Annotated in this window: 106 protein-coding genes (1 of these 106 only partly in view); 22 read left to right on the forward strand and 84 right to left on the reverse strand. The window is 53.2% G+C overall.

Annotation, left to right across the window (positions count from 1 at the left end; all coding sequences use genetic code 11):
• Positions 1-13: 13 nt before the first annotated feature.
• The 5 genes from NST26_RS17380 to NST26_RS17400 all read right to left on the reverse strand — a co-directional run bounded on the left by NST26_RS17380 (position 14) and on the right by NST26_RS17400 (position 5,442).
• Positions 14-1,447, reverse strand: a complete 1,434-nt coding sequence (locus NST26_RS17380; protein ID WP_340980854.1) for a sensor histidine kinase — start codon at positions 1,445-1,447, stop codon at positions 14-16.
• Entirely contained in the window at positions 1,444-2,142 is a 699-nt protein-coding gene (locus NST26_RS17385; protein ID WP_036695433.1) for a response regulator transcription factor, read from the reverse strand. Before NST26_RS17385 ends, NST26_RS17380 begins: the two co-directional genes overlap by 4 nt.
• Positions 2,135-3,433, reverse strand: a complete 1,299-nt coding sequence (locus NST26_RS17390) for a hypothetical protein (RefSeq protein ID WP_200869552.1) — start codon at positions 3,431-3,433, stop codon at positions 2,135-2,137. Before NST26_RS17390 ends, NST26_RS17385 begins: the two co-directional genes overlap by 8 nt.
• 33 nt (positions 3,434-3,466) lie before the next feature.
• Positions 3,467-4,192, reverse strand: a complete 726-nt coding sequence (locus NST26_RS17395) for a phosphonate ABC transporter ATP-binding protein (protein ID WP_036726471.1) — start codon at positions 4,190-4,192, stop codon at positions 3,467-3,469.
• Positions 4,193-4,281: 89 nt separating this feature from the next.
• Positions 4,282-5,442, reverse strand: a complete 1,161-nt coding sequence (locus tag NST26_RS17400; RefSeq protein ID WP_340958040.1) for an MFS transporter — start codon at positions 5,440-5,442, stop codon at positions 4,282-4,284.
• A 161-nt stretch (positions 5,443-5,603) separates the two neighbouring features.
• Here NST26_RS17400 and NST26_RS17405 point away from each other — a divergent pair, with 161 nt between their 5' ends.
• The 3 genes from NST26_RS17405 (at position 5,604) to NST26_RS17415 (ending at position 8,145) form a co-directional block, all read left to right on the forward strand.
• Positions 5,604-6,521 carry an ArsR/SmtB family transcription factor gene (locus NST26_RS17405; protein ID WP_036726468.1) on the forward strand — a complete coding sequence of 306 codons (918 nt, stop codon included), beginning with the start codon at positions 5,604-5,606 and terminating at the stop codon, positions 6,519-6,521.
• 24 nt (positions 6,522-6,545) lie between these two features.
• A complete protein-coding gene (locus NST26_RS17410) occupies positions 6,546-7,298 on the forward strand; it encodes an HAD family hydrolase (protein ID WP_340979542.1) in 753 nt (250 codons plus the stop codon).
• A gap of 109 nt (positions 7,299-7,407) precedes the next feature.
• Positions 7,408-8,145, forward strand: coding sequence for a DsbA family protein (locus NST26_RS17415; RefSeq protein ID WP_209873688.1), 738 nt, complete (start codon positions 7,408-7,410; stop codon positions 8,143-8,145).
• A gap of 84 nt (positions 8,146-8,229) precedes the next feature.
• Here NST26_RS17415 and NST26_RS17420 read toward each other — a convergent pair whose 3' ends face one another.
• Both NST26_RS17420 and NST26_RS17425 read right to left on the reverse strand, forming a co-directional pair.
• The gene (locus tag NST26_RS17420; RefSeq protein ID WP_340979543.1) at positions 8,230-10,536 is read right to left on the reverse strand and encodes a type IA DNA topoisomerase; all 2,307 of its coding nucleotides are present in this window, start codon (positions 10,534-10,536) and stop codon (positions 8,230-8,232) included.
• 86 nt (positions 10,537-10,622) lie between these two features.
• Positions 10,623-12,329, reverse strand: coding sequence for a proline--tRNA ligase (locus NST26_RS17425; RefSeq protein ID WP_340979544.1), 1,707 nt, complete (start codon positions 12,327-12,329; stop codon positions 10,623-10,625).
• Between the two features lie 522 nt (positions 12,330-12,851).
• On the opposite strand from NST26_RS17425, the gene NST26_RS17430 reads away from it, so the two are divergent.
• The gene (locus tag NST26_RS17430) at positions 12,852-14,852 is read left to right on the forward strand and encodes a methyl-accepting chemotaxis protein (RefSeq protein ID WP_340979545.1); all 2,001 of its coding nucleotides are present in this window, start codon (positions 12,852-12,854) and stop codon (positions 14,850-14,852) included.
• 114 nt (positions 14,853-14,966) lie between these two features.
• On the opposite strand, the gene NST26_RS17435 is transcribed toward NST26_RS17430, so the two are convergent.
• From NST26_RS17435 to pdhA, 7 genes are all read right to left on the reverse strand, one after another.
• Positions 14,967-16,454, reverse strand: coding sequence for a glutamate synthase subunit beta (locus NST26_RS17435; protein WP_340952389.1), 1,488 nt, complete (start codon positions 16,452-16,454; stop codon positions 14,967-14,969).
• Between the two features lie 156 nt (positions 16,455-16,610).
• Positions 16,611-17,102, reverse strand: a complete 492-nt coding sequence (locus NST26_RS17440) for a dihydrofolate reductase (RefSeq protein WP_340952387.1) — start codon at positions 17,100-17,102, stop codon at positions 16,611-16,613.
• On the reverse strand, positions 17,099-17,893 hold the full coding sequence (gene thyA / locus NST26_RS17445) for a thymidylate synthase (RefSeq protein WP_209873674.1): 795 nt from the start codon (positions 17,891-17,893) through the stop codon (positions 17,099-17,101). The genes NST26_RS17440 and thyA overlap by 4 nt, the downstream gene beginning before the upstream one ends.
• 243 nt (positions 17,894-18,136) lie before the next feature.
• Entirely contained in the window at positions 18,137-19,549 is a 1,413-nt protein-coding gene (lpdA, locus tag NST26_RS17450) for a dihydrolipoyl dehydrogenase (RefSeq protein WP_076079331.1), read from the reverse strand.
• Positions 19,550-19,552: 3 nt separating this feature from the next.
• Positions 19,553-21,208, reverse strand: coding sequence for a 2-oxo acid dehydrogenase subunit E2 (locus NST26_RS17455; RefSeq protein WP_340952382.1), 1,656 nt, complete (start codon positions 21,206-21,208; stop codon positions 19,553-19,555).
• A gap of 107 nt (positions 21,209-21,315) precedes the next feature.
• Entirely contained in the window at positions 21,316-22,293 is a 978-nt protein-coding gene (locus NST26_RS17460; RefSeq protein ID WP_036726449.1) for an alpha-ketoacid dehydrogenase subunit beta, read from the reverse strand.
• Between the two features lie 15 nt (positions 22,294-22,308).
• Entirely contained in the window at positions 22,309-23,376 is a 1,068-nt protein-coding gene (pdhA, locus tag NST26_RS17465) for a pyruvate dehydrogenase (acetyl-transferring) E1 component subunit alpha (RefSeq protein WP_340952380.1), read from the reverse strand.
• Positions 23,377-23,641: 265 nt separating this feature from the next.
• Between pdhA and NST26_RS17470 the strand changes: the two genes are divergently transcribed.
• The gene (locus tag NST26_RS17470) at positions 23,642-24,373 is read left to right on the forward strand and encodes an alpha/beta hydrolase (RefSeq protein ID WP_340952377.1); all 732 of its coding nucleotides are present in this window, start codon (positions 23,642-23,644) and stop codon (positions 24,371-24,373) included.
• A gap of 213 nt (positions 24,374-24,586) precedes the next feature.
• Here the strand turns inward: NST26_RS17470 and NST26_RS17475 are convergent, their stop codons facing one another.
• Positions 24,587-25,048: a low molecular weight protein-tyrosine-phosphatase gene (locus NST26_RS17475; RefSeq protein ID WP_036726628.1), complete on the reverse strand. Its 462-nt coding sequence runs from the start codon at positions 25,046-25,048 to the stop codon at positions 24,587-24,589.
• Positions 25,049-25,214: 166 nt separating this feature from the next.
• On the opposite strand from NST26_RS17475, the gene NST26_RS17480 reads away from it, so the two are divergent.
• Complete coding sequence (locus NST26_RS17480) at positions 25,215-25,856, forward strand: thiamine diphosphokinase (protein ID WP_036726443.1); 642 nt, start codon at positions 25,215-25,217, stop codon at positions 25,854-25,856.
• A gap of 281 nt (positions 25,857-26,137) precedes the next feature.
• Positions 26,138-26,692 carry a C40 family peptidase gene (locus tag NST26_RS17485; protein WP_209873661.1) on the forward strand — a complete coding sequence of 185 codons (555 nt, stop codon included), beginning with the start codon at positions 26,138-26,140 and terminating at the stop codon, positions 26,690-26,692.
• A gap of 74 nt (positions 26,693-26,766) precedes the next feature.
• On the opposite strand, the gene NST26_RS17490 is transcribed toward NST26_RS17485, so the two are convergent.
• The 18 genes from NST26_RS17490 to NST26_RS17575 all read right to left on the reverse strand — a co-directional run bounded on the left by NST26_RS17490 (position 26,767) and on the right by NST26_RS17575 (position 45,105).
• Positions 26,767-27,525, reverse strand: a complete 759-nt coding sequence (locus NST26_RS17490; protein WP_209873657.1) for a winged helix-turn-helix domain-containing protein — start codon at positions 27,523-27,525, stop codon at positions 26,767-26,769.
• A gap of 112 nt (positions 27,526-27,637) precedes the next feature.
• Positions 27,638-27,940 (reverse strand): Dabb family protein, encoded by a 303-nt coding sequence (locus tag NST26_RS17495; protein ID WP_340952374.1) that lies wholly within the window; start codon positions 27,938-27,940, stop codon positions 27,638-27,640.
• A gap of 15 nt (positions 27,941-27,955) precedes the next feature.
• The gene (locus NST26_RS17500) at positions 27,956-29,023 is read right to left on the reverse strand and encodes a ThiF family adenylyltransferase (protein WP_340952372.1); all 1,068 of its coding nucleotides are present in this window, start codon (positions 29,021-29,023) and stop codon (positions 27,956-27,958) included.
• A gap of 78 nt (positions 29,024-29,101) precedes the next feature.
• Entirely contained in the window at positions 29,102-30,661 is a 1,560-nt protein-coding gene (locus NST26_RS17505; RefSeq protein ID WP_340952369.1) for an ABC-F family ATP-binding cassette domain-containing protein, read from the reverse strand.
• A gap of 145 nt (positions 30,662-30,806) precedes the next feature.
• Positions 30,807-32,333, reverse strand: a complete 1,527-nt coding sequence (locus NST26_RS17510; protein WP_340952368.1) for a serine/threonine protein kinase — start codon at positions 32,331-32,333, stop codon at positions 30,807-30,809.
• Positions 32,334-32,461: 128 nt separating this feature from the next.
• Entirely contained in the window at positions 32,462-33,499 is a 1,038-nt protein-coding gene (locus tag NST26_RS17515) for an SAM-dependent methyltransferase (RefSeq protein WP_340952366.1), read from the reverse strand.
• Entirely contained in the window at positions 33,496-34,278 is a 783-nt protein-coding gene (locus tag NST26_RS17520) for an ABC transporter ATP-binding protein (RefSeq protein ID WP_340952363.1), read from the reverse strand. Before NST26_RS17520 ends, NST26_RS17515 begins: the two co-directional genes overlap by 4 nt.
• Positions 34,278-34,610, reverse strand: a complete 333-nt coding sequence (locus tag NST26_RS17525) for a thioredoxin family protein (RefSeq protein WP_340979546.1) — start codon at positions 34,608-34,610, stop codon at positions 34,278-34,280. Before NST26_RS17525 ends, NST26_RS17520 begins: the two co-directional genes overlap by 1 nt.
• Positions 34,611-34,612: 2 nt before the next feature.
• Positions 34,613-35,464: a deoxyribonuclease IV gene (locus tag NST26_RS17530; RefSeq protein WP_340979547.1), complete on the reverse strand. Its 852-nt coding sequence runs from the start codon at positions 35,462-35,464 to the stop codon at positions 34,613-34,615.
• A complete protein-coding gene (locus NST26_RS17535; RefSeq protein ID WP_036726428.1) occupies positions 35,454-36,269 on the reverse strand; it encodes an Fpg/Nei family DNA glycosylase in 816 nt (271 codons plus the stop codon). Before NST26_RS17535 ends, NST26_RS17530 begins: the two co-directional genes overlap by 11 nt.
• Positions 36,270-36,314: 45 nt before the next feature.
• Complete coding sequence (locus NST26_RS17540; protein WP_036726426.1) at positions 36,315-37,103, reverse strand: TIGR01457 family HAD-type hydrolase; 789 nt, start codon at positions 37,101-37,103, stop codon at positions 36,315-36,317.
• A 293-nt stretch (positions 37,104-37,396) separates the two neighbouring features.
• Positions 37,397-38,347 (reverse strand): ribonuclease Z, encoded by a 951-nt coding sequence (rnz, locus tag NST26_RS17545; RefSeq protein WP_340979548.1) that lies wholly within the window; start codon positions 38,345-38,347, stop codon positions 37,397-37,399.
• 184 nt (positions 38,348-38,531) lie between these two features.
• Positions 38,532-41,909, reverse strand: a complete 3,378-nt coding sequence (gene metH, locus NST26_RS17550; RefSeq protein WP_445323370.1) for a methionine synthase — start codon at positions 41,907-41,909, stop codon at positions 38,532-38,534.
• 169 nt (positions 41,910-42,078) lie between these two features.
• Positions 42,079-42,501: a FixH family protein gene (locus NST26_RS17555; RefSeq protein WP_340952356.1), complete on the reverse strand. Its 423-nt coding sequence runs from the start codon at positions 42,499-42,501 to the stop codon at positions 42,079-42,081.
• Positions 42,502-42,973: 472 nt separating this feature from the next.
• A complete protein-coding gene (locus NST26_RS17560; protein WP_340952353.1) occupies positions 42,974-43,759 on the reverse strand; it encodes an HAD family hydrolase in 786 nt (261 codons plus the stop codon).
• Between the two features lie 35 nt (positions 43,760-43,794).
• Positions 43,795-44,322, reverse strand: coding sequence for a hypothetical protein (locus NST26_RS17565; protein WP_036726420.1), 528 nt, complete (start codon positions 44,320-44,322; stop codon positions 43,795-43,797).
• Between the two features lie 47 nt (positions 44,323-44,369).
• On the reverse strand, positions 44,370-44,579 hold the full coding sequence (locus NST26_RS17570; protein ID WP_036726418.1) for a DUF896 domain-containing protein: 210 nt from the start codon (positions 44,577-44,579) through the stop codon (positions 44,370-44,372).
• 109 nt (positions 44,580-44,688) lie between these two features.
• Positions 44,689-45,105, reverse strand: coding sequence for a LysM peptidoglycan-binding domain-containing protein (locus tag NST26_RS17575; RefSeq protein WP_051478099.1), 417 nt, complete (start codon positions 45,103-45,105; stop codon positions 44,689-44,691).
• A gap of 197 nt (positions 45,106-45,302) precedes the next feature.
• Between NST26_RS17575 and lexA the strand changes: the two genes are divergently transcribed.
• Entirely contained in the window at positions 45,303-45,929 is a 627-nt protein-coding gene (gene lexA, locus NST26_RS17580; protein WP_036695466.1) for a transcriptional repressor LexA, read from the forward strand.
• Between the two features lie 188 nt (positions 45,930-46,117).
• Positions 46,118-46,456, forward strand: a complete 339-nt coding sequence (locus NST26_RS17585) for a L,D-transpeptidase (RefSeq protein WP_076079347.1) — start codon at positions 46,118-46,120, stop codon at positions 46,454-46,456.
• A 79-nt stretch (positions 46,457-46,535) separates the two neighbouring features.
• Here NST26_RS17585 and NST26_RS17590 read toward each other — a convergent pair whose 3' ends face one another.
• The 4 genes from NST26_RS17590 to NST26_RS17605 form a co-directional block, all read right to left on the reverse strand.
• Positions 46,536-46,754 carry a hypothetical protein gene (locus NST26_RS17590; RefSeq protein ID WP_036726416.1) on the reverse strand — a complete coding sequence of 73 codons (219 nt, stop codon included), beginning with the start codon at positions 46,752-46,754 and terminating at the stop codon, positions 46,536-46,538.
• 114 nt (positions 46,755-46,868) lie between these two features.
• Complete coding sequence (locus NST26_RS17595) at positions 46,869-47,090, reverse strand: hypothetical protein (protein ID WP_036695469.1); 222 nt, start codon at positions 47,088-47,090, stop codon at positions 46,869-46,871.
• A 91-nt stretch (positions 47,091-47,181) separates the two neighbouring features.
• A complete protein-coding gene (locus NST26_RS17600; RefSeq protein ID WP_340952346.1) occupies positions 47,182-47,541 on the reverse strand; it encodes a hypothetical protein in 360 nt (119 codons plus the stop codon).
• Positions 47,542-47,556: 15 nt separating this feature from the next.
• Positions 47,557-47,829: a hypothetical protein gene (locus NST26_RS17605; protein WP_340952343.1), complete on the reverse strand. Its 273-nt coding sequence runs from the start codon at positions 47,827-47,829 to the stop codon at positions 47,557-47,559.
• Between the two features lie 288 nt (positions 47,830-48,117).
• On the opposite strand from NST26_RS17605, the gene NST26_RS17610 reads away from it, so the two are divergent.
• The 3 genes from NST26_RS17610 (at position 48,118) to NST26_RS17620 (ending at position 50,059) form a co-directional block, all read left to right on the forward strand.
• On the forward strand, positions 48,118-48,243 hold the full coding sequence (locus tag NST26_RS17610) for a hypothetical protein (protein WP_340952340.1): 126 nt from the start codon (positions 48,118-48,120) through the stop codon (positions 48,241-48,243).
• Between the two features lie 27 nt (positions 48,244-48,270).
• The gene (locus NST26_RS17615) at positions 48,271-49,260 is read left to right on the forward strand and encodes an HD domain-containing protein (protein ID WP_340952338.1); all 990 of its coding nucleotides are present in this window, start codon (positions 48,271-48,273) and stop codon (positions 49,258-49,260) included.
• 211 nt (positions 49,261-49,471) lie between these two features.
• Positions 49,472-50,059 carry a GNAT family N-acetyltransferase gene (locus tag NST26_RS17620; RefSeq protein ID WP_340952336.1) on the forward strand — a complete coding sequence of 196 codons (588 nt, stop codon included), beginning with the start codon at positions 49,472-49,474 and terminating at the stop codon, positions 50,057-50,059.
• 1,612 nt (positions 50,060-51,671) lie between these two features.
• Here the strand turns inward: NST26_RS17620 and glnA are convergent.
• The 23 genes from glnA to NST26_RS17735 form a co-directional block, all read right to left on the reverse strand.
• Positions 51,672-53,000, reverse strand: coding sequence for a type I glutamate--ammonia ligase (gene glnA, locus NST26_RS17625; protein WP_036724635.1), 1,329 nt, complete (start codon positions 52,998-53,000; stop codon positions 51,672-51,674).
• 29 nt (positions 53,001-53,029) lie between these two features.
• Positions 53,030-53,440 (reverse strand): MerR family transcriptional regulator, encoded by a 411-nt coding sequence (locus NST26_RS17630; protein WP_019910684.1) that lies wholly within the window; start codon positions 53,438-53,440, stop codon positions 53,030-53,032.
• 276 nt (positions 53,441-53,716) lie between these two features.
• Positions 53,717-54,250: an AAA family ATPase gene (locus NST26_RS17635; RefSeq protein WP_339248919.1), complete on the reverse strand. Its 534-nt coding sequence runs from the start codon at positions 54,248-54,250 to the stop codon at positions 53,717-53,719.
• 28 nt (positions 54,251-54,278) lie between these two features.
• Positions 54,279-55,532, reverse strand: a complete 1,254-nt coding sequence (locus tag NST26_RS17640; protein WP_339248920.1) for a methionine gamma-lyase family protein — start codon at positions 55,530-55,532, stop codon at positions 54,279-54,281.
• Between the two features lie 174 nt (positions 55,533-55,706).
• Positions 55,707-56,996, reverse strand: coding sequence for a GTPase HflX (gene hflX / locus NST26_RS17645; RefSeq protein WP_339248922.1), 1,290 nt, complete (start codon positions 56,994-56,996; stop codon positions 55,707-55,709).
• 32 nt (positions 56,997-57,028) lie between these two features.
• Complete coding sequence (locus NST26_RS17650) at positions 57,029-58,003, reverse strand: AAA family ATPase (protein ID WP_209880048.1); 975 nt, start codon at positions 58,001-58,003, stop codon at positions 57,029-57,031.
• 90 nt (positions 58,004-58,093) lie between these two features.
• The gene (locus NST26_RS17655) at positions 58,094-58,750 is read right to left on the reverse strand and encodes a YdcF family protein (RefSeq protein ID WP_339248923.1); all 657 of its coding nucleotides are present in this window, start codon (positions 58,748-58,750) and stop codon (positions 58,094-58,096) included.
• 3 nt (positions 58,751-58,753) lie between these two features.
• Entirely contained in the window at positions 58,754-59,308 is a 555-nt protein-coding gene (locus NST26_RS17660; protein ID WP_036724625.1) for a DUF402 domain-containing protein, read from the reverse strand.
• Positions 59,309-59,466: 158 nt separating this feature from the next.
• Complete coding sequence (locus tag NST26_RS17665) at positions 59,467-62,118, reverse strand: penicillin-binding protein 1A (protein WP_036724624.1); 2,652 nt, start codon at positions 62,116-62,118, stop codon at positions 59,467-59,469.
• Positions 62,119-62,257: 139 nt separating this feature from the next.
• Positions 62,258-62,497 (reverse strand): RNA chaperone Hfq, encoded by a 240-nt coding sequence (hfq, locus tag NST26_RS17670; protein ID WP_036724623.1) that lies wholly within the window; start codon positions 62,495-62,497, stop codon positions 62,258-62,260.
• 19 nt (positions 62,498-62,516) lie between these two features.
• Positions 62,517-63,497, reverse strand: a complete 981-nt coding sequence (gene miaA, locus NST26_RS17675) for a tRNA (adenosine(37)-N6)-dimethylallyltransferase MiaA (RefSeq protein ID WP_339248924.1) — start codon at positions 63,495-63,497, stop codon at positions 62,517-62,519.
• Positions 63,487-64,266 carry a class I SAM-dependent methyltransferase gene (locus NST26_RS17680; RefSeq protein ID WP_339248925.1) on the reverse strand — a complete coding sequence of 260 codons (780 nt, stop codon included), beginning with the start codon at positions 64,264-64,266 and terminating at the stop codon, positions 63,487-63,489. The genes miaA and NST26_RS17680 overlap by 11 nt, the downstream gene beginning before the upstream one ends.
• Before the next feature lie 41 nt (positions 64,267-64,307).
• Positions 64,308-66,404: a DNA mismatch repair endonuclease MutL gene (gene mutL, locus NST26_RS17685; RefSeq protein WP_339310015.1), complete on the reverse strand. Its 2,097-nt coding sequence runs from the start codon at positions 66,402-66,404 to the stop codon at positions 64,308-64,310.
• 406 nt (positions 66,405-66,810) lie between these two features.
• Positions 66,811-69,669 carry a DNA mismatch repair protein MutS gene (mutS, locus tag NST26_RS17690; RefSeq protein ID WP_340979550.1) on the reverse strand — a complete coding sequence of 953 codons (2,859 nt, stop codon included), beginning with the start codon at positions 69,667-69,669 and terminating at the stop codon, positions 66,811-66,813.
• A gap of 1,381 nt (positions 69,670-71,050) precedes the next feature.
• A complete protein-coding gene (locus NST26_RS17695; protein ID WP_339248928.1) occupies positions 71,051-72,253 on the reverse strand; it encodes a putative amidoligase domain-containing protein in 1,203 nt (400 codons plus the stop codon).
• Positions 72,254-72,321: 68 nt separating this feature from the next.
• Entirely contained in the window at positions 72,322-72,498 is a 177-nt protein-coding gene (locus NST26_RS17700; protein ID WP_339248929.1) for a hypothetical protein, read from the reverse strand.
• 921 nt (positions 72,499-73,419) lie between these two features.
• Positions 73,420-73,977, reverse strand: a complete 558-nt coding sequence (locus NST26_RS17705) for an outer spore coat protein CotE (protein WP_036724604.1) — start codon at positions 73,975-73,977, stop codon at positions 73,420-73,422.
• 260 nt (positions 73,978-74,237) lie between these two features.
• Entirely contained in the window at positions 74,238-75,257 is a 1,020-nt protein-coding gene (locus NST26_RS17710; protein WP_036699042.1) for an HD-GYP domain-containing protein, read from the reverse strand.
• 136 nt (positions 75,258-75,393) lie between these two features.
• Complete coding sequence (locus NST26_RS17715; protein ID WP_209878466.1) at positions 75,394-76,383, reverse strand: aromatic acid exporter family protein; 990 nt, start codon at positions 76,381-76,383, stop codon at positions 75,394-75,396.
• A gap of 95 nt (positions 76,384-76,478) precedes the next feature.
• Entirely contained in the window at positions 76,479-77,231 is a 753-nt protein-coding gene (locus NST26_RS17720) for an ABC transporter permease (protein WP_445253492.1), read from the reverse strand.
• Between the two features lie 80 nt (positions 77,232-77,311).
• Entirely contained in the window at positions 77,312-78,091 is a 780-nt protein-coding gene (locus tag NST26_RS17725) for an ABC transporter ATP-binding protein (protein WP_339248934.1), read from the reverse strand.
• A 14-nt stretch (positions 78,092-78,105) separates the two neighbouring features.
• The gene (locus tag NST26_RS17730) at positions 78,106-79,116 is read right to left on the reverse strand and encodes an ABC transporter substrate-binding protein (protein ID WP_340952300.1); all 1,011 of its coding nucleotides are present in this window, start codon (positions 79,114-79,116) and stop codon (positions 78,106-78,108) included.
• A 228-nt stretch (positions 79,117-79,344) separates the two neighbouring features.
• A complete protein-coding gene (locus NST26_RS17735; protein WP_036724594.1) occupies positions 79,345-79,989 on the reverse strand; it encodes a hypothetical protein in 645 nt (214 codons plus the stop codon).
• Positions 79,990-80,172: 183 nt separating this feature from the next.
• On the opposite strand from NST26_RS17735, the gene NST26_RS17740 reads away from it, so the two are divergent.
• Positions 80,173-80,412, forward strand: coding sequence for a hypothetical protein (locus NST26_RS17740; protein WP_036699054.1), 240 nt, complete (start codon positions 80,173-80,175; stop codon positions 80,410-80,412).
• A 127-nt stretch (positions 80,413-80,539) separates the two neighbouring features.
• On the opposite strand, the gene NST26_RS17745 is transcribed toward NST26_RS17740, so the two are convergent.
• Positions 80,540-80,677, reverse strand: coding sequence for a hypothetical protein (locus NST26_RS17745; protein WP_179090468.1), 138 nt, complete (start codon positions 80,675-80,677; stop codon positions 80,540-80,542).
• A 329-nt stretch (positions 80,678-81,006) separates the two neighbouring features.
• Here NST26_RS17745 and NST26_RS17750 point away from each other — a divergent pair, with 329 nt between their 5' ends.
• The gene (locus tag NST26_RS17750) at positions 81,007-81,633 is read left to right on the forward strand and encodes an FMN-dependent NADH-azoreductase (protein ID WP_036699056.1); all 627 of its coding nucleotides are present in this window, start codon (positions 81,007-81,009) and stop codon (positions 81,631-81,633) included.
• 584 nt (positions 81,634-82,217) lie between these two features.
• On the opposite strand, the gene rsgA is transcribed toward NST26_RS17750, so the two are convergent.
• The 4 genes from rsgA to NST26_RS17770 all read right to left on the reverse strand — a co-directional run bounded on the left by rsgA (position 82,218) and on the right by NST26_RS17770 (position 85,856).
• The gene (rsgA, locus tag NST26_RS17755; RefSeq protein ID WP_445323371.1) at positions 82,218-83,309 is read right to left on the reverse strand and encodes a ribosome small subunit-dependent GTPase A; all 1,092 of its coding nucleotides are present in this window, start codon (positions 83,307-83,309) and stop codon (positions 82,218-82,220) included.
• A gap of 535 nt (positions 83,310-83,844) precedes the next feature.
• Positions 83,845-84,516, reverse strand: a complete 672-nt coding sequence (locus NST26_RS17760) for an HAD family hydrolase (protein ID WP_340952294.1) — start codon at positions 84,514-84,516, stop codon at positions 83,845-83,847.
• Between the two features lie 156 nt (positions 84,517-84,672).
• Positions 84,673-85,140: a DUF3939 domain-containing protein gene (locus NST26_RS17765; protein WP_036724592.1), complete on the reverse strand. Its 468-nt coding sequence runs from the start codon at positions 85,138-85,140 to the stop codon at positions 84,673-84,675.
• A gap of 119 nt (positions 85,141-85,259) precedes the next feature.
• The gene (locus NST26_RS17770; protein WP_340952290.1) at positions 85,260-85,856 is read right to left on the reverse strand and encodes a DUF2087 domain-containing protein; all 597 of its coding nucleotides are present in this window, start codon (positions 85,854-85,856) and stop codon (positions 85,260-85,262) included.
• A gap of 199 nt (positions 85,857-86,055) precedes the next feature.
• Between NST26_RS17770 and NST26_RS17775 the strand changes: the two genes are divergently transcribed.
• Both NST26_RS17775 and NST26_RS17780 read left to right on the forward strand, forming a co-directional pair.
• Positions 86,056-87,042, forward strand: coding sequence for a YpdA family putative bacillithiol disulfide reductase (locus NST26_RS17775; RefSeq protein WP_036724590.1), 987 nt, complete (start codon positions 86,056-86,058; stop codon positions 87,040-87,042).
• 21 nt (positions 87,043-87,063) lie between these two features.
• Complete coding sequence (locus tag NST26_RS17780; RefSeq protein WP_340952288.1) at positions 87,064-87,507, forward strand: DUF441 domain-containing protein; 444 nt, start codon at positions 87,064-87,066, stop codon at positions 87,505-87,507.
• 105 nt (positions 87,508-87,612) lie between these two features.
• Here NST26_RS17780 and NST26_RS17785 read toward each other — a convergent pair whose 3' ends face one another.
• Positions 87,613-89,361: an ABC transporter ATP-binding protein gene (locus tag NST26_RS17785; protein WP_340979551.1), complete on the reverse strand. Its 1,749-nt coding sequence runs from the start codon at positions 89,359-89,361 to the stop codon at positions 87,613-87,615.
• A gap of 119 nt (positions 89,362-89,480) precedes the next feature.
• Between NST26_RS17785 and NST26_RS17790 the strand changes: the two genes are divergently transcribed.
• Positions 89,481-89,996, forward strand: coding sequence for a hypothetical protein (locus tag NST26_RS17790; RefSeq protein WP_036724586.1), 516 nt, complete (start codon positions 89,481-89,483; stop codon positions 89,994-89,996).
• Positions 89,997-90,222: 226 nt separating this feature from the next.
• On the opposite strand, the gene NST26_RS17795 is transcribed toward NST26_RS17790, so the two are convergent.
• Positions 90,223-90,525, reverse strand: a complete 303-nt coding sequence (locus tag NST26_RS17795) for a HesB/YadR/YfhF family protein (protein WP_076158436.1) — start codon at positions 90,523-90,525, stop codon at positions 90,223-90,225.
• Positions 90,526-91,044: 519 nt separating this feature from the next.
• Here NST26_RS17795 and NST26_RS17800 point away from each other — a divergent pair.
• From NST26_RS17800 to NST26_RS17810, 3 genes are all read left to right on the forward strand, one after another.
• Positions 91,045-92,793 (forward strand): ABC transporter ATP-binding protein, encoded by a 1,749-nt coding sequence (locus NST26_RS17800; RefSeq protein ID WP_340952280.1) that lies wholly within the window; start codon positions 91,045-91,047, stop codon positions 92,791-92,793.
• Positions 92,794-92,815: 22 nt separating this feature from the next.
• Positions 92,816-94,909, forward strand: coding sequence for an ABC transporter ATP-binding protein (locus NST26_RS17805; protein WP_340952277.1), 2,094 nt, complete (start codon positions 92,816-92,818; stop codon positions 94,907-94,909).
• 158 nt (positions 94,910-95,067) lie between these two features.
• On the forward strand, positions 95,068-96,402 hold the full coding sequence (locus NST26_RS17810; RefSeq protein ID WP_340952274.1) for a winged helix DNA-binding domain-containing protein: 1,335 nt from the start codon (positions 95,068-95,070) through the stop codon (positions 96,400-96,402).
• 268 nt (positions 96,403-96,670) lie between these two features.
• Here NST26_RS17810 and NST26_RS17815 read toward each other — a convergent pair whose 3' ends face one another.
• The 5 genes from NST26_RS17815 to NST26_RS17835 form a co-directional block, all read right to left on the reverse strand.
• Positions 96,671-97,135 carry a hypothetical protein gene (locus NST26_RS17815; RefSeq protein ID WP_036724577.1) on the reverse strand — a complete coding sequence of 155 codons (465 nt, stop codon included), beginning with the start codon at positions 97,133-97,135 and terminating at the stop codon, positions 96,671-96,673.
• Between the two features lie 249 nt (positions 97,136-97,384).
• Positions 97,385-98,095, reverse strand: a complete 711-nt coding sequence (locus NST26_RS17820; RefSeq protein ID WP_340952271.1) for a hypothetical protein — start codon at positions 98,093-98,095, stop codon at positions 97,385-97,387.
• On the reverse strand, positions 98,092-99,036 hold the full coding sequence (locus NST26_RS17825; protein WP_340952270.1) for an ABC transporter ATP-binding protein: 945 nt from the start codon (positions 99,034-99,036) through the stop codon (positions 98,092-98,094). The genes NST26_RS17820 and NST26_RS17825 overlap by 4 nt, the downstream gene beginning before the upstream one ends.
• A 205-nt stretch (positions 99,037-99,241) precedes the next feature.
• A complete protein-coding gene (locus tag NST26_RS17830) occupies positions 99,242-99,589 on the reverse strand; it encodes a four-helix bundle copper-binding protein (protein WP_036699084.1) in 348 nt (115 codons plus the stop codon).
• Positions 99,590-99,684: 95 nt separating this feature from the next.
• Complete coding sequence (locus tag NST26_RS17835) at positions 99,685-100,686, reverse strand: CobW family GTP-binding protein (RefSeq protein ID WP_036724573.1); 1,002 nt, start codon at positions 100,684-100,686, stop codon at positions 99,685-99,687.
• Between the two features lie 185 nt (positions 100,687-100,871).
• Here NST26_RS17835 and NST26_RS17840 point away from each other — a divergent pair, with 185 nt between their 5' ends.
• Both NST26_RS17840 and NST26_RS17845 read left to right on the forward strand, forming a co-directional pair.
• Positions 100,872-101,387: a molybdopterin-binding protein gene (locus tag NST26_RS17840; RefSeq protein ID WP_143803890.1), complete on the forward strand. Its 516-nt coding sequence runs from the start codon at positions 100,872-100,874 to the stop codon at positions 101,385-101,387.
• 109 nt (positions 101,388-101,496) lie between these two features.
• A complete protein-coding gene (locus tag NST26_RS17845; RefSeq protein WP_081751113.1) occupies positions 101,497-101,712 on the forward strand; it encodes a hypothetical protein in 216 nt (71 codons plus the stop codon).
• 104 nt (positions 101,713-101,816) lie between these two features.
• Here NST26_RS17845 and NST26_RS17850 read toward each other — a convergent pair whose 3' ends face one another.
• From NST26_RS17850 to miaB, 12 genes are all read right to left on the reverse strand, one after another.
• Positions 101,817-102,416, reverse strand: a complete 600-nt coding sequence (locus NST26_RS17850) for a DUF1349 domain-containing protein (RefSeq protein ID WP_339310049.1) — start codon at positions 102,414-102,416, stop codon at positions 101,817-101,819.
• Positions 102,416-103,627: an MFS transporter gene (locus NST26_RS17855; RefSeq protein WP_340979552.1), complete on the reverse strand. Its 1,212-nt coding sequence runs from the start codon at positions 103,625-103,627 to the stop codon at positions 102,416-102,418. Before NST26_RS17855 ends, NST26_RS17850 begins: the two co-directional genes overlap by 1 nt.
• 244 nt (positions 103,628-103,871) lie before the next feature.
• Entirely contained in the window at positions 103,872-106,178 is a 2,307-nt protein-coding gene (locus tag NST26_RS17860) for a thiamine pyrophosphate-dependent enzyme (RefSeq protein WP_209878488.1), read from the reverse strand.
• A gap of 26 nt (positions 106,179-106,204) precedes the next feature.
• Positions 106,205-107,215, reverse strand: a complete 1,011-nt coding sequence (locus NST26_RS17865) for a 2-oxoacid:acceptor oxidoreductase family protein (RefSeq protein WP_209878490.1) — start codon at positions 107,213-107,215, stop codon at positions 106,205-106,207.
• A gap of 540 nt (positions 107,216-107,755) precedes the next feature.
• Entirely contained in the window at positions 107,756-108,262 is a 507-nt protein-coding gene (locus NST26_RS17870) for a hypothetical protein (protein ID WP_339310051.1), read from the reverse strand.
• A gap of 235 nt (positions 108,263-108,497) precedes the next feature.
• Positions 108,498-108,707, reverse strand: coding sequence for a hypothetical protein (locus NST26_RS17875; protein ID WP_340979553.1), 210 nt, complete (start codon positions 108,705-108,707; stop codon positions 108,498-108,500).
• Between the two features lie 242 nt (positions 108,708-108,949).
• Positions 108,950-110,182 (reverse strand): glycosyl hydrolase family 8, encoded by a 1,233-nt coding sequence (locus NST26_RS17880; protein WP_235191857.1) that lies wholly within the window; start codon positions 110,180-110,182, stop codon positions 108,950-108,952.
• A gap of 381 nt (positions 110,183-110,563) precedes the next feature.
• A complete protein-coding gene (locus NST26_RS17885) occupies positions 110,564-112,015 on the reverse strand; it encodes a nicotinate phosphoribosyltransferase (RefSeq protein WP_036724857.1) in 1,452 nt (483 codons plus the stop codon).
• A gap of 56 nt (positions 112,016-112,071) precedes the next feature.
• On the reverse strand, positions 112,072-112,623 hold the full coding sequence (locus NST26_RS17890; RefSeq protein ID WP_209878497.1) for a cysteine hydrolase family protein: 552 nt from the start codon (positions 112,621-112,623) through the stop codon (positions 112,072-112,074).
• 48 nt (positions 112,624-112,671) lie between these two features.
• Positions 112,672-113,442 (reverse strand): NUDIX domain-containing protein, encoded by a 771-nt coding sequence (locus tag NST26_RS17895; RefSeq protein ID WP_036699096.1) that lies wholly within the window; start codon positions 113,440-113,442, stop codon positions 112,672-112,674.
• A gap of 139 nt (positions 113,443-113,581) precedes the next feature.
• Entirely contained in the window at positions 113,582-114,034 is a 453-nt protein-coding gene (locus NST26_RS17900; protein WP_076086829.1) for a RicAFT regulatory complex protein RicA family protein, read from the reverse strand.
• 24 nt (positions 114,035-114,058) lie between these two features.
• Positions 114,059-115,343: the 3' portion of a tRNA (N6-isopentenyl adenosine(37)-C2)-methylthiotransferase MiaB gene (miaB, locus tag NST26_RS17905; RefSeq protein ID WP_339310055.1), read on the reverse strand. 266 nt of this gene lie beyond the right edge of the window; only the last 1,285 of its 1,551 coding nucleotides appear in the window; its start codon lies off the right edge, out of view — the gene reads right to left on this strand; its stop codon occupies positions 114,059-114,061.

The following is a 115,343-nucleotide window of genomic DNA, read 5'->3' on the forward strand; positions in this document are numbered from 1 at the left end:
CCACTTGGCTTGCTTATGAAGTTACCGGTGAGTTGCTGGGACGGGCATTCCCCTGCTGGCTGTCCTCAAGCGGCAGAATGACGGTAACCTGGGTACCCTTGCCCAGCTCACTGTCCATTTCCAGCTTGCCGTTATGAAGCTCCACAATCTGCTGAGAGATCGCCAGCCCGAGGCCCGTTCCCCCGTTAAGGGCATCGACCTGGAAGAAGCGGTCCCGTACTCTGGCCAGGTGCGCTTCACTAATGCCAATACCGCTGTCACGGACAGTGACAGCCATCTCGGTACCGGATAGACGCTCCGCCGACAGCACGATACTGGAATCCTCTGGTGAGAACTTCACCGCATTATCCACCAGATTGAGGAAGACTTGCTTGAGGCGGTTGGCATCCGCCTTGATGAAAATCGTCTCCTCACATTCCAGCAGCAGATGAATCCGTTTCTTCTCGGCCTTGGCCCAGATATTGAGCAGCGTCTCCTGCAGCAGAACCTTAATATCCACCTGCCCCATCGACAGCTTCATTTCGTTCTGCTGCAGCTTCGAGAAGTCGAGGATCTCCTCCACCAGCCCGATCAGCCGGTCACTCTCCCTGGAGATAATTCCGACCCCAAGCTTGGTCTCTTCAGGGTCGTAGCCCCCGGAGACCAGGGTCTCGCTCCAGCCCTTGATGCTGGTCAGCGGGGTCCGCAGCTCATGGGAGATCGAGGAGATGAAATCATCCTTGATCTGATTGCTGCGGACAATCTCGTCCGCCATATAGTTCAGCGTTGAAGCAAGTGCCCCTATCTCATAACGGTAATCGCCTTTGATCCGGGTCGTGAACTTGCCCTTCGCCATCTGTGCTGACACTGCCGTAATATTATTCAGCGGACGCACAATCGAATTGGCGAGCCCGAAGCTGAGCAGCAGAACAATCGTCAGCACTACCACACCGATGCCAATGGAGAGCAGGGTCAGATTAAGCAGATCTTTATTAACGCCTTCCATGGAAGTCAGATACCGCAGAATATAAGTATCGTGAGCATTAATACGCACCATCTTGGAGACCGCCATGACACTTTCATTAGTTCCGGCTTGCCGGCCTAGCCAGCGTCCTATACTGCCGCCCACCGCCTCCGGGACATCACTGGTGGTGATGGTCCGGTCCGGCTGAAACCCTGTTGTACTGGTAAGGATGTCCCCCTTAAGGGTCAGGACCTCCAGCTCGGTATACTCCAGATTAAAATAATCGAGTAACCCCTTCAACTGGTTCGCTGATGTGCCGTTTAAGACCCCATATTTAACCATACTTTCGGCTGCACTAATCTGTGTAGTGATCTTGGTGTAGATGCTGTCGTAATAATAGGTACGGATCGCCAGCAGAAAGGTTGTCTCAACCAGGAGAAGCGCTACAAAGACTACAAGAATATAGTGCAGTACGATCTGTCTGCGCATCCCCTTCTTGATCATTGTACCTGGCCTTTCCATTTATAGCCGTGCCCCCACACCGTCTGCAGGTACTCAGGCTCCGATGGATTGTTCTCGATTTTTTGGCGCAAGCGGCGGATATTGACGTCAACAATCTTAGGGTCCCCCATATATTCCTTGCCCCAGACATGATCAAGCAGGGAGTCACGGCTGAGCGGCGTATTCTCCTTCTCCAGGAAGAACTGCACCAGCGAGAATTCTGTTGGGGTAAGCTCAATGGCTTCCCCGCTCCGCTTGAACTGCTTGGAGATCAGATCTAATGTGAACGGACCCGACTGGAACGAGACCTTGGCCGACTGCTCGCGGTGAACATTGACCCGGCGCAGCAGCGACTGGATACGTGCGATCAGCTCGGTTGGACTGAACGGCTTGCTGACATGGTCATCTGCTCCCACCGACAGCGCATAGACCTTGTCCTGCTCCTGTACCTTGGCCGTCAAGAAAATAATTCCGAGCCGTTCATTGGTCTCCCGGATGCGTCTGCATACCTCAAAGCCGTCGATGCCGGGTACCATAACATCCAGCAGGGCGATATCAATGTCATGTATAGTAGTCAGCTTATGCAGCGCCTCATGGCCATCTGCCGCCTCCAGCACCTCAAAGCCGTTACGCTTCAGATTAATAACAATAAAACTGCGGATAGACTCTTCGTCCTCCAGTATCAGTACTTTACTCATTGATTCCCTTCCTTTCAATAGAGGATTGAATTCGCCCGTCTCCTCCTCCGATTGTATTTTGTTCCAGTCCTCCCCGGTACCCGATCATTTTATCCAGATCGCGGCCGAGCAGCTTCCAGCCGGTGTTCTTCGCATTGTCCCATTCCGCAGGCGAGAAGAATGTTACTTCGGCGACCGTCTCTCCGGTATCCGTCATAATGAATTTGAGTGATTTGTTCTGAACCGACTTCGTGTCCACGGTCACCCGCTCCTGCCATTCGGGGGCGAAGTTAATCGTGAACCGGTCCAGCGGATCATTATAGAGCTGGGTACTGAAGGTCAAGCCGTCTTTCCCGTCCCATTTGTAATAGGAATTGAAATACGGAATGGTCTCCGGATCGAAATACTCCCATCCCTTGGGGGGAACCAGCATCCCTATCTCAATAATTCCGTCCGAATCAATATCCTCGCTGACTATTTTGCGGTCCTTGAAGGTGAGGTCATTCCCGGGAATAGCGACACGCAGCTTGTTATTCTCCATTACAACCACTGTTGTATACGCTGAGTGAGAATCCACGGCTGAATCCAGGACTATACCTTCTTTGTTCGCAGCTACTTTTCCTGAGACAATATTGTAATAACTATTGAAATAAGGGTCTAAGTCGTCCAGTTGATCCAGCACCTGGAAGCTGTCATTGTACTGGTAAGTAGCAATTGTTGCGAATTCATTACGCTTGAAATACACCACGGTAATATCCGCGATTCCATCCTCATTCAGATCATCGATGATGTATTTGGTGTACGGCTTCGTTAGAATCTCTTCCAGCACTCCCCCGGAATAGCTGTAGACGACCATGCCCTTCTCTTCCCCACGGGAATACCCGGCAATAATGTTGAGCTTACCGTCACCTGTTACATCCTTAAGATCTACAGAATCAAGATTGTTGCCAACACCATCGAACGTAAGCTTCTTGACCCAGGTATCCCCCTGCTTCTCCAGAATCATTCCGTGATTAACCACGGCTTCATTCTTGTTCTGGTAGAACACAAGCGTCTCCATCACGCCATCCTGGTCCAGGTCCTCTGTAAAAATAGAGCTGTTATCATCATTGGCCGGACGGGTCAACGTGCCATCCAGCGCCTTCAGAGAAGAGTTAATGGCGGCCATCAGCGAAGCCTTGTCAGCGGGTAGCTGAGGCACCCTCATCTGGGATACCGGATCGCTGATGAAGGTGCAGCCCGACAGGGCAAACAGCGACAGGGCGGCTGCGGCAAGTCCTCCCAGTAGACGCATACGCATATTCAACTTCATTTACGCTCTCCTTACTGAACGCCTTGCCTCACTTCACAGGTGCAGCCGCTCCTGTGAGGTTAGCCGGCGTCCTTTGACATCATGCTTAATTCTTCCGTCCTCCAGCACCCACAGACGGCTGGCGTAACGCTCGGCCAGCTCAATCGGCAGCACCGTAAGCACGGTAAGTCCTGTCTCCTTGCACAGATTGCGGAGGGTCTCCAGCACATTCTCCGCAGTCTTGGGGTCAAGGCCCGTCACCGGCTCATCCGCCAGGATGACCTTGGCGCCGTGGACCAATGCCCGGGCAATGGCTACACGCTGACGTTCACCGCCGCTGAGTTGGCCGGACTTCAGCTTGGCCTTGTCCAGCAGGCCAAGCAGATCAAGCTGGTCCATCGCCCCCATATAATCATCTGAACGGACCATGCCTGTAGCCATCCGCCACAGCGGCGTCTGGGAGGCCTGTCCAATCAGCACATTCTTCAGTGCAGTGCGGTTCGGATTCAGCTCCGCATTCTGCTCCAGATAAGCCCATTCCCGGCGGATTTTACGTTTGCCGGCGAAGGGGCTCTTCATAATATCCTGCCCATCTACCCTGAAATTCCCTCTGTCCCACTTCTCACGCAGGGCAAGGCAGCGCAGCAGCGTTGATTTCCCGCTGCCGCTGGCTCCCAGCAGCGCTACAAATTCTCCCGGTTCTAATTGAAATCCGATATCCTGAAGCACCGGTGTTTTATCTTCCCCGACCGCTTTGGCCAAATGTTCAACTGTAATCATAGGTCAGCCTCTCCTGTCTTCGACTCTACTCTATAGTGTACTCTGAAAGCGGGATCAAATTCCATGCGAGCATTCGTTCTTATTCTACCTCATATCGTCTTCCGTGGCGAGAACAATAACCCTGCCAGCCCAAATACAATATACAGGCCGCCCATTACGGCAAACACACTGCCGCCCCAGCCGAATTGCAGCAGCAGCCCGCCGATGCCCGGCCCCGCAATACTTCCCAGACTATAATGGAAGGAAGCGACTACATTGGCAGCGGGAAGCAGCTTGCGCGGCAGGATATCGGCGGCATAGCTTAATCCTAGTGAGAAAAAGGAGCCGACAAGTCCCCCGGCCACCATCAGCACCAGCAGGGTGAGCAGGACATGGTCGCCAGTAAGCGGCAGCAGCGTGAAGGCCAAGCCTCCTCCTGTCCCCGCAGCAATCAGGATGGCCTTGCGGCCATAACGGTCGCTCCATATGCCGAGCGGCAGCTGAAGCAGCAGGCCTCCAATGCCTGCAAAGGGCAGCAAAGCGGCAATCTGGTCTGCACTGAATCCGGTGCGCAGCCCGTATACCGGGAAGCTGCTGTTCAGGCTGGCTTCCATATAGCCGTATAGCAGCGCCGGAATCAGCGCATACCAAGCAAGCCGGTAGCTCCGGCCGAATCTGCTCGCCTGGCCTTCGCTGTGATCCATAGCTTCCGGCCGCGAGTCAGGCAGCTTGAAGCCCACAATCAGCAGCACGATTACGAACAGCAGGGCTGTAATCAGGAACGGTGCGGGCTGCCCGAACCGCAGCAGGCTGATGCCCAGCGGTCCGAGGCTGAAGCCCAGTCCGTAGGACATCCCGTAGAGCGACAGGTTGCGTCCACGGTGCTCCGCCGGTGTCATGAGCAGCACCCAGAGCTGCGCGGCGTAATTCACCGCTGAATCGCCGATCCCGACCAGCACGCGGAGCACGAACCAGACCTTCACGCCGGTAAGGAGCGGGAAAAGCAGGAGTGATACCAGCACCAGAGCGAGACCGGCGGCGATTAGCTTCTTGAAGCCGATGGCGCCAAGTACCCGTTCTGCAATCAGGGTCATGGCAAATGAGCCTACATACAAGGCAGCCGCGTTAAGTCCGTTCAGCGAGGACGATACGCCTTCCTGCTCCAGCAGAATAGATAAGACCGGCAGCAGCATCCCCTGGCTCAGCCCTGCCAAAATAATCACGGCAATCAAAATCGAATAATTCATTCTACCGCTCTGTCCATGCGGCATCGGTGTAGAATCTGACACAAATAAATCCTCCTATGTAATTCATTGATGTGCGTAACCTGATGTCCATGCGGGCAAACACCGAACATTATAGTAGACAACCCTCTTCAAAACAAGAGATAATATATAGAAGTGACTGATTTTCTGGAGGTGACCCGGCTTAAATGAAGTATGAACTGAACATTGATGTTTCCCCCGTATACGAACTGCTGGACAGTTTCATGTTATATGTAACCAAGAAATGGACCTCCAATCTGGACATCGGCACCGACTGGATCCGGGATGTGGATGGCCGCTTCACTCCCGCACAGCTGGCTGCACTGAAGCAGGCCGCCGAGTGGCCGTTCGAAGATTATGATGTACTCTACGCCTGGGCCTACAGCCGGGGCGAGGCTTCCAAGGTGCTGCAGTTCCTGGCTGAGCTGGAGAGCTTGTCTCTGGAGGATTGCCTCCGGCGGACCGAGCCTTTCTTCCATCAATTCACGGCCGAGGAATGCGCACGGATCAAGAACGGATATACGCCTCTTTTGCGGATATGGTATGAGCATTATTTCCGCCATGTGGAACATACCCTGCTGCCGCTGCTGATTGAAGACGCTTCTGAGAAAAAAATGCTGGAAAGCAAAATGGACATGGTCCCGCTGATCGAATATGCTTCCGGCGGAATTGTCATTGAGGACATTCCCGGACTGAAGACGATTGTGCTGCTGCCTACCGTGCATAACCGGCCGATCAACACGTACTGCTTCTTCAAGAACCTGATGCTGGTGCAATATCCGGTTGATGTCCCCTCAGACAATGAGGAGGAGCCTCCAACGGTGCTGCTTCGTTTAACACAGGCTCTCTCTGATCCTACCCGGCTGAGACTGCTGCGCTTCGTAGCGAACGAACCGAAGACACTGTGGGAGATGCAGTCCGAGCTGAGCCTGTCCCGGGAGATGCTGATGCATCACCTGCTTAGTCTAAGAGTCGCCGGGCTTCTGCGGGTCCATTTGCGCGGTGAAGGCACCGAACGCTACAGCATACGTCCTGACGGGGCCTCGGAGCTCCAGATGTTTCTGGAGTCCTACATCCGTATCTAACAGACCAACTTAGGAGTGAACCTCATGAAGTATTTGACCCAACAAGTGATCTTTGATCTCGACGACACCCTAGTGCATTGCAATAAGTATTTTGACCTTATCCTTGGACAATATTTCGAGCTGATGTCTGACTGGTTCAGCGATTACCAGCCTACCATCAGCGAACTGCGCAGCAAGCAGGTGGAGATCGATGTCGAGACCGTTAGCACAAGCGGCCTGGCCAGCGACAATTTCCCGAAATCGCTGATTGCCACCTACCGTTACTTCTGCAGCAAATATAACCGCAAGCCGGATGCCTTCGAGGAGCGGCAGCTGATGAAGCTGGGACTGAGTGTGTACGACCAGGAGGTGGAAGCTTATCCCGGCATGGTAGAGACGCTGGATACCCTCAAGCAGGACGGCCATTCCCTCTATCTCTATACCGGCGGCGACGACACCATCCAGCAGCGCAAAATCGCCCAAATGAAGCTGGACGCCTATTTCGATGACCGCATCTATATCCGCCAGCACAAAAATGTGGAGGCGCTTGAGAATATCCTGACCACCTATCCGTTCGACCGTAATATCACCTGGATGATCGGCAACTCCCTGCGTACAGATGTACTGCCCGCGCTGACTGCCGGAATCAATAGCATCTATCTGAAGCAGCCGAATGAGTGGCTCTACAATCTGATTGAGCTGGAACGGGAGATGCAGCAGTCCGTCCTGACCATCTCTGCCATTCACGAGGTGCCTCCGGTGATCCGCACCGCTGCGCTGCGGGAGCATCACGGCTGATTGACTTGCACCATCAGAATCGGGCAATTGTTACAAATGGCATAGGCAGCCTGCCGCCGGTATGATTATACTATTTGAGTAGATTTTCACATCGTGCAGGAGGCTGGCCATGAATAACAAAGCTAACCGTTCCAGGAATACCCCGAATCACGGGCGTCTGCTCCCTATGCTGCTTGCAGTGATTGCCGTGCTGCTGATCGCTCTTCTTGCCTTCTTCCTTACACAGGGCAAATCGTCCGGCACTGAGGCGCTCGATAATCTCCCCAACTACACCGATGTGAAGGGCAAGATCGTGGTGGACGGGCTGAAATACGAGAAGCAGCCGCATCTGGGCAGCGAATCCGCCAAGGTGAAGGTGATTGAATTCGCCGATTTCAAATGCCCTGCCTGCAAAAATTGGACCGCCTCCTACCTGGATACGTTCATCAAAGACTACGTAGACAGCGGGAAAGTCCAGTTCTACTTCATGAACTTCGCCTTCATTGACCGGGACTCTTACCTGGCCGCCAGTGCGGGGGAAGCTATCTATCAGCAGAATAATGAGAAGTTCTGGGAGTATCTCCACAAGCTCTACGAGAGCCAGGGCGATGAGAGCAAGATCTGGGCAACCCAGAAGTTCATCCTTAAGTTCGTGAAGGACAATATTGCAGGGATCGACCAAGAGCGGTTCGAGCAGGATCTGAAGAACCATACGTATATGTACGATGTCAAAGAGGACTTCAAAATCGCCGGAGCCTATGGCGTCAACGGCACACCGAAATTCATGGTGAACGGCGTCCTGCTGCCGGATTCCTCCTATGAAGGCTTAAGTGCCGCCATTGAAGCGGCTTTGAATGAATCCCCGTAATCTTTCTTGCAGGTGAAGCTCATCATCCTATAACAAAGCGCCCCGCCATAAAAATCTGGCCGGGGCGCTTTTGGTATTCAGGAATTATGATTCCACGGCCAGCTGGCCGGTATCCATATTCTGCAGCACCAGCTTGCCTTCAAGCGGCGCGCCGTCCTCACCGGTCAACTTCAGCTTCCCGGTTCGGCCCTTCTCAATCAAAGCCTTCACCTGGGTATCGGTGAGTGTACGCCCGTGATTCTCCTTCCAGATCACGAAGGCGCAGCCCTCCTTATAATGAGAGCAGCCGTAGCCCTTGCGGCCCATGAAGATCATGCCGCCGCAACCGGGACGCGGGCAGCTGCCGATGACCTTCGGCCCGGCATCCCCGCTCTTCCCGGCAGCGGCAGACGCCGCGCTGCGCGGTTTGGCCGCTGCCGGCCGGGCTGTCGCTTGGCCATCACCCGCTTTGCTGCCAGCCGCCTTGCTGCCAGCCGATTTGCGCGGCGCAGCTGCGGAGCTGCGGCCCTTGCCGCCGCTGTTCAGCGAAGGTGTGTCTCCTTCGAAGGAGGTCTTAGCGGCGCGCGACTGCACGCGGACCTTGTCCACAATCATCGAAGCGAACCGCTTGACGTTCTCCATGAATTGCCCGTCCGCTGCGGTGCCGCGGGCAATTTCATTCAGGCGGCGCTCCCACTGCCCGGTCATTTCCGGGGAGGTCAGCAGCTCCACGCCAGCCCCGCGGATCAGTTCAACCGCCGTCCGCCCCTTTTGGGTGATGGCGATCTTTTTCCCCTGCATCTCCACATAGCCGACATTCTTCAGCCGTTCAATCGTAACGGCCCGGGTCGCCGGAGTGCCCAGCCCCGAATCCTTCATGGCATCGCGCAGCTCTTCCTCCTCAATCTGCTTGCCTGCGCTCTCCATCGCCTTCAGCAAGGTTCCTTCGGTGTAAGCTTTTGGAGGCTGGGTATCCTTCTCCTTCACAACCGCATCGCTGCAGATCACTTCACCCTCCGCTTGAACCGAGAACGGCTCATTCACCTCAAGCTCTTCTTCCTCCTCGTCCTCCTTGCCTTTACCCTTGGCCGGTTTGGACTTGTCCTTCTTCTGGTCTGCGTAAATCACCTTCCAGCCGAGGTTGAGCAGTTCCTTGACCGTAGTCTTGAACTTCTCGTCTTCCACTTCGGTCATCACCGTATGCACCTTATATTCCGCTGCCGGATAGAACTGGGAGAGAAAGCGGCGCACGATCAGATCATAGAGCTTGGCCTCGTCCGCACTCAGACCGTTCGCCTTACGGTTCGTAGGCAGAATCGCATGGTGATCCTCGACCTTGGACGGATTACAGATAAACTTGTTGCCTTTATGAACCAGGTTACGGTTCGCACCCTTCACCCAATCGTCGTACTGCGTGCCCTGAAGGGCCGACAGCGTCTTGTGCATTTCAGGAATATTCTGCTCGGTGACATAGTTGGAGTTAGTACGCGGGTACGAGATTACTTTATGCTTCTCATACAGCGCCTGGGCGATATCTAGTGTTTTTTTGGCGGAGAAAGCATATTTCCCGTTCGCCTCACGCTGCAGCAGCGTCAGATCGTACAGCTTATTCGGATATTCCTTGGTCTCTTTGACCTCATAGAGAACAATCCGGGCGGGCTTGCCTTTGACCTTGGCTGCAAGCGCTTCTGCCTTCGCACCCTCCGTTAACCGGTCGCCCTGCCACATTCCCTTATACGTCAGTTCATTCTGGGTGAAATGCCCTTCCACCTCAAAGAACTTCAGCGAGGAGAACGCTTCAATGGTCTTCTGACGGTCATAGATCAGCGCCAGCACCGGGGTCTGCACCCGGCCTACCGAGAGCAGCACATTATGCTTGGTGGTAAAAGCGCGCGAGCCGTTCATCCCGATCAGCCAGTCCGCCTCGCTGCGCGCCCGGGCCGCTTTGGTCAGATTCTCGTATTCCGATCCGTCCTTCAGCTCCTGGAAGCCCTTGCGGATCGTCTCCGGCGTCAGATCGGAGATCCACAGCCGCTTCACCGGCTGGTTCAGCTCCAGGTAACGCTGGATTAATGAGAAAATATGCTGGCCCTCACGCCCGGCATCGCAGGAGTTCACCAGCAGATCGCTGCGCTTCGCCAGCTCCCCGATCACCTTCAGTTGGTCCATGGTGCGTGCATTGGGCAGCAGCTTGAACTCCTCGGGAATGATCGGCAGATCATTAATGTTCCATTTTTTGTATTTATTGTCGTAGGCTTCGGGCTCTGCCAGGCCAATCAGATGCCCGATCGCCCAGGTGATGATGTACTGCTCCCCTTCCAGATAGGAACGGTAGTTTTTGGCCTTCGGTTCTATTGCGGCGGCGATATTCCGCCCCATGTCCGGTTTCTCCGCAATAATGAGTGTCTTCAACAATAATCGCTCCTTACCCTCGGTTCATTACAAAAGTTGTCCAGTAGTCTATTATACCATTCCTGGCCCCCAAAATCCGCTGCTCATTATTGAGGCCTGCTTACGCGCAGCACGGCCTCGCCAATATCAACTACTTCCTTGTTACCCGTTCTCCGGTCCATGTATTCAATCCTTTGCTCTGCGGCCAGCTTGCCGACCACCAGCGCAACCGGTATGCCGATCAGTCCGGCATCCTTGAATTTGACCCCGGCCCGCTCATCGCGGTCGTCCAGCAGGGTATCGATGCCCAAGGCGGTCAGCCGTGCATACAGGGCTTCAGCCAGCTCACGCTGCGCTGTATCTTTGACCGACATCAGCAGAATATGAACCGCATACGGAGCTAGGCCCTGCGGCCAGATCAGCCCCTGGTCATCGTTGTTCTGCTCAGCCACTGCGGCCAGCAAGCGGGAGATTCCGATGCCGTAGCAGCCCATTACCATAGGCCGGGTGCGGCCGTCTGCATCCAAATAATCTGCCCCCAGCTTTTCACTGTAGACCGTGCCCAGCTTGAAGACATGCCCTACCTCGATGCCCTGCTGGAAATCCAGCTCCCCTTTGCCGCACTGCGGACAGCAGTCGCCGGCAACCACATTACGGAAATCCCCCACCTGCGTCAGCGGAAAGTCCCGGCCGGGCACCACTCCACGCAGATGGTAATCCTCTTCCCCCGCGCCTGTGACTGCTTCTGTCATGGCTGCAACAGCAGCATCCACCAGGATAGGCACAGACAATCCGGCAGGACCGACATAACCGCTTCCGGTTCCGGCAGCCTCCTGCACATGCATGGCATCAGCCAGCGTAATGTCCCCGCAGCCGAGGTACTTTTGCACCTTCAGCTCATTCACCTCATGATCTCCACGGACCAGCACAGCAAATGTCTTGCCTACGCCCGTGTAGATTAATGTCTTGATGATCTCCTGCGGTCTGAGCTGACTCTCCTGCTCCAGCTGCTGAATAGTCTTCTGGGCAGGCGTATGGAATCGCTCTGGAGCAGGGCGTCCGGCAAAATCTTGTCTATCCGGTTCGGCTCCGCTCCGCACTTCCGCCTGCTCCAGATTCGCAGCATATCCGCACAGGGAGCACACAGCTATCGTATCCTCACCTATATCTGACAGGGCCATGAATTCATGATTCTGGCCTTTGCCGCCAATCGCTCCGGCATTCGCCTGCACCGCCCGGTACTTCAGGCCGCAGCGGTCAAAGATCCGCTCATAAGCGCTGTACATCACCTGATAGGCCAGATCCAGGCCCTCCCAATCCGTATCAAACGAATAGGCATCCTTCATCAGGAATTCCCTGCCCCGCAGAAGCCCTGAGCGCGGACGACGTTCATCCCGGAACTTCGTCTGAATCTGATAGACAGTCACCGGCAGCCGCCGGTAAGAGCTGATCTCTGCGCGCATTAGCGCTGTAACCACTTCCTCATGGGTCGGACCCAGCACGAACTCACGGTCGTGACGGTCCCGGAGCTTCATCAGCTCTTTGCCGTACACCTCATAACGTTCCGATTCTCTCCAGAGCTCTGCCGGCTGCATCGAAGGCATGAGAACCTCCTGCGCACCGGCGGACTCCATCTCCTGGCGCACGATCTGCTCCATCCTGCGCAGCACCCGCCGTCCGAGCGGCAAATAGGTGTATACCCCGGCGGCCACCTGCCTGATATATCCGGCACGCAGCAGCAGCTGGTGGCTCCTTGTCTCTGCTTCCGCAGGAGCTTCGCGCAGAGTGGTAACTAATAGATTGGTTTGACGCATACAGATCAGCCTCTTTCGTCGAAAAGTGTGTACAGCTCCAGAACATTTCGCCGCCATAATGAGAACGCAAAAAAGACGCATCCGTCAGGGACGAATGCGCCGTGTTACCACCCTGTTTCAACCACAAAACTATCTAAGTTTGTGGTCCTCAAAACCGGATAACGGCCGGTTCCGGCAGCCTTATGCCCATCTTCAGCATAAGCTGCAGCTTCCAAGGCAGGATTGGTGTCTTACGCACTAGGGGGATCTTTCAGCCGGTGAATCCCCTCTCTGTTCCGGCGCTTACGGATACCAGGTCCTTGGTCAACGCTGTTACGTTATAAATGTTGGTTCTTAATCTATACGATATTCGAGGCCGCGTCAAGCGGGCGATGAATAGATTGTGAATGCAATTAAATATTTTACAACAAATCCTTAAGATATGAAAAGAATGTGTCGATAAACCGAATATGAGTTGAGGTATTTAGAGAGAAACGGCTAGCTACCAGCCGATTTCCATGTACCAGAGGGGGAACCGTTCCAATGTTCAAGTCAGTCAACCGCTTCACCGGCAAGCTCAGATCGCGATCACTGCAAAGACAAATGATGATGCTTTTCACCATTATGCTGGTGATCCCGATCCTCTTGGTCAGTTATTTCTCCTATTCCAGTGCGAAACGGGAATTGGAGCTTAAAATGCAGAAAGCCACGCATTCCAGTGTCGATCTGGTCGCCGGGACCATCCAAGAATATGTATCCGCTGCTATGCGGAATGTAGATTTGCTCAGCCGCCAGATTGAGTCTTCCGGGCTCGATGTGAAGGCTCCCGCAACACGCACACTCATCGATCAGTTCATGAAGGCACATCCTGAGCTTGAGATTCTTACGGCGGGCAACGAACAAGGTGCCTGGATGAAGGCTCCGGACCCCGGCAAACAGGATTATGATCCGCGTACACGGGACTGGTATAAGGCGTCCATGCAGAATGCCGGTACCACTACAATCATTGATCCTTTTGTCTCCGCAACAACCGGCAATTATACGCTGTTCATCTCCCATTCGCTGGAGGATGGCAAAGGAGCTGTGACCACAAGCCTCAATCTCAAGGCAATGAGTGAAAGAATCCATACTACCCATCCGGGTGAAACCGGCTACTTCTACATTGTGGACCGTAATAATAAATTCGTCTCTTATCCCGGCAAAGCAGCAGGTGAGGATGTAGCAGATTATATAGTGAAAATGCTGGCAAACGACAGCGGGGACCTGCACTATACCAATCCGGACACGGAGATGGACATGCAGGGTTATTATACAACCGATTCGAACACCGGCTTCAAAATTGTCGGCATTCTGCCTACCCAAGAATTCTCGGATGCCTCACAGCCCATTATCTATACCGGACTTATGGTTCTGGCCGTTGCCCTGCTTGTCGCCTTAACCCTGATGTACCTGATTGTCCGCTCCATCACGAAGCCGATCCGCAGCCTGAACCGTTCTGCACAGCGGGTAAGCGAAGGCTATCTGAATGAGCAGATTCAGATGAACCGGGTGGATGAGATCGGTCAGCTGGCACAGAATTACAACCTGATGGTAGGCTCTCTGCGCGGCATCGTATCGGATATTTCGGACACCTCGGGACAACTCGCAGCCTCCAGCCAGCAATTGAATGCAACCACCGAAGAGAACTCCAGAGCCACCGCTTACGTGGCTGAACTGGTTCAGGATTCTTCCGAGGGTGCGCAGACACAGACCTCGGCCATGGCAGAGACCTCGCGCGCGATGGAGGAAATGTCTTCCGGTATTCAAAGGATCGCCGAAGCCGCCGCCTCCATCGTCGATTCTTCCGCAAGCACTGAAGCAGATGTGCGCAGCGGCAGCCGGAAGATGGAACAGGTCAGCCAGCAAATGGATGCCATCAGGACCTCTACCCACCACTCTTCACAGCTGATCGGGCAATTAAACGGCTTGAACGATGAGGTGTCCGCGATGAGCAGTGCAATTTCGGCGATCGCCGTACAGACGAATCTCCTGTCGCTGAACGCCGGCATTGAAGCGGCCCGGGCCGGAGAGCAGGGCCGGGGCTTCGCCGTCGTGGCTGCTGAGGTGCGGAAGCTGGCCGATCAATCGAAGAATACCGCCGGAGATATTCAAGATACCCTCCAGCAGATGACCCGGTTGATCGACCAGACCTATGAAGCGATCCGGCATACCGTTGCAGCTGATGTTGAGCTGGGTATTCAGGTTACCGCCGAAGCCAAGGAATCCTTCAACAGCATTGAACAGTCTACGGCCAAAATCAACAGCCAGCTGCATGACATCTCGGCTATTACCGAGCAGATGTCAGCGGGAGCGCAGGAGGTCGCCGCTTCCGTTCACGAGATCTCCGGCATCTCCCGTTCTACTTCTGACGCCTTCCAGAGTGTAACGGCAGCTACAGAGGAACAGCTCGCTTCCATGGAAGAGATCTCCGCCTCCTCTACGGAGCTGTCCAGGATGGCGGGCGATCTGCAGCTTAAGATTGAACGGTTCAAGCTGGAAGACTAGCCCCCGTAATCATGTGAGCGGTGAAGGCCATTCAATAATATAGCAGCATAATAAAAGCATAATAAAAAGCCGTCTCTCAGCAATGCTGAAGGACGGCTTTTTGGTACATATAGGTTAAGCAAGTACAGTCGAACCCATCAGGTATTTATCCACTTCACGCGCTGCTTCACGTCCCTCGTTGATAGCCCAGACGACCAGACTCTGCCCGCGGCGCATATCTCCGGCTGCGAATACTTTATCCACGTTCGTGTTGAATTTGCCATAACGGGCCTTCACATTGGTACGGCGGTCCGTATCCAGCTTAAGCTGCTCAATGATATCCTGCTCCGGTCCGTCGAAGCCAATCGCGATCAGCGCCAGCTGGGCCGGATAGACAGCCTCGGTGCCCGGAACCGGCTGGTAGATCTTCCGTCCTGTCTCGTCCACCATCCGGCGGATCTGCACCGTGTGCAGCTCCTTGAGGTTGCCTTCTTCATCGCCGACGAACTTCGTCGTCATGATAGAGAATTCACGCGGGTCTTCACCGAAGACCGCTTTGGCTTCCTGCTGGGCATAATCAAGGGTGTAGACATTCGGGAACTGCGGCCAAGGGTTGGCAATCGGATCACGCGTAAGCGGCGCTTTGTCATGTGTGCCGAACTGGGTGATGCTATTGCAGCCATGCCGCAAGGAAGTCGCTACACAGTCAGAGCCTGTGTCGCCTCCGCCCAGCACGATTACGTCCTTGCCTGCGGCGGATACATAGTTGCCATCCTCCAGATTGGAATTCAGATAGCTCTTGATCGTGCCGTTAAGGTAATCCATGGCATACATAACCCCCTTGAGGTCATGGCCCTCCACGTTGAAGCGTCTTGCCTTGGTAGCCCCGCCGCAGAGAACAACGGCATCATATTCATCCACCAGCTGCTGCGCCGGAATGTCTTTGCCAATCTCAGTGTTAACCACGAACTCGATACCTTCTGCAGCCAGCAGATCGACACGGCGCTGTACGACACGTTTGTCTAGCTTCATCGTCGGGATGCCGTACATCAGAAGCCCGCCGATCCGGTCACTGCGCTCAAAGACCGTTACCGTGTGACCCGCCTTGTTCAGCTGGGCTGCTGCGGCCAGTCCTGCCGGACCGGAGCCGACAATGGCGATCCGCTTGCCTGTACGCTTCTCCGGCGGACTCGGGACTACCCAGCCCTCTTCAAAGCCCTTGTCCACAATGGCCAGCTCGATCGTCTTAATCGTAACAGGCTGTCCAATCAGACCGACGGTACAGGAGCCCTCGCAGGGTGCAGGACAGATGCTGCCGGTGAATTCAGGGAAGTTATTGGTCTTGTGCAGGCGCTCCAGTGCTTCCTTCCACAAGCCACGGTAGACCAGGTTATTCCACTCCGGAATCAGGTTATGCACGGGACAGCCTGAAGTACCGCCGCTCATATCCAGGCCGGTGTGGCAATACGGTGTGCCGCAATCCATACAACGGGCACCCTGGGTCCGAAGCTCGTCCTCGGTCAGATGCTCGTGGAATTCTTCCCAATCCTTCACGCGCTGCTCGGGATCGCGGTCCCCTGGGAGCTGGCGCTTATACTCCATAAATCCAGTAGGTGTAGACATATATACGTTTCCCCCATCCGTTCTCTTCGTGTTGATGTATAGTACACCATTTCTAATTTTAATTATATTAGCATTCAATACTTTCGCACTGTAATGGACTAATCTGCTGATTATTTGTACTATTTCACATCTTGTGTCAGAGAAAACGCTTCATTGTCACTCCTTGCGGTCGTACACCATAAAACGATAATCATACGGATTCTGCTCATTCTTGAGTCCCGGTGTATTGGAAACTTCCTTCCACTGGCTCCAGTCTACCTCAGGGAATGTCGTATCGCCTTCAATCTCCGCCTCTATCCGTGTAACACGCAGCTTGTCGGCATACGGCAGCATCAGGCTATAGATCTCGGCTCCGCCGATCACCATCAGCTCATCCTCTTTGCGCCCCTCAGCCAGCGCCTCAGCCAGCGTATGGATGACCTCAGCCCCTTCGGGTGCGAAGCTCTTATCGCGGGTCAGAATCAGGCTGGTACGGCCCTTCAGCGGCTTGCTGCCCAGCGACTCCCAGGTTTTTCGGCCCATCAGCATCCGCTTGCCGAGTGTCTCTGCTTTGAAATAAGCGAAATCCAGCGGCAAATGCCAGGGCATGTCATTATTTTTGCCAATTACGCCATTTGAGGCCATCGCCCATATCATGGTAATGCTCATATAGCAACCGGTGCCTTGATTCCCGGATGATAGACATAGTCGGTAAATTCAAAATCCTCAAAGGTATAATCAAAAATACTGTCCGGTACTCTGCGGATGTTAAGCTTCGGCAGCGCATAAGGCTCCCGTGCAAGCTGTGTGGCCACTTGTTCCATATGATTTGTATATATATGCACATCTCCGCCGGACCAGATGAATTCTCCGACCTCAAGCCCCGTCTGCTGCGCCACCATATGGGTAAGCAGCGCGTAGCTGGCAATGTTGAACGGAAGACCAAGGAACGTATCCACCGAACGCATCGTAAGCATGCAGGAGAGCTTGCCGCCCGCTACATAGAACTGAAACACGAAATGGCAGGGCGGAAGCTTCATCTGCTCAATCTCGCCTACATTCCACGCACTAACGATATGACGCCGTGAATCGGGATTATGCTTAATTGACTCAATCACATTCGCAATCTGATCGATATGTTGCCCGTCCTTGCTCTCCCACGCCCGCCACTGCGAGCCGTATACCGGTCCCAGCTCCCCGTTCTCATCGGCCCATTCATCCCAGATCGAGACGCCGTTCTCCTTCAGATACGTTGTATTGGTATCCCCTTTGAGGAACCATAGAAGCTCATGTACCACCGATTTCAAATGAATGCGCTTGGTGGTCATCAGCGGGAAGCCCTTCGACAGATCGAAGCGGAGCTGACGCCCGAAGACGGACACTGTACCTGTACCTGTCCGGTCGCTCTTAGCTGTACCGTTGTCGAGAATATCCTGCAATAAATCCAAGTAATTACGCAAGCCGTATCACACCCCACTCTCTTTTTTCTTCTATTAGTTTACCATGAGCTGACGGTCGTTGTAACTTCCCTAACGATAAAAATAAGCAAAAAAACATACATTTCTCTGCCCGAATTGGGCTGACTGCCAGCTATTTCCGAACGTTCAGGACAGTGACCTCACTCAAAAGAGGATGTTCCCTGACCATCTGCATGGCTTCGGGAACATCCTCTTGTGTTCTTACCGCATAAGCTTAAGCGGTTATTATTTCATTACGTGGATCGGGTGGCCTTCTACCAGCTCAGCCGCTTCCATAACGATCTCGCCAAGGGTTGGATGCGCATGGATGGTCAGTGCGATATCTTCAAGCGTTGCGCCCATTTCAATCGCCAGACCCAGCTCAGCGATCAGGTTGGAAGCTTCGATACCGACGATTTGTGCGCCGAGCACCTGATTGTTGTCGCTCTTCGCTACAATCTTGATGAAGCCTTCAGGAGCATTCAGGGACACGGCACGGCCGTTGCCTGCGAACGGGAACTTGCCGGCCTTAACCGCATAGCCCTTATCCTTAGCTTCCTTCTCGGTCAGACCTACGCTGGAGCATTCAGGATCTGTGAAGACTACAGCCGGCATTACCTTGTAATCTACAACCGATTTGTGTCCGGCAATGGCTTCCGCAGCAATCTTACCTTCGTAAGAAGCTTTGTGCGCCAGGGCAAGACCCGGAACGATATCGCCGATTGCGAAAATGTTAGGAATATTAGTCCGTCCCTGATGGTCTACCTTCACCAGACCGCGGTCATCCAGCTCAACGCCGATCAGATCCAGGCCCAGCTCGCCGTCAGTATTCGGACGGCGTCCTACGGTTACCAGCAGGTATTCAGCAGTCACTTCTTTGGACTCTCCGCCTACGGAGTACTTCACAGTAACTTCCTTGTCGTTCTGAACCGCAGATTCGGCTTTGGCGTTAGTTACAATTTCAATGCCGGTCTTAGCCATATTCTTAGCAACCAGACGGGTCATGTCTTTGTCGAAGCCAGGCAGAACGGTATCCAGACCTTCAATGATGGTAACCTTGGTGCCGAATTTGGAATACATCTGACCCAGCTCCGCACCAATGTAGCCGCCGCCGATAACGATCATGCTCTTAGGAATTTCAGGCAGATCCAGCGCTTCCGTGGAGGACAGGATGCGTCCGCCGAACGGGAATGGCTTCAGTTCAATTGGACGGGAGCCCGTTGCAATAATGCAGTTATTGAACTTGTAACGCGGGGATTCATGATCATTGAACAGACGGGCTTCGTTTGTGCTGATGAACATAGCTTCTCCGCTAAATACTTCGATCTTGTTGCCCTTCATCAGGCTGGTAACGCCGGAAGTCATTTTCTTGACTACGCCGTTCTTGAAGGCCTGAGTCTTAGACCAGTCCACCTTAACGTTCTCGGCAGTAACACCGAATACTTCACCGTGCTGGGCAGCCTCGAATTGATGAGCGGCCGAGATCAGGGCCTTGGAAGGAATACAGCCGCGGTTCAAGCACACGCCGCCGAGTTCCGATTTATCTACAATGATGACCTTTTGGCCGAGCTGGGCGGCACGAATTGCCGCCACATACCCGCCGGGACCTGCACCAATTACCAATGTGTCGATTTCGATTGAAGCGTCTCCGACTACCATTAATTACACCTCCATAACTAACATATCAGGATTTGCAAGCAGGGTCTTAATGTAATTCATGAAATTCTGTGCTGTTGCGCCGTCAATAATCCGGTGGTCAAAGCTCAGGGACAGTGCCATTACAGGTGCTGCAACAATTTCGCCATTCTTCACAACAGGCTTCTCAGTGATACGTCCGGTTCCGAGAATAGCAACTTCAGGGAAGTTGATGATCGGAGTGAAGAACATACCGCCGGCAGAGCCGATATTGCTGATCGAGATCGTGCTGCCCTTCATTTCATTCGGAGCCAGCTTGCCGTCGCGTCCGCGTACAGCCAGATCTGTAATCGCGCTTGCGATCATCCAGATACTCTTGCGGTCAGCGTCCTTGATGACAGGAACGATCAGGCCGTTGTCTGTATCTGTAGCAATACCGATGTTGTAGTACTTCTTGTAGACAATTTCATTCGTAGCTTCGTCAATCATGGCGTTAAGCGCAGGGAACTGACGGGAAGCGGCCACGAGTGCCTTCACGATGAACGGAAGATAAGTAACCTTAACGCCCTTCTTCTCGGCTACCGGCTTCATGCGGGCACGGAAGGCTACAAGCTCCGTAACATCCACTTCGTCCATGATCGTAACATGCGGTGCAGTGTAAGCCGATTTAACCATGGCATTGGCAATCGCCTTACGGATACCCTTGAATGGTACGCGTTCTTCTTCCAGACTTGCATTGCCGGAAGCTGCTGCTGCCGGTGCTGCTTCTTTGGCTTTGGCTTGCGGTGCTGCCGCCGCTGGTGCAGATGCTGCTGGAGCCGATGCCGCTGGGGCTGTAGAACCGCCCTTCAGGAAGGCTTCCACATCTTCAAGTGTGATCTTACCGTTCTTGCCGGAGCCGTTCACCTGGGAGATGTCCACACTCTTGTCGCGGGCGAATTTGCGCACGCTAGGCGTTGCCAGTACTTCACGGTTAGGAGCCGGAGCTGCTGCCGCTGCCGGAGCAGTACTTTGGGAAGGAGCTGCTGCCTGGGCACCGGATGCTTCAGCATGGCTGCCCTCCTCGTGAGGAACATCACCTTCTGCAGCAATGATCGCCACAACTTCACCTACACGGCAGATCTGGCCGTCTTTGGTGAACACTTCGACTACAGTACCGTTGACTGGAGAAGGAACTTCCACCACTGCTTTATCATTCTGAACTTCCATAATGATATCGTCGTCAGTGATTTTGTCTCCAACCTTGATGTGCATCTTGATGATTTCCCCTTCATGCAGGCCTTCGCCCAGTTCAGGGAACTTGTATTCGAAGTTCGTTGCTCCGCCAGTAGCCGGGCTGCTGGTTGCCGGAGAAGAAGTAGTATCCGCTCCGCCCTTGGCTGCATCAGCTTCCTGGGAAGCCTGCTCTGCCGGATGGCCGCCCTCTTGCTCAGGGATGTCGCCTTCTGCATCAATAATGGCTACAACTTCCCCTACACGGCATACTTGGCCGTCCTTGGTGAAGACTTCAAGCACTGTGCCGTTGACCGGACAAGGAACCTCTACTACCGCCTTGTCGTTCTGAACTTCCATTACGATATCGTCATCGGTTACTTTGTCGCCGGCTTTGATATGCATTTTGATAATTTCGCCTTCATGCAGACCTTCGCCCAGCTCAGGGAACCGGTACTCAAATTTTGCCACCTTGATAACCTCCTATAAATTATGTTGAGTTATTCCATCAGTCCTGTTTGATAGAAGACAGAAACGGCTGCCGCCCTTAAATACAAGGACGGCAAAGTCGTTACTTCCTAGAATTCCATGACTTTCTTAACTGCCGTGATGACACGTGCAGGGGTAGGAATCCAAGTATCTTCGATTTGAGCAAACGGGAAAATTGTATCTGGACCTGCTACACGAAGCACAGGGGCTTCCAGGTGCAGCAGAGCTTTTTCGTTAATCTGGGCAATAACCTCAGCGGCTACGCCGGAGCTCTTCTGAGCTTCTTGTACAACAATCGCGCGGTTAGTCTTCTTGATGGAAGCCACAATGGTGTCGATATCAATCGGGCTAACGGTACGAAGGTCGATAATTTCGACTTTGATGCCTTCTTTTTCGAGCTGGTCGGCCGCTTTGGTCGCTGTATGTACCATTAGGCCGTAGGTAATGATAGATACATCCGTACCTTCGCGTACTACATTCGCTTTGCCGAGTTCAACGGTATACTCACCTTCAGGCACTTCTGCCCGGAAAGCATGGTACAGGTTCAAGTGCTCCATGAAGAATACAGGGTCATTGTCGCGGATCGAAGCGATCAGCAGTCCCTTCGCATCATAAGGATTAGAAGGAATAACTACCTTGATCCCAGGACTCTGGGCGATCAGACCTTCCAGAGAATCGGTATGCAGCTCGGCTGCCTTAACGCCGCCGCCGAATGGAGTGCGGAAGACTACAGGAGCATTGTACTTGCCCCCGGAACGCCAGCGCAGGCGCGCCGCCTGAATAACGATCTGATCCAGAGCTTCAAAGATGAAGCCTACGAACTGGATCTCAGCGATCGGGCGGAAGCCCTGCACGCCAAGACCGAAAGCCAAACCGCCAATGGCAGACTCTGCCAGCGGTGTATCGAAGACGCGCTCCTCGCCAAATTCCTTCTGCAGCCCTTCCGTTACACGGAATACGCCGCCTACATTACCAACGTCTTCTCCGAAGATAAGAACATTGGGGTCACGAGTCAGTTCAACGCGCATTGCGTCACGAATTGCTTCTTTCATATTCATCTGTGCCATTGCCTGATATCCCCCTTATTCAAAATCGGCTTTTTGTTCTTCAAGATGTTTCGGAGTTACCTCGAACATGCTGTCGATCAAGCCGGGAATGGTCATTTTTTCGGTCTGTTCTGCTTTCTTAATCTGCTCGTTCACAGTTGCTTTCGCTTCTTCTCTTACGCGCAGAGTGTCCTCTTCCGTCCAGAGGCCTTTCTTCTCCAGGTACTTGGCAAGACGGGCAATCGGATCTTTCTCATTCCATTGGCCTTCTTCTTCCTTCGTACGGTACTTACTGGCATCATCAGAAAGGGAATGCGGACGGAAACGGTAGGTTACCGCTTCGATCAGCGTGGCACCTTCGCCTTTGCGGGCACGTTCAGCAGCCTGCTGTACAGCAGCGATTACTGCAAAGACGTCCATACCGTCGATCTTGATTCCGGGAATCCCTGCGGCAACGGCCTTGTGGGCGATCGATTTCGCTGCAGTCTGCTTCGAGAACGGAGTGGTGATCGCATAGCCGTTGTTCTGAACGAAGAAGATCACTGGCAACTTGAATACTCCTGCATAGTTAAGGCCTTCGTAGAAGTCGCCTTCCGACGAACCGCCGTCACCGGTATATGTGATTGCAACGTTCTGCTGTTTCTTCAATTTGAAGCCCATAGCAATACCGGTAGCATGAAGAATCTGTGCTCCGATAATGATCTGCGGCATAAGTACATTAACGCCATCAGGAATCTGTCCGCCATGCTGATGTCCGCGGGAATACAGGAACGCCTGATATAATGGAAGGCCATGCCATACGAGCTGTGGAATATCGCGGTAGCCCGGGCAGACGAAATCTTCTTTCTGCAAAGCGTACTCACTGCCGATCATTGTAGCTTCCTGACCGGATACCGGTGCATAGAAGCCGAGACGGCCTTGACGGCCCAGGTTGACAGCACGGTCATCCCAGGTACGGGTAAATACCATACGGTACATAATTTCTTTCAATTGATCATCGGTAAGGTTAGGCATCATTTCCTTGTTGATAATTTCTCCATCCGGGGAAAGAACCGTAAGGGCTTCAACGTCCTCTGTATACACTTCATAAGGAACTCTAGTCATTATCTTCACCTCAATAAAAAAATTTGAATATCAGTGGTCTCTGTTATAGAATTATTATACACCTGTTGTATCTGTTTCGTCAAAGAAATACGCATAAAATTTATGTTTCCATAAATTTTGTATGTATAACAGGCGTTTAAATATCCTATAACAGATTGAAGGATATTTATCAAGTAAATGATATATCCCACATTTGCCGCTTGGTTAATTTTAACGCAACACTAAGTCTTAAGCAAAATCCGACATGAAAGGTGACGATTTGACAATGAGCGAACCTGTTTTTCTGAAACGTACAATTGTAAAACAAACACTGTGGAGCGAACACCTGCAGGAAGAGCGCAAGCTGCGTATCTATCTTCCCCCCGGATATAATGAAGTACTCAGCTATCCCGTCGTCTACTGCCAGGACGGTGAAGAATTCTTCAACTTCGGCCGGATTGCCACCTTGGCTGGTCAGCTGATTCTGGAGCAGGATGTGGAACCCTTCATTATAGTGGGCGTCGAAGTGAACGTGGCAGTCCGCACCGCTGAATACGCTCCGTTCGGCAGCCGCTTCAAGCAGTACCTTACATGCTTCGCCGAAGAGATTATTCCCTTCATTGAACATAATTATCCTGTCCGGCGCACACCGGAGGAGCGGATCGTAGCCGGTGATTCCCTGGGCGGCAGTGTCTCCCTCCACCTGGCGCTGGCGTATCCGGGATTATTCAGCCGTGTGCTCAGCCTCTCCGGCGCCTACTATCCCGAGACCCGCGAGCTGCTATCACAAGAGGAGGATCTCTCCTGGCTTCAGATCAACATGGTTGTAGGGCTTCAAGAGCGCGACTACAAGACCGATACCGGCGTCTATGATTTCGTGGAGATGAACCGGGAGACCAAGGCCATGCTTGAAGCCAAGGGAGCCACGGTGTCCTACCGCGAGAAGGACGGCCAGCATCTTTGGGGTTTTTGGCAAAAAGAGCTCCCGGAATCATTACTCTATTTCTTCAGCTCCTGAAACAGCAAATAGAACCCCAAAAGTGAACATCTTACGAACTTATGTATGCAGTACGATTGACTGCGCTTTCATCACGAATCGGACATACGGTGCCGTTCCTTAAATCATAAGGACGGCAACCGGTCCGGCTGTAGCACTATGCCTGCCAAGTGGAAGCGGCTTTGCCGTCCTTTTAAAGGACGGTTCCGTTTCAGCGAGAAATAGAAGGATAATTTATTTCTCCTGAATAATCCGTTCCAGCAGCACATCACAACCGGCGTTGATTAAATCATAGACCTGCTCGAAATTACCGGTGAAATACGGGTCAGGCACCTCACGCAGCTCCTCATCCGGCAACAGATCCATGAAGAACAACAGCTTGGACTGCTCACCGCCGGGAATTTTGCGCACATTCTCCCCGTTGGACTTGTCCATGCAGATGATATATTCGAATCTCTCGAAATCCTCACTGGCTACCAGCCTTGCTCTCATATGCTCATAGCTGATGCCATGCAGATCAAGGATACGCCTTGTCCCTTCATGTGGCGCTTTCCCGATATGCCAGTCTCCCGTTCCTGCAGAATCCACTGTAATCTGATCCGTAAGCTGACGCTGTTCAATCTTGCTGCGCAGCACAGCCTCCGCCATCGGCGAACGGCAAATATTCCCCAGACATACAAACAACACGTTAACGATCCCTCTCACCTCCTGCGCTCAAGCATTCCTTATCATCCATAATGGATGGGTGCGGTCAGACGCACTAATCCTATTTTAGCGTCAGCGCGGCAATTGTACAACTTTTGAAACTGCTATATACTGTTCAGGATGATGAACTTAATTGAACAACAAGGAGGGGGAGCTATTGCCATCCGGGCGTATTGTAATTGTTGCAGGCGGTGAACTGACCGCGGAATGCCTGCGCTTATTAGATGAAGAGGATTATATTATCGGTGCTGACCGGGGAGCGCTGTTCCTGATTGATCATGGCTTCACCCCCCAGCTTGCCGTTGGTGATTTCGATTCTGTCTCTCCTGAGGCACTGGAGCGGATTCAGGCGGGAAGCAAGAAGACTATAAGCTGTGATCCGGTCAACAAAGACCTTACCGACAGTGAAATGGCCCTGGATCTTGCTCTGAACCTCCAGCCGCAGTCTATTCTGATGATCGGGGTAACGGGTACGCGCATGGACCATACGCTGGCCAGCATTCAAATGATGACAAGAGCACTGCAACGGCAGGTAGCCTGCTCTATTATGGATGCGAACAACTACATTACGCTTACCGGCTCTCAGGCGGTTGTGGAGGAACGGGGGTATTCCTATGTCTCCTTGCTGCCTCTGACTCCCGAGGTAACGGGCATCACCCTTCAGGGCTTCCAATATCCTCTGGAGAACGCCACCCTCAAGTTAGGGCAATCCCTGGCCGTGAGCAATGTGCTGCTGGAGCAGAGCGGAACCGTTCATATTGAGAGCGGACTTCTGCTAATTATTCAGAGCAAGGACTGAATACATAGATTTTTGGAGACATCGCTGTAACCTTTGTTTCAAAATCGTAAAGCCGGGAATCCCTTTGTGTATCAAGGGTTTCCCGGCTTTTTTCGGCGAACTCACTACGCAAATATTAATATTTTGTAACTTTTAATGTGATTTTAATAAAACGCTTACATTGCATATCCCGCCTGCATTTAGCCCATCTCTTCCATAATTTAGGCCTGTCATAACCTGCTATACTACGAATCAGACGAACGAAACTACTAGAATTCATTACAACCTTGGAGGTATACAACATGAATAAACAACACTGGTTCAAGCAAGCAATGACAATTGGTCTGTGCACAACAATCGGGTTCAGCGCCTTACTCGCAACCGGAGCAGGAACAGCCCCTGCTGCCGCTTCAGCTGTATCCGCTGATGCTGTATCTGCCGATTCTGTAAGTGCCGATTCTGTATCAGCATCTTCCACTGGCTCCAAAGTGGTCAGCTTCGGTAAAAAGTATCTGGGTACGCGTTACCAGTTCGGTGCCTCCACTTCAACTACACGTTATTTTGACTGCTCCTCCTTTACTCAATATATTTTCAAAAAATATGGTGTAGATCTGCCCCGTACATCCGTTGCCCAATCTAAAGTGGGTAAATCGGTCAGCAAAGCCAATCTGCGTGTCGGCGATCTGGTGTTCTTCTCCAGCGGAAGCCGGGCCAACGGCAAGAACGTCACCCATGTGGCTGTATATGCCGGCAATGGCAAGATCCTTCACACTTACGGCTCACCCGGCGTGACCATTTCAGATCTGAATTCGGGTAACTGGAAAAAAACCTACCTGAAATCACGCCGCGTACTGTAACAGCCAGAAGATCTATTATAGCTTGTACCGAGAGAGTACATGTCTATTAGCCGGAGAGCTGCTTGCAGCGGCCGTCAGCTTGTGGCCCCGCTCTCCGGTGTCCGCAGTACATATCCGGTTCCACGCACCGTATGAATCAGTTTATTCCGGCGGCCTTTATCCACCTTCAGTCGCAGATGCCGGATGTACACATCCACCACATTGGTATCCGCTTGAAAATGATACCCCCATACCTGCTGCAATATTTCAGCACGGGGACAGACTTCACCCAGATTCTCTGCCAGATAATACAGCAGGTCGAATTCCTTGGGGGTCATCTTCAGCTCGGCTCCATCCCGGATGACCTGCCGGCGTCCGCGATCGAGGAGCAATCCGTCCACCTTAAGCAGCGAGGCCGCATCTCTACGGCGGCCTGTCAGCTTAAGCAGATTCAATATTCTGTGTTTGAACTCACCGGTATGTACAGGCTTCTCCATGTATTCGTTGCCTCCGGCATCGAATACGGAGACAGCCGCTTCCCCTTTCACTCCAGGCGCCCCTCCGGATATGACCATCACCGGCAGAACCATCCCCTCCTTCCGCGCCTCCGAGACAGCTTCCCAGCCCGCCCAGCCTCCGGGTTCCTCCAGCTCCGCGAGCAGAAGCACAGGCTCACCGCCTGAGAGCAATAAGCGAAGACTATCCAGGTCTTCGCTTATTGCTGTTCTTATACCAAGGCTATGGATGGCCTCCTCAAGCCCGATATGGCCGGCAGCCCTATCCTCTCTGTCTGCATCAGCTTCAAGGCTATCCGGGCGCGGACCGGGTATATACCATGCTATCTTTTCATTCACCGGGATAGTCCCCCTGTACCAGTCTTGCACCGGCTGTGCCGCCGCAGATGATACCTAGAATTCCCGCAAAACAAAGAGACCATTCGGGGGAATGGTCTCTTTGCGGCACTAATTATAGTACGAAATCGATCTCCTGGAATGCGGCCACCTGGGTGTCCCAGCGCTCTGCCACAAAAGCCTGATGCGCCGGATGATTATTGTAGGCATCATAAGCCGCCTGATCGGCGAACTCCATCGAGAAGCCGAACTGGTGGTCACACTTGGCGCTGACCTGACGCAGCACCTCGAAATTCTCCACCACCGGAATAGCGCTAAGAATCTCAGCACCATCCCGCAGGAAAGCTCTGGTCTCCTCCGAATCCGGGGCAGATTTCAGTGTAAATACAGCCATATGACGGATGGTTCCCTTGTTCATTGCGTTTCTCCTCCATTATCCGAAATACCGGTGATAATAGCTGCGGGCGGCAGCGATATCATTGGTTCCATGTATTAAGGCTCTCCCGTCTGCGAACACAACCATCCGGTACGGCTCTTCTGTAAAAGAAACCAGATACGGATTGCTCTCCACCTTGCCGCTATTCAGCCTGGACAAGCGGGCAGCTGTCTCCTCCAGATCTAGACTTCTGCGGTGTGCCGGACGGATCTGCACGGTATCCCTGCCGCACAGCACATCGCTGCGCTCTGTGTTAGAGGCTGACAGATATGGATAGCTCCGTGATTCACCGCATGAGGGACAGTCCGACTTCTTCGCCATCTGAACCCCAATCTCCTGCTGCTCATTACGCCAGATATCGAAGGTCAGCAGCTTGCCGCGCAGCTTGTCCTTGAAACCGCCGAGCAGCTTCAGCGCCTCAGCCGTTCCATTCGTGGTAACCATCTGCACCGCTTGCGGAAGAATGCCCGCCGTGTCGCAGGTATCCCCGCCCAGGGGGATAGTGCCCAGCAGACAATTCAGACAGGGGGTTTCACCCGGCAGAATCGTATACGTAATGCCGTAACTTCCAACACAGGCTCCGTAGATCCAGGGGATGCCGTGCTTTTGCGCCAGGTCGTTAATGATCAGCCGGGTATCGAAGTTATCGGTCCCGTCCATAATCAGATCTACGCCGGGAAGCAGACTCTCCAGCTCCTCTGCACGCACATCGAGCACATGGGCTTCAATCACAATCTCCGAATTGACCGCCATCAGCCGGGTACGGGCTGCAGCCGCCTTGGGCGTCCGCACACGGGCATCTTCTTCCGTATACAACTGCTGGCGTTGCAGGTTGCTCCATTCCACATAGTCACGGTCAACAAGGATAAGCCGCCCTACCCCGCAGCGGGCCAATGTCTCGGCAATGCCTGTCCCGAGCGCCCCCATGCCAACGACCAGCACACAGGAACGTGCCAGTCCCTGCTGTCCTGCTGCGCCGAACGGCGCGAAGCGGACCTGTCTTGAATATCTGCCATCCCTGCCGGCCGAAGAAGCCGGAACCGGCGTGTTTTGATCAGAACCCATCTCTGAACAGCCCCCTATGTAGGTAGGTTTTTGGTGAAAACCGGGAAAAGCGCAGACCTCCACTTTTCCCGGACTCCATTAGTATACGGTCTGCGCGGACCACTGCTCCACATTCCAGACCTTCGTCACCCAATCCTCGTAAAATTCCGGTTCATGAGACACCAGCAGAATCGTTCCCTTGTATTCCATAAGCGCCCGCTTAAGCTCAGCCTTGGCTACAATATCAAGGTGATTCGTAGGCTCATCGAACAGAATCCAGTTGCTCTCACGCATCATCAGCTTGCACAGGCGGACCTTAGCCTGCTCGCCGCCGCTCAGCATGTTCATCGGACGGGTGATATGCTCGTTTTTGAGACCACAGCGGGCCAGATGGCCACGCACTTCATTCTGGGTCAGACCGGAGAATTCATTCCATACGTCTTCAATCGGCGTGATATTCTCCGCCTTCAGCTCCTGCTGGAAATAGGCAGAACTCAGATAATCACCAAGGTAGGTTTTTCCGCTGTACGTAGGGATGACACCCAGGATCGTTTTGAGTAGCGTCGATTTGCCGACCCCGTTGTAGCCGACAATCGCAATCTTGTCACCGCGTTCAATCATCATATTCAGCTTACTTGGAAGTAGCGGACGGTCATACCCGATCTCGAAATCAACGCCCTCGAACACCGTCTTTCCGCTGGCTCGGCTCTCCTTGAACTGGAACGTAGGCTTCATCGCCTCTTCCGGCTTGTCAATCCGCTCCATCCGTCCAAGCTGCTTCTCGCGGCTCTTGGCCCGGCCTGAGGTGGAGGCACGCGCTTTGTTGCGCTGAATGAAGTCCTCCTGCTTTTTGATGAAATCCTGCTGCTTCTCGTATGCATCAATATGCTGGGCCTTATTCATCCCCGCCATCTCCAGGAACTTCTCGTAATTGGCCGTATAGCGGGTCAGCTTCGAAAACTCCAGATGATAGATCACATCGACCACTTTGTTCATGAATTCCGTATCATGGGAGATCAGCATGAACGCATACGGATATTGCTTCAGATAGTTCGTCAGCCAGTCAATATGCTCCACATCGAGATAGTTGGTAGGCTCATCGAGCAGCAGTACATTCGGTTTCTCCAGCAGCAGCTTCGCCAGCAGAACCTTGGTCCGCTGTCCCCCGCTCAGGGAAGTGACATCCCGGTCCAGACCGATCGCCGTCAGGCCCAGTCCGTTCGCCATCTCTTCAACCTTCACATCGATGAGGTAAAAATCGCCGATATCGAGCTGCTCCTGAATGTCGCCCATCTGCTCAAGCAGCAGGTCCAGCTCCTCGGGCGTCGCCTCCCCCATTTTATCGGTAATCGCCAGCATCTCATGCTCCAGCTCCAGCAGCGGCAGGAAGGCATCTTTAAGCACATCGCGCACGGTTTTACCGGCGGTAAGCAGGGTATGCTGATCCAGATATCCGTAACGGACCCGCGGCGTCCATTCCACCTTACCGTTGTCCTTCAATAATTTGCCGGTCAAAATATTCATCAGCGTCGATTTGCCCACGCCGTTCGCACCCACGATTCCCACATGCTCTCCATCCAGCAGACGGAAGGACACATCCTTGAACAACACCCGGTCCCCGAAATTATGGGAAACGTCTTCTACACTAAGTAAACTCATAAATTCTCTGCAAGCTCCATTCTATATTGTAAATACCAAGAGGTTCAATAATTATAGATATCGCTCCATTCTAGCACACCTGCACCCTGCACTGAAATAGAAATAAAGCCCGATTTCTGAAAAACTGTCATAAAGCTCTGAGCATTCAGCTCTTTTTCTGAAACAATCTAATATTCTTTGCAGGAGAACGTGCACCCTTAAGCGGTCCAATCAGCCCCCTAATGGCCTGAACCAGCTTTCCTTTACTCTGAAAAGGGTCCTGCTGAAGCGGCAGGCTGTATACGCTGGCAGGTTCAAGCAGGGAAGCCAGCAGCGCCACCGTATGCTCTCCGGCCAGTGGCAGACCAATAAGCCATTCCGGCCGGGGAGTCAGACCTCTGCGGCGCAGCCAGTGCAGGGTATCCTCCAGCCGCCAATCCGCACCTGAGGCGATCAACAAGGGGAAGCTGCTGCCGGTGAACACTTCCAGCGCCCCCTCCCCGCAGCCGGTTCCAAGATCCAGGATAATGTAATCATAGGCCTGGTCCGGCCCCTGCGGGAGTCCCTCCGAAGGGGGAAGCTTCCAGTAGTCTACCCCCATCCAGGTGAACGGCTGCTCCTGTGTTCCCTGAACACCGCTTATTTCAGGACCTCCCGCCATTTCCTTCATGCGGTTAAATACCTGCGAACCGGGATTACAATCTACCCATGCCGTCCTTCCTTCGGGTGACAGGCAGCGGCTGACAGCAAGCGAGGTATGTGTGGTTCCAATTCCGGGGGACACCCCTAATACGGCCACCACCGCAGTAGAGGGCTGCGCTTGCTTGTCCTCCGCAGCCTTGAGCATGTTCGTTCGCTCACGCTCATGTCTGGCTTCCCTCGCACCGCCAATCTCCAACTGCTGGAGAACCATCCTTACCTCCTCAGCACTGCCATACCGTTCCTCCGGGTGATGCCGCAGCAGCCGCCGTATGACCGGAATCATCCGGCCCGGGAGTCGCCCCTGCAGCTTCCGCTCCATCCCGGGCTGCCAGGCGCTGAACTCTCCGCCGGAGGCCATATACAGCAGCAGTGCGCCAAGTCCGTACAGGTCCGACACCGGACTGCTCTGCCCGCCCCCATATTGCTCCGGGGCAGCGAATCCGGCGGTTCCCAGCTTCTCGGTGTCCTCACCGGAGCCATTTCTCAGCCTGCGCGCAATCCCGAAGTCAATGACCTTCAGCTCATGCTCTCCAGTCAGCATGATATTCGAAGGCTTGAGATCCCGGTAGATAATTGGCGGCTCATGGCTGTGCAAATAATGCAGTACCTCCAGCAGCTGCCGCGCATAGCTGAGGATTCGCTCTCCCGTCATTGCAGCGGGATGCTCTGCCATATACTGATGCAGGGTGATGCCCTCGATATAATCCATCACCAGGTAGGTGTAGCCGTCAGCGTCCGGCGGGAAGAAATCCGCAATCTGCGGGAGCAGCGGATGACGTAGCGAGATTAACAGCTCCGCTTCCGCCTGAATGGCGCCCGCACCATAACTCCCCTCCCGGATGACGCTCTCTTTAATGGCCCGCAGCATACCCGGCAGCCGTACATCCTCCGCCAGATATACCCGGCTCATTCCGCCTGTTCCTATCAGCCCGGTTACATAATAACGCCCTCCCAGAATCTGTCCGGGACTTAACTTTCCTGTGAATTCCATCTCTTCTCCGCCTGTTCATATAGAATGTTGTATAACGCAAAAAAAGCCCCCCACTGCCTGCACCGGAACCGGCAAGAAGCCGGAGGTGCAGACTGCGGGATGCTTTCCCATAATCCTGCAAATATGAATTAATACTTAATCATATAAAGTGTAATCTCGTCCCGGTTATGGAACAGCTGCTTCGCACGCTGGACCTGCATCCGCTGGCCTTCAAACATGGTGATGATCTCCTTGATCACCGCCATTGGCTTCTTGTGCATCAGCTTCACGGTAACAATCGCGCTGCCGCCCGGTGTCAGGCTATGCAGCAGCTCAGTGACCAGCTTCGCCATCAGCTTGGGGCTCCAGCTCATATCGCAGACCAGCAGGTCAAATTCGTTCTCACGGAATTTGACCTCTCCGGCATTTTTGCGCAGAATCTTGAGTGCCGGATTCTTACGTAAGGATTCGTGCATCAGCGCCGGATCAACAGCGGTAACCTTGAGACCGCGCTCCAGCAGGAACGAGGTCCAGCCGCCCGGAGAAGCGCCGATATCGACCGCATTCTTGAAGCTGTAGAACGGAATGGCGAATTCCTTCTCCGCCTCCATCAGCTTGAATTTGGCCCGTGAGATCTGTCCATCCTCCTTGCGGAAGCGGATCATGCCGCCATTCCAGCTGGACAGGTTCGCCTCCGGCCGGGATACACCGGCATACAGCGCGTCACCGTCCGCATAGACGGAGATCACCCAAGCGGGCTCCTGTACGGTGAACTCGGCGTCCAGGCTATCAAGCTTGCCCTGCAGCCATTCGCGCAGCTCACCCGGACTCTGCTCCCAGAAGGAGGACGAGCCTTTACGGACATGCAGCGACACCTTCTCGCCTTGCAGCTCCGAACGCCGGCTTAAGTATACCGCCAGCCGTTCCAGAGCCGGCAGATCACCGGTGTCCTGGAAATCAACAGGCTGGATGTGGCGCAGGAAGACCGGCAGGTTCTGTGCCAGCCGCTGCACTACCTCCTCCGGCTCCGCCTCAAGCGTGGCCAGGAAGATTTCTCCCGGCAGCAGCAAGGTGCTTTTCACCGCTCCGAACAGGCGTCTAAGCTCCTCCTGTGCATAGGGGGCGAAGCCATGATTCGCCGTGCAGATATATCTTGAAATGATCTTGTCTTCCGTAGCATCGTTCAAATCGCTTGGCCTCCAGAACTTATTTTTATCCAGGGACGTCCGTTATCCCATTCAACCTTGACCGGAAGATCATAGGTAGCCATCAGCATCTCCTGCGTCAGCACCTCTTCCTTGGGACCGGCTCCTGCCAGCTTCCCGTCACGGATCAGCGCCACGTGAGTGAAGAGCGGAACAATCTCCTCCACATGATGGGTGACATACACCACTCCAACGTTATGCTGCCGCAGCTTGTCGATCTCGGCAAGCATTTTCTCCCGTTCATATAAATCAAGACCGGCGCAAGGCTCGTCCATAATAAGCAGCTTAGGCTCTGCGATCAGGCAGCGGGCCAGCATAGCCTTCTTACGCTCCCCCTGGGATAACAAGCCGAACGGATGATAAGCCAGTTCGCCGAGGTTCATCTCCTCCAGCAGCCTAAGCGACCGGTCCTTCACACTTTGCGGAATCTCCTGGTAGAAGCGTAAATACGCATAGGCACCAGTAGCTACAACCTCCCAGACCGGGTCGGTCAGCGAGAGCTTTTCCATCAGGGACGGGCCGATATAACCGATTCGCTTGCGCACCTCGCGCAGATCACATTGACCGTACTTGTACCCCAGCACTTCAACAGAGCCCTTGCTGGGGAACAGGTAGCCGGTCATCATTTCCAGCAGGGTGGTTTTGCCGGAGCCGTTACGCCCGAGAATGACCCAGTTCTCCCCCTGCTTCATAGTAAGGGATACATCGTCAAGAATCAGGCTCTCCTCCCTGCGCAGGGACAGATGTTGTAAAGATATCATTATAATGTCACTCTCCTTATGTATGCCAGCACCCGTTCAACAGAGTGAATGGAATAGATGATGTCCGGTTCAGCGCTGCGGTCAGCAGATACGGCCAGCAGAGCGGGCACACTTGAGATTTGATAGGTGTTCACCAGATCAGGGAGCATATTCACATTCCCCTCAGCAATCACAAGATTAGGCGGAAGCAGATGCTCCGCCACCTCAATCATCCGCCGTGCTGCCTTACAGGTTCCGCATAGCGGGGTATGCAGGAACAGGACAAGCGGCTCGCCCTTCGTGGCCAGCAGCTCCAGCAGCTCCAGCAGCTCCGGCTGATTCATTTCCTTCATCTTCAATCCTCCCCCGCCTCAAACCAGGTCCTCACAGCAGCAATCTCCGCTCTGTGCGTGCCATCCGGTCCCTTTTCTGTTTCCATAACGATCACTTTATCAGCCAGGAACTCCATCTTCACAAGCTGGCTAAGCGCCGCACCCCCGATGTATCCGCTACCGATTCCAGCATGTCTGTCCCGCCTTGAGCCGTAGGGGAACCGGGAGTCATTCAAATGCACAGCCGCCAGATTCGCCCAGTACCCCAGCTTCTCACCGCGCATCATAAGCTCCTCCGTCTGCTCCGGATTCCAGATCCCCGCAGCGAAAGCATGGCAGGTATCGAAGCAAAAGCCGATCTTCTCCGGGTAGCGGCACAGCTCACGGACCTTGACCAGCTCTTCGGGCGTCATGCCTTCATACCCATGATTCCCTGCCATATTCTCAAGCAGCAGCTTGGTTCGTCCGGTCCAGTCTGCCAGCACCTCGTTCATACATTGTATAATTTTTTGATAACCCTGTAACGGCTCCATCCCGGCAAAATGACCGAAATGCACCACAATGCCCACCGATCCGCACGCCTCGGCAATCTCCAGATCGTTGCGCAGGGAGGCAATCATCACCTCTCTGTCGCCCGGGCCAGCAGCCAGATTCGTCGGATACGGGGTGTGGGCAATGGAAGCCATCCCCTGCTCCCGGCAGTATTCTGCGCAGCTGCTTGCATCGCGGTAGTCTACCGGCTTCAGCTTCAGACTGCGCGGATTCTTCGGAAAATACTGAAAACATGTAGCCCCGCTCTCCCTGGCGGACCGGGCAGCCTGCCCGTACCCGCCGCGTATGCTGACATGCGCCCCTATGAAGGGGCTATGCGTCATGCTGGCAATCCGGGCAATAGAATACCTTGCGTCCGGACAGCTCTGTCTTCACTATGGTTCCCCCGCCGCGCAGGCAAGGCTCGCCTTCACGGTCATACACTTTACAGGCATCATTATAAGATCCGGTCACGGTGTCGCCGGTCATGAACGGCATTTCCATATACCCGCCGATTTCAGTGGCATCCGTTAACACCTTACGCACGCTGTCGTACAGCCGGGTCACCGCTTCCGGTGACAGATTCTGAACAAGCGTAGATGGTAGCAGACGGGCTTCATAAGCAATCTCGTCAGCATAGCAGTTGCCGATTCCGGCCATAACATGCTGGTTAACCAGCAGACTCTTCAGCGCACCGCGCCGTCCCTTGAGCAGTCCGGCGAAGCGTTCGGCCGTCATCCTGCGGTCCAGCAGCTCGGGTCCAAGCTTCCCCATTGCCGCTTCACCCTCCTTGACAGACAGCAGATGGAGATAGCCCAAACGCAGTCCCATGAAGTAGAGGATATGCTCACCGAACGCAAGCTCAACCTGTGTAGTACGGTCAGGACGTTCTTCCTCTGTACCATAGAACAGTAGTCCGCCCAGCATCAGATGCAGCAGCAGTCTGCGGCCGTCATGCAGGTGGAAGAGGATATGCTTGGCGCGGCGTTCCACGAATACAATTCGGGCACCGACCAGTCCCTTCACGAATTCTTCAGTCTCCATATTGATAGTCTTTTCTCTATTTACGGTTACCCCTGTAATGGGTACGTTTATTAGATGCTGGCTAAGCAGCTTTCTGTAATTCTCCATTTCCGGCAATTCCGGCATATTGTCATCTTCCCTTCTTGGATGGTCAAATGGTCACCTTTGTCATTATACACCGAGCAGTACCATAAGTTCAGCTAAATCAGCACAAATTTCATCAGGCTTGACTCCGGTCAGCTGCTGGTAATGCTCCAGATTATCCCGGGTGGTAAGTCCCGTAAGCACCAGTACAGTCCGGCAGCCTGCATTGGCACCCGCCAAGATATCCGTTCTCATATTGTCACCCACCATCACCGCATCCTCCGGCTTGATACCGAGCAGAGATGTCGCATATGTCACCAGGTGCGTCTCGGGCTTGCCGATGACCACGGGCGCCACTCCGCTGGCTGCTTCAATAGCTGCACCTATCGTACCTGCACCGGGCATCACTCCGTCATCGGAGGGAAGCATCAGGTCGGGATTGGTCAGGACGAATCTGGCTCCTTCACGAATCCAACGCGAGGCGCGGGCCAGTGCTTCATATGTAAAAGAACGGTCGATCCCCTGCACGACAACCTGCGGATGCTCGGAGACCAGGGTTAGCCCTGCCTCTGTGCAGGCTTCCACCAGCCCCTCTTCTCCAAGTATCGCCACGGATGCTCCCGGAGATTCTCCGGCAATGTAACGGGCGGCAGCCAGCGATGAAGTGCAGACCTCCTCGGGCCTGGCTTCAATGCCCATTCCACGCAAATGTGCAGCTACACTCGCCGGTGTTCTTGAAGAGTTATTCGTCACATACAGGAACGGAATCTCCGCCGCACGAAGCGCTGATATCAGCCGCTGGGCCCCCGGAATCATTCTGCCGCCATGATACAAGGTGCCATCCAGATCAATTAACAAGCCTCCGATATTGTTCATAACTCCTCCTGTCGATTCGAACTCGGCGATTCATCTCATTTATTATTAACCCTATGAATTATATTTCAGAGCAGCGGCGGCTTCTCCGGGAAGTGCGCTGTGAATGGATTTATTGCCCGCCTGCCTGCGATTTTTAGCCGCTTCGTTTCGGCATTTTCTCTACTGCTTCGTACGCTTAATCCTCAGCTTTTACTTTAAATTTAACGTTCTTCGTCGAACGCTAGCGAACTCCTGCAGCGCCCGGCTATTTTTGGCATAGCCCTGTCATTTCCTGCGCTTTCCCGGAAAATAATTCAGTCCGCAGCGTCATTTCCCGGGGTTCTCCGGTAGACCGGGAAGGTGCAGAATTCCTCTGCCAGCAGTGTATTCGGGAAGATCTCCTGCGCTTCCTTCAGCAGCGGAGCGAGCTCCTCCTGCGAAGTGTAACGCGAGCTGAAGTGGGTCAAGATCAGCTCAGCCCCGCCTGCATCCCTTGCCAGCTCCGCAGCCTGCTGTGCCGTACTGTGATGATATTGATGAGCCATTTCTGCCAGGCCATGGGCAAATGTCGCCTCATGAATAATCAGATCGGCATCCTGCGCCAGCGGCAGTGAGCCCGCACAAGGCCGGGTATCTCCCAGAATAACTACGATACGTCCGCGCTTGGGTGCATGAATCACCTCGGCCGCCCGGATCAGCACGCCTTCATCAGTCGTGATATCCTCGCCTTTTTTTAACCGGCCATATAGCGGTCCCGGCTTCAGTCCATAGCTCTTCAGCAGCTCCGAATTCAGGTTACCCGGACTGTCCTTCTCCGTAACCCGGTAGCCATAGCTGTCAATCCGGTGCTCCAGCAGTCCTGCTTCCACCTTGAACGTCTCATCCTCAAAAATCAGCCCGCCGCTGTGCTCCACAATCTCCAGCTTATAAGGAATGCGGGACTGGCTGACAGACAGCGATATGTCCAGATATGCCTTGAGCCCGGGAGGTCCGTACACCGTAAGCGGTGAAGTCCCGCCCTGGTAGCCCCTGCTGGAGATGAGTCCGGGCAAGCCAAACAGATGATCACCGTGCAGATGGGTGATAAATAGCTTCTCCAGCTTGCCCAGCCGCAGCGGCGAGCGCAGAACCTGATGCTGTGTCCCTTCCCCGCAGTCGAACATCCAGAAGGTTCGCCGTTCTTCAAGCAGCCGGAGTGCAACCGACGTCACATTGCGCTGCAGCGTCGGCACCCCGGCATTCGTTCCGAGAAAATAGATTTCCATTATGCCCCTCCTCTCTCTCGCCCAGATGTCTTTATTATTTTTTGTGATCTTGTCTGTTCTTATGACAAGAATTCTACTCTGTTTTTGCTGCAAAAGCATCTTTTGCAGCAAAAAACCTCCCGGTAACGGGAGGTTCCGAAAAGTCGGGGCAAAGCCCCTTCTGGCCGGTTAGCATGTGGATGGCTCAGAGCTTCTCCACATTGAAGTACTGCGCTTCAGGGTGGGCAAAGACCATCGCCGAGACCGAAGCCTCCGGCTCCATCATGAAGCCCTCGGTAAGCTGCACGCCGATATCCTCAGGCTTCATGAGCTTGAATAACGGCCCCTGATCCTCCAGATCCGGACAGGCCGGGTAGCCGAAGGATACACGGATGCCCTGGTAACGCGCGCCATGTCTTTGCTTCATAGTCATATCTGCCGGGTCCGGGAATCCCCAGGTATCGCGCATCATATGATGGACACGTTCAGCCAGACCCTCTGCGACTTCAAGAGCGACTGCCTGCAGAGCATGGGAACGGAGATAATCTCCTTTATCCTTAAGTTCAGTCGATAATTCACGGACACCATGTCCCGCAGTAACCACCAGGAAGCCAACATAATCCATAACTCCGCTCTCCACTGGCTTCAGGAAATCAGCAAGGCAGAGATACGGCTCCACATTCTGGCGCGGGAAGGTGAAGGTATGCAGCACCTTAGCCTTATCCTGCGGATCATAGATCAGAATGTCATTCCCGCGTGACTGGGCCGGGAAGAACTGGTACATCGCATGCGGGACGATCGTGCCTTCGAGCATCGCCTGATGCAGAATATCGTCAACGGTCTCTTTCAATTCTACCGTACGCGGGTCCCGCGCTGCCAATTGCGCCTCTACAGAGCCGCGCAGACCGAGATGATGGCCGAGCAGCATCTGCATATTCACATAAGGAATCACATGTCCCAGCGGATAATTCCGCAGGACATGACGCTCCAGATCAGGCGGGATGAACACCGGGGCATCAGCCGAGATTTTGGAGCGGACTGCGCGCGTAAGCTCGGGAAGCGGCGCTTGCGGAGCGACAGCTACGGCAGCCTCAGCCTCCTCGCGGACCTCCTCCTCAATCTTCACCCGCTCCAGCGGATTCATCAGCCGGTTGGCGATATCCAGACCGTCCATGGCATCCTTGGCATATAAGACGAGCCCGTCATACTCCGGACGGATTCGGGTCTTGGTGAATTTGCGGGTCAGTGCCGCACCGCCCACCATAATCGGCACATCAATACCGGCCGACCGAAGATCCTGCGCAGTCAGCACCATCTGCTGCGCCGACTTCACCAGCAGTCCCGACAAGCCGATGGCGTCAGCCTTTTCCTTGCGGAAGGCTTCAATAATATTCTCTGGCGGAACCTTGATCCCCAGATTGACGATCTCATAACCGTTGTTGGAGAGAATAATCTCGACCAGGTTTTTACCGATATCATGCACATCACCCTTGACGGTCGCAAGCATGATTCTCCCCTTAACCGAGGTCTCATCCTTCTGCATGAACTGCTCCAGATGGCTTACAGAGGCCTTCATGACCTCCGCACTCTGGAGTACCTCTGCCACGATTAATTCATTGTTATTGAACAGCCGTCCTACTTCAGACATCCCCGCCATCAGCGGTCCATTAATGATCTCCAGCGGAGGTGAGGTCTTCAGCGCTTCATCCAGATCCGGAATCAGCCCCTCCTTAGTGCCTTCTACCACATAGGAAGCTAAGCGCTCCTCCAGAGAGAGATTGGAGATCTTCTCCTTCTTCTCCACCTTTTTGCCGCGAAAAGCCGCCACGAACGCAGACAAGGTATCGTCATTCGTATTATAGATCAGCTCTTCTGCAAGCTTGCGCTCCTCTTCAGGGATCGATGCGTACCGCTCCACCTTCTCGGTGTTCACAATGGCATAATCCAGACCGGCCTTGGTGCACTCGTACAGGAATACCGAATTGAGCACCTCGCGGCCGGCTTCCGGCAGACCGAAGGAGACATTACTAATACCGAGAATCGTGTGAACAGCAGGCATGGCCTCCTTGATCAGACGGATGCCGTCAATCGTCTCTTTGGCGGAGCCGATATACTGCTCATCTCCGGTTCCTACAGGGAACACCAGGGTATCGAAGATCAGATCCTCGGGAGCCAGACCGTATTTGTTGACCAGCAGATCGTAGGAACGTCTGGCCACCTCCAGCTTGTCCGAAGCCAGGATAGCCTGGCCGGTCTCGTCGATGGTGCCTACAACAATCGCTGCCCCGTATTTATGAATCAAAGGCGTAACATGCTCGAATTTCTCTTCACCATCTTCAAGGTTAATGGAGTTAATGATCGCTTTACCCTGACAATACTGCAAGGCCAGATCAATGACCTTCGGGTCCGTCGTATCGATCATTAACGGCACCTTGACCTTCTTCACCACCAGCTCCAGGAACCGCATGATGTCTTCCGTCTCATCCCGGTCCGGGTCCTGCACGCAGACATCAATAACCTGTGCGCCGCTCTTCACCTGGGCACGGGCTATCTCCGAAGCTTCCTCATATTTCCCCTCGACGATTAGACGCTTGAACTTCCGGGAACCGAGGACATTGGTCCGTTCACCGACCATATACGGACGGTTCTCACTCTCCACGTACACCGGCTCTATCCCTGACAAGGCCGGAGGATGCTGGCCGTCAAGCTTACGCGGCGGGTAAGCCGCCATCACTTCAGCCATCGCCCGGATATGATCAGGAGTCGTTCCGCAGCAGCCGCCGGCAATGTTCAGCCAGCCCTTCTCCGCGAAGCCGCCCAGCTTACGGGCCAGGGAATCCGGGGATTCATGATAATTCCCGTTCTCATCCGGCAGACCTGCGTTCGGGTAACAGCTGACGGCCGCTGAAGAGATAGCGGACAGAGAACGAATATGATCCCGCATGAACTCAGGTCCAGTAGCACAGTTCAGTCCGATGGACACCGGCTTCAGATGCTCCAGCGAAATATAGAAGGCTTCTATATTCTGACCGGCAAGTGTAGTTCCCATAGGTTCAATCGTTCCTGAAATCATCACCGGCAGCGTAATTCCGCTCTTCTCGAAGGCGTTACGGATACCAATGCTTCCAGCCTTCACGTTCAGGGTATCCTGGGATGTCTCCAGGAGCAGCGCGTCCACCTTGCCGTCGATCAGGGCAACCGCCTGTTCTTCATAGCTGTCTATAAGCTCCTTGAAGGTGACTCCCCCGGTGACAGAGAGCGTCTTGGTGGTTGGTCCCATAGCTCCTACCACATAACGCGGGCGCTGCGGTGTATCATATTTATCAGCGGCATTACGTGCAAGTCTGGCGGCCGCAAGGTTAATCTCCCTTGCACGGTCCTGAATATCATATTCGGCAAGCACCACTGAGGTGGCACCGAAGGTGTTCGTCTCGATCAGATCTGCACCGGCCTCCAGGTATTTCTCATGAATGTCCTGAATAACCTCCGGCCGGGTCAGCACCAGCATTTCATTACAGCCATCCAGGTCATCCCCGCCGAAATCCTCGCCGGTGAGCGGCACCTGTTGAATCATGGTACCCATAGCTCCATCCAGTATCAATATGCGCTGCTGCAAGCTCTCAGCAAGTGTGTATTTGGCCACTTTCCATCCCCCCAGTGAAACATTAGAGTAATTTTAGCAGAATAAAGGGATTTCGGAAAGCCTTCCTTTCCACCCTGCATTATTTGTATTTCCATTGATTTCATTTCTATTACGGCGCTACCACAAGTTTCTTGCTTGGCATGGAATGCTGCGTTCGGGCAGTCACATGTGAAGTGACACTGAATTCGCCCGCCTCTTCAAAGGTATGTTCCCCGACATAAGCCCCTTCTCCCGCACTTTCACCCTTGATTTCAACCTTCTTGGTCTTATCGGCTACCTCGTTGACTTCAAACATTACTTCTCGGGCGTCATCCACCGGTTCACCGTCCTGTGTCACCACAGCCTTGAAGCTAACTGCCTTACCTGCGGTTACTTCCTCCGGGGTCCAGCTCAGCTCCACCTTAATCGGTGACATGGAGGAATTGGCCGCAGCATGCATCTGCATCTCATCTTCCTTATTCCCCGAGCATCCGGCTAGCGTCATCCCCATTATAATGCATATAAGTCCCCTGCGTATCCTTGGCTTCATCATCTGAAGTCCTCCCGGTTCATAGGTAGATTCTTTTCATCTACGAACATATCCATTCTATATTACAATGAAAGTCAGATCGCTACTCTTCTTATTATACACATTTTATTCAATTTGCCTTAAAGAAGCTGCATGATTCACTCGTGAACATGAGAATAGTCATATCTTTGATTGTGAGCACTTGGGTGGACGCTCCGCGAACGGACCGTTGTTCCAATCGCTGTGCTCTCCAGATTTTTTTCATTCCCCTATGCGGTGAAAATCCGGAGACTGCTGATGCTTCCGAAGCGAGCTTTCCTGCGGAAAGCTTTCAGGCGAACGCTATCGCTTTTCCACAATCGTTCCGTTCTCTCCGCTGTTTAAGCGGGGTACGAAAATACTTTTAAAATAAAAAAACAAAGAGCAACAATTCTCCAGTGACGGGAGGACCGTTGCTCTTTGACCTTTTACAATTTTAAAAACACAGATGTTTCAATTATAAGGAGTCTACCAGCGGCAGAAGCTCTAAAAGATGGCTGATCTGGTAATCCGGCGTAATCTCCGGGTCCGAGGCTTTGCTATTGCGGTTGATCCAGACCGTGGTCAGTCCGGCAGACAAGCCCCCAAGAATATCTGTCGTAAGCTTATCGCCCACCATTATACCTTGTTCCGGTGCAATATCCAGCAGTCCGAGCGCATGCTCGAAGATTCCCTTGTCCGGCTTGCCTTTGCCGAAGCTTCCCGAAATCACAATGTGGTCAAAATACGGGGTAAGCTCCGGCACACCATCCAGCTTCTCCTGCTGAAGGGCCGGGCAGCCGTTCGTCAGAAGCAGCAGCTTCACCTTACCGCGCAGCTCGTCCAGCACCTGAAGCGTCTCCTCATAGATATAAGGACGGCTGCGGCGCTCTGCGGCGAACTTGTCAGCCAGCTGTGCAGCCAGTGCTTCATCCTCTACCCCGAGTGAGGCCAGGCCACGGCGCCAGGATTCCTTACGGTAGACAGGGGCAAGCTGTTCAAGTTGACGGAACTCAGGCTGCTCACCGGCAGTGAAGTTCGCCCACAGCGCTTCATACGGGTTAATACCGATCAGCTTCGTGAACGGATACGTCTCATAGGATTCGTACAGTGTACGGGCTTCCCTGCGTACAGCAGCTTCCAGCTCCCCGGGATCAACGGAATCTCCAGCAGCCTCACAAGCATGGCGGAAAGCTTCTTCCACACTGCGGTCATCCCACAGCAGAGTATCGTCAAGGTCAAATAGTACGGCGGTAATCGGCATTTGTTCTCCCACTCCCTATATGCTGGTCTGTCTTCCTATTCGTGCACGACCTCAATGTTGTTGTTCTTGGCGAACTGCTCCAGGCGTTCCCCCATCGCAGCGGTGTCATAACGGTTAATCAGCTTGGAGAAAATCCACTGCTTGCGCTTACCCTTATACTTAATGGTAACTACACTGCGCGATAAAGTGATCTTCTCAATATCCGCCGCAGCCAGGAAGCGTTCGCGGTTGTATTTAATAGTAGAGATACGCGCACGCTCAACCTTAAGGAACGGACGGCGGAAGAACAGCAGCGCAGCGAGCAGGAAGTACAGCACTACACCCAGCCAGTTGGCCAGAATCCCGCTTCCTTTGGCTTCGTCAATCGAGCCGACCACCCAGAACATGATACCGAGCAGCATCAGTACAACGGGGAATACGATATTGCGGCCTTTGAAAATATCGATGCTTTTAGCGGCAGTCTTAGTGCTGGAAGTGTAAATGGAGTCCTTCCCCTGCTTCTTTCTTTGCTGGTTAATTTGCTTCGTGTTGCGTTGAACCATTCTTTCCCAAGAACGGGCCATGTAAGTTCCCCCTAGTCATCCTGTATTATCTATGAAAAGGCAACAGGCTAATGCTTAAGTCCGTTATTGCCTTCTTCATGCTCCGGATTGTCCACAATTTCGATGGTATCAAGCTGGGCCCGAAAGTTAGTGCGGATATTCCCCAGGTACATCTCGCGGAGCTTGGCACGTTCAGCCAGTTCCTCGTCATTCAGGCCGCCGTTCTTAGCTTTGCGTGCCAATTCATTGATGCGTGCGACCAATTCGTCAATATTCAATACGTTTCCCTCCCTCTAAATTCATTTTAACTTTGCCATGAGAAAAAGAGCTTGTCAAGGTCTACCCCCTGAAAGCTCTCACAGTCGATCATTAGTCTGACATATTCCTTCAGTATAAAGGTAAAGTCAGAATATCTCCGGCCTTAATGCCGCTGTTCTCCAAATGATTCGTCTTCATTATTCCTTCTATATATACGGCAGTCTTCATGTCCTCAGGCTTGTTGCTTAACGCAATACTCCATAAGGTATCTCCGCGTTCGACTACGATCCGCTTATCCGGCTTCATCGACGAGACCGAACCGGCAAAAACATTCCCCACCACAGTGAATCCCGAAATAACAAGCATCAGCACCAGAACCAGCTTCATCAGGCTGACCTGACGGAATAGTGATGAGAGCGCAGCGAGACTATGAAGAATCCCGTCCTTGATCTTGGTTACATAACTATGAGCAGTTGGATTACCGGGAGCGGACACCTTGATATCCTCATTATTGTAGATACTGTTGTATGTACTATACTTTAACATGATCATCATCCTCCAAACACATGTTCTTGCTTTCGAAAATAATATAACACGAACATGTGTTTCGATCAATAGTTTTTTCGGAACATTTGTTCTCTTTATTTTCATTCTCTTATTTTCCTCATTTTAGAACTTATGTTTGTACGAACGGAAGTTCTATGTTATAATTTTCCCAAACATAGTATATGGGGTTGATACCGATGTCAAAGATTTCTAGTCGTCAGCTGGCGATCCTGGAATTTATACGTAATGAAGTCCGCAGCAAGGGTTATCCTCCGTCCGTCCGCGAGATTGGCGAGGCTGTCGGCCTGGCCTCCAGCTCTACCGTGCATGGTCACTTGGACCGGCTTGAGAAGAAGGGCCTGATCCGGCGTGATCCAACGAAGCCACGTGCCATTGAATTACTCGGCCAGGAAGATTCAGAGAATGTGCATCAATTTGTCCAGACCGTTACCCGCATCCCGGTCGTGGGTAAGGTTACAGCTGGTGTTCCTATTACAGCTACAGAGAATATTGAGGATTACTTCCCATTGCCTGCTCATTATGTAGGCGATAACAAGGTATTTATGCTATCTGTTCTTGGTGACAGTATGGTGGATGCCGGAATTATGAACGGGGATTATGTCATCGTGCGCCAGCAGCAGACTGCCGACAACGGCGATATTGTTGTAGCGATGACCGAAGAAGATGAAGCAACTGTCAAGACCTTCTACAAGGAACGGGATCATATCAGGCTGCAGCCGGAGAATCCGGCGTACGAGCCTCTCCGCCTCAACCGCGTTACGATTTTGGGCCGGGTCATCGGATTATTCCGCGATATCCACTAATCTACTCCCCGCTTAAGAACAGGCTGCTCCGCACCATGCGAAGCAGCCTGTTTTATGTTCATTTTACTTCGTGTAGTGGCCAAAAAACTGAATGCAAACATTTGTTCGCATTCGGCTTTTTGGCCATTTTTTCTGCGAACCGCTGTCTAGCTCCGCACATATCCTGTTACAAAGGAGTGCTGATCTGTATGCCCAATTACCGAATTATCGTCGATCTGTCACAGCGCATGCTGTACCTGCTGGATAATGACGTTGTCACCAGAGGCTTCCCTGTCGGCATCGGCAAAATGTTAACCGTCTCGCCTGTAGGCGAATACACCATCATTAACAAACAGCCCAATCCGGGCGGTCCGTTCGGTGCCTTCTGGATGGGACTGTCCAAGCCGCATTACGGCATCCACGGAACCAATGACCCATCCTCCATCGGCCACATGGTCTCACACGGCTGTATTCGTATGTATAACGCAGATGTTCTGGCTCTAGCCGCCCTCGTTCCCATAGGTACCCGTGTCACCATCCGGGAATAGGAACGTCGCAAAAACCCTTGAGACGCCAGATTGCGTCCCAAGGGTTTTTGTGATTCATATGAATTAGAGCGGATACAGACTACAGCACACTTCTCAACAGACGGATAGCCACCGTATTCAAACGGATGGCCTCGCGGATCGATTCTCTGGCTGCCAGCAGTTCTCTTCTGGCCCGCGAACCTCTAGGCACTCTGCGCAGATTCTCATTGATTTCTTCCAGTCTCTCCAGCAGAATTGCCCGCTGTGTCAGCAGGACATTAATGGCTCTGCGAATCCGATTACGTTCTCTTTGGCTCATCTTTACACCTCTTTTACACTTGGATAGTATAAGAGATGCCAAAAATGGCTCCAAAGATTGTGTGATTCGGCAGTAATGTTAGTTAGAGCTGCAGGTAGTGGGCAGCGAATCTGCTTACTTTTTGTTCAATCGTACCCGGAATTCAAATTCATCGCGTCTATAAGTCATTCCGGCCAGCACAATGTACTCCGGTGTCCATTTCTGTACAGGTCCGGCATAATCAGCAATCACATGCGGTTTGCCATCAACCAGCTGAACGACGTAGACCTGTACCTGTGCCAGTGCGGCAGCGAATAGATCAGCATCACTGGACAGTACTTTATAAGCCGTATTCAACTTCGTTCCTCCTTGTTCCACAACCATATTAAAGATTCCGTCTCGAATCTATTCAATTATACCGGGTCATGGAACAATATGTAAACCATATTTACAGCTTAATAAACAGGATTTTGAACAATCCGATATACTTCTTCGTGGCCCCGCCATCCCGGGTAAAAAAATTGGTATTCTTAAGGTCCGGTACACTGAATACAGAAAACAAAATGTAGTTATCCCTCACGGTCAAAGACTCAATTACAGGCTGGGCCACCTGCTTGGTAATTCCGTCGCCTATTTCCTGACCGAGCGTATTTTCCAGATTCTTTACAGAATATTCACTGAATGCTTCCTTTCCCGGATTCGTAACCGCCATCACAATCAGAACAAGGATAAGGACCAGTAACGACTTACCGCCCGATCTCCTGCGGACTTTGCGTGCAGGGCTTGGCGTATCATAACGCGAATTCATTCTTTTCCCCCTCTACTACAAAATATATAGTATCTCTAGCAACATGACACCCAGCGGATTAAATATCATCCGGTACACGAACAGCATCCCACCTGTAATTCCACTGCCCCCGACATCAATGCTGCTCCAATCCCACAACGGCAGAGCCGGCGCATCCAGCCCATATTGCTCCATAAGCCTTGCTTGGGTCTCCGCTGGCACAGCCGCTCCTTCCGCCCCAGCCACCGAACAGGTTAGCGCCAGGACGAGCATCAGCGAAAGCATAATCTTATATGTATTCTTCATCATCCGCTCCCATAACTCCCACTAGGATTCTCTTCTGGTTAAGTATATAGGAGATGGAATAGTATGTAAAAGGTCTATTAGTCTAGTCCCAAGTGCAGAACATACTTCTCTTGCTCTCGCCCCGGCCAAGAATACGAGATTCCTACTATTAATCCTGGAAATTTCAGTGTTGCATACACATTCTGTGACGTTTACAATAAATTTGCGAGGGTGAGAACCTCTTGCGTTTTTCTTTTCGGCCTCTCCCCTACACTAAAACTTGGGAGAGGTTTTTATTTAGGAGGTAAATATATGAATGGAAATAAAGTTATCATCATTCTTCTGTCTATATCCATACTGGGTGTACTGCTTTACTTTGGAATAGCTTATGGACTGCTATGGTATGCCTTCCGGTCCTCGGTTCCCATTGAAGAATAATCTAAGAAACCTGGGAGGAAACGTTGAATGGATTTTCGCTTAAGGCTTGACGGTGCGTTAGACGAAATTTATGAACCTCTATGGAAGTTAAGGATTCAGCTCTCTGATCTAGAAAAAGCACTACTCCGAAGCAAGCGGGTGCGGCGTCTTCATTATATTCGGCATGGCGGAGCTTCATTCATCAATACCCACCATACCTTCAGCCGCTTACAACATACATTAGGTGTATTTGCGCTTACAGTGCATTTTGAGCCGGATAACCGTACGTTGCGGGCAGCAGCATTGCTGCATGATATCGGACATGCGCCGTTCAGTCATACGCTGGAATCCCTTCCCGGTGCGGATCATCATAAATGGACCCGGGAGGCTTTGTTGTCAGAGGAGATCGTTGACATCCTGTCTCATGCGAGTATTCGCGCAACAGAGGTTATGGACTATATCGATGGCTCAAAGCGAAGCGTGTTGAGGAACAAGGACGGGGTTCTTCATGCTGATCATCTGGACTCCTTGGTCAGAAGTGCTTTTATCGGCGGTTATCTGACTATATCTGCTGGTGAACTTTTAGAAGCGGTGAGCTATAGAAATGGGAGTCTCCAGTTCCCACTGGAAGCCGGCGAGCGTGTCACCGAGCTCATATGGGAAGAAGCCCGTATGCAAGCTTCCCCGGCTAACATCGGCGTAAACGCGATCATGAGGAAGCTGGCTGGCCGCTTAGTAGATGCAAATGAACTTGAAACCACTAAGTTGCCGTTTATGACGGATACGCATATCGAGCAGTTGCTTCATAATAATCCAGACACCCAGGAAGAGTATGAACAGTTGCTCATGGAATCATGGCGGATTAGCGTGTCGCAGCATAAGCCTGCTTTTCCAGCGGAAACGGCCGTTTTGAGTAAGCTCTATCTCGCAATGCCGCTCATCCAAGGCGTTCTGATCACCGAATATTCGCCAGAGATCCTCGCTACGATCAACCAACTTACAGAGCAGCTAGGCACATACTACGTTTGGTGGGAGTAAGCGCTTTTTTATAAACATACTTCGGAATAACTTATACACTAATGTAACAGATCTTCCGCCCTCCCCCGTTTGACTTTGAACAATAATCTTAGAACTTCACCATCTAAGTAATGTCAACATGTTAAGATTACTTATAATCAGAAAGCACCTCCAAAATATATATTTCATGAGATAAACTTATAGAATCGTGATATTATTTGGAGGTGTACTTATGCGAAATATAGATTATACAAACTATTATTGGCAGGATGATGAAATTAGATTGCGTTCAATAGAGGCTGAGGATTGGGAAGTTATATATTTAACTGCATTCGATACCCCTGCCCGTCGTTTACTGGAATGTACTATTGAATTGCCGCCTACAATCTCGGGTGCGAAGAAATTCGTTGAAGAGAACGTTGAATTTACATCCACTAATGGCCGAATCATGTTTACTATTGAAAATATGAACGGTGAAACGGTAGGTGGTATTAATCTAAACAGCATTGACGAGAGGAATGGTACTTTCAGCATAGGTATTGTAATTGATCATCCCTATCGAGGTAAGGGTTACGGTACCAGGGCAGTGCACATGCTCTTAAAATATGCATTTTTCGAGCGTAGACTTAATAAATTTAATGATTATGTTCTGGACGGAAATAAGGCATCGGCTGCTATGCTTAGAAAAGTAGGATGCGTTCAAGAAGGAGTCCGACGTCAAATCTTCTATATCAATGGTAAATATCATGATTCTATGTTGTTTGGTTTAACAAAGAATGAATATAGGGCTCTTCTTCATGAGGATCACCAAAATATATAATCATGCATTAACCTAATCAGAGACGTTCAGTTCCATATACCAACAGCAGTCCGGGATTTATTTCTCGGTAAAAGAAAGCTGTTGGTTTTTTATATTAGAGTTTTTGAGGTGATCATTTGAAGAAATACAACAGATCTGAAAAAGTCATTATTGGAGTGCTGCTTGGTATGACTGCTGTGCTAGCTTTAGGAAGCCTGTTCTTTTGGTATGTCTTCAACACAATATAAAATAATCTCCACGCTGCCGCCAAATGTATTCGGTTTTTCACATACATTGGGCCTGGTCGTCTCCGTGACACCCATTGTATTCGGTTTTTCGCATACATTTGGCCCTCATGTCCTCGCCACTGTCCAATGTATTCGGTTTTTCATATATATTTTGCCTTGTCGCCCCCCGGCGATCCATTGTATTCGGTTTTCCGCATACATCTTGGCCCCCACATACGTAAGAGCACTAGATCCACGCGCAGATGTAGGGGCTGCTTGTATCCTAGTAAAGCGTCATGTACTGATCTCTTTCATTTTTTACGATTATTTTTAATTATCCTATAGATTTCCATTTTATGGATTGAGCTTTCATTTATCTATTTTTGATAGTTTTGTCTGTTGTAGCATTAGCTTGCCTACCTGGTACCTCTTTCGCAGATAATGCCCAAGCCTCTTTCTCAAAACAAAAGCTATAACCATAATGGGCGACGTATTTAATAGTCGGGATACGTACTTATTAAGTTCCGTCGAAACGTACACATTTAATTATGATAAAAGTGATGGAAGCTTTTTGAGATTTTATTTGGTAGACAAAAACCACAAAGGAACGAAAATAATAATATATTCGCCTAATGGTTCGGTTTATTTTAATGGGCATACTACGGCAAGTAACGGTTATCAAGTTTACAAAGAAGGACCTGCCAGGCCAGCAGGAGTCTATACCATTAAAGTTTCATCAGATAATGGAGGTACTGGATTCGTTATCAATACGGAGTCGCAGCTAGAGCTTATTCATGATAATGGATAAAAGCCTGCAGACCACTTAAGGTGGCGGTCCCCCTGTTACGGGACAGGGATCACAACATCTTGCAAGTTCAAACAGCCAGTCGCCGGAAATCCACCGGTGACTGGCTATTTAGATTCTCCTAAATCCGAATTAACCCAAGAGTTCTCCACCGCTCCTATCCCCGCAAAAAGAGGCAGTGGCTCCAATTCCCCTCTAATTTGCAGGGGCTTGGTGGGGATTGAACAATTTTCGAGGAGAGGTTGGTTAACCCGCCCCTTTATTGAAGTGTAGTAATTACGTCCACTCCATATTGATCCCAGGAACATATTCTGTTATATGTCAAATCAATAGGAGGCAGCTACTATGTCTTGCCCGAAGCATCGAAAAGTAATTGTCGTAAAACTGCACCCGGGTCAAAAAGCGATTATCGTTTGTAAGCATAAAAAACGCCGGCGGCATTGCTAAGATGAATTACAAGGGGCTGTTCCAAAAGCCATGAAATGGCTACTGGGACAGTCCTTTATTTTGGAGTAGAACATCGTTAAAAACAAAAAGAAATCCTCCCGCGTCCACATATAAAAAAGCCCCCAGCGCGTATAGCGCCGGGGGCTGCTGTATCCTAGTACAATGTCATGTACTGATCTCTTTCCCATTCGTGGACCTGGGTGCGGTAGATATCCCATTCGATTTCCTTCAGCTCGTAGAAGTGGGCCAGGGCGTGTTCGCCGAGGGCTTCTGTGATCACGTGGCTGCGGATCATTTCGTTCAGGGCTTCCTTCAGATCGGCTGGCAGACTTGGGATGCCTTCTTCGATCCGCTCTTCTTCGGACATCACATAGATGTTACGGTCGATAGGAGCCGGAAGATCCAGCTGACGCTTGATTCCATCCAGACCTGCCTTCAGCATAACAGCGAGTGCAAGGTAAGGGTTAGCCGCAGGGTCCGGGTTACGAACTTCAACGCGTGTGCTGAGTCCTCTCGAAGCCGGAATACGGATCATCGGGCTACGGTTACTTGCAGACCAGGCTACATAACAAGGGGCTTCATAACCAGGCACCAGACGTTTGTAAGAGTTGACCGTCGGGTTAGTGATCGCTGCAAAAGCACGTGCGTGCTTCAGAATCCCCGCCATGTAATAACGGGCAGTCTTGCTTAGGCCCAGCTTATCGCTCTCATCGTAGAACATATTCTCTTTGCCTTTGAACAGGGATTGGTGAGCGTGCATACCAGATCCGTTCATACCGAACAGCGGCTTAGGCATAAAGGTTGCATGCAGGCCGTGATGGCGGGCTACCGTCTTCACGACAAGCTTGAAGGTCTGAATCTGATCCGCTGCCTTGATGGCATCGGCATATTTGAAGTCAATTTCATGCTGGCCGGAAGCCACTTCGTGGTGGGAGGCTTCAATTTCAAAGCCCATCTCTTCCAGTGTCAATACGATTTCGCGGCGGCAGTTCTCCCCAAGATCCATTGGCGCCAGATCGAAATATCCACCCTGGTCATTCAGCTCGGTTGTCGGATTGCCCTTCTCGTCTGTTCTGAACAGGAAGAATTCCGGCTCCGGTCCGACATTCATAGCTGTGAAGCCCATTTCTTCCGCTTCCTGCAGACAACGCTTGAGGATACCACGCGGGTCTCCGGCAAACGGTGTGCCATCCGGCATGTACACATCACAAATCAGACGTGCCACACGGCTGTCAGTCACCCAAGGGAAGATAACCCAGGTGCTCAGGTCCGGATACAGATACATATCGGATTCTTCAATCCGCACATAACCTTCGATGGACGAGCCATCGAACATCATTTTATTGTCGAGTGCTTTTTCAAGCTGGCTTACCGGAATCTCAACATTCTTGATCGTTCCCAGCAAATCGGTGAATTGCAGGCGAATAAACCGGACGTTCTCGTCCTTGGAAATACGCAGAATATCCTCTTTAGTAAAGCTCACGTTACCCTCTCCCTTTCAACAGCTCTATATTATTTATTAAAAAACCGGGATAGCTCACCTTGAATTAGAGACACTTGTCCCGGTCTTTTACCGGAAACCAGCTCCTGCTTCAGCAGACGGTGAAGCTGCGAATCAGACAACTCTCTACGTCTCACCTCTGTGTCAGGGGTAATAACCGTAGCTTCTTCAGATTCCTTCGAGACAGGATTCATCACCTGCTTAATGCCGGCAATATTAACACCCTTCTCAATCAACGCCTTGATCTCAAGCAGACGTTCCACATCATTAAAAGAGAACAAACGCTGGTTGCCGGAGGTACGCGCAGGTACGATCAGGCTGTGCTGCTCATAATAACGAATTTGTCTGGCGGATAGATCTGTTAACTTCATTACGATTCCAATCGGAAATAATGCCATATTTCTGCGGATTTCATCACCCATGACTCATCCAACCTTCCAATGATCTTTTTCTCATCTCATTGTACATTTCCTTATATGGCGTGTCAATGGTATGTGAGTTTTTCTCACAAGATTTCTTTCACCCATTGTGAGATTAACAGATCAAAGTGTCCGATGCATGGGATTTGGTTCCCCGAAGTATATCACAAAGAGCAATCCGCAGGCAAAATCCGCCCACATAACAGGGCTTTAGTTCCGATGACGAAATAGGTGCTTTGCGGGGGCCTTAAAGGCTTACTGTACATGTTTCATGGCATGTCACGCTTCAACGACCCATTCCCCTTCTCCAGCCGGAGTCTCGAATCCGTTCAGGAAACGGGTCAGAATCTCCTCGGTAATGGTGAATGCCGCATTGGCATCCATCCGCTCGCTTCTTAACAGGAGCCGCCGCCGTAGCTCTTCAAGCTGTACCTTGAGGAAGATCACAGCCCATTTCCCGCCATACTCCCCGATCAGATGCTTGTAATCATCCCGGCGCTGCCGCTGCCAGAAGCTGAAATCCACCACCACATGACGCTTCGCCTGAACCAGCTGCACCAGCTCTTTGCGCAGCTTGCGTTCCGACTGTTCCTTCAAGGATTCGTACTCCTCCTCAGGATAATCTATCCCGTAGCGGCCATATGTACTCCAGATATCCTCATCGATGGACAGCCGGACGAACCCCTCATGCTCCAGCTTAAGCGCAAAAGTCGTTTTGCCCGAACCCGCTACTCCGCACATCATGACGACTAGTGGAGCCTTGTCCGCACTCCTTTTCTGCAACAATCCCTCGATTGCTTCTGCTTCGTACATCGGCCTCTGCCTCCTATGTGTTCGAGAACTACAGCAGCTTGCGCTCCCTCATACTCTGCAAGGCCATTAACACGCCGTATTTGACATGAGAATAGGTTAATCCTCCCTGCATGTATCCGATATACGGTGCGCGGATGGGCGCGTCGGCTGACAGCTCCAGGCTTCCGCCCTGGATGAATGTCCCGGCAGCCATGATGACCGGATGCTCATACCCCGGCATGTCCCAAGGCTCAGGCACGACATGGCTGTCTACCGCTGCTGCGCGCTGGATACCTTGTACGAAGGCGATCAGATGCTCGGGTCCGTCAAAAGCCACCGCCTGGATCAGATCCGTACGCGGCTCATGCCAGGCAGGCTTGGTGATGAAGCCGCAGCGCTGAAACACCGCCGCAGCGAAAATACTGCCCTTCACGGCTTGTCCCACCGTGTGCGGGGCCATGAACAGGCCTTGATACAGGCCTCGCGTTGTGCCCAGCATCGCCCCTACCTCGCCGCCGATTCCTGGGGCTGTCAGGCGGTAGGCCGCCAGCTCCACCAGATCTGCGCGGCCGCAGATATAACCGCCGGTCTCAGCGATCCCGCCGCCGGGATTCTTGATCAGCGAACCGGCGACCAGATCAGCGCCAACCTGCGGCGGCTCCAGCGTCTCGGTGAATTCTCCGTAGCAGTTATCCACGAATACGATGACATCCGGCTTAATAGCTTTTACCCGTGCTGCCATCTCGCCAATCTCAGCGACCGTGAAGGACGAACGCCAGTCATAGCCGCGCGAACGCTGGATTCCGATCACCTTGGTCTTGTCATTTATCGCTAAGGCGACCTCATCCCAGTCAACCTTACCTTCTTCTGTCAGCGCAGTCTCCCGGTAGCCGATACCGAAATCCGCCAGCGAGCCTGTCCCGTCTCCTGGCTTGCCAACTACCTTGTGCAGCGTATCATAGGGACGTCCTGTAATGTACAGAAGCTCATCTCCGGGCCGCAGCACACCGAACAGAGCGGTAGATATGGTATGAGTTCCTGAAGCGAAATGCGGTCTGACCAGCGCCGCTTCTGCACCGAATACTTCGGCATAGACCAAATCCAGCACCTCACGCCCCCGGTCGTTGTAAGCATATCCGGTAGAGCCCGCGAAGTGAAAATCACTCACATGCTGGCGCTGAAAGGCTTCGATCACCTTCCACTGATTATGATCCACAATCCGGTCAAGCGCCTTGACCGCACCTTCGATTTCTAGCTCTGCAGCTTCCGCTGCCTGTAATAAATCCTCTGCAAATCCTGCCATGTTCCCTTCATCTCTCCTAACATTGTGTATAATAAGGCCTCGCTTCTGCATCAGGCAAAACCCGCACAGCAAAGCCTGCCTGGATCAATCTCCAAAGCAGACTGTTGCAATGCGTTGATATAGATGCTTCCTCTCTCACCAGCCAAGTCAGTTTCAAACGGTTCAGCTGAGCAATTATTGCGGCTCCACGAATTCAGCCAGCTTATAGCTCCATTTATCGTAGTCCTCTTTATTCAGTCTCACGTTATAGAGTACATCGCTTCCGTCATAATCCTGTTCAAGCACCTCGCCCACCCGGTAGAGCAGAGAGGACAGATCCCCGCGGTCACCGGGAATGCGGAAGATCAGAGTATCCCCGGCCAGCTGATCGTTGATGATCTCCGTGATCCGTGAGAGGTCCTCCTCATTAAAAGCACTGATCTTTAGGAAGCCTTCACCGGTCGGGAGCATCTCCAGCTGCTCCGGCTGACACAGATCGATTTTGTTGAACAATACGATCTGCGGCTTGCCTGCCGCGCCCAGATCCTGCAGAATCGTCTGAACGACCTCCATCTGCTCCTCACGCATCGGAGAAGAGGAATCCACCACATGCAGCACCAGATTGGCTTCATTGACTTCCTCCAGCGTAGCGCGGAAGGAGGCTACTAGATCATGCGGCAGATTCTGAATGAAGCCGACGGTGTCCGTAAGCACGACCTCCTTGCTGCCCGGAAGCTGAAGCACACGCGAAGTCGGGTCAAGGGTAGCGAACAATTGGTTCTCGATGTACACATCGGCATCGGTCAGCTGCTTCAGCAGCGTGGATTTGCCCGCGTTGGTATAGCCTACCAGTGCCACCTGAACCGCACCGCTCTTGCGGCGGTGTTCACGGTGCAGCTCACGGGTCTTGACCACCTCATCCAGCTGGCGCTTCAGCTCTGTAATCCGCTCACGGATATGCCGGCGGTCCGTCTCCAGCTTGCTCTCTCCGGGACCTCTCGTACCGATTCCGCCACCCTGACGCGACAGATTCTTGCCTTGCCCGGACAGGCGCGGCAGCAGATAAGACAGCTGGGCCAGCTCTACCTGGATGATCCCTTCCCTGGTCTTTGCCCGTCCAGCAAAGATATCGAGAATCAGCTGCGTACGGTCAATGATTTTGAGATCCAGCGCCTCTTCCAGATTACGCACCTGCGCCCCGGACAGCTCCTGATCGAAGATCGCGGTATTCGCGCCAAGCCCGTCAGCGGCCATCCGAAGCTCCTCCACCTTGCCTTTACCGATAAACCACCTGGAATCCGGGGTCTCCTTATTCTGCCGCAGTACATCCAGAACCTCTACCCCGGCGGTCTCTGCTAATTGTACCAGTTCCTGAAGCGAGAGCTCAGGGTCAATCCCGGTACGTTTGATCTTGTCAGTCACCAGACTGACAAGAATCGCCCGGTCCTGCACTTCTGTCTCTGTGTCATGTGTTGTAGTTGCCATTCATTCCATGCTCCTCATCTATTCTTCCTGGACTATCCTTTGAAATCCTCGGTCCGCAGCGTCATCAGCTCCTGCTTGCCCGGACTTGTACTCTCATACTGGTTCAAGAGCCGCACAGCCTGTGCGCGTACCGCCTTCTCAATACTGTTGCGTACATATCTTGCATTGCTGAAAGCATGCAGACTCTCTGTCTTCTCCATAAGCAAATGCTGCTTGAGTCTGAGTATGGCCTGCGGCATCAAAATATAATCACGGTCCTTGGCCATCAGCTCGGCAATCTGCAGCAGCTGGTCGATGGTATAATCGGGAAATTCAACCTGGATCGGAAACCGCGAGGGCAGGCCCGGATTGCTCATCAGAAAATAGTCAATCTCGCCGGAATACCCGGCCAGAATCAGGACAAACTGGCTGCGGTGGTCCTCCATCGATTTGACCAGCGTGTCGATGGCCTCCTTGCCGAAATCCTTGTCTCCGCCGCGGGCCAGACTGTAAGCTTCATCGATGAAGAGAATACCGCCGAGCGCTTTTTTCACCAGATCCCGCGTCTTCTGGGCAGTATGTCCGATATATTCGCCTACCAGATCTGCGCGCTCTACTTCAATCAGATGCCCTTTACTGAGCACACCCATCCGCTGGAACAGCTTCGCCACAATCCGTGCAACCGTGGTTTTGCCAGTCCCCGGATTGCCCTTGAATACCATATGGTAGGCCTGGCCTCCGGTGGCAAGTCCGGCTTCACTGCGCATCTGGGCCACCTGCAGCAGGGCATAGATCTCGAAGACCAGCTCTTTGATGTTATCCAGACCTACAAGTGCATCCAGCTCCCGGCTCAGCTCCTGGAACAGTCCGCTATGGCTGCCGGGCTTGGGAGCTGCCGTGCCGCCTGCGCTATCAGCCGGCAAGCCGGACACCGGGGCCGGAGCCTGATTATTCAGCACAATGTTAATCTGCCTGGACGGTCTGCGTTCTTCCCGTCCGCTGCTTGCCGCCGCTACATGTCCGTTCACCTAGTTCACCTCATTATACAGGTCTGACTTGCTCTAACCAGTCTATTCCAGTATAAAAGGCGTTATTAGCAGTTTTGGAAATTAGCAGATTTACAGCGACAGCTCCTGCAATTTCCATTTGGTGTAGGCCAGAATCTCGCGGGACTTATACTTAAGCATCGACATCACTTTAGACTCCGTGACGCCAAGCTCCGGGTTCTTATACCCCAGCTTACGCGCAGTCTCCAAGGCGCGGCGGCCATGAAAATCATGGGTAATCACGACAGCTGAAGACAATCCCTCCTGCTGCATGACTGTCTTGCTGAACAGCAGGTTCTCGTAAGTGCTGGTAGACTGGTCCTCCAGATAGATCACCTTGTCAGGTACTCCATGGGCAACCAGATACCTCTGCATGCCTTCGGCTTCCGTGTACTTATACTCCGGCTGATCCAGCCCTCCAGAGACAACAAAATGGCTGAATGCACCAGACTTATACAGCTCAAGCGCATAATCCAGCCGTTCCTTCAGCCCGGGGCTCGGTTCATCGCCCCACATCGACATCCCCAGAATAACTCCGGCGTCCGCCTTCACCATGGGCGAGGTGGTTGCTGCACTGTTAATTCTGTTAAAGACTACTCCGCACCAGATGAATCCGGCCACAATCAGTACCAGCAGCGAGACCAGCAGCACCCTCTTCGTGCGGTGGCGGCGCTTGCGCGACACTTTGCGGATCGGGGATGAACCCCGTTGGTAGACATACCAATCCATGATCTACTTCCTCCTAAATTCTCCGTGATGAAACAATTCGGCACGATGCTTCAGTGAAAGGGAGAAATACGGAAAGGCATGAGCGTCTATCGCACGCAGAATTGAATTGGCTGTTGACCAGGCTAACTGATAATCACTGTCCGTGATATCTTCCCGCTCCAGCGCTTCCTCCAGCTCATCCTCATCCAGCAGAAATACTTCACCATTCCACAGCACTACAACATCCAGATACAGATCGTCGAACCAGGGAACCCCTTGATCGGTCACGCCCTGGACCTTGCAGGTGTCAATGTACCACTGCACAATATTTTGCCGTTCATCAAACATGGCCGTCACAATATAGTGGCTGTCCTTGGGAAAATACTGCAGCCATGAATATCCCTTGTCCGCAATGCGGTATGTATGCCTGCCGTAACTCTTCCATAGCGGCTCCTTCAGCCCGTATATAGTGTAGAGTGTGATATAACCGCTGAACTCCCGGGTCTCCACATAGCGGCAGGCAAAATGGCGGCGGGTAATCCTGCGCCAGTTGGCCCGGTCTCCGAATTTACGTTTCATATGAATAACCCTCTTCTGATAATGGTGCATTCAGCTTAACACATTTTGCAGAGACACTCAAAACAAGAAAACCCCGACATCCGGCAATTCTGCATAGCGCAGAGCTCCCGGAGCTGTCAGGGTAATCGTTAATGCTATGAATTTGACTTCAAGTCAGTCTAATGTACATTGCCGGGTCCTTCAACAAAACCGCTGCCCGGATCACTTGCCGGATCGGTTCCGGCATTCGGGTCAGGGATGATTCCAGGATCGACAGTACCGGTCGTCGCCTCCGGTGTCGGTAGTGGCTCTGCCGTGGCAGCCGCAGGCGGCGGTGTCATCTCAGGCGGGGTTGTGGCTGCTCCGCTGCCGTTATCCCCTCCTTGACCATTGCCGTTATTACCTGGACCGTGATTGCCTGGACCATTATTACCTGATCCGTTATTCCCAGGTCCATTGTCAGGCGGATTGCCGCCGTTCTCTCCATTTCCGGAATCGCCGCCGTTATCGGGGTTATCCGTAGGCAGATTCGGGTCAGGCGTCATCTCTGGCTCAGGGGTCTGAAGCTCATCCTGAACGGACACCGTTATAGTCTCAGAAGGCTCGCTCTCCTGATCTAGTTCCTGATAATATGCAGTAACATAATATTCGTAAGACAGTCCCGGCATCGCACTGATGTCCCCGATATTCGAGGCCATGGTGTTCATGAGCGGGGTGAAGTCTGCTTCAGACGTCTCGCGGCGGTAAATACGGTATTCTACACCGCTGGCCGCAGCAGGATTCCAGCTCATATTGACCGTCATCGTGGATGGATCATACGCAGCCTGGAAGCCCGTTACCGCCGATACCGCTTCAGGCGTCGGCGTAGCCTCTACCTCTACAGCAGCGCCCTTCGGTACCGGGAACTGCTTGGCAGGCACACCTTCGAGCGCCTTCTCCATGACCTTGCCCCAGAAGGCAGCGGCCAGCGGACTGCTGTTCTTCAGCAGATGGGTCTTGCTCGGCTTGTCGTAGCCCATCCATACCGCTGCCGTCCATTCCGGCGTATAGCCGACGAACCAGACATCACGGTTCGAGCTGATGCCCTTATATCCGCTTTGTGTTGTACCGGTCTTACCGGCTACCGGACGGTTAATTTTTGCTTTTTTACCTGTACCGTCCTGTACAACACGCTGCATCATCTCTGTCATCTGATAGGCCGTCTGTTCACTCATCACACGGTCTGCCTTGGTGTTCGCCTTGTAGACGGTCTTGTCATCAGCGTCAGCTATAGACTTGATGGAGTATGCCTCCCGCAGTTCTCCGCCATTGGCGAACGCACTGTAGGCCTGGGCCATCTCCATCGTGTTCGTTCCCTCACTCATCCCGCCGAGGGCGAGCGACAGGTTCTTGTCTTCATCCTTCAGGTTGATCCCCAGCTTCTTGGCGAACTGGAAGCCGGTATTTACACCGATCTCATTCAGCAGCCAGACCGCCGGAATATTCTCCGACTTCGTCAGCGCATCGCCCATGCTGATCGACTTCGAGTACCCGTGCAGATTGTTCGGACAATATTTGCCGAAGCACTGCTTCTCATTGCTCAGCATGGAATCATTCGTGAATTTGCCGGATTCCAGTGCCGGTGCATAGGATACCAGGGGCTTGAAGGCAGAACCCGGTGAGCGGCGGCTGCCATCGATCCGGCTGTAGCCTTTTTTCTCATAATTACGTCCGCCCATCAAGGCTACAACGCTGCCATTCTCCTGATTCACAATGGTCATTGAGCCCTGAACCAGCTCATCGTCCACACTTTTCTCGAAGTTATCACTGTCGGCAAAAGCATCCTCGATCGTCTCCTGGGCATGCTTATCCATGGTTGTATAAATCTTATACCCGCCGATATTGAGATCATCCTCGGTCAGCCCGAATTTGTCCTCAGCCTCACCAATCGCATAATCAATGAATGCCTGGTAACGCTGCTTCTTCTCAGGCGGCTTGTAGTTGTAATCCACGGCCTTCGCTTCGTCCATCTGCTCCTTGGTAATCAGCTTCTGCTCATACATGAGTTGAAGCACTACGCCCCGGCGTTCCTTCGACAGCTCAGGGTTACGCAACGGATTATAGCGGGACGGCCCTTTGGGCATTGCAGCCAGAGTGGCTATTTCCCAAAGCTCAAGTTTATTCAGATCGCTTTCCCCGAAATAACGGATGGAAGCGGCCTTAATCCCATAAGTGGTTCCGCCGAACGGAATCCGGTTCAAATACATCGTGATAATACTCTCTTTGGATTCTTGCTTCTCCAGTGCAACGGCAATCGACACCTCGGTCGCCTTACGGAAGAAGGTCTTGTCGCGGTTCAGAAAGATGTTCTTCGCCAGTTGCTGGGTAATTGTACTCCCGCCTTCTACCATACTGCGGGCCGCAATATCCTTAACGGCCGCGCGTCCGATGGACCAGAGATCCACCCCGTTATGCTCGAAGAACCGTTTATCCTCGGTGGCTACGAATGCTTTAACCAGCATCTGGGGAAGATCCTCATATTCCACCGGATCGCTTTTCTCCAATGACAGCTCTCCGATCAGGTTCCGGTTCCGGTCAAAAATCTGTGTCGGCGGATTGATCGTCAGCTTGTCCCTGTTCTCATCCAGCAGCTTCTGCCCGTTCAGCATGATGAACAAATAACCGCCCAGCGCACAAAAAATAGCTAGCGCAACTGAAAAAAACAAACTCCACAGTACACGCTTTTTGGTTAAGAATCTTTTCTTTTTTTTCTTCGGCTTCCCTTGGGAGCTTGGCGGCTGACTTCCTCTGTTTCTGTTGCCGCCGCTCCGGGTTAACTGGTCTCTGGACATACTGCCTCCTGACTCCCTTAACGGAAAAAACGTAAATGATGTTCACGAATGAAAAGAACAACCTTCTCAGGTTGCTCTCTCGCACTCTCTATTCAAACGATTTATAAACAAAAAGGTTTCGCTTCAAGACGGTAAAATCTTAATTCTCGCTGTTATTGTCCTGCATCAGTGATACGCTTCGCTGCGGCGTAAATGTGGAGATCGCATGCTTGTACACCATCTGCTGGCGCCCGTCACTGTCGATGACAATGGTGAAGTTGTCGAACGCTTTGATAATTCCCCGGATTTGAAAGCCGTTGGTCAAATATACTGTAGCAGGGATATTCTCTTTGCGCAGCTGGTTCAAGAACGTATCTTGAATATTAATGGACTTGTTCATATGACGTACCCCCAATGGTTCAATTAGATTGTTCAGAAGTATATTCAAGACCTGTAAGAAACTTTCCTGCTATTATACCATTTAATTTCGCAAAATTCTCAGAAAAGTTTTGGCTCTCCAGGACGTCAATCCACTGAATCTCCTTCATGTGGCGAAACCATGACAACTGCCGCTTGGCAAACCGGCGGGTATCACGCTTCAGCAGCACCACGGCTTCCTCAAGCGTCATCTCCCCCTCCAGGTAGGCGGCAATTTCCTTGTAGCCCAGACCCTGCATAGACACAAGACTCCTGCCGTAGCCTTGATCCAGCAGCCGCTGCACCTCAGGCACGAGGCCCTCCGCCAGCATCTGATCGATTCGCTCTTCAATACGTTTATATAGTATTTTCCGGTCCATTGTCAAACCGATCAGGCATAATTCATAGGGAGACTCCTTGTTCTGGCCGGCCAGCGAGTCGGATAACGGGACGTTCGTCTGGTGAAAAATCTCCAACGCGCGGATGATCCGCCTGCGGTCATTGGGATGCAGCCGCTCCGCACTGGCCGGGTCTACCGCTGCCAGACGGGCATGCAGGGCATCAGCCCCATGCTCCTCGGCGTAGGCCTCCTGCTGCTCGCGGAAAGCCTCGTCAGCCACCGCTTCGGAGAAGCGGAAGCCGTAGCATAACGACTCAATATACAGTCCAGTACCGCCCACAATAAAAGGCAGCTTGCCCCTCGCGCTGATCTCCTCAATCAGCCGTGCTCCCTGCTCCTGGAATTCAGCTGTGGAATAGGCATCCTGCGGATCATGAATATCAATCAGATGATGGGGAATGCCCTTCATCTCGGCAGGCGTGATCTTGGCCGTACCGATATCCATCCCGCGGTAGACCTGCATCGAATCCCCGGAGATGATCTCGGCTCCGTGAGCCTCGGCCAGCTCCAGACTCAGTCTGGTCTTGCCGACCGCTGTCGGACCCAGCAGTACAAGCACTTTGCGTTTCTTCTTAGTTGTCAATGGTAATCACCCCGTACGATGTTTTGGCATTGGCCCGCAGCAGCTCCTTGAAGCCCAGCCGGGTGAACTCTCCGCTCAGTGCCTTCTCCTTCAGCAGCACCGTCTTGCGCGCAACCCTGGTTGCCTCAGCCACGCTATCAGCTGACAATGCAGCAGGATTCGCGAATTGCCGCAGCGGCGAGATCGCCGCCGAATCCGTCAGCGGCACCCGGAACATCGGATCGAAGTATACGATGTCGATGCTCTTGTCCGGCTGGGCCCGCAAGTATTCCAGATGGTCCCCGTGCTGCACATCAATACGGCGCAGCGCTTCGTTCACCTTCACCTGGCCAGAGACATACCCGCTCATCCCTTCCAGCAGGAGAGCATACAACGGCAGCGAGCTCTCCAGTGCCGTCACCTTGGAGGTCTCCCCTCCGGTGACTGCGAACAGCAGCGAATCCGCTCCGAGTCCGGCCGTGCAGTCCAGCACGCTGTCGCCGGGGAGCATGCCTGCGGCATCGATCATAGGGTCCGGCTCGCCTCTTAAGATTCTTTTGGCGCGGACAAAGCCCATGCTGGGATGGAATTCCATCGGCGGCATTCCCGGCGTAATCAGCCGGACGGCCTCCTGCAAAACTACCAGAATCTGTTCGTCCCCGTAATGCTCCACCAGCTTGCTCATCGAGAATTTCGCTCTCGGAGCATAGGCGCAGCCTGTGCGGTCCGCAAGCTCCCGGGCCCGGGCCACCACTTGCGGTATCGGGTCAAAGCCCGTCGTTATAATCATGTTGCCTCCGTTCTGCACTCAATAAATGTACAATATAGCCACTACATAACGCGCTTAAACAGCTTCTCCAGATCATAGGCCGAGAACGACACAACGATCGGGCGTCCATGCGGGCAGGTATAAGGCTGGCGGCAGGCCGCGAGCCGGGTGAGGAGCGATTCCACTTCCAGCTCTGTAAGCTTCTGGTTGGCTTTGATCGAAGCCTTGCAGGAGCAGAGAATAGAGGATTTCTCGCGCAGCTTGGCGAGGTCAATCGACCGTTCGCTTAAGACCCACTCTGCCATCTCTTCAATTACCGCCTTCTCGTCCCCTTCCGGGAACCAGTACGGCAAGGAACGGACCAGGAAGGTCTGCCCGCCAAAATGCTCAAGCACAACCCCCGCCTGCTCGAACCAGTGCAGCCGTTCGCTAAGCTGCCTGCTCTCCGAAGGCGTGAACTCCAGCGTAATCGGCAGCAAAAGCTCCTGTGAGGCATCTTCAGGCTTGCCGAATTTCTCATAATAAAATTCATAATTCACCCGCTCATGCGCAGCGTGCTGGTCAATCAAATACAGCCCGCTGTCATTCTGGGCGATAATATAGGTTCCGTGATGCTGGCCGATATAATTCAGCTCGGGAAACTGTGGAAGACCAGTGCCGCTCTGCTCCGCAGGAGCGTACAGCTCCCCGGCTGCCGGCTGCTGCCCCCGGCCAGCCATAGCTGCCTGGGGGCGGTAGCTGTCGCGGGGGCCGGAGGACGGCTGGCGGTATGAACCCTGGGTGGCGTTCCCGCCGCTGTATGCAGCGGCCGTCTCTCTGGCCTGCTGCTGCTCCTGTGCATTGCTGCCGCCATAAGGCTGGGTATTCCCGGATGCTTGGGCAGCAGCATAAGATCCTCCAGCGGCAGGGCCGGTTAATCGACCAGCGCTGCCAGAGAACGGAGCGCCGCTCCCTCCGCTGGAAGGCAGCTGGTTGCCCGCTGCGACGCCAGCACCGCCAGGCATTCCCTGGCCGTAGCTGCGCGGATCTGCTGACTTGTCCGCACCGCCCGCTTCCGTACCTTGCTGAATACTGCCCGGAGCTGCGCCTTTGGAGAAGGCGAATTGCTCCTGAATGAAGGAGCTGCTGTTCTTGCCGCCGATGATCTCCTTGGTGGGGCGCGGAATCAGGCTCTGGCCCATCAGCAGCGAGCGGAGCTGCTGCTCTATGAACCCGTACAGCTCAGGTTCCTTGCTGAAGCGTACTTCAAGCTTGGCCGGATGCACGTTGACATCCACCAGTGACGGGTGCATCTCCAGCTTCAGGACCAGCAGCGGATAACGGTTAATCGGCAGCAGCGTATGGTAAGCGCGCATGATCGCCGCGTTCAGCCCGTTGCTGCGGATGTAACGGCCCCCGACCAGCGTCGTCACCGCATTGCGGTTCGAGCGTGTCCACTCGGGACGGCTGATATAGCCGGAGATCCGGAAGTCCGGATCTTCCGCCGACACCGGGAGCATAGCCTTGGCGGCTGAGGTGCCATACACAGCGGCAATTACCTGCAGCAGGTCTCCGTTGCCCAGCGTATGCAGCAATTGATTGCTGTTATGTTGCAGGGTGAAGGAGATATCCGGATGGGCCAAGGCCATCCGGTACATGGCATCGGAGATATGGCCCAGCTCGGTCTGGATGCTCTTCATATACTTGAGACGGGCAGGCGTATTATAGAACAACTCCCGCACGGTAAGGTCACTGCCTTTGCCGGAAGCTGCATCTTCATTACGGATCAGCCTTCCGCCCTCGATGTCCAGCACCCGCCCTTTACCATCGTCTCCGCTGGCGGTCAGCAGGGTCAGCTTCGATACCGCTGCGATACTCGCCAGCGCTTCTCCACGGAAGCCAAGGCTGGTGATCTGGAAGAGATCACGGCCGCTGGCAATTTTGCTGGTCGCATGGCGGTAGAAGGCGGTCTCGCAGTCCTCCGGCTCGATCCCCGAGCCGTTATCCTTCACCCGGATGCTCTGCAGTCCCCCCTCTTCCACAGAGACTTCAATGCGGGTGCTGCCCGCATCGATTGCGTTCTCGACCAGCTCCTTCACCACAGAAGCAGGACGCTCGACTACCTCCCCGGCAGCAATCTGGTTGGCAATATGCTCATCCAGCACATGAATTTTAGCCATATTCGTTCACCCCGCATGTATTTATTTTATAGATAATATTGAACATTAACGGACTGTAAAAAACGGACTGTAAAAGCCTTATTCGGACAAGTAGAAATGGCATTGCAAAATCACCCTAACGGATGAATAAGATTACCTTCGCGCGAGCACAATGTATGCTGTTTTTCACATACATTTAGGCCACATTCCTGCTTGCGAGCACAATGTATGTTGTTTTTCACATACTTTCGGGCCGTGTGCCTGCTTGCGAGCACAATGTATGTTGTTTTTCACATACTTTCGGGCCGTGTGCCTGCTTGCGAGCACAATGTATGCTGTTTTTCACATATATTTGCTACTTATTCCGCTGTAACAGCCAATCGTATTCGGTTTTAAGCACACCTTCAACGGCAGCAGTTCCGCTGAACTACAGTTCTCTTGCCTTCAGCTTCAGCTCATTCAAGAGGCCCATCGCCTGCAGCGGGGTCATGTTCATCAGATCCGCGCCTTGCACGGCGTTGATTAACTCTTTGAGCAGCGGATTGTCTTTGACAGCAGGCATCACTGCTGCTCCCTTGCGGTTCTTGCGCGGCTCTTCCTCGCCAAAAATAGACAGCTGCACCACTTCATTGTCCTCTTCCTCTACGGGAGAAGCAAGGGATACGGCAGCCTCCCGCTGTCCGGCAGCCATAGAAGCTGCTGCTTCGGAATACGGGTCCGGATGTGCTGGAGCTTGCGCGGTGCGTTCAGCCGAATAGGACTGGCTGCCTGGGGCAGCTCCTTCTCCGGCATCCGGCGTCTGCGCAGCGGTAGCCTGATGCTCCTGTATAACCGTTCCGCTCCCGCTCCGGTCACTGTAACCCGTGCCGTAATTCAGCGCTGCGGCGCCCGGCGGAGAAGCCTGTTCAATGCTCTGGAGCAGCCCGTAAGCCCGGTCAATAATTCCTTCAGGCAATCCAGCCAGCCTTGCACAATAGATCCCGTAGCTGCTGTCCGCAGCTCCCGGCACAAGCTTGCGGAGGAAGTTCACCTTGTCGCCGCTCTCCTGGACCGCCATCGAATAATTCCGCAGCCCCTCAAGGCTCTGCTCCAGATGGGCCAGCTCATGGAAATGTGTGGAGACCAGTGCCTTGCAGGCAATGGTATCATGCACATATTCGATCACCGCCTGGGCAATCGCCATCCCCTCACTGGTCGAGGTCCCCCGGCCCAGCTCGTCGATGATGATCAGGCTGCGGGCGGTCGCTTTCTCGGTCATGACCTGAATGTCAGCCATCTCGACCATGAACGTACTCTGGCCGCCGATCAGGTCATCCGCTGCACCGATCCGCGTGAAGATGCGGTCGATCAGTGCTACCTCGGCGCTGGCCGCCGGCACGAAGCAGCCGATCTGGGCCATGATGCAGATGAGCGCCACCTGGCGCATATACGTGCTTTTGCCGGCCATGTTCGGCCCTGTAATCAGCAGGATATTGCCATCGTCCTTGCTGAGTGTGCTGCCGTTGGCAATAAACGCCGAATCCTTCAGCACCGCCTCTACGACCGGATGGCGTCCGCCTTCAACCCGCAGATCGTAGCTGTCAGACAGCTTCGGCTTCACGAACCGGTGCTCCGCGCTGACGGCTGCGAGGCACTGATACACATCAATCTCCGCCACCTTCTCGGCCAGCGCCTGCAGGCGCGGAACCTGGCTGCTGATCTGCTCGCGCAGCTCGGTGAACAGACTATATTCCAGATCTGTCATCTTATCCTGGGCTTCCAGGATCAGGGCTTCCTTCTCCTTCAGCTCAGGAGTGACATAACGCTCGGCATTGGCCAGTGTCTGCTTGCGCTCATAACGGCCTTCCGGCAGCGAGGACAGATTGGAGCGGGTAATTTCTATATAGTAACCGAAAATTTTGTTATAGCCGATCTTGAGGGATTTGATCCCTGTCACCTGGCGTTCCTTCGCCTCAAGCTCGGCAATCCAGCGCTTGCCGCTGCTGCTGGCTTCCCGCAGCTCGTCCAGACGCTCATGGTAGCCCGCGCGGATGATTCCGCCGTCACGCACGGACACCGGTGCATCCTCCACAATCGCCCGCTCGATATCTTCACGAAGCTCCGCGCATTCATCCATAGACGCACCGATCTCCCTTAAGGTAGAAGAGCCGGAGGTCAGGCACATCTCCTTCAGCGCAGGAATCTGGGCCAGGGACAATCTGAGTGCGTTCATATCGCGCCCGTTCGCGCTGCCGAAGGCAATACGCCCGACCAGCCGCTCCAGATCGTAGATCTCCTTCAGCGCCCCGCGCAGATCCTCGCGGACGATGAACTGGTTATACAGATAGTCGACCGCTTCCAGGCGGCGCTCAATCGGCGCGCGCTGCAAGAGCGGCTTATCGATCCGGCGGCGCAGCAGGCGTCCGCCCATGGAGGTCTCGGTGCGGTCCAGGAGCCAGAGCAGCGAGCCTTTTTTGGAGCGTTCCCTAACGGTCTCGGTAAGCTCCAGATTCCGTCGGGTGAACGGATCGAGAATCATATAATTCCCCGGCTCGTAAGGTGAGATCTGGGTAAGCTGTCCCAGTGAACGCCGCTGGGTCTCGCTGAAATAGGAGATCAGCAGCGCCAGCACACGGCCGCGCTCCTTCTCCAGCCGGACCCAGGCCGCTTCGCCGAACTGGCGGCGGGCCAGCGCTTCCTCCTGCTTGTCCCACGGCGTATAGACCACAGGCTTGGCCAGCAGGGAAGCTTCACTGCGCAGCTCCTCCAGCAGGGCCGAATCGCCGATAATCTCCGCAGGCTCATAGATGCCAATCTCATCGCGCAGCCACTCGGTACTTGCGAGTACCGATGTGACATACAGCTCACCTGTCGTCAAATCGCAGGCGGCCAGCGCCATCATCCCGTCTTCCTCTGTTACGCAGACGAGGTAGTTGTTGCTTTTGTCCGAAATAATCTTGCCGTCCATCACCGTACCCGGTGTTACGACCCGGACGATATCACGGCGGACCATCCCTTTAGTCACCGCAGGATCATCCAGCTGCTCGCAGATCGCGACCTTGTAGCCCTTCTCGATCAGCCGCTGTATGTACCCCTCGGCGGCATGATACGGCACTCCGCACATTGGAATTTTCTCGCCCACCCCGCCGTCGCGGCCTGTTAATGTAATCTCAAGCTCTTTGGATGCCAAGAGGGCATCCTCGAAGAACATTTCATAGAAATCGCCCAGACGAAAGAAAAGGAAAGCGTCTTTCGCCCCTTCCTTGACTTTGAGATACTGCTGAATCATCGGCGTATAGTTTGCCATCGTCTACCTCCATACCTACTTCATACTGTTCTCTATTATAGCAGAAACTCCGCTCCCCGGGTTACCCCCGGCACGCCCGCAGCGTGTGCTAAAAGTTGGTCGGGGTGTTCTGGGGGATGGGGACGGGTTGGCGCTTGGGGGATTAGGGGGTAGTGAGGAGGAGTGTGAAGTGTGCGTGTGGGAGATGTATGGGTCTGGGGTGGGAGGAATGTGGTGATGTTGGGGCAGGTGTAAGGGCGGGTTGAGGCGGGATGCTGGGGCGGACGAAGATGTGGGTGAGGATGTGAGGGCGGACGTGAGTAGCTTGTTAGGTGTAGATGAGAGTGTAATGTGTATGTTTACGAATGCTGGTCAAAAAATCAGTATGGGATGTGGGTGAGCCTGTAAGTGCAGCTGAGAATATTTGGTCAGAGTGCGGGCCATATGTGGCGGGAATACAGGTGAGAATGCTTGGTCCAGATGCGTATACGCGAGTGCGAGTGTGGAGTGGCAAATGCGGATGCAGGTGTGAGTGCGAAATTGCGGATGCAGGTGTGAGTGCGAAATTGCGGATGCAGGTGTGAGTGCGAAATATGGTGACGGAGGCTCAGGCAGGCATAGTCAAGCATGGTGAAGAGTGTTCCCGGCAGGTTTTTTTATTCTATTGTAGTTTGTGCATTAGATGGCCCTGTGATTGGCTGAAAAATAGGATCTATTGCACTTCGTACATTAGAAATCCTTAAAAGGAGAGTTTTCGGACCAAATCCCAGAAATCTAATGTACGAACTACATCAGAATGGATCTCAGCGCTGGCAAACGGCGATTCTGCTGTAGTAAATGCAATCACTCAGATAATCAGCTTTGTTAATCACTTCGTTAATTACTTCAACAGACCCATATAGTTGCGATAGCGTGATTAGAATAGTAAGTTGTATTGGGCGTTAAGCTTAATTGTAATTCATACAACTAAATCGTCCGATATTCCACCGATTATCCGTTTAGTTGTAGTTTGTACATTTAAAAATCCATCTGAACCCGGGTTCTCGCAATTCGGGCAAATTTAGTTGTACAGACTACACTTAGAAGGGAAAAAGCCTCTTTAGAAGTGTGTATAGTTGTACAGAGTACACCTATCGCTATGCACCTGTCCCTGAATGTTCGCTCCAAACGAAGTTTCATGGATGGGCGCACGTTTGAAGGGGATGATTGGTTGACTAACTTAAGTATTTAAGAGAAATCCAGAGAAATTAAGAGTAATTTAGAGGAATTGAGAGGAATTGAGAGGAGTACTTAAGTACGATTGTTTGTTTAAAATATAGCCGCCATCGCTACAGCTTTCCCGCAACCAGCGGTGCGGGAAAGCTGTAACTGGCGGCTATCGGGATTTGACGGGCGGCGGGCTCTATTGATATGCATCCGCCCGCCCGGAGGGCAGCGCCCCGGAGTCCGGCGGGGCGCTCCGTACCCAGGAGCCGCGGATATCCCGCGACTCATCCCAGCTCTGCTGCTCCGCTATGGCGCGCAGCAGCGGATCAATCCACCGGGCGGCGGCTGCGTAGCCGCCCAGTGCGCGCAGCTGCGCCTCCAGGGGAGGCCAGGCTGTGCGCAGAGGAGATTTGCCGCCGCTGTAGAAGGCGGCATGCAGGTCTTCCCGGTCGAGCGGGCGCAGCGGCAGGTCTTCATAATGGCTCACGATCAGGTGAGCCAGACAGACCGCGCCTTTGGCGATGACCGGGGAGACCAGGAAGCTCGGCAGGGTCCGATACTCGAAGCCGCCATGCGGCTGAGGGCGGAAATCGCCGAGCACGCCATAGCGGGGACGCCGGGCCGCAGCCCGGATGTCCTCCAGCAGGAACAAGGGCAGCGCCAGATAGTTATCTAGCGCGCGCAAGAGCGGCGCACACAGCGTGACGCCGCTGAAGTGCAGGTGGCCGCCGAGGGCCCAGCCCCGCAGCGGCATACCTCCCGCCCGCCAGCGCAGCGAGCGGTCGGCAATGAGCCGGTCCGCCTCGCGTGCGGCGGACATCAGCTGCGCCAGCAGCGCGCGCGGTTCCCCGCGCGGCGCGGGGCGCAGCTCCGCCACCGGGAACACGCCGCGCGTTCCCGGGGGTCCGGCGTCGCAGCCCGCGACGCCGTCCATGGGCAGGTACCGCGACGCCGGCACGACGCGGCCAGAGGATTCCCGGAGCAGCAGGAACTCCGGGTCCATGCCCATGAGCAGCCCCGGCCGGCCCGGCTGCTCACCGTCAAGCATCTGCGCAAGCGCTACGTATGCTGAACGGTACGGCTCAGGCAGCGCTCCTGCGGGATCAGGCAGCACCGGAGTGATGCCTGTGACCATGTACCGCCGCCCGCCCATGGCCCGCAGCTCCACCTCGCCGCTGTCCAGTCCCAGACTATACAACGCCCGCACCGCAGTGGTCCGCAGAACCCCTGCAGCCCCCCGCAGCTCCCTTCCTCCACCACCTAAACTTCCAAACTCATCCCCACCATTCCGATACTCACCCTGCCTTCCAACTCCTACACTACCACTCCCATACTCCTCTCGCTCCTCAACTCCTGGCCCTCCACGCTCATACTCTTCTTGCTCCCCAGCTCCTACCACTCCACTCCCATACTCACCCTGCCCCCCATCTCCTCCCCCACTATTCCCATACTCTTCTTGCCCCCCAGCTACTCCCCGACCTCTCCCATACTCCTCTTGCCCTCCAACTCTTCCACCACCATGTCCATACTCCTCTTGCCCCCCAACTCTGCCCCCACTACGTCCATACTCCTCTTGCCCTCCAACTCCTTCGCCACCTCTCGCATACTCCTCTTGCCCTCCAACTCTTCCACCACCACGTCCATAATCCTCTTGCCCCCCAGCTACTCCCCCACCATTCCCATACTCCTCTTGCCCTCCAACTCCTACTCCCTCACTCCCATTCCTCGCCTTGACCTCCTCTTCCCTTCCACCACGTCCATAATCCTCTTGCCCCCCAGCTACTCCCCCACCATTCCCATACTCCTCTTGACCTCCAACTCCTACCCCACCACTCTCATTCTCCCCTTGCTCTCCAACTCTTCCCCTGCCACTCCCATCCCCAGCCAACCATCCAGCCCCAAGCCCCCCGCCCATAGCCGCCCCCGCTCCAAGCGGCTGGCAGTCCAGCACGGCCAGATTGAAAATAAGCACTCGGTAATGCTGTCTGTAGCTTGCGGGGTCTTGTCCATGCGAGTGGTTTTGGGTGTCTCTTGTATCTTGTCGCCGCGACCCTCTAGCGATAGAAATGGAGTCGGCCTCAATCCCGCAGCGCCGGAGCCTGCGTTCGATCTGCTCCGGTGCCAGCTGCCGGAATACGTTCAACCCTTCATTCATGTCTAATGCCTCCGCCCATACGAAATTCCTCAGGGCCGTATCCCCTCGCGCACCGTCCGGTTACCGGACAATACCCTTTGAGCGATAAGCCGCTGAGGAAACCTGACCCCCAAATTATCAAATGGAAATAGCACAAGCATCCTTACAAAGACCCTGTCGCACTATACTTGAACATTCGAACGCTGCCCTGTTTAATATTCCTGATGAATGCCGCTTCTCCAGCTCCAGCATCCCCCTCCGCTTCATTTCGCCTTGAAGGATACTCAACAGCATGAAGCCTACATCCTTACCATTCAAAAAATATTTTTATATTTTAAAAAAAAGAGGGCATTCGCCCTCTACGCCGCTGCCCTCTCATCATATAATGGATCATAACCCACACAGTACTTCAGGCAGCGGCGCACACCTTCCTACAACTCATCATCCAGGGCGTCAGGGTCCAAATCATCGTAATCATAATTCTCGCCTTCAAAATCATAATCCTTGTCTTCCAGATCATCGGCCTGATCACTGACAAACACGCGGAGCTTGGTCTCAGCCACCAGTTCCGCATCGAACTCGCGTTCCACCCGCAGTGTCACACTGCCTCCGCCCGGCGATACCCCGGCTTCCACACAATTGGGTTCCTGCGTTGCCTCCGCAGAGACCTGTGCCGTGGAAGCACGGTGTCTCGGGTCGAGGTACGACAATGGAATAAGCTCCACATAGGAGACCGTTTCCTTGGCAACCTCGGTCTGCTTGTTTTTGTCGTACGAATACCAGATGTTCACATCATAGGTACCGATTACTTCGATTCCGTTCCCGGCGGCAACCGCTTCGTACTGGTGGTTAATGATCCAAGCCCCCAGAATACTAGTCGGATGATGTGGCGGAGTCACGGTATGGGTTGCTGTAGAGAACTTACGACCTTTGCCGCAAATTGCCTTCGTAATGATCTCCCTTGTTTGACGTTTATGGCTTAATGACATCTTTGAACCTCCTCCATACAATCATTCACTATCAAGTGTATGCACGTTCTGGGCATTTGTTGATTGTTAGAGTAGAAATAAATTTGGGTAAGCCCTCAGATGCCGTAACTGAAGCCCTTTGCTTCATTTTATTGCCGGATTTAGTCCATTATGAGTCTCCTGAAGCGAAAAAAAACAAAAGTAGCGGCTCCCCCAAACCGGGAAAACCGCTACTTTTTGTTGTGCCAACATTTTAAGCCGGGAAGGGCAGAGGCCCCCTGCTAGGAAAGTACACGTACGATGCCAAGCTGCCGGTGGCGGCTGAGATCGATGAAGTCCTCACCGATGTTCACCAGCGGACGCAGCGGGTCGTGGGCCAGAATCATAATGATTTTGCCGATCTGCCCGTCCGTCAGGAGCACCTCATTGCCGATCATCGACTGCATTAGCTTATTAATGAACACACTGCAGATATACGGGTCCAGCTTGCCGTAGACGTTCTCGTCCATCTGCTTAAGTACCTCATACAGCGGCGCGGCTGTTCGATAGAACCGGTCTGAAGTCATCGCGTGGAAAATATCCGCTACCGCCACGATTTTGCTGAAATCCGTAATCCGGTGGCCCAGCACGCCGAAGGGATAGCCGCTGCCGTCCATCCGTTCGTGATGCTGCAGCGCCACAAGCGCCTGCATATGATTGGTACCCACCGTATCGCGGATCATCTCATAGCCATAGGTGGTGTGCTTTTTCATCAGGGCATATTCATCCTCACTCAGCGGACCCGGCTTGGTGAGGATTTCGGCCGGAATCATAATTTTGCCGATATCATGAAGCGTCGCAGCAATCGTCAGCATGCTCAGCTCGTCCGGCTTCAGCTTCAGCCATTTGCCAAGCAGCGTAGAGATGATGCCCACCGCCACATTATGCCTGTATGTATAGTCATCCTTAGTCTGCAGCGCAGACAATATTCCAAAGAAATCATTCTTCTCGCTCACCTGCTGGATGAACGGGATCACTTCATTCCTGAGCTCAATCATTGGCAGACGCTTCGTCTTCGTATAGCGCAGCTGCTCAAAAATACTCTCCATCGCCGCCGTACAATCATCCACAGCCAGCTGATAGAATGCAGCGCTGTCGACCTGGACCACATCCTGCGGCTCCAGAACGATCTTGTGCTGCGTAATCAGGCGGATATGCTCTCCGGTGAGCAGGGTCAATGCCGGCAAGACAAATACACCGCTATGATTAAAAAGGTTCGCTACCAGCTGTTTGCCGATATATTGATCATTGCTGTTATTCATATTCCTCACCTGCCAGACCAAGATTCTTGGGTTTTGGACATCACTTAAGAGACAAGCTCACTTTGGGCGCTTATGTTTCTTATCGTTATTTTACACCGGAATGTGAATACCTGACACCTAAATTACATGGATTTGCTTATGCTTTGCCTTTCGCAGGCTGTTTGTCCTTCGCCGGACGCAGCTCCACCGGGCTCTTATAGCGCTTGGCAATCTTAAGATACAGCGCAAGCTCGCGGCACAATTGCAGAATTGCAGAGCGGATCTCGAATTCCTCACGCGAATCCGGCAGCTCCATCTCCTGGAACTCCTGCTGCAGCTCCTCCAGCAGCCGCTCGGTCCGGCCGGTGTATTCCTCAGCCAGCACATCGCCGCTAAGCTGGTCGAACAGCTCGGCCACCATATCTCCGTGCGGCAGCTGCCGGTACACCTGTGAGAGCAGCTGCATCATATTCTGGATGGACTCCAGCTGCTCCTTGCGCATGTAGAAGTATACATTCCAGGCTTCATCCGGGTGGATCACATGATTCTCCATTTCCCTGGATGCCGCGCTGAGCCCCTTCTGTACAGCCTCCCCTGCCCCGATCAGCTCTTTTCCGTCCCAGATATAACCGGGATCACGGAGCGTTCTGGCCATCTGCCGGAAGATGACCGAGAAGTAGCCGTCCACCTCTTTGCGGATACCCGCAATAATCCCGCCGGTCTGCGGCATATAGATGAAGTTCACAAGGCCAGCCGAGCCGAGGCCGATAATCAGCAGTTCCACCTGCTGCAGCAGGATATGAACCGTAATATCAGCTTGTCCAAACACGCGGAACACAATTACCGAGCTGGTGACGATCCCTTCCTTGAAGCCGGCTTTGACAATCAGCGGGAAGCCGAACAATACATACAGTCCTAGTACCCAATAATGAAAGCCCAGGGCGAAGAATAGAATACAGCCCAAAAAGAGTCCCACCAATGAGGCGAAGAAGCGCGCCGAAATCGTGCGTAGACTCCTTTTGCGGGTCGTTTCCACCCCGAGAATGGCCAGCAGTCCCGCGCTTTGCGCATTAGGGATACCAGCGGCGGCTGCCAGCAGAATAGACAGCAAAGTTGCAGCCGCCGTTTTAATAATACGAAATCCCATGTGAATATCTCTCCTACACCGTTAAGCTTCATCATTCAAATAAAGATATAGTCATGGTACAAGATTTTGCCAAGAGACACAATATGACATGGTTCTTACCGTCTCGACAGCAGCAGCTTCTCCACATACACCACCAGTTGGTACATAGCCGTAGCCACAGCCGCAATAATGAGCAGACTCGACATGACCAGGGTGAAGTTGAACACCTGAAAGCCGTAGATGATCAGATACCCCAGCCCCGATTTCGCAACCAGAAATTCACCGACAATAACCCCGACCCAGGACATGCCGACATTCACCTTAAGGGTGGAGACCACCGCCGGGAATGAAGCCGGAAGAATGACTTTGCAGAACTCCTGGCTTTTGGAGGCACCGAAGGAGCGGACCACCTTGACCAGATTCGGGTCCACGCTGCAAAAACTGTTGTACACTACCAGAGTCGTGATAATCACGGTAATCGATAAGGTGGTAATGACAATGGCGGTGAAGCCTGCCCCGAACATGACAATGAAGATCGGGCCCAGCGCCACCTTCGGCATACTGTTGAATACGACCATATAAGGGTCCAGCACGGCGGACAGAAAAGGTGACCACCAGATGACGACAGCCAGCAGCGTCCCGATTAGGGTACCCAGAATGAAGCCCACTGCGGTCTCGCCCACGGTCATTCCCAAATGCGGCCACAGACTCCCGCTGACCATGTCGTCCCAGATCTGCCCGAACACCTTCGTCGGATAGCTGAACAACAGCTCATCGATCCAGCCCATTCTGGCCCCGGCTTCCCAGAGCACGAAGAACAGCAGCAGCAGGCTGCTCCGGACCATAAGCACCTGACTCTTGCGGCGCAGCTTCTTCTTCCTGTAATCCGCATGCTTCTGTTCCAGCCACTGCGCACGGGAGGCCGTCTCACGGGGCTGCGCTTCTGTATTCACATTTCTTCCCTCCCTGCCAGCTCCATTTCCTTCCATACCTCGTGAAAAAGCTCCGCGAAGCCCGGCAGGTCCCGCGCATACAGCGGCGGGGTGCGGCGAATCGCTTCCGGAATCTCAAAAATCCTGCGGATTCTGCCCGGATTCGGCTGGAGCAGAATGACCCGGCTGCTGACCGCAATCGCTTCAGACAGGTCATGCGTAACCAGAATCGCCGTGGTTCCCCGGCGCATTAGCGTCTCCGAGACCAGATCCTCCAGCTGCAGCTTAATCTGGTAGTCCAGCGCCGAGAATGGCTCATCAAGCAGCAGCAGGCCGGGGTCGGTAGCCAGTGTCCGCACCAGAGCGACACGCTGGCGCATCCCTCCCGAGAGCTGTGCCGGATAAGCCTGCTCCTTGCCCTCCAGCCCCATATCGGCCAGCAGCTGCAGCGATTTGGCACGCGAGCTTCCGGTGAGCCTTCCGGTCAGCTCCAGCCCGAGCAGCGCGTTATCCTCAATCGTCCTCCAGGGGAAGAGATAGTCCTGCTGGAGCATATAGCCGACCTCCGGCGAAGGTCCCGCGGTCTTACGTCCGCTGAGCAGCACCTCACCGCGTGAAGGCTGCAGCAGCCCGGCGATGATCGACAGAATCGTCGTTTTGCCGCAGCCGCTCGGTCCGACCAGGCTGACGAACTCGCCTTGGCTGACGCTGAGATTCAGATCCCCTATAGCAAGCGAAGCCTCGCGGTCTCCCAGGTAGGCGTGCGTGACTTCCTTCAACTCGACTACTGGAAGCATAGTGGTCGGCCTCCTCACTCCTTAATGGTGCTCTCTGCCCGCTCTGCAAAGCTGTTATTAACAATCTTAGCGGCTGGAATCCGTTCCTTCAGCTCACCGGCATGGTCAATGACATCCAGCAGATTATTCCATTCCTTCTCATCGATCACCGGATTCACCGCATAGGTATCCTGTTCCTTATAACGGCTGATGGCAGAGACCACAATGCCCCGGTCAATCTTGTCAAAATACGGCATTACCGCGTCAGCAATCTCCTCAGGACTATGAGCCTTCACCCACAACTGGGCACGCTGGACCGCATTGGTAAATTTCTGCACCGTGTCCTGATTCTTAGAAATGTAACTCTGCTTGGACATGAATACGGTATACGGCAGATACCCGCTCTCTACCCCGAAGGAAGCGACCACCTGGCCCCGGCCCTCACTCTCGAAGATCGATGCCTGAGGCTCGAACAGCTGCACATAATCTCCAGTCCCGGAAGCAAATGCACCGGCAATATTGGCAAAATCAATGTTCTGGATCAGCGTCAGATCCTTCCCCGCATCAATCCCCTTGTTCAGCAGTGTGAATGCGCCCGCCATCTGCGGCATGCCCCCTTGCCTTTGCCCAAGGAAGGTCGACCCCTTCACTTTGTCCCATGTAAAATGGCTGTCCGGTGTACGCGCAAACAAGAAGGTTCCATCCCGCTGCGTGAGCTGCGCAAAATTAATTACAGGATCATCCGCCCCCTGCTGGTACACGTAAATAGAGGTCTCCGAACCGACCAGCGCCACATCGATTGCCCCTGAGAGCAGGGCCGTCATGGTTTTATCTCCGCCAGGTATCGTCTGCAGCTCCACATCCAGCCCTTCATCCTTGAAAAAGCCCTGCGATAAGGCCACATATTCAGGCGCATAGAACACGGAACGGGTAACTTCGCCGATTTTCACCTTGACATCACCGGTTTTACTGCCGCAGCCTGCAAGAACAGAGCCAAGCACAAGTATCAACAAGAACGGCAATGACAGTCTTTTGAACCCTTTCATCCTCTCCACTCCTTTCCTCCCGGGTCTTTCGCCCTTGCTCTATGCATATGCGGGAGTCTATGGAAAGGTTAAAGTACAATATATGAAGCGCTTACATTATATTCGGTTCGTCAACCCCGCCCACTCTATGAATGATCGCAGCGCCGTATTCACGCTGTACAGGACCAGCGAGCCAGACCCGTCTGAATTGGGCGGTGCTTCCGCCGGGGTTATTTTGCAAGAACAATCTTAATAGAGCAGCCATTCCCCAAAAGCATGACACAGCTCCGCCCGGGTCAGCGGGAACGCAATGATATAACCGTCATCCTGCTCACTGCTGCTGCGCAGAACCCATCCGCCCGAAGAAGCTTCAATGTAAGAAATCTGCTGCAGGGTCCAGCCTTCCCCATTCTTCGCACATAACCGCAGTTCACCGGAAGCTGTCCGGTTCTTAAGCACTTTAGCCAATTCAGCGGAGCTGTCAGGATCACCTGTCTCCGCTTCCAGTGAAGCCGCCAGCACACACAACGTCCATGTTCCGGCCTTCTCATGAATCTCCTCATAACTCCGTCTGGACAGGAATACCGCAGGAGCGGACGGTTTCCGGGACTGCGCACGCTCGAAGCAATTGAACAGGTAATAGCAGGCGCGCTTCATCTCTGCCGGCTCTTTCAGCTCGCATCTGAAATCTTCCTCTTCCGTTAACCCTGTCAGGAGGATCTTATCCTTATGTACTTGCAGGCATACGTCCTGCGCATATTCACGCTCATTAAATTTCATTCTGCAGATCCGCTTGGAGCCGGAGGCTGTGCGCAGGAGCTCTGCCACCACTCTACGCCGGGTCTCACCCGGGAACAGATACTGTGCCAGACAGATACAATCTTGCTTATTCACATTCTTTATCCCTTCCTCTGTAGCATACATGTAAGTATTAATGTAAATGAGTGGCTTTCAAAAAAACTGCAAAACTATAAAACTTGCAATCTTTATGTTATCATAAGCTAATTTTAAGGTAAAATTAAGAAACACAGGGTAAGATCAATACCATGAAATACTTTTAGCGAGGTGGTTTTCAAAATGAGAATGCTCATCACTTTTCAAAACAAGCTTGTCCCTGTATATTTCACAACAGAAAACAAACAGCCGACCCAAAAAGTACTTCGACTGCTCAACAGTACGCTTGAACTCAAAATTCAAAAAGGCAAAAACGCCCTGCAGACCTGTTTGAATTCCCTGATCAGTATCGAAATTAAAGGCTCAGAAGCTATATTGCACAGTTACAGTGAAAATGATTCATTGGCCTTATCCCTCTATTAAACAGAGGGATATTTTTTTGCCGGTATACATATAAAGTTAAACAACTTAAAAAAGCACATGCCCGCAAGTGAGGGATGCGCTTAGTCTATGGGTTACAGGGGCTTAGGAGTCAACATTATACCATCAGTCAGCCAATCCGGAGGTTCCGGTTCTCCTCTTTCTCCGCCTTTTTAATTCGCAATTTGAACAACTTCACCAGGTTACGCCGGGTATGCTCTTCGTGACAGCTGTCCAGCTTCTTCAGGATGAAACGGTCGATGGACATGTCAATCGCTCCTTTAAATGGGGGCTTAGTCCCGTGATCTGGAGAGGGAATCATTTCCTCTTCTCCTTATATCACCTATATAACCGGGCCGCTGATTCCTTAAACTTGTCCCTGGCTGCGCCTCCACCGCTTGCGAAATTAGTCATACTACATATGGGCCTTTGAGTGGCAAATTAAGAATCCGTTATAGAAGATATGGTACCTTTGACGAAGGACAGCAGCTTCTATAGGCAGAATAAAAATTTTATCCGACTGATATTTACAAACTAAAAATTAAATGCTATATTATCGATAGTTAATATTAAATAGATATCTAAGGAGAAATCATAATGTCGAATGTACTGTTTATCAAAGCTAATAACCGCCCTGCCGAGCAATCCGTAAGTGTTCAGCTCTACAACGAATTCCTGTCCAGCTACAAGGAGACTCATCCGCAGGACCAGATTACTGAACTCGACCTGTTCGCTGAACAGCTTCCTTACTACGATAACACACTCATCACTGGCGTATACAAAGCCGCTCAAGGCTTCGAAGCCACTCCTGAAGAAGCAGCAGGCGCTGCACTTGTTAAGAAATATCTGGACCAGTTCTTGGCCGCTGACAAAGTAGTCTTTGCCTTCCCGCTCTGGAACATGACCGTTCCGGCTGTACTGCACACTTATATCGACTACCTGAACCAGGCTGGAACTACCTTCAAGTATACTGCTGAAGGTCCTGTAGGACTGTTGACTGGCAAAAAAGCAGCTGTTCTTAACGCCAGAGGCGGCGTGTACTCCGAAGGCCCGGCAGCAAGTGCTGAAATGGCCGTTAACTTCATCATGGGCAACCTGAACTTCTGGGGCTTCAAGGAAACTACACAGGTAATCATCGAAGGACACAACCAGAACCCGGACAAATCCGCTGACATTATCGCTTCCGGTCTGCAACTGGCTAAGACAGCAGCAGCATCGTTCTAATCTGCTAATACTTTAACCAGCATACGTAAAACGGGCTGTCCCAAACTTGGGACAGCTCTTTATTTCGGAGTTGGATCAACTTGAGCACTAAAAAGCAGCGATTCCCCCATAATGGGAGAATCGCTGCTTTTTTTAACGTTTGAAGCTTTTAGAAAATCGGGAACTTGGCTCCACAGTAGAACATCTAATTGTGGGATAGCTCCCTTGACGTTGAAACGGAGTTCTTACGGACAGGTCCAGATGCCACTGCTATAACAGTTGCTGAAGCAGGTGGATTTTCTCCACTTGCTATTGAACAAGTTGCCTTAAGCTAGATAGCAGTTGGAAAAAAGGCACTTAATCTGCTCCAACTCTTCCCAATCGAGGTATTAGCGGGGTAACAAGTGACGTTTATCCAACTAATTTCCCAAAATGCTCTTAAGTCACCAAATTAAGATACGTTTTTCCAACTACTCTCCAGGGTGGCGTAGCTCCTGCTTACACAATGCACAGCATCTAGCAAGTTTATTCCGTCATGCAAACTTTCATCCCTATTCGCATGCTCGCTTCCATGCTTCTACAACGCCTTGGGATTTCAGCGCCGCTCAATATTCGTCCAGCACCCGCTGCCAGCTGTTGCCCTTGGCGCGGGGAGGGGTGCTTTTGGCAGAAGCGGCGGCTGTCTTGCGCTTCTGTCTCGCTTCCTTGCTGTTCTGGAATTGCAGCTCCTTTTGCGTCTTGTGGTAATTCTGCAGCCGCTTCCCGTCCAGCACACCGCTGGCGGCAGCCTCAAGCACGGCGCAGCCTTCCTCCCGTTTATGAGTACAGTCGCTGAAACGGCATTCCGCCGCAAGCGTACTGATCTCACCGAACGCCAGGTCCAGTCCGCCGTCATCCTCCCACAATTGCAGCTCGCGCATTCCCGGCGTATCGACGATGATTCCGCCATCCGGGAGGACGAACAGCTCGCGGTGTGTGGTCGTATGACGTCCGCGGCTGTCCCCTTCCCGCACATCCTGGGTGAGCTGCAGATTCCGGCCGCTGAGCCAGTTGACCATCGTTGATTTGCCGCAGCCGGACGAACCGGTCAGAGCTACCGTCTGGCCGCTGCCGATGTAGGGCTGGAGCTCCTCCCGACCGTCGCCCAGTAAGGCGCTGACCACATGGACCGGGACACCGGGAGCCGCCTGCTGCATTTCGGCCATTTTCAGCTCCGCATCGGTGCACAGATCTGCCTTGGTCAATAGAATGACGGGATTCGCCCCGCTGTTCCAGGCCATAATCAGATAACGCTCCATCCGCCGTACATTGAAATCATCATTCAATGCACTGACCAGGAATAAAGTATCCACGTTGGAAGCCACAATCTGCTCCTCCTGAGTCGGGCCAGCCACCTTGCGCGAGATGATGCTGTGACGGGGAAGCACACCATGGATCACCGCATGCGCTCCCCCATCCTGCATCGCCAGGACCACCCAGTCCCCTACTGCCGGATACTCGCCGGACCCGCTCAGCGAATGCCGGAACTTGCCTGACAGCTCACCCCATATTTCACCTGCTGCAGTAATCACCCTGTATTTACTGCCGAAATCTCCGGCAATCCGGCCCGCTGCATACTCCCTGGCGTCCAGCAGCCGCAGCTTATCTGTCCATTTTCTGTTCCATTCTTCATTCCAGCCGTACTGTTCTAGCTTGATATCGATATTCATGCATTTCCTCCTGAATGGGTTATTATCGTTCTCATACCTCCGCTTATCACATCATCCATGTATCTCCGGGCAGCATTGGCTCCACATGCGCACACAAAAAACCGCCGGAACCCAAAGGTTCCGGCGGCAGAGGCAGACTCGGCCGCGGTCCGGCTTTTGCTGTTGTACAGCAAAGACCGTCCGCTGCGGGCAGAGTCATTCCAGGGTAGTGAGTCTGCTCCTCTGCGCGAGAAGAGCAGAATCCACTATCCGGGCGTGATGCAGCAGACCTGCACACGCAAAAAAGCCGCCGGAACCGATACGGTTCCCGGCGGCTCTAGAAGGCATCATAGAGCTTACCTGCGAAGCTGGGGATCAATTATTACTCCACAGCCGCATTTCCCGGAAGACACGTATCCACAACAGTAGCAACCAATCCTGAACCGCTAGTATAAACTGCCATTTGACATCGTCTCCTTCCGAAATAATATGCTGTTATAATATACGGCCCGGATACCGTTTGTCAACAGTGGGCCTAACTTGCTTAAATAATACCCCGGAGCTCCTCCAGCTCCTGAATGACAGCGAGAGGCTTCACGTTCAGTGATTCATCCCAAGGGTGGTTGCGCTTCAGCCAGATCGTATCCATCCCGCTCTGCGCCGCCCCCCAGATATCATTCACCGGATGATCGCCGATGAATACAGTCTGTTCTGCCGTGGAACCCAGACGTTCCAGGGCTAACCGGTAGATCTCTGGATCAGGCTTGCTGATCCCGGCTTCACCCGAAATGACGATCGTGCGGAAGTAGCCGCGGAGTCCGAGCAGATCGATTTTTCCATATTGAATATCTGTGCCGCCGTTCGTGACCAGTCCCAGCGGATATCCCCGGTCCCGGCAATACTCCAGTGTCTCCAGCGCATGCTTCATCATCGCACCGTGACGGATATAGGTCTCGTCATAATAGGCCCGTATGTCCGCAGTGGTCAATGCCTTCTCCCAAGGAAGAACCTCGCTAAGCTCCGCGAAGAACCCATCCTTATCCCGGTATCCGTCAGCATCCCTGATAATCATATCCTCTACAACCTCCGCGGCCTGCTCTTCGCTAAGATGTCCCAGGAAATCCTGAACAAACTTCATACTGAAGCTGCGGAAGGTCTGATCACGGTCCATCAGGGTGTTATCCAGATCAAATAGCAACGCTTGTACCTCTCTCATGTATACGCTCCCCTTCTGTCTTCCATTTCTGCAGTCAAAACACCAGATGCTTATTGTACTACGCTCCGGGGAGCAAAATAAAGACCATTCCGCCCGGAAGGATAACCTCTCCTTCGTCAGAATGGCCTGTATAGGGGAATCAGGTACGCAGAGCTTTCAGGATTCAAGATGTTCAAAATGCTCTGCCCGGTGCGTAAGCATCATTTCCTCGTCGGTAATGTAGAGCGGGAACGGCGGTGTCTCCTTCAGATAACGCTCGGTGGACAACAGCCGGTAATGAACCTCAGGGAGCCAGGCGTCTTCGAGCAGCGGCAGCTTGCCGGTGTCACTGATATAATTGTCTACCGCCGATTGAACCATGTCGAGGTAGTACGGCACCAGCTTGTCAGATTCTTCAAAAATCTCAAAGGTCTCGCTGGACATATAGAATTTCTGCTGCGGGACTCCGCCTAAATATCGTTTGAGCCGGTTCAGGTCAATGCTCTTATCTTCCTGGATCAGAGCGGTACGGTTAATGGGAGCGGGCATATCTTCTTCAAATTGCCTTACAGCCTGCTTGATCTGCGGCAAGGTAACGGTCGGATGAACGGGTTGCAAGTTTTTTTTGGCACGTTTGAATATCATACTGAAGGTCTCCTTTCGAAGTTATGTCAGATAACGCTTACAATTCCATTTTATTCGTTATTTGAACATTTAATCAGCAGTTTCGCACTTGTCATAAAAAATCCCCATTTATTAGATCATTATTTGACATTTTCCCAGTGAGTCCACAGCTCCGGCGGGTTAAGCTCGTACTTATCATTCTCCCGGTACATGAACTGGTGCATAATGAACTCGCGGCGGATTGTGGCATAATCATCGTGGAACGGCTTAATGAACTCGTTGATCTCTTTCTCTGAATAGACTACACCCGGCTTAAGCTTCTCCACCATATATTGCAGCGCGATTAATTTCTTCTTGTATTGTGCGGGAATCTGGCGCAGCCGTCCGTCTTTGGCAAAAAAATTACGGAGCACCGACTCCTTCAGACTGTGTTCAGGCGACTCTTCCTCCATCTCCTCCACCCCCTTTGCAAAAATAAATTTCAGCGAGGCCTCAGAGCCTGACTGGATAAACTCGGGATTTAGCTTGAAATATACAGTGTTCTTGTCTCTGCGCTCCTGAATGAGAGCAGCTTCACGCAGCTTGGCTGCATGATGGGTCACCGTAGGCTGTGACAGATTCAGCTTCTCGGCTAAGGCGTGACCGTGAACCTCGCCCCGGGACAGGAGCAGAAGAATGCGCAGCCGGGTGGGATCGGATAAAGCCTTGTGATAGGCGACAATTTTGTCTAACTGCAAGCGGGATCACGCTCCTACGGATATTCGTCAGGCAGTCTGGGGGAACTGCCATTTCATACTTTAGATATATATCTAATTATATACCCATCTTGACATCTGATCAATACCCAATTTGCGGAATTCGCCGGCCATGGCAAAAAACAAAAATATAAGGTACCATTTACTGAATAGAATACTACCTTAGGAGGACATAGATATTATGCTAGACGTTATTATTATCGGCGCCGGTCCCTGCGGACTGTCTGCAGCCATCGAATGCCAGCGCCAAGGGCTCTCCAGCCTGATTGTGGAAAAGAACTTCATTGTCCATTCCATCTACCTGTATCCGACCAACATGCAGTTCTTCAGCACCACCCCGCTGCTTGAGATTGGAGATGTGCCCTTCACCTCTCCGAATGACAAGCCTTACCGCCATGAGGCGCTGGTCTACTACCGCCGCGCGGCCGCGCAGCATCAGCTTGAGATTGCCGCTTATGAAGAAGCGCTGTCCGTTCTGCCGCAGGAGGATGGCAGCTTCGTTGTACATACGGTCAACAAGCGCGGCGAGGAGCAGCAGCGCAGCGCAGCGAACGTAGTCATCTCTACCGGTTACTTCGACCAGCCTAACCTGATCGGGATTCCCGGGGAGGAGCTGCCGAAGGTCACGCATTATTTTGGCGAGGCACATCCTTATTCCGGCATGAAGGTGGCTGTAATCGGGGGCAGTAATTCAGCGGTGGATGCTGCGCTGGAGCTGCTGCGGGTAGGCGCCAAGGTGGATATGGTCTACCGGGGAAGCAGTATCTCGGACAATATCAAGCCCTGGGTGCGTCCGATCTTCGAGAGTATGGTGCAGAAGGGGAGCATAACGCTGCATCTGGAATCGCGCGTCACGGAGATCACCCCGGCCTCGGTCTTGGTAACCTCCTCTGTGAACGGGGAACCTACCGAGCTGGATAATGACTTCGTACTGGCGATGACCGGCTTCCGTCCCAGCAGAGCCCTGCTCACCTCTGCCGGGGTGCAGATGGATGACTCTATGGATAAACCAGCCTTTAACCCCGCTACCATGGAGAGTAATATACCGGGCATCTATGTCGCCGGGGTTATCGCTTCCGGACGGAATGCCAACGAGGTATTCATCGAAAGCGGGCGTGGGCACGGCAAGCTGATTGCCGATCATATTGTGAGTACAAGGCTTACTTAAGAGAAGGAGTGTATCCAAGCTATGGATATAACCTCGTTATTGCTGCTGGGTCTGGCAGCGCTCGGTGTCATCAGCAGTAACTCACCGATAACCATCGCCATGGTCGTGCTGCTGCTGATCCGTGTGCTGGGACTTCAGCAGGCTTTTCCCTGGCTGGAGAAATACGGGCTGACCGTCGGCATTATCATCCTGACCATCGGGGTCATGACGCCGCTGGCCAGCGGGAAGATCTCCCTCCAGACCGTCGGACATTCGTTCCTGCACTGGAAATCCCTGGCCGCCATAGGAGTTGGCGTCCTGGTCGCTTATCTGGGCGGACGCGGAGCCGTGCTCATGGGCAGCCAGCCGACCATCGTCGCCGGGCTTCTCATCGGAACCGTCCTTGGAGTGGCTCTGTTCAAAGGCGTTCCCGTGGGACCGCTGATTGCCGCCGGCATCCTGTCGCTGCTGATTGGCCGGATGTAAGCCGGTATCCACCTCAAGAGCAAGGCAAGACGAAACAGGCTGCAAGTCCACCTAAGCGGGTGGACTTGCAGCCTCTTTTATTGGACTAAGAATAGTATAGCCGCGTTATGCATCCAGCCGCTGAACGTTGAACAGCCGGGCGTAGCTCCCCGCAAGTCCCATTAGCTCTTCATGGGTGCCGCATTCGGTGATCTCCCCGTTCTCCAGCACGATAATCTGGTCGGCATGGGTAATCGTGGACAGCCTGTGGGCCACAATCAGCGTCGTCCGCTCAGATGCTAGGGACTGCAGCGCCTGCTGGATGAGATGCTCAGACTCCAGATCCAGCGCGGAGGTCGCTTCGTCCAGAATCAGCACCTTGGGGTCCTTCAGGAATACCCGTGCAATCGCCACGCGCTGCTTCTGTCCGCCGGACAGCTTCACACCCCGTTCCCCCACTTCGGTATCATAACCTTCCGGCAGCTGCATGATGAAGTCGTGGGCATTCGCAGACACCGCCGCCTTCATCACCTCCTCTTCCCCCGCTTCCGGGTTCCCGAACCGGATATTGTCGCGTACCGAGCCGCTGAACAGGAAATTATCCTGCAGCACCATGCCCACCGTCCGTCGCAGACTCTCCTGCGTCAGTCCGCGGATATCGTGGCCGTCCATGCGCAGGCTGCCTTCGCTGATATCGTAAAAGCGCGGGATCAGGCTGATCAGCGAGGATTTGCCGCCTCCGCTCATTCCGACAAAAGCCACCGTCTGGCCCGGAGCAATACTCAGGTTAATGTCCCGCAGCACCCACTCGTGCTCGTCGTTATACTTGAACCACACGTTGCTGAATTCGATCTTCCCGGCTGCCTTCAGAAGCGGCTTCGCGCCCGGAGCATCGACAATATCATACGGCTCATTCAGCAGCTCCAGCACACGTTCAAGCGATGCCGAAGCCTGGGTCAGCACGGTCGAGGAGTTGATCAGGCGGCGCAGCGGCGCATACATCCGGTCCAGATAGCCGAAGAAGGCCACGAAGGTCCCGAGCGTCAGATTGCCCTGGATGACCTGGTATCCCCCGTATCCGATGACAAGCAGCGGAGCAATATCGGTCAGGGTGTTGATAATCGCGAAGGTGAAGGCATTCCAACGCGTCTGCGCCAGCGCTTTTTGCAGGAACTTGCCGTTGATCTCCTCGAATTGCCGCTGGTCCACCCGCTCCATCGTAAAGCTGCGGATGACCGCAATCCCCTGAATCCGTTCATGCAGATAGCCCTGAATGACGGCAAGTGCCTGCGACCGGTCTTTGGTCAGCACCTTGAGACGCTTGTACAGCGTATTGACGGCAATCCCATATAGCGGCAAAATGGCAATCGCCACCAGCGTCAGCACCGGATTCAGATAGAGCATGAAGCCCAGGGCGAAGAGCAGGGTGAACATATCCAGCCAGACATTCATCATTCCGACCTCAACCAGGTTCTTCGACTGCTCCACATCATTGATGAACCGGGAGATGGCCTCGCCCACCTTCGTATTCTGGTAATAACGCAGCGACAGCCGCTGCAGATGCCCGTAGAGCTTATTGCGCATATCGAAGAGGACCTTGCTCGTAATCAGCTGGGCGAAATACTGGCGGTAATACTCCACCGGCCCGCGGACAATCACGAACAGAATCAGGCCCCCGCCGATTACCGTCATCAGCTTCGAGACACGCTCCGCTATCGTCAATGCCGGATTACCCAGCAGCTCATCGACTACATATTTGAGAATCATCGGCAGCGTCATCGGAATGCTGAATTTGACCATCCCGATGATCAGAGTGAGCACAATCCATTTCATATACGGCCGAACAAAGGTATAATAAGATTTCCAAGGTTTCACAGCGTGTCAGGTCCTTTCCAATTCATTCTTCATCAGGGTGCAGTTGACATTTGCGCGCTGCAGTGTTTTATTATTTTTAAACAGTTACGGTTGCAGTACCGAAATTCAGGAGGATAATGATGCCCAGACAATTTGTGACGGAAGCCGTCATGATGGCGATTTACGGCCAGCTTCTCATCCCGCGGAGCCCTGTAGAATATATAGTCCCTTATACCACCATTATGGAGCTTTACGAGCTGCGGGACAGCGATGAGCCGGTGATGAGCCAGGCGGATGACGACAAGCATGTCAGACTCAGAATCCGCGAGCTGATCAACTATTTCGAGGAGCCGCTGAATGCCAAGAAGATCAACCGCTGCCTGAATATCCCCTGGGCCAAAAGCTCCGGCATCCTCCTTGGCGGACACGCGCAGATTACCATCATCAACAGCATCGACAATGCCTCCTACGGCGAAGCGTTCGATCCGATTGAGACAGAGCTGCTGCTGGCGTCCCAGCGTGAGAAGGTGCCGATTCTGACCGACCAGTTCGAGCTGATCCAGCGCATCATCGAAGGCGGAGTTCCCGTCCAGGTATATGACATTGATGATTTCGAGTTCGCCATGGAGGAAGAGACCTTCCGCAGCTCGCACTAATCGCGCCACCTGAGCGGCGGGCAGCTTCGTTGGCCTGGTGCGTACAAGTGGACACGGCCTGACCGTCCTTTTATAGGACGGTACCGTTTCAGCGAGAAATAGTAGGATAAGTTATGGTGTGAAACCTATAAATTCTTATATTTTGGAACAAGCCCCTGCCTGACGGCAAGGGCTTGTTCCGCATCCCCGGCAGTGCCGGGATCTGCCAATTGCTCCAGCTCTCCCCTTATGCCACCGGCACAGGCTCATACTTGTATTCGATATCATCGTCCGCCTGTGAATAGACAATCGACAGATTGTACCCCTCCATATACCACAGATCCTGCTCCTCCATATAGAAGGTCAAGCCGCCTTCCCCGAACTGCACAGCAGGACGTCCAGGCTGCTCGGTAGCAATGCCCAGCGAGAAGCCGGGATGCAGGCCTCCGCCTGAGCTGTACCGGGGGAACAACCGGATATATGCGCCCTCCTGGAGGCTCAGTTCTCTTTTGAACCAGGCGGCTGCTTCCGGACTAATTAATATGTTCATCTCTCCACTCCTCCCCTCTACCCCAATCATACCCAAAAAACTTCAATTCACCAAATCGAAGCGGTATTACGGCAAGGTGCCGTCTCCACCACAAAATTTAAATTTGACAATTCTTAAAGTGTGATGATAAACTCGGAACATAACGAAACGTCTTCAAGTAATTACCAAAATGAAGAAAGGGTGATCTCGGTGTTGAATATGGATATGGTATACCTCGCCACTATTGTAGAAAACTATACCCAACTGAATACCGAAGCAGCCCGAGCAGTGGAGAATTCCTGAGGTTCATGCGTATTACGCGTAACGTATGAGAACAGGCTTAACTTATCTCTCACATGTCTCTGTGCTGCTTATAGCACCGTGGACATGATAACCGCAATTAGAGGCGTATCATCCGTTTTCGGATGGTACGCTTTTTCGTGTGCTATGAGGTTATGATCCGCTGCGAAATGTCCGTAAATGTTCCGTTAAACAAGCTAACTTCGAAATTACTTCAAGCACGAAAGGAAGGGATTCACCTTGTTCTCCGTACTCCGAAATCTCGGCTGGTTCTTCCGCCGGGAAAAAAGGCGCTATACTATTGGCCTCATCCTTCTTATTGTGGTAGGTGTGTTAGAACTCCTGCCTCCACGCCTGCTGGGCAACGCCATTGACGAAATCGTCACCGGCGCCATCACTGCAGGTTCACTGATGAAATACATTGGCCTGATCGTACTTATGCTGCTGATCATTTACTGGATCACCTACATATGGATGCACAAGCTGTTCGGGGGATCGAATCTGGTGGAGCGCCTGCTGCGCTCGCGGTTCATGAATCATCTCATGACGATGACCCCCGCCTTCTTCGAGCGTAACCGCACCGGCGATCTGATGGCCCGCGCCACCAACGATATCCGCGCCGTCTCCGCAACCGTAGGCTTCGGGATGCTCACTCTTGTCGACTCCACCGTATATCTCACGGTCGTCCTGTTCGCCATGGGGTTCCTGGTCAGCTGGAAGCTGACACTGGCCGCGGTCATCCCGCTTCCGATGATTGCGGTAGCCATGGTGTTCTACGGCAAAGCGATCCACGACCGCTACAGTCTGGCGCAGGATGCCTTTGGCGACATGAATGACCAGGTACTGGAATCCGTATCGGGCATCCGTGTCATCCGCGCTTATGTGCAGGAGCGGCACGATGAGAAGCGCTTCTCTGACATTACAGATGATGTGTACCGCAAAAATATGGCGGTCGCCCGGGTCGATGCCTTCTTCGAGCCGACGATCCGCTTGTTCGTGGGTCTCAGCTATATCATCGCCCTGACCTACGGAATCTATCTCGTATTCCGCAATCAGATTACGCTGGGCGATCTGGTGTCGTTCAACATGTACCTCGGGATGATCGTGTGGCCGATGTTCGCGATCGGCGAGCTGATTAATATCATGCAGCGCGGCGGCGCTTCACTGGAGAGGATCGACGAGACGCTGAATGCCAAGCCTGATGTCAAGGATGTGGCTGATCCGGTTCCGGTTGACCAGCCGACCACCATCGAGCTGAAGAATGTGACCTTCCGGTATCCGACCTCTACCATCGATAATCTCAGCGGAGTCAGCTTATCCCTCTCCCAAGGCCAGACGCTTGGCGTGGTCGGACGGACCGGCAGCGGCAAATCGACGCTGCTGAAGCAGCTGCTGCATGAATACCCGGCGGGCACAGGCGAGATTCTGATCTCCGGTGTGCCGATCACCCAGATCGCCCTCGACCAGCTTCACAGCTGGATGGGCTATGTGCCGCAGGAGCAGATCCTCTTCTCCAAATCGGTGCGCGAGAATATCCAGTTCGGATACTCCGGGGCCAGCGATGAACGGATCATGCAGGCAATTACCGCCGCCGCCTTCCAGAATGACCTTGGTACCTTATCCGACGGGCTGGATACAATGGTTGGCGAACGCGGCGTCTCCCTCTCCGGGGGACAGAAGCAGCGTGTTTCCATATCGCGCGCCTTCATCTCGAATCCCGATATTTTGATTCTGGATGATGCCCTGTCTGCCGTTGACGCGCGGACAGAAGCGAAGATCATCGAGAACATCCGCGAGGAGCGCAGCGGCAAAACCACGCTCATCTCCACCCACCGCCTCTCGGCGATTGAGCATGCCGATCTGATCGTTGTCCTCGAAGACGGGCATATTACAGAACAAGGTACACACCAGGAGCTGCTGGAACTGAACGGCTGGTACCGTGAGCAGTTCGACCGCCAGCAGGTCGAGAATAATCTGACGAATGAATAACCCCATACAGGAGGTGTCACCGTTGACACAGAGTACAGGCAAACGTCTGCTGCAATATGCACTGACCGCCAAAAAGACCTTCATCGCCGCCCTTCTGCTCCTGACCATCGGAGTAGCGGCTGAGCTGGCAGGGCCTTTTATCGCCAAGAGCATGATTGACAACCATCTGCTTGCGATTGAGAAGCCCTACTTCCAGACAGCCTCGCCGGAGGATGCTGCGGAATATAACAACACTTATTACAAACGCGGTGACCGTTTTGCCGCAGGTGAAGTCAAGGGCCAGGAAGTCCGTCTGCTTCAGGCAGGCAGAAGCTTCTACTTCATCAATGAAGCGGTACCGAAGGCCGAAGGCGAGCGCAGCTTCGCAGATGGGAAGCTCCAGATCAAATACGGCGAGCAGACGACGGTCTATCCGGCCGTCAAGCTATCGGCGGGTGATCTGTTTTCCTTTTACAAGCCCGAGCTTCCGGGAATCTATCAGCTAGTCGCTCTATACGCCATGTTCCTTGTGATCTCCATTATTGCAGAGTTCGGCAAAACCTACTGGCTGCAATCGTCTGCCAATCAGGTCATCCGCAAGCTGCGGACCGATGTCTATGCCCATATCCAGCGCCTGCCGGTCTATTTCTTCGATAATCTGCCTGCCGGTAAGGTTGTGTCACGGGTTACCAACGATACGGAAGCAGTCAAGGATCTCTTCATTGCCGTGTTATCCAACTTCGCTACAGGAATCATCAATATCACCGGTGTCTATGTGGCCCTCTTCCTGCTCGATGTGAAGCTGGGACTGGTCAGCTTGTTCATCGTGCCGATTATTATTCTCTGGATCGTGCTGTACCGCAAAATCGCTACCAAATACAATACGATCATCCGCTCGCGGCTTAGTGAGATTAATGCCATTATCAACGAATCGATTCAGGGGATGTCGATCATCCGGATTTTTCGCCGCCAGAAGCAGAGTAGCGCTGAATTCGAGCAGCTCAATGACGACTATCTGAAATATCAGAACAAAATGCTCAACCTGAACGCCTTCACCTCCCACAACCTGGTGAACTCGCTGCGCAGCCTCTCCTTCGTGCTGGTGCTGTGGTACTTCGGCTTCGGCAGCCTAGACGGGTCGACCTTCGTATCGCTTGGCGTCCTGTATGCCTTCGTCGATGTACTGGGCCGGATGTTCCAGCCGATTACGGGGATGGTCAACCAGCTGGCGAATCTGGACAGCTCGATGGTCTCCGCAGGCCGCGTGTTCACGCTGATGGATGAGCCGGGAGAACCGGTCACTGACGGATCGATGCCGCGTTACAAGGGAAATGTGGTGTTCAAGGATGTCTCCTTTGCTTATAAAAAGGACTTCGTCCTGCGCGATATCTCCTTCGAGGCGCGCCCGGGCGAGACTGTCGCCCTTGTGGGCCATACCGGCTCCGGCAAAAGCTCCATCATTAACCTGCTGTTCCGCTTCTATGATCCGCAGCAGGGAAGCATAACGATCGACGGGCAAAAGGTCAAGGATCTGCCGAAGCAATGGCTGCGCAGTCATATGGGCATCGTGCTTCAGGACCCGTACCTCTTCACCGGAACCATTGCCTCCAATGTCAGTCTGGGTGACGAGCGGATCTCTAGAGAGCGTGTCGAACGCGCCTTACGTGAGGTAGGAGCCGATAAACTGCTGGCTCATCTGCCGCAAGGCTTCGATGAACCGGTCATTGAGAAGGGCAGCACCCTGTCCGCCGGACAGCGGCAGCTGATCTCCTTCGCCAGAGCCTTATCCTTCGATCCGGCGATCCTGATTCTGGATGAAGCAACGTCCAACATCGATACCGAGACTGAGAGCATTATCCAGCAGGCGCTGGAGGTGCTGAAAAAAGGCCGGACCACCTTCATCATCGCCCACCGGCTGTCAACCATCCGCAGTGCGGACCAGATTCTGGTGCTGCACCGGGGCCAGATTGTCGAACGCGGCAACCATGATGAGCTGATGGCGCAGGGCGGCAGGTACTTCCGCATGTATCAGCTTCAGCTGGGTGCGGGAGCCGGGAACGGCTCAGGCGAGCCAGCTCCTCTATCCGGGGACCATGCTTCTTCCGCTGTACTCCGGCCATCGCTGGAGCAGATCTAATTCAGTTGCTTGAGGACAGCAACTTAGCCTAATGGCGGGCAACCGCATATACCTATCATACATTACAATAAGAACACCCCCTGACGCAGGAAGGCATCAGGGGGTGTCTTTCACTTGATATCAGAACGTTTGTTCTGTATAATGGAGCAATACATATTATGGATGGGGTGAAGATGATGATAACCTACAGTCTTAGCAAGCGGCAAGCCCGGCTGTTCCTGCTGCGCCATCAGCGGCTTGTCCCGGACGGATTGCCCGGCGGCAAGCAGAGCATCTATGACTTCGTCCGGCATGTAGGCTGTATCCAGTATGATCCGCTCAGCATAGCCGGACATAACCACGAGCTGGTGCTTCAGGCGAGAATCCCCGGCTTCGTGCCTGAGATGGCCAATGAGCTGCTATATAAGGACAGACTGCTGATTGACGGCTGGGATAAGAACATGTCGATCTACTGCACGGAAGACTGGCCGTATTTCCAGCGACGCAGGGAATCTGCTGCCAGGCATCAGCATAACGAGGCCATGGCGGCCATGATTACCCATGTCCGTGCGGAGCTGGATGCACGAGGGCCACTCTCGTCACTGGACCTGGAGAGTACGGAGAAGATCGACTGGTCCTGGGCTCCGGCAAGACTCTCCCGGGCTGCCATGGAGAGCATGTACTTTTGGGGCGAGCTATCCATCCATCACCGGGTGCACACCCGCCGTTATTACGATTACACGGCCAAGCTGCTGCCTCCTGAACTGCTAAGCGCAAGCGATCCTAACGAGACGCTGGAGCAGCATCACGATTGGTATGTGCTGCGCCGGATCGGCAGCATCGGCCTGCAATGGAACCGGTCCGGGGACGGCTGGCTTGGCATCGCAGGCCTGAAGAGCAAAGAACGGACGGCGTCCGTGCAGCGGCTGCTGCAGAAAGACCTGCTCCGCGAGGTACAGGTGGACGGCCTGAAGCTACCGCTATACATCCGCACAGCAGACGTCCCTGAGCTTGAAGCTATATTGCTTCAGGATGATACTGCGGGTGAAAATGAATCCGCAGCCGGGCCGCAGGCTGGTAATGAGGGTGGGACCGGTCATGCCGGAGGAGCGGCCTCCTTCGCGGCGGCACTGGCTCCGCTGGACAATCTGTTATGGGACAGAGAGCTGATACTCCAGCTATTCGGCTTTCAATACCGCTGGGAGGTCTACAAGCCTGTGCTTGAACGGGAATACGGATACTATGTCCTCCCCCTCCTCTACGGCGACCGCTTCATCGGCCGGCTGGAGCCGGTGATGAACAAGAAGACAGGTGTTCTAACCATTGTCCGCTGGTGGTGGGAGGCCGGAGAGACGCTTGAACGCTCCATGCTCCCTGCGCTGACCAGGGCCTTCTCCTCGCTGCAACACTCAACCGGAGCCTCCGCGATCCGCTTCGCGCCAGACATCGTCCACTCCTGCGGACTGCAGGAGCTGGAGGAGGCGCTGTCTGCTACTCCTGTAAAGACAAATTAATTCAATCATCTGAATCATCCTGCGGGCAGAGGATGTAAGAACTTTAGGGGGCCACACAGCTTGTGTCGGTGGACCCCCTCCCCACAATACTCATCCGCCTACTTCGGAGCAACCGGCGTATTCGGGGGCATTAGTGTATTCGGTTTTCCGCATACATCCGGCCCAATATTACGCTCAGCTCGTATAACCAAAGAAAACTCCCTCTGGCGCAGTCTTGCTGCGTTAGGGGGAGTCTTCTCGTAAGGTTAGCTATATTTCATTGGATGCCTTATTGGATATGCTCTTCTTCAAGGCCCAGCTTGCTGTACATCTCTGTACAATAGCCCTGCAGCTTAATCTCCAGCCGGCTTGCCTTGTTCTTAAAGCGTTTCAGTTCACGGATCATATGGGCCCGGCCGGCTGGGGTGAAGGTCTCTTGAATTCGTTCCTTGAAGTAATCATGGACAATATGATTGCGTTCCTTCCATACAGCCTGCAATTGACTCGTCTCTTCCTCAGAGAAGGGGAAGTGATGCTGGATTTCTTTGATGAGTTGGCCGAGTGAATTGCTAAGCTTGCGTTGATACAATTCTGCGATTTCGGCGTCAGTTGGCGTCTTGCCCTGCGACAGCTTCGTCAGCAGCAGCAGATTCGTTAATTGCTGCTCCAGCGCCTGGCAATAGTAGACAGCCAGACCGAAATAAGCAAATAGCTCTTTGGATTGTTCACTCTCCGGTATTTGTGTATCCTTCATCGTTCCTCCCGTTCTTGATCTGGTTATTTGATTTGTGTGTAGATTGAACTTTTCGTTCTATTTTGGAAGGGCCGTTGCTGCGGTGAACATTTGGACTTCCGGCCGCTGTTATGTTTGGATTTCCCGATTCAAGCTGTTAGCCGCAGTAGAAATCCAAACATAAAGGCGGACGCTACCGCTCCTACAGTTCCAAATTTCCCCTCCGCCACTTTTTTCAAATTGTAAATCATCAAGTTCAAAGGACACAGCTCAGTTTGTTTTGTTATAGTCCATTCGGCCGGAACGGTAAATATAGAATCCGGCAAGCAATAGTATGTATGCCAATGCGTGGGCATAGGCTCTTAACACGGAGGATACCGGCAGAGTCTCTGCGTTCATCATCTTGTCCATAACCGGGTATACCGGCGGCAGGAGAATGGACACCACAGGCCCAGGCACGACATCAGCCACTTTACCGGCGCTAATCGATAGAATGAGGAGGATCAGCATCATTCCGGCCGCATATCCAGCCCGTGGTACCCACGAGGATTGCAGGTACAAGGAGAGTGTAATCCCTAATAACCCCATTAGAGCATGTCCGGCCAAACCAAGCAAGATCCGCTGAAGTCCGGCAGGTTCATGGAAGCTTCCGGTCAAGACGGGATACATAACAATGATTACATCCAGCAGCAGCGTAAGCAAGACCATTGTAAGTAGACCGCCGATACTGTAGCGGCGGGCACTGCGGAGCTGAACGATAACCACCTGCTTCTGTACCGCCTGCTCATGGTTAAGGAAGCTTAAGCCGAGCCACGCACAGGCTATGAATAGAAAGACTGCCGTAGCCGAGTAGCTGCTCATGACCGGATTAGGCTTATAGGAATAGAGAATTAATACCGCAATAATAACACCGGCAACCGGTCCGAAGAACCGCTGGGAGACTGTATAACTGTGCAAAAAATAACCGATTAGCCCTTTCACCCGCGTCCACTCCCGCTCTGATCCTTGGGATCCATCCACTCGGCCAGGTCACTTAATCCCCCGAGAGGCTTCACTGAAACTATGGAACCGCCCGCAGCAAGAATCTGCAGCAGGCAGGTATCTGACATTTTCTGTTCTACAGTCAACCCTGTACACGCTGTACCGGCGAAGTCCGGCTCCGGCAGCACATGGATGACTCCAGGCAAGGCTTCCAGAGCCCGCTGGGCTTGTCCCGGCAGTGCTGTATAGACGATATCCACTACTGGAGCACTCTTCAGCTTCTCCGCTCCATGAATCGTCCGGAGGGTCTGCCCTTCATGTAATACATATACTGTATCCGCAACAGCTTCGATGATCTGCGGTTCATGAACGGACAATACGAGTGCCGTCCCCTCCGCCTTCAGCTCCAGCAGTATTTCGATAAGCGTCTCTTGTGCCGGCAGATCCAGTCCCGACAGGGGCTCGTCAAGCAACAGCAGCTGCGGCCGGATGAGCAGGCTCTGGATCAGGTTGACCTTCTGCAGCATTCCTTTGGAGAAGCCTGCCAGCTTGTGAGTGCGGTAGGCTTCTAGACTGAACAGCTGCAACAGTTCGTTGATCCGGGACGCCGAAGCCGCTCCGGAGAGTCCGGCAATCCGGCCCATACAGCGCAGATAGTCCTCGGCGGTGAGCTTCAAGCCGGGAAATGCCTCGGGTGCATAACCTGTAGTTATCGCCCGACGGTCGCAGGTAAGATCACCGGAGGACAGCTTCAGCAGCCCCGCGAGGATGGATAACAGCGTACTCTTGCCGGACCCGTTACGGCCGATCAGAGCCGTGGCCGTGCCGGGAAGAACTGTCATCGATATTCCGGTAAGTACCGGGCGGCTTCCATAGCGCTTGCTTCCTTCGGTAATTGTAATTAGAGATGTTGCATTCGTGGCTTCCAGGCCTCCTTCCATTCGTGCATGCCTATGGGCCGCATCGAACGGCAGCCTGATTATTCTCTTATGTAACATTCGCCGGAATGGCTTTATTCTCCTTTTTATTTTCCCAGATCCATGAAATTCACATTGAAAAAACCAGAACTGTGCAGAAAAAAATCCGCACCCGCCCTGGTTCCTGTTAAGTATTCGATGCTATATAAGTTAGTCCTAAAGGGTGATATCAGGCGTAGACTTCAACAGCTTCACTGACCCTTCTGCAGGCCATGGCTGCATTGCGGCAGGTATCGATGCAATCCTGGCAATGGTTATGCTTATGACGGCTGCTTGTGTCCGCGCAGCGGTCACAGATGTCAGCACATAATTTGAGGATTTCGGCCACGAACGGGCTTCTCCGGGTCATCGCCTGAATAGCGAAGGAGCAGATGTCTGCGCATTCACGGTCCAGCTGGATGCTCTCCCGCAGATCGGCCAGATCATATTCCTTGAGGCTTGAGACATAGCTATAGTTACAGGCATCCATACATTTAATCAAAGCATTAATGCATTCCTGATATTGAATTCGGGTCATAGCCTTACAACCTCCTGCAATTAGTATAGGGTATGCCTATGTATTAACCTGCAAGAATAAGAACGAACCATTCATAAGGAACTGCAGATGGTTAACTATAGGCTTCGTTTGACCGCTGCGGGTCTGGTCAGCAGACGTCTCTCCAGGCGCAGAAGCTCCCTGCGCAGCTCACCGGAGGAGAAATGCTCACCGATGAATACCGCAACATCCGGCACCTCGCCCTGGGGCGTAATTCTCATGAAATCCGCTTCTCTGTAGGCGTACTGAAACAGAAACCGGCTGGAGGTATCGGTAAAAGTTACGATCCCCTTGGCCCGGTACACATCGCGCGGCAGCTCCTTCACAAACCGTTCGAATTCCTCGCTGTTCACGGGATTCTGGAAATAATGCGTGTAAGCCATCACATGATCATGCGAAGCATGCATCACCCCTTCAGCTCCGCCCTCCGTATGCTCCCCGCCCTCAGGCCGGTCTTCCATATGAACGGCTCCCACACTGCCAAGCAGCGCTTCTGGCTCCAGTTCACAGCGTACCGCCGGCAGAATCTCCGCATACGCATTCCACTTACGCAGCACCTCCGAGATCTCTGCAATCTCTGCGGCTTGAATGCGGTCTGTCTTGTTCAGGATCAGGACGGATGCACAGCGGATCTGCTCCTGCATCAGACGGTAGGTAGCCCCTTGCTGGGAGCGGTACAGCTCCAGCAGATGGGCGGCATCGACAACGGTAATCAGCCCCTTCAGCTCCACCTGCTGATATAGCGAAGTCTCCGTTACTGCATCCACAATCTCCAGCGGGTTGGCTGCGCCTGTAGCCTCGATGATAACTACATCCGGCGATTCTTTTTTGACCAGCGTGGTCAGCTCCGTACTTAAGTCCCCCCTGCTGGTGCAGCAGATACAGCCGCCCAGCATCTCTGCCATCGGCACAGACTGCTCCACGAGCAAGCCGTCCAGATTCACCTCACCCAGCTCGTTCATAATCACGGCCGGCCGAAGGCCCTGATGATTCCAATGATCCAAAAGACGCTGTAGTAATGTGGTCTTGCCGCTGCCGAGAAATCCCGACAAGATATATACTGGTAATGACTGTTCCAAGTTTGCTCTCTCCCTGCCTCAATCGGTTATGGTAGCGAGTGTACTACAATGACCGCCTCTGTGCAAGGCGGCCCTGCCTGGTGAGGCATACATCAGCTTCCCCCGGGGAGCTTGTTATTGCCGCTTCCATCCCCTATCATGGGAAATATAAGCTGCACAGCAGATACAAAAAGGAGCTGGTTCGTATATCATCCGTCGAAGAACACCGGAGCGAAGCCCCGGATTCAGTCGCTTGCTACATCATAACGGTCTCGGATACCCGCACCATCGATACGGACACCGGAGGTCCGCTGATCCAGAGTCTGCTGGAAGCCGCCGGTTATACCGTGACCGGCCGCACCATCGTCAAGGATGATTATGAAGATATCCGGGAGCTGGTCTACAAAAGCTCCGTTCATTCCGGTATCGAAGCTGTGCTTCTGACCGGAGGGACCGGCATTTCCCCCCGTGACACCACCTATGAGGCCGTAGCGTCTCTGCTGGACAAGTCGCTGCCGGGCTTCGGGGAGATTTTCCGGCTACTGAGCTTCACCGAAGATATCGGCTCTGCCGCCATGCTCAGCCGGGCCATTGCCGGGACAATCGGCAGTACCGCTGTCTTCTCCATGCCCGGCTCCACCGGTGCAATCAAACTGGCTATGGAACGGCTAATCCTGCCCGAGCTGCGCCATGTCATGCGCGAGATCTACAAGCGTTCGTGAGACGCAGCATGGCCGGACACCTATTTTGCCGGAATCTAGACGAATGAACAAGCAGGCTCCTGCATAACGCGTATACTGGCATAAGTCCACTGCGAAGGAGCTGAGTGTAATGAGAAATTGTCCGAAATGTCCTGCTGAAACGGTTACAGATCCCACACAGGTTGTATATGAAGATTACTATCATCCCCAGGTGGTCCAGGTGGTCCACCATGTCGAGGTCGTCAGACGCCACCACTGTGTTCCGGTCCCTCACCATATCTACACTTATTCTGTCCGGGATGAAATGTGCGGGCCTACCGCAATGGTGCGCAGCAGAAAAAGATAGTCTAGTCTGCCTTCCGGTCTATAAGATAGTATATTGTAAAAGGCAAAACCGCCGTCTGCGCGTGAAAGATACGCGCAGCGGCGGTTTTGCCTTTTCCGGGAAGTCTATACGATTGGCGGGTCTATATGAACGTCTGCATCGGGTGCTGTAGCCGCCCAGCGTGTGAAGGTGACCTGAAACCCGGCCCGCGTTGGAGCACACAGGAAGGGTCCCGCCTGGCTGCCAGTCTCATAAGGGAACCGGGCAACGCGGATAGTCCGCCAGGGATGATTCTCTGTTCGCGCTCTGAGGATTACCGCATCCTTCATCCGTGAAGCCCGCAGCGTAATCACTTCGCCCTTCCACTCGGGCACAGGGGACAATGACCAGTCAGAGTAACCATCCGTCACGACTGCACCTATATGGGGAACACCGTCATTCAGCTCAATACCAGCTTTAATCCATTGCTCACCGCTGTGCCATAGCATAATACCTGCCTGGTCGTACAGCTCCGTGAACCCGTCCAGCGCAAAGCTGATCTCTATCGCCTCTGCCTTATCCCAAGGGGCAAGCAGCGCATGACCGTTGTCATGCTGGAAGCCGTACATCGTCTTTTCCCAGTAATCGCTGCCTTCCGCTGCATGGGCCACCAGTTGACCGTCCGCGGTGCTGCTTGACACCGGTTCATTGCTCCATGCTCCATCCTGCCATTCTATGAATCTCATTACAGGCTCACCTCTCCTTGTCGTCTGCTCATCATTCGGTTGATCACTTCAGAGCTTACTATCATCACTATTATATACCCAATCATTGCCGGCGGGAGAATCATGAAGGTGCTCCGCGCCGCCGCCCAGCCCAAGAGCGGAGGCAAGAACGCACCGCCGGTGTAGGCCAAGGCCATCTGACACCCCATAATCTTCTGCGAATGCTCCGCTCCGAACCGGGCGGGCGTCTCATGCAGCATGCAGGGGAAAATCGGTGCCGAGCCGAGGCCAATCAGAATAAAAGCAACGAGTGAACATATCGCCGGAAGCGGCAAGGCCAGCAGCAGCGCACCCGCGAGTGAGATTGCCAACCCTCCGCGAATCAGCGTACGGTTGCTGAACCGGAAGGTAATGAAGCCGGTAATCAGCCGCCCGGCCGTGATTCCCCCATAATAGAGCGAGACCCATCCGGCCGCCGTTGCCGGGGATACCTCCTTGACGTTCACCAGATAACTGCTGCCCCATAGCCCCACCGTAGCTTCCACTCCGCAATAGAACAGGAAGGTGAGCATCGCCAGCTTCACGCCCGGGATGCGAAGCACCTTGCTGCCCGCTAGGGATGCAGCAGCGGGTAGAGATTCTGCCTGCTCCGGCATCTCCTGAGGCTGCGGTCTGCTGCCCTGGCCCGCCCGCTTCCACAGCGGCAGACTGAAGAACAGTACCACGACTAACGCGAACTGAATCATGCTGACCGCGAAAAATCCCATTCTCCATGACTCGCCATTCGCAATATAACGCGACATCAGAATCGGCCCCAGCATAGCCCCTATCCCCCAGAAACAGTGCAGCCAGCTCATATGATGCGCTTTGTAATGAGTCGCCACATAATTATTCAACCCTGTATCGATCGAACCGGCCCCCAGACCCAGAGGCAAGGCCAGCAGAGCCACCCACACGACGGAAGAGGAATAAGAGAAGCCGAGCAGGGCCAGAGCGGTTACCGCCACGCTGATAAAAGTAACCATCCCCGTCCCGAGCCGCTTCAGCACCACACTGCTGGCCAAGCTTGAGATAATCGTCCCGGCGACTACTATCATCGACAGCAGTCCGGCCAGCTCGACCGGCGCCCCGAAATCCAGCCGGATAATCGGCCAGGCTGCGCCAAGCATCGAATCTGGCAGTCCCAGGCTGATGAACGCCAGATAAATAATGATTAAGAACACCGTTGCCATGTTTCCCTCCTATCCCTTCCCTTGCAGGTGAACTACACCATCGATAGAGTTGCAAGCTTCTTGAATGCAACCTTTTTCATTTGCGTTTCCCCTCGTTACTATATCACTTTGCATGATTATTTTATAATATTCTTCCGTTCTGGTTACAGCTGCAAAATAGCCCGGCAGAGTGACTCTGCCGGGCGGGTACAAACTTTAGCTATTGCTTGCTTACAAATGCTAAGACTCCAATAGACCTTACACCTTACAAGTCTGGATGCTCATGCTTCGCCTTGAGGCGGCTCCAGCGGCGCTGAACTTCACCCTCGAAGCTGCGCAGGGCCGGTTCATTCTCCGGCTTCAGCAGATGGCGGGTCTTGCCCATCGTCTTCAGCCAGGCAGATACTTCTATCCGTTTGTCCTTGTCTTCCGGGTTGTAGGTGATACTCGTAATTCCCTGCTCTACTTCATAGAGCGGGAAGAAGCAGGATTCGACAGCCAGGGAAACGATATCTGTGCCGTCCTTGTCGTCGCTCATCCAGTTCAGCGGACAGGCAATAAGAATCTTGCCGTAGACCAGACCTTCATTCTGCGCATACCACTGGGCCTTCGCCGCCTTCTTCAGCATATCCTGCGGATAAGCTTCACAGCCGGTGAAGACATAAGGAATGTTGGTAGCTGCCATAATCTGCGCTGTATCCTTGTGCTGGGTCACCTTGCCCTGCTGGGTTTTGCCGATGCTTGAGGTGGAAGTCCGGTGTCCAAGCGGTGTCGAATAGGACTGCTGCGCCCCTGTATTCATATATCCTTCGTTATCATATTCCACGATGATCATCTTGTGGCCGCGCAGCGCTGCACCGATCGCAGGTCCCATCCCGATGTCCATCCCGCCGTCGCCGGTAACCATAACGAACGTGAAGTCTTCCTTCAGCCCCAGCCCGTCAAGCTCACCGCGGCGTTTGCGTTCCCAGAACATCTCAACCACGCCGGACAGTGTAGCAGCACCATTCTGGAACAGATTGTGGATGAACGTCGATTTATGGGAGGAATACGGATAGCCGGTAGTCGTTACCATCGCGCAGCCGGTGTGGTAGAGCGCTACGATATCCCCTTCGATCCCTTTGAAGAACAGCTCCAGCCCGGAGAAAATCCCGCAGCCCGGACATGCCCCATGTCCTGGAGACAGACGTCTTGGCTTCTTCATCAGCGAACGGACCGGCGGAACTCTGACACTCAGCTTGCCGGTCTCTTCGTTCTGAGTTACCGTGATCAGGCCGGTCTTCAGCTTATCGAAGTCCATCGGCTTCAAGAGGCGCTTCGGCGCATTCTCCGGCGCCCCCGGATTGTGGCCATAGTAATCAAAAGGAATCTCTACACGGTCCGCAACAACGGCATCCATAGCCAGCTGGAAGAAGTGGTGTCCGTCTTCGGCATAGAAGTCTTTACCGCCCAGACCGTAGATCCGGCTAATCACCTTAGTCGTTGTGTTGCCGTAAGTGAACAGTGCCGCCTTAATCTCGTTCACCATGTTACCGCCGTGTCCGCCGACCGAATCGGCACGGTCACCTACAGTAATGGCTTTGACATGCTTCAGCGCTTCAGCAATCTGCTTCTGCGGGAACGGACGGATCATGTTCGGGGAGATTGCCCCTGCCTTGATTCCCTGCTCACGGAGCTGATCCACTACATCCTTAATGATCTCCGAAGCCGAGTTCATCAGGAAGACAGCAACATCGGCATCCTCCATCCGGTACTGCTCGATCATCTCATAATGGCGTCCGGTCAGCTCTGCGAATTCCTGGGCGATTTCTTCAAAGACTTCACCCGCATTGTACATCGCAACGGATTGCTGATAGCGGTTGTTGATGTAATCCGGTTCATTCATGTAAGGTCCCACAGTGACCGGATTGTTACGGTCCAGCGTATCGGTGAAGCCGGCAGGCGGTTGTTCGCCAACGAACTTGTGAACATCCTCACGGTGGGCAAAAGCCTGTACCCGGCGCTTCTGGTGCGAGGTGAAGTAACCGTCAGAGGCTACCATCACCGGCAGCCGGACTTTGGCGTGTTCCGCCAGCTTCAGCGCCATCAGGTTCATATCATAGACCGACTGCGGATCACGGCACATCAGGATCGGCCAGCCGGTGTTCAGGGCGAAATACAGATCGGAATGGTCTCCGTGAATATTCAGCGGTCCTGAGATCGAACGGCAGACCAGATTCATGACCATCGGCATCCGCGTACCTGCTTGTACAGGTAATTGCTCCAGCATGAACATGTACCCTTGAGCGCTGGTTGCGTTGAACACACGGCCGCCTGCCGTCGAAGCACCGTAGCAGATCCCGGCGGAGCTGTGCTCGCCGTCGGACGGTACCAGCATAATATCGTGTTGGCCGCTGGCTTTCATCGTATCGAGGAACTGAGCCACCTCAGTCGATGGGGAGATCGGGAAATAACCCATGACATGATAGTTAATCTGATGTGCGGCATAGGCCGCCATTTCATTGCCGGACTCGTATAGGAATTTCTGCTCCACCTTGGCGGAGCCTAGTTCTTTTTCATAATCAATAGCCACAATGTATTCCACCTTTCTTCCGGGTTTTAGACTGGAGTTACCAGATCGAACTGATGCTTCACGGCATGGCTGTCCGCATAGCCTTCCTTCTCCCTCATGCTGGATAATGCCGAGGTCGGGCAGGCACCGATGCATTTCAGGCAGCCTTTACAGTACTGGTAGTCAATACCGAGCAGGAACATCTGCGAACGGCCCTTGCGGTCCAGGCGCTCTTCCCACACGAAGCATTGGTCAGGACATACCGTGTCACACTGTGCGCAGTTGATACAGGACTCGATCTCAAATGCCGGAAGCATACCGGAACGGGAGATGCTGAGATTCTTCAGGAAGCTGCCGCCCGGATTCGTGATCGTTCCGCCCATCGGCTGAGTCTCATAACCGAGAGCCGAGATATCGGAACGGACATATTCCGGCATGCTGTCGCCGGCAGCCAGCTCGAACTGCATGAATTTCACTTCATTGTAACCGCGCTCGAAGGTCGTGATGGCCGACTGGACGGCCTGCGGATATTTTTTGCCGAGCGACTTCTCAATGACACCCTTCATGATATCCGTATCCAGGAACGGGCAGAGCCGGAACAGCGCCCCGAGCATGGCCATGTTAACACGGTTCTTCTCCTTGAGTGCGATGCTGGTAGCATCGATTACCGCAATTGTGCCGGCCTTCATCTTCAGCAGCTCTCTGAGTTCTTCCGGCGTCTTGGCCGAGTTCACAAGAACGGTGCTGTGTTCATGAATTCCGCTGGTTACATTCACGGTCTTGGCAAGTGCTTCGTGAAATACGCCGACAACATGCGGACGCTCGACTGGTGAAGTATCGCGGATATGGGTATCCATATCACAGAAGCGGATGTGAGCCTTAACCGCAGACCCCTTCTTCTCCGAACCGTACGATGAGAAGCTGACGCCGTTCAGCCCTGCGCCGACCACTCCTGCTTCCGCCAGCATTTTACCTGCCAGGTTCGCGCCCAGGCCTCCAATGGATTCCAGACGAATCTCAAAGAATCCCAGTTCATTTACTATTGGCAATTGTACCACCGACATAACCCCTTTCTTAGTACATCCTTTTGACTTTTTCAACGATTGTAACTTGATTTTGCAAGCCGCGAAGTGACATATCTTGCATTTTCCACGCTCAGGAAATCACAGTTCTTTATAGATTCGGGCAGGTTTCTTTATATGCGACAGTGCGGTGTTATTTCAATAGAAAGAAAGCTTCCATGAAAACGACAAAATGTGAAAATTCTGTGTAATTCCGCACTTTCCCAAGCAAACTGTGGATGAGATGTCATCCTTAATTTAGCAATAAAATTAAAAATTAAGATGTTAAAAATATCACAGAATTTCGTGTAATGCGAAGCATCGTCAATGATCTTTATCCCTTTTGGAACAACATTTACTCTTAGTACAGTATCATTGGCATGTTTAAGAAATTGATAAGACAAGTAGTATTTTTTACCTTGTGAAGGGGGAATGAACTTTATAATCTAGTGTTGTTGATACTGTAGAAGAATACGTAAGTTAGCAAATGAAAAAGAACATCCCCTGTAAAGGAGATGCCCTTTATCATTCTACATATTAAAGTGGAAGTGCAAAAAATACAAAATGGTATGCCGACATATTCGGGTTATTGGGCGAATCAACTCTTACGTATACAGTAGCTCCTGGGGCAATGACCATATTAGCAAAATTTTGTCTTTCCGCTGTATTTGCTTGATCGAGGTAAATAGGACCAGTGTCACCCCAGCCCTCCTTTTTTATGATAACTGCCGCCCTAGTGGGCCCATTGCCTGGGAACCCTCCAACTAAGGCATTAGCTCGTACATAGTTAGGCGTAGTGTTGGTCCATTTAAACCAATCTTGTTCTGTTCCATTTTGAATAAAAAGATCATAGGTAACTCCCCCTAAGACCCCACCTTCTCCATTCAATATTAAACTTATTGCAGTAGACTCAGTATCCCCAATTCCAACCGATGCTGGAGAAATTTCCATGGATTGTACATTTTCTTCGGCAAATGCGGAAGCCGATGGTATCAATACGACAGCAGAGATAAGAAGAACAGACAGAAACTTTTTAATCTTCACAATTCTTCCGCCTTTCCAACCATTGTTAATCGGCCGATTACAACTTAAATAATACATCTGTCCCTATATTTTTGATATAGTCCATAAGATGTCAAATGATATATATTTTCTGAAGATTATTTTGTTATTATTTGTTATATTGTTGAATTAAATATCACATTATGTCATGTTCCTCTATTCTTGCATATTCAATGTAGGGACAAAGTCTGACAGATGTAGACATAATATAAACGTCTCAAGGAAACAAGCCATTTATAACCAGTACTGCTAGAGTGATAATCTTCTCCATAATGCCAGAACAAAATGCCTGCGGCATCCCCATTGTAGTCGCTTTTTCGACCATATCCGGGCCACACACCTCTGCCGCACCGAATGTAGTCGGTTTTTCGACCATATCCGGCCCACACACCTCCGCCGCTCCGAATGTGATCGGTTTTTCGACCATATCCGGCCCACACACCTCTGCCGCACCGAATGTGGTCGGTTTTTCGACCATATCCGGCTATTCGGTGAAATCAGCGAAGTCATTCCTATTACTGATCCAGAATATAGTCATCCTGCCGATGCTCCAAGACACTTCCCCCAACTTTATGCACAACTTATCCATATCGGACGTAAATCATAATTTCCTAATCAATTAAAAAAGCAGCTTCACCAGGTTTACACCGGGAAGCTGCTAGGTAACGCTTAGTACGCCCACCAGTTGCCTGACATGACAATCATGGAGAACAGCTTGATGCTGTCTTCATAGTAATCCTCTGCCGCGCTGTTCGCCGTATGGCTCCACAGGGAGTTCAGCCAGCTCTGGTTGGCGGAGGAGGTCATTGCGCTTACGCCGAAGGGGGCATAGAATGCGCCGCTGTTATAGCTGCCGAAGGTGGTTCCGTTCAGCTTATAGCCATCCTTGATGTTACCCGGCGTATTGCTTGCTTTGGTCTTGATCCAGCTGTTCAGCTGATTCAGCTGGGATAAGGCCCGGTTATCGCCTGTCAGCAGATAATCGGTGGTGATCCGCCACGGGGTGCGGCAGGAATTATAGTTATAGTTGCCGTCGTTGGCATCCTCCAGGAAATTAGCCGCAGCCGGCTTATAGGTATTGCTGGAGTAGACCACGAAGTCCGGCAGCAGGCCGGTGGTTGAGCTATAGCCGGTGTAGAGGCTGTTGATTAAGGTGTAGGTCTTGTTCGTTACATTCTGCCAGCGGGCATCCCCTGTAGCAGCCTGGAAGGCCTTCAGGTGATTGAGCATGAAGTCTGAAGGGCGGGTAGCCGTATTGTATGAGCCGCTGTTCGCCCAGTCCCCGAGACGGATCGTCCACTGGGTCTGATTAATCTCATTATCCATGATGGCGTTAATCATATTCGTCGCAGCCTGCAGATAGTTGACGGTTCCGCTGCTTCCCCATTGCTTGTGGGCCAGCAGCAGCGAGAAGGCAATATCCATATCTCCGTCGGTTGCGGAGTCTTCCCCTTCGATATTCTGGAAGCTGCTGTTCTGCTTCCAGGACATCAGATAGGGGTTGATGGCGCTTGGATGTGCTGTGTAATAATTGTAGAGTCCGTTGTAGTAGGTCTGTGCGTTACTGTCGTAGCCGGCCATCAGCACGGTGAACAGCATGCCATAGCCATGTGCTTCAGAGACCGTCTCCCCGGCTGAATTATATTTCACATAATATTTGCCTGTTCCGGCAGGCTTAAGATATGCGCCTTTCCAGGCATCCCATTTGGTCTTGACGGCGTTATCCATGACGGTCTGAGTGACATTATTCGGTTTAATGGTTCCGCTTGTATAGGTGGTGTGCTGCGGGAACGGTTTGTTCACAGCGGCGAAGGCAGACCCGGCAGGCAGGATAAATATGGCCAGACATAGAAGCATCAGACTTTTCCAGTGCAGCTTGCGTTTCCCTTGCTTGTTCATCATCCATTCACTCCTTGTGGTTGGGGTGGATACTTAAGAGAACCCATTGTATTCACAAACGGACAGCTGTAGGAAAAGTTCACCTCCTTACTGGATATTTCGGATGCTGCCTGCCGGACAAAAGTTAAAGCGCTTAAACTTTTGTCCCAAAAAAATAATCTTCTTCTACCAAAATTGTAAATCGGAACATATTTAATATATTATTCCAGAGAATCTATGTCAATAAGCATATGGTCCTACGTAAGAAGTGCCCGTTATGATAGCAAATAGAAGCCTGCCCAGCGGCCTTCCTCCATTGATGCAGCAACAGCCCCTTCAGCCGAAAGACAATTCATCCGGTTGAAGGGGCTAAGTCAACATCTCTATTCCTGCACTACAGTCCGGTTACTCCACATCGGTAATCATATGCTCTGCAATCAGCTGCTGCTTGCGGTTCCATAGCTGTTCGCTGAGATTCACGCGGAACACTTCCGGGTTCAGCTTGCGCAAGTACTCCGGCCAGAAGAGGTCGAGCTGCTCCTCATGGTAACGGCGGATCTCCGCCAGCTCCGGCAGGGTATAGACCTGGAACCCATTCACTACAATCGGCTCCAGCATCCGCACCGCGTCGTAGCGTTCCACATGCTTCTTCATATAAGGATGCAGCGGGTTGAACAGCTTCAGCCGTACTCCACTGCGGGGTGCTGGCTCATCGGCGGAGCTGATATAATCTGCCAGCGCCTTGCCGTTCTGGCCGATAATGCGGTAGACTTCCTTTTTGCCGGGAGTGGATACCTTCTCGGGATTCGAAGAGATCTTGATCGTGGGGATCATCTCGCCGCTTGGCGCTTCGATCTCTACCAGCTTATAGACACCGCCCAGTGAAGGCTGATCCGAAGCGGTAATCAGTTGGGTTCCGACCCCCCAGGTGTCGATCGCCGCCCCCTGCGACTTCAGGTTCATGATGGTGTTCTCATCCAGATCATTGGAGGCCACAATCTTCACATACTGCAGCCCGGCTTCATCCAGCATCTCGCGTGCCTTGCGGGACAGATAAGCAAGGTCACCGCTGTCCAGCCGGATGCCATTCATCCGTTTGCCCTGCGCTTCCAGCTTCTTCGCCGTGTTGATCGCATTCGGCACACCGCTGCGCAGGGTATCGAATGTATCCACCAACAGCGTCACGCCGTCCGGCATTACCCGCGCGTAAGCGTCGAACGCCTCCTGCTCGCTCGGGAAGCTCTGCACCCAAGAATGGGCATGGGTGCCCTTCGTAGGGATACCGAACTTTTTGCCGGCCAGCATGTTAGAAGTCGCATGGAAGCCGCCGACATAAGCGGCGCGAGCGCCCCAGACTGCGGCATCCGCTTCCTGCGCGCGGCGCGTTCCGAACTCCAGCAGCGTATCATTCGGGGCCACCTGCTTGATCCGTGACGCCTTGGTAGCAATCAGCGTCTGATAGTTCATGAAGTTCAGGATCGCAGTCTCGACAAGCTGCGCCTCCATAATCGTGCCTTCGACCCGGATCAGCGGTTCATCCTGGAACACCAGGGCCCCTTCCTTCATGGAGTGGAGACTGCCTTGGAAATGGAACTGCAGCAGCTCCTCCAGGAAGGCCGGCGCATAGTTCTCCTCCTGCTCCGACAGGTAGCGGATATCCTCTTCCGTGAACCGCAGCTCGGCGATATACTGGGCGATCCGCTCCAGCCCGGCAAATACAGCGAAGCCGTTGCCGAACGGCAGCTTGCGGAAATAGGCTTCGAACACCGCCCGGCGCTTGTGTGTACCATTCATCCAATGGGCATACATCATATTAATCTGGTATTTGTCTGTATGTAGAGCAAGTTCTCTCCTCAAGTCCTCATCTCCTAGTCATTCCACTGTTGTATTTGGGTTCTGTCTCTGCTGATGTGCTACTTCTCTATAGCGCCCGTGACAACGTTCGCCCCAAGACTGCCGCGGAAGTGTCCAAGCGCCCATACATGACCGTCAGGATTGAAGCTGGCGACGGCATCCTCATGCACCGTAATCCCGAAGCCGTGGTTGTAGGCATCCACTGCCGTATGCAGCACACAGATATCCGTACATACCCCGATCAGATGTACCTCGGTAATGCCCCGTTCACGCAGCTTCAGCGCAAGATCCGTGCCGCAGAAGGCGCTGTAACGCGTTTTGTCCATCCAGTAGATGGCTTCGCGGTTCGCCTCGTAGACAGCCTTCAGGCTGCCGTACAGCTCACGGCCCTCGCTTCCCCGCAGATTATGCGGCGGAAACAGCTTGGTCTCCGGGTGGTACGGGTCATCTGCTTCATGCAGATCTACAGCCATCACCACATAGTCCCCGCTGCGCACGAATTGCTCGGTCAATTCACTGACTCTGGGCGCAATATCGATGCCGGGCTGGCCGACAGGCAGGTTCCCGTCAACGAAATCATTCGTGAAATCAATTACAATCAGTGCTCTCATGGTAGGATAGCCTCCTAAAAGGTTAATGGGCCTGCACTTCCCGGCAGCTTACGTATAAATGGATAATAACGGCTCATGGTCCGTGAACATATAGAGCTGTGCCGGGCGCTGGGAGTATTGATTGGAGCTGAGCGGATTTCCCGCTTCATCGCTCACTTCTTTTAATATACCCTGACGGCTGCGTGTTGACGTAATTTTGCGGATAAAATTCGGTTCTTTGAATTCCGGCACCACCGTCTGGATCACCTGGTACAGCTCGCTCAGCGTGAAATGACGCGGCAGGAACTGCCGGGCAATCGTCGTCTGCAGCATCTGCTGCTGAATCCGCAGGTAGGCATCGGTAATAATATCATGGTGGTCAAAAGCCAGCTCCAGCTCCTCCAGCGCTTCCTGCAGTGTGAACAGGCCAACCTCGCCTGCATCATCCGAGGCCTGCCGCTGCTCCAGCATCCACTCCTCCACCAGAGCAAAGAAAGCATGGCTGATAATCCAGCCGCGCGGATCACGGCCCGGCTGGCTGTAGACGCCGAGATACTCCAGATGTCCGCCGTCCACACCCGTTTCTTCCTTCAGCTCGCGCGTAGCAGCATCATAGATCGATTCATCCTCCTGGCAAAAGCCGCCCGGCAGGGCCCACATGCCCGCACACGGCCATTTTTTGCGCCGGACCAGCATCACCTTCAGCTCGCGCAGCGGCAGCGTCTTCGTGACGGTCTTCCGCTCGCGCTTGGTCAGTGTAAACATGACAATATCCGCCGGAACGCCATCCGGAGTGCGGTACTTCTTGGCGTTATAGGTTTGTTCCGCGTTCTCAGTCACTATAGATCATCCTTTGCCGCAGCTATTGTTTGTTGTTCGTATCTTTTAATGTACCAAACCTGTCCGCCCAAAATCAACCGGAGCAGGCCGCAGATATGTAAAAGGGACGGATTCACATCCGCCCCCGGGTGATTCTGCATTAATCTCCGCAAGTGGAGGGCGGCGCCTCGGTGCCTGCTTCCACATTGATTTTATCCGAGACGGTATCCCTAATCACTGAAATCACCATCTGCAGCAGATAATTGATATCGCTCTGGCTCTGCTGGAACTCGTTCACAACCGGGATGCTGTCGATTTCATCCTGCAGCTCTTCAATCTCACGTTCAATCTTCGCGACCATCGCCTGGTTCTTGAAGCTCTCGAACGCCACGATCTCCTTCTGCTTCTTCTTAATTGTAGCAATAAGTCCCTGCACACGCTCGTGATTCAGAATCTTCTGCTCGGCCTGCTGGAAATGACGGACCTCCTCACTGGTGGAGATGAGTGCAGCCAAGTCCTTCGCCTTGCCCATAATATCCTCCCGGACAATTAAATCGCGGGTATTGTGGGTCTGCATGCCATATTCATTCAGTCGTGCTTCTTCCTGGCTCATTCTTCTCGCCTCATTTCTCTATAATTAGAGGACCGCTGCGGCTTCCGCCTGATAGTCCCCCTGGATGTACCAAGTCTTCGCGCCGGTGATGCTCACCTGCACCAGCGTGCCGATCAGGGAGGACGGGCCTTCGAAATGCACCAGCTTACTGTCACGGGTACGTCCGGCCAGCATCCGGGCATTATTCTTGCTCGCACCTTCCACCAATACCTCCACCCGCCGGCCCAGCATCCGCTCATTCCCCAGACGGCTCTGCTCCTTGATCAGATCATTCAGACGCTGGAGACGCGCGCTCTTAACCTCTGGCGGAACATTATCGTCCATCCCGGCTGCCGGAGTCCCTTCGCGCGGAGAATAAATGAAGGTATACGCCATATCATACCCTACTTCGCGCACCAGGGACAGTGTCTCCTCGAACTGCTCCTCCGTCTCACCGGGGAAGCCGACGATAATATCCGTAGTCAGCACCGCATCCGGCACGCCTGCCTTAATCTTACGGACCAGCTCCAGATAGGCTTCACGGGTATATTTGCGGCTCATCCGCTTCAGCACGGCTGTACTTCCCGACTGCACCGGCAGATGGATATGCTCCACCAGATTGCCGCCTTTGCCCAGCACGTGAATCAGTTTATCGTCAAAATCACGCGGATGCGAGGTCATGAACCGGATACGCGGAATATTAATCCCCCGCATGTCGTCCATCAGGTCGCCGAAGGTATAATCAATGTCCGTAAAATCCTTGCCGTAGGCGTTCACGTTCTGCCCCAGCAGCGTTACTTCCTTGAAGCCCTGGCGGGCCAGCTCCCGCACCTCGGCAATGACATCCTCGGGACGTCTGCTCCGCTCCTTCCCCCGGGTGAACGGCACAATACAATACGTACAGAACTTGTCGCAGCCGTACATAATATTCACCCAGGCGCGCAGACCCTCCCGTTTCTTCGGCAGATTCTCTATGATATCGCCTTCCTTGGACCAGACCTCAATGACCAGCTCGCGGCTGAACACCGCTTCCTTAATCAGCTCCGGCAGGCGGTGGATATTATGTGTGCCAAAAATCAGATCCACGAAGCCGTATCGGCTCATGATCCGGTTGACCACGCCCTCCTCCTGGGACATACAGCCGCAGATCCCCAGGAGCAGGCCGGGCTTCTCCAGCTTCAGTGTTTTGAGATGGCCCAGCTCTCCGAATACCTTATCCTCCGCATTCTCGCGGATCGCACATGTATTAAGTAGTATAATATCAGCTTCGCTGCGGTCTTCAGCCGCCCGGTAGCCGAGCTGCTCCAGCATCCCCTTCATCGTCTCCGTG

This window comes from Paenibacillus sp. FSL R7-0128 (genome assembly GCF_038002245.1).
Lineage (GTDB): Bacteria > Bacillota > Bacilli > Paenibacillales > Paenibacillaceae > Paenibacillus_AQ > Paenibacillus_AQ silagei.

Coding starts and splice junctions, on each gene's coding strand:
- NST26_RS17415 (WP_209873688.1), top strand. CDS start 7,408: ATGAATAACAAAGCTAACCGTTCCAGGAATACCCCGAATCACGGGCGT.
- NST26_RS17485 (WP_209873661.1), top strand. CDS start 26,138: ATGAATAAACAACACTGGTTCAAGCAAGCAATGACAATTGGTCTGTGC.
- mutL (WP_339310015.1), bottom strand. CDS start 66,404: ATGGCTAAAATTCATGTGCTGGATGAGCATATTGCCAACCAGATTGCT.
- NST26_RS17875 (WP_340979553.1), bottom strand. CDS start 108,707: ATGGTCGAAAAACCGATCACATTCGGAGCGGCGGAGGTGTGTGGGCCG.
- NST26_RS17435 (WP_340952389.1), bottom strand. CDS start 16,454: ATGTCTACACCTACTGGATTTATGGAGTATAAGCGCCAGCTCCCAGGG.
- NST26_RS17600 (WP_340952346.1), bottom strand. CDS start 47,541: ATGAATTCGCGTTATGATACGCCAAGCCCTGCACGCAAAGTCCGCAGG.
- NST26_RS17425 (WP_340979544.1), bottom strand. CDS start 12,329: ATGCGTCAAACCAATCTATTAGTTACCACTCTGCGCGAAGCTCCTGCG.
- NST26_RS17605 (WP_340952343.1), bottom strand. CDS start 47,829: ATGATGAAGAATACATATAAGATTATGCTTTCGCTGATGCTCGTCCTG.
- NST26_RS17850 (WP_339310049.1), bottom strand. CDS start 102,416: ATGAGATTCATAGAATGGCAGGATGGAGCATGGAGCAATGAACCGGTG.
- NST26_RS17725 (WP_339248934.1), bottom strand. CDS start 78,091: ATGCTTCCAGTAGTCGAGTTGAAGGAAGTCACGCACGCCTACCTGGGA.
- NST26_RS17700 (WP_339248929.1), bottom strand. CDS start 72,498: ATGGACGTGGTGGTGGAAGAGTTGGAGGGCAAGAGGAGTATGCGAGAG.
- NST26_RS17620 (WP_340952336.1), top strand. CDS start 49,472: ATGCGAAATATAGATTATACAAACTATTATTGGCAGGATGATGAAATT.
- NST26_RS17565 (WP_036726420.1), bottom strand. CDS start 44,322: ATGGCCCGTTCTTGGGAAAGAATGGTTCAACGCAACACGAAGCAAATT.
- NST26_RS17405 (WP_036726468.1), top strand. CDS start 5,604: ATGAAGTATGAACTGAACATTGATGTTTCCCCCGTATACGAACTGCTG.
- NST26_RS17655 (WP_339248923.1), bottom strand. CDS start 58,750: ATGGATTGGTATGTCTACCAACGGGGTTCATCCCCGATCCGCAAAGTG.
- NST26_RS17750 (WP_036699056.1), top strand. CDS start 81,007: ATGTCGAATGTACTGTTTATCAAAGCTAATAACCGCCCTGCCGAGCAA.
- mutS (WP_340979550.1), bottom strand. CDS start 69,669: ATGGCAAACTATACGCCGATGATTCAGCAGTATCTCAAAGTCAAGGAA.
- NST26_RS17665 (WP_036724624.1), bottom strand. CDS start 62,118: ATGTCCAGAGACCAGTTAACCCGGAGCGGCGGCAACAGAAACAGAGGA.
- NST26_RS17505 (WP_340952369.1), bottom strand. CDS start 30,661: ATGAGTTTACTTAGTGTAGAAGACGTTTCCCATAATTTCGGGGACCGG.
- NST26_RS17390 (WP_200869552.1), bottom strand. CDS start 3,433: ATGAAGTTGAATATGCGTATGCGTCTACTGGGAGGACTTGCCGCAGCC.
- hfq (WP_036724623.1), bottom strand. CDS start 62,497: ATGAACAAGTCCATTAATATTCAAGATACGTTCTTGAACCAGCTGCGC.
- NST26_RS17470 (WP_340952377.1), top strand. CDS start 23,642: ATGAGCGAACCTGTTTTTCTGAAACGTACAATTGTAAAACAAACACTG.
- lpdA (WP_076079331.1), bottom strand. CDS start 19,549: ATGGTAGTCGGAGACGCTTCAATCGAAATCGACACATTGGTAATTGGT.
- NST26_RS17790 (WP_036724586.1), top strand. CDS start 89,481: ATGCCCAGACAATTTGTGACGGAAGCCGTCATGATGGCGATTTACGGC.
- NST26_RS17880 (WP_235191857.1), bottom strand. CDS start 110,182: ATGATGAACAAGCAAGGGAAACGCAAGCTGCACTGGAAAAGTCTGATG.
- NST26_RS17440 (WP_340952387.1), bottom strand. CDS start 17,102: ATGAGCATTACCATGATATGGGCGATGGCCTCAAATGGCGTAATTGGC.
- NST26_RS17825 (WP_340952270.1), bottom strand. CDS start 99,036: ATGGAAGGAGGCCTGGAAGCCACGAATGCAACATCTCTAATTACAATT.
- metH (WP_445323370.1), bottom strand. CDS start 41,909: ATGGGTACCATGATTCAACAGGTGCCGCTCACCGGCGAGGATTTCGGC.
- pdhA (WP_340952380.1), bottom strand. CDS start 23,376: ATGACTAGAGTTCCTTATGAAGTGTATACAGAGGACGTTGAAGCCCTT.
- NST26_RS17680 (WP_339248925.1), bottom strand. CDS start 64,266: ATGATTATAACGACGGGCTTTGACCCGATACCGCAAGTGGTGGCCCGG.
- NST26_RS17380 (WP_340980854.1), bottom strand. CDS start 1,447: ATGATCAAGAAGGGGATGCGCAGACAGATCGTACTGCACTATATTCTT.
- NST26_RS17555 (WP_340952356.1), bottom strand. CDS start 42,501: ATGATGAAGCCAAGGATACGCAGGGGACTTATATGCATTATAATGGGG.
- NST26_RS17745 (WP_179090468.1), bottom strand. CDS start 80,677: ATGTCCATCGACCGTTTCATCCTGAAGAAGCTGGACAGCTGTCACGAA.
- NST26_RS17630 (WP_019910684.1), bottom strand. CDS start 53,440: ATGGGTGATGAAATCCGCAGAAATATGGCATTATTTCCGATTGGAATC.
- NST26_RS17760 (WP_340952294.1), bottom strand. CDS start 84,516: ATGAGAGAGGTACAAGCGTTGCTATTTGATCTGGATAACACCCTGATG.
- NST26_RS17730 (WP_340952300.1), bottom strand. CDS start 79,116: ATGAAAGGGTTCAAAAGACTGTCATTGCCGTTCTTGTTGATACTTGTG.
- NST26_RS17855 (WP_340979552.1), bottom strand. CDS start 103,627: ATGGCAACGGTGTTCTTAATCATTATTTATCTGGCGTTCATCAGCCTG.
- NST26_RS17385 (WP_036695433.1), bottom strand. CDS start 2,142: ATGAGTAAAGTACTGATACTGGAGGACGAAGAGTCTATCCGCAGTTTT.
- NST26_RS17410 (WP_340979542.1), top strand. CDS start 6,546: ATGAAGTATTTGACCCAACAAGTGATCTTTGATCTCGACGACACCCTA.
- NST26_RS17775 (WP_036724590.1), top strand. CDS start 86,056: ATGCTAGACGTTATTATTATCGGCGCCGGTCCCTGCGGACTGTCTGCA.
- NST26_RS17640 (WP_339248920.1), bottom strand. CDS start 55,532: ATGGCAGGATTTGCAGAGGATTTATTACAGGCAGCGGAAGCTGCAGAG.
- NST26_RS17590 (WP_036726416.1), bottom strand. CDS start 46,754: ATGAGCCAAAGAGAACGTAATCGGATTCGCAGAGCCATTAATGTCCTG.
- NST26_RS17530 (WP_340979547.1), bottom strand. CDS start 35,464: ATGACGCATAGCCCCTTCATAGGGGCGCATGTCAGCATACGCGGCGGG.
- NST26_RS17815 (WP_036724577.1), bottom strand. CDS start 97,135: ATGAAGGATACACAAATACCGGAGAGTGAACAATCCAAAGAGCTATTT.
- rnz (WP_340979548.1), bottom strand. CDS start 38,347: ATGGAAATCTATTTTCTCGGAACGAATGCCGGGGTGCCGACGCTGCAG.
- NST26_RS17495 (WP_340952374.1), bottom strand. CDS start 27,940: ATGAACAAGGGAACCATCCGTCATATGGCTGTATTTACACTGAAATCT.
- NST26_RS17780 (WP_340952288.1), top strand. CDS start 87,064: ATGGATATAACCTCGTTATTGCTGCTGGGTCTGGCAGCGCTCGGTGTC.
- NST26_RS17715 (WP_209878466.1), bottom strand. CDS start 76,383: ATGGGATTTCGTATTATTAAAACGGCGGCTGCAACTTTGCTGTCTATT.
- NST26_RS17520 (WP_340952363.1), bottom strand. CDS start 34,278: ATGATATCTTTACAACATCTGTCCCTGCGCAGGGAGGAGAGCCTGATT.
- lexA (WP_036695466.1), top strand. CDS start 45,303: ATGTCAAAGATTTCTAGTCGTCAGCTGGCGATCCTGGAATTTATACGT.
- NST26_RS17575 (WP_051478099.1), bottom strand. CDS start 45,105: ATGTTAAAGTATAGTACATACAACAGTATCTACAATAATGAGGATATC.
- NST26_RS17845 (WP_081751113.1), top strand. CDS start 101,497: ATGAGAAATTGTCCGAAATGTCCTGCTGAAACGGTTACAGATCCCACA.
- NST26_RS17710 (WP_036699042.1), bottom strand. CDS start 75,257: ATGAATAACAGCAATGATCAATATATCGGCAAACAGCTGGTAGCGAAC.
- NST26_RS17525 (WP_340979546.1), bottom strand. CDS start 34,610: ATGAAGGAAATGAATCAGCCGGAGCTGCTGGAGCTGCTGGAGCTGCTG.
- NST26_RS17540 (WP_036726426.1), bottom strand. CDS start 37,103: ATGAACAATATCGGAGGCTTGTTAATTGATCTGGATGGCACCTTGTAT.
- NST26_RS17635 (WP_339248919.1), bottom strand. CDS start 54,250: ATGTACGAAGCAGAAGCAATCGAGGGATTGTTGCAGAAAAGGAGTGCG.
- NST26_RS17395 (WP_036726471.1), bottom strand. CDS start 4,192: ATGATTACAGTTGAACATTTGGCCAAAGCGGTCGGGGAAGATAAAACA.
- NST26_RS17400 (WP_340958040.1), bottom strand. CDS start 5,442: ATGCCGCATGGACAGAGCGGTAGAATGAATTATTCGATTTTGATTGCC.
- NST26_RS17660 (WP_036724625.1), bottom strand. CDS start 59,308: ATGAAACGTAAATTCGGAGACCGGGCCAACTGGCGCAGGATTACCCGC.
- hflX (WP_339248922.1), bottom strand. CDS start 56,996: ATGGCAACTACAACACATGACACAGAGACAGAAGTGCAGGACCGGGCG.
- NST26_RS17900 (WP_076086829.1), bottom strand. CDS start 114,034: ATGAGCCAGGAAGAAGCACGACTGAATGAATATGGCATGCAGACCCAC.
- NST26_RS17795 (WP_076158436.1), bottom strand. CDS start 90,525: ATGAACATATTAATTAGTCCGGAAGCAGCCGCCTGGTTCAAAAGAGAA.
- NST26_RS17890 (WP_209878497.1), bottom strand. CDS start 112,623: ATGAGAGCACTGATTGTAATTGATTTCACGAATGATTTCGTTGACGGG.
- NST26_RS17430 (WP_340979545.1), top strand. CDS start 12,852: ATGTTCAAGTCAGTCAACCGCTTCACCGGCAAGCTCAGATCGCGATCA.
- NST26_RS17705 (WP_036724604.1), bottom strand. CDS start 73,977: ATGTCATTAAGCCATAAACGTCAAACAAGGGAGATCATTACGAAGGCA.
- NST26_RS17615 (WP_340952338.1), top strand. CDS start 48,271: ATGGATTTTCGCTTAAGGCTTGACGGTGCGTTAGACGAAATTTATGAA.
- NST26_RS17740 (WP_036699054.1), top strand. CDS start 80,173: ATGAGAATGCTCATCACTTTTCAAAACAAGCTTGTCCCTGTATATTTC.
- NST26_RS17535 (WP_036726428.1), bottom strand. CDS start 36,269: ATGCCGGAATTGCCGGAAATGGAGAATTACAGAAAGCTGCTTAGCCAG.
- NST26_RS17810 (WP_340952274.1), top strand. CDS start 95,068: ATGGATGGGGTGAAGATGATGATAACCTACAGTCTTAGCAAGCGGCAA.
- NST26_RS17610 (WP_340952340.1), top strand. CDS start 48,118: ATGAATGGAAATAAAGTTATCATCATTCTTCTGTCTATATCCATACTG.
- NST26_RS17460 (WP_036726449.1), bottom strand. CDS start 22,293: ATGGCACAGATGAATATGAAAGAAGCAATTCGTGACGCAATGCGCGTT.
- NST26_RS17500 (WP_340952372.1), bottom strand. CDS start 29,023: ATGGGTTCTGATCAAAACACGCCGGTTCCGGCTTCTTCGGCCGGCAGG.
- NST26_RS17830 (WP_036699084.1), bottom strand. CDS start 99,589: ATGACCCGAATTCAATATCAGGAATGCATTAATGCTTTGATTAAATGT.
- NST26_RS17510 (WP_340952368.1), bottom strand. CDS start 32,333: ATGGAATTCACAGGAAAGTTAAGTCCCGGACAGATTCTGGGAGGGCGT.
- NST26_RS17585 (WP_076079347.1), top strand. CDS start 46,118: ATGCCCAATTACCGAATTATCGTCGATCTGTCACAGCGCATGCTGTAC.
- NST26_RS17765 (WP_036724592.1), bottom strand. CDS start 85,140: ATGATATTCAAACGTGCCAAAAAAAACTTGCAACCCGTTCATCCGACC.
- NST26_RS17560 (WP_340952353.1), bottom strand. CDS start 43,759: ATGCCGATTACCGCCGTACTATTTGACCTTGACGATACTCTGCTGTGG.